This window comes from Pseudomonas sp. ML2-2023-3 (genome assembly GCF_037055275.1).
Classification (GTDB): domain Bacteria; phylum Pseudomonadota; class Gammaproteobacteria; order Pseudomonadales; family Pseudomonadaceae; genus Aquipseudomonas.
The window spans coordinates 1,965,048-2,080,390 of record NZ_CP146343.1 but is presented as its reverse complement, the minus strand read 5'-3'; the positions used below and the strand labels follow the sequence as shown (position 1 = coordinate 2,080,390).

104 protein-coding genes, 10 tRNA genes and 1 riboswitch (2 of these 115 cut by a window edge) are annotated in these 115,343 nt (G+C 57.6%); of the genes, 30 read left to right on the top strand and 84 right to left on the bottom strand.

The window, feature by feature from the left end; translation table 11 throughout:
- The 12 genes from V6P94_RS09685 to V6P94_RS09630 form a co-directional block, all read right to left on the bottom strand.
- Positions 1-2,027 carry the 5' portion of a site-specific integrase gene (locus tag V6P94_RS09685; RefSeq protein WP_338649283.1) on the bottom strand. The gene continues 79 nt to the left of window position 1, outside the view, so only the first 2,027 of its 2,106 coding nucleotides appear in the window; the start codon lies at positions 2,025-2,027; the stop codon falls past the left edge of the window.
- Positions 2,028-2,029: 2 nt separating this feature from the next.
- Positions 2,030-4,009 carry a hypothetical protein gene (locus V6P94_RS09680; protein ID WP_338649282.1) on the bottom strand — a complete coding sequence of 660 codons (1,980 nt, stop codon included), beginning with the start codon at positions 4,007-4,009 and terminating at the stop codon, positions 2,030-2,032.
- An 8-nt stretch (positions 4,010-4,017) separates the two neighbouring features.
- Positions 4,018-4,653 carry a dTMP kinase gene (gene tmk / locus V6P94_RS09675; protein ID WP_106117038.1) on the bottom strand — a complete coding sequence of 212 codons (636 nt, stop codon included), beginning with the start codon at positions 4,651-4,653 and terminating at the stop codon, positions 4,018-4,020.
- A 285-nt stretch (positions 4,654-4,938) separates the two neighbouring features.
- Positions 4,939-6,033, bottom strand: coding sequence for an endolytic transglycosylase MltG (mltG, locus tag V6P94_RS09670; RefSeq protein ID WP_326398306.1), 1,095 nt, complete (start codon positions 6,031-6,033; stop codon positions 4,939-4,941).
- Between the two features lie 3 nt (positions 6,034-6,036).
- The gene (pabC, locus tag V6P94_RS09665) at positions 6,037-6,855 is read right to left on the bottom strand and encodes an aminodeoxychorismate lyase (RefSeq protein ID WP_326398307.1); all 819 of its coding nucleotides are present in this window, start codon (positions 6,853-6,855) and stop codon (positions 6,037-6,039) included.
- A complete protein-coding gene (gene fabF / locus V6P94_RS09660) occupies positions 6,855-8,099 on the bottom strand; it encodes a beta-ketoacyl-ACP synthase II (RefSeq protein WP_133075676.1) in 1,245 nt (414 codons plus the stop codon). Before fabF ends, pabC begins: the two co-directional genes overlap by 1 nt.
- A gap of 111 nt (positions 8,100-8,210) precedes the next feature.
- The gene (acpP, locus tag V6P94_RS09655; protein WP_016779952.1) at positions 8,211-8,447 is read right to left on the bottom strand and encodes an acyl carrier protein; all 237 of its coding nucleotides are present in this window, start codon (positions 8,445-8,447) and stop codon (positions 8,211-8,213) included.
- A gap of 191 nt (positions 8,448-8,638) precedes the next feature.
- Entirely contained in the window at positions 8,639-9,382 is a 744-nt protein-coding gene (gene fabG, locus V6P94_RS09650; RefSeq protein ID WP_133075677.1) for a 3-oxoacyl-ACP reductase FabG, read from the bottom strand.
- 16 nt (positions 9,383-9,398) lie between these two features.
- The gene (gene fabD / locus V6P94_RS09645) at positions 9,399-10,337 is read right to left on the bottom strand and encodes an ACP S-malonyltransferase (RefSeq protein ID WP_326398308.1); all 939 of its coding nucleotides are present in this window, start codon (positions 10,335-10,337) and stop codon (positions 9,399-9,401) included.
- A gap of 126 nt (positions 10,338-10,463) precedes the next feature.
- Positions 10,464-11,474 (bottom strand): phosphate acyltransferase PlsX, encoded by a 1,011-nt coding sequence (gene plsX, locus V6P94_RS09640; protein WP_133075679.1) that lies wholly within the window; start codon positions 11,472-11,474, stop codon positions 10,464-10,466.
- Between the two features lie 4 nt (positions 11,475-11,478).
- Entirely contained in the window at positions 11,479-11,661 is a 183-nt protein-coding gene (rpmF, locus tag V6P94_RS09635) for a 50S ribosomal protein L32 (RefSeq protein ID WP_003442519.1), read from the bottom strand.
- A 13-nt stretch (positions 11,662-11,674) separates the two neighbouring features.
- The gene (locus tag V6P94_RS09630) at positions 11,675-12,202 is read right to left on the bottom strand and encodes a YceD family protein (RefSeq protein ID WP_019827935.1); all 528 of its coding nucleotides are present in this window, start codon (positions 12,200-12,202) and stop codon (positions 11,675-11,677) included.
- 105 nt (positions 12,203-12,307) lie between these two features.
- On the opposite strand from V6P94_RS09630, the gene V6P94_RS09625 reads away from it, so the two are divergent.
- Entirely contained in the window at positions 12,308-12,886 is a 579-nt protein-coding gene (locus V6P94_RS09625) for a nucleoside triphosphate pyrophosphatase (protein ID WP_219262525.1), read from the top strand.
- Between the two features lie 211 nt (positions 12,887-13,097).
- Here the strand turns inward: V6P94_RS09625 and V6P94_RS09620 are convergent, their stop codons facing one another.
- The 3 genes from V6P94_RS09620 to rluC are packed head-to-tail and all read right to left on the bottom strand — an operon-like array spanning position 13,098 to position 15,719.
- Complete coding sequence (locus tag V6P94_RS09620) at positions 13,098-14,087, bottom strand: S49 family peptidase (protein ID WP_133075681.1); 990 nt, start codon at positions 14,085-14,087, stop codon at positions 13,098-13,100.
- A gap of 20 nt (positions 14,088-14,107) precedes the next feature.
- Positions 14,108-14,773 carry an HAD-IA family hydrolase gene (locus V6P94_RS09615; protein ID WP_326398309.1) on the bottom strand — a complete coding sequence of 222 codons (666 nt, stop codon included), beginning with the start codon at positions 14,771-14,773 and terminating at the stop codon, positions 14,108-14,110.
- Positions 14,760-15,719 (bottom strand): 23S rRNA pseudouridine(955/2504/2580) synthase RluC, encoded by a 960-nt coding sequence (gene rluC, locus V6P94_RS09610; protein WP_019827927.1) that lies wholly within the window; start codon positions 15,717-15,719, stop codon positions 14,760-14,762. Before rluC ends, V6P94_RS09615 begins: the two co-directional genes overlap by 14 nt.
- A gap of 721 nt (positions 15,720-16,440) precedes the next feature.
- Between rluC and rne the strand changes: the two genes are divergently transcribed.
- Complete coding sequence (gene rne / locus V6P94_RS09605) at positions 16,441-19,662, top strand: ribonuclease E (RefSeq protein WP_326398310.1); 3,222 nt, start codon at positions 16,441-16,443, stop codon at positions 19,660-19,662.
- 79 nt (positions 19,663-19,741) lie between these two features.
- On the opposite strand, the gene murB is transcribed toward rne, so the two are convergent.
- The 7 genes from murB to V6P94_RS09570 form a co-directional block, all read right to left on the bottom strand.
- Complete coding sequence (gene murB / locus V6P94_RS09600; RefSeq protein WP_133075684.1) at positions 19,742-20,761, bottom strand: UDP-N-acetylmuramate dehydrogenase; 1,020 nt, start codon at positions 20,759-20,761, stop codon at positions 19,742-19,744.
- Positions 20,758-21,522 (bottom strand): 3-deoxy-manno-octulosonate cytidylyltransferase, encoded by a 765-nt coding sequence (gene kdsB, locus V6P94_RS09595; RefSeq protein WP_133075685.1) that lies wholly within the window; start codon positions 21,520-21,522, stop codon positions 20,758-20,760. Before kdsB ends, murB begins: the two co-directional genes overlap by 4 nt.
- Entirely contained in the window at positions 21,519-21,704 is a 186-nt protein-coding gene (locus V6P94_RS09590; RefSeq protein WP_019827923.1) for a Trm112 family protein, read from the bottom strand. The genes kdsB and V6P94_RS09590 overlap by 4 nt, the downstream gene beginning before the upstream one ends.
- Positions 21,705-21,729: 25 nt before the next feature.
- Entirely contained in the window at positions 21,730-22,740 is a 1,011-nt protein-coding gene (lpxK, locus tag V6P94_RS09585; protein WP_326398311.1) for a tetraacyldisaccharide 4'-kinase, read from the bottom strand.
- Complete coding sequence (locus V6P94_RS09580) at positions 22,740-23,168, bottom strand: biopolymer transporter ExbD (protein ID WP_326398312.1); 429 nt, start codon at positions 23,166-23,168, stop codon at positions 22,740-22,742. Before V6P94_RS09580 ends, lpxK begins: the two co-directional genes overlap by 1 nt.
- Positions 23,165-23,800, bottom strand: coding sequence for a MotA/TolQ/ExbB proton channel family protein (locus tag V6P94_RS09575; RefSeq protein ID WP_133075975.1), 636 nt, complete (start codon positions 23,798-23,800; stop codon positions 23,165-23,167). Before V6P94_RS09575 ends, V6P94_RS09580 begins: the two co-directional genes overlap by 4 nt.
- An 83-nt stretch (positions 23,801-23,883) precedes the next feature.
- Positions 23,884-26,100 (bottom strand): DNA internalization-related competence protein ComEC/Rec2, encoded by a 2,217-nt coding sequence (locus V6P94_RS09570; protein WP_326398313.1) that lies wholly within the window; start codon positions 26,098-26,100, stop codon positions 23,884-23,886.
- A gap of 133 nt (positions 26,101-26,233) precedes the next feature.
- Here V6P94_RS09570 and V6P94_RS09565 point away from each other — a divergent pair, with 133 nt between their 5' ends.
- Positions 26,234-26,749 carry a DUF2062 domain-containing protein gene (locus V6P94_RS09565; RefSeq protein ID WP_133075688.1) on the top strand — a complete coding sequence of 172 codons (516 nt, stop codon included), beginning with the start codon at positions 26,234-26,236 and terminating at the stop codon, positions 26,747-26,749.
- Positions 26,750-26,838: 89 nt separating this feature from the next.
- Here V6P94_RS09565 and V6P94_RS09560 read toward each other — a convergent pair whose 3' ends face one another.
- From V6P94_RS09560 to V6P94_RS09550, 3 genes are all read right to left on the bottom strand, one after another.
- Positions 26,839-27,618 carry an ABC transporter permease gene (locus V6P94_RS09560; RefSeq protein WP_133075689.1) on the bottom strand — a complete coding sequence of 260 codons (780 nt, stop codon included), beginning with the start codon at positions 27,616-27,618 and terminating at the stop codon, positions 26,839-26,841.
- Positions 27,615-28,547, bottom strand: a complete 933-nt coding sequence (locus V6P94_RS09555) for an ABC transporter ATP-binding protein (protein WP_219262530.1) — start codon at positions 28,545-28,547, stop codon at positions 27,615-27,617. The genes V6P94_RS09560 and V6P94_RS09555 overlap by 4 nt, the downstream gene beginning before the upstream one ends.
- 133 nt (positions 28,548-28,680) lie before the next feature.
- Complete coding sequence (locus V6P94_RS09550) at positions 28,681-29,307, bottom strand: glutathione S-transferase family protein (RefSeq protein ID WP_133075691.1); 627 nt, start codon at positions 29,305-29,307, stop codon at positions 28,681-28,683.
- Positions 29,308-29,458: 151 nt separating this feature from the next.
- Between V6P94_RS09550 and V6P94_RS09545 the strand changes: the two genes are divergently transcribed.
- Complete coding sequence (locus V6P94_RS09545; RefSeq protein ID WP_326398315.1) at positions 29,459-31,906, top strand: acyl-CoA dehydrogenase; 2,448 nt, start codon at positions 29,459-29,461, stop codon at positions 31,904-31,906.
- A 63-nt stretch (positions 31,907-31,969) separates the two neighbouring features.
- Positions 31,970-32,386 (top strand): PA2817 family protein, encoded by a 417-nt coding sequence (locus tag V6P94_RS09540; RefSeq protein WP_133075693.1) that lies wholly within the window; start codon positions 31,970-31,972, stop codon positions 32,384-32,386.
- 49 nt (positions 32,387-32,435) lie between these two features.
- On the opposite strand, the gene V6P94_RS09535 is transcribed toward V6P94_RS09540, so the two are convergent.
- Positions 32,436-33,392, bottom strand: coding sequence for a LysR family transcriptional regulator (locus V6P94_RS09535; protein WP_133075694.1), 957 nt, complete (start codon positions 33,390-33,392; stop codon positions 32,436-32,438).
- 87 nt (positions 33,393-33,479) lie between these two features.
- On the opposite strand from V6P94_RS09535, the gene V6P94_RS09530 reads away from it, so the two are divergent.
- The gene (locus V6P94_RS09530) at positions 33,480-34,106 is read left to right on the top strand and encodes an alanyl-tRNA editing protein (RefSeq protein ID WP_133075695.1); all 627 of its coding nucleotides are present in this window, start codon (positions 33,480-33,482) and stop codon (positions 34,104-34,106) included.
- Positions 34,107-34,120: 14 nt separating this feature from the next.
- Here V6P94_RS09530 and V6P94_RS09525 read toward each other — a convergent pair whose 3' ends face one another.
- The 9 genes from V6P94_RS09525 to V6P94_RS09485 all read right to left on the bottom strand — a co-directional run bounded on the left by V6P94_RS09525 (position 34,121) and on the right by V6P94_RS09485 (position 37,794).
- Positions 34,121-34,951, bottom strand: coding sequence for a glycine betaine/L-proline ABC transporter ATP-binding protein (locus V6P94_RS09525; protein ID WP_326398316.1), 831 nt, complete (start codon positions 34,949-34,951; stop codon positions 34,121-34,123).
- On the bottom strand, positions 34,951-35,799 hold the full coding sequence (locus V6P94_RS09520) for a proline/glycine betaine ABC transporter permease (RefSeq protein ID WP_326398317.1): 849 nt from the start codon (positions 35,797-35,799) through the stop codon (positions 34,951-34,953). Before V6P94_RS09520 ends, V6P94_RS09525 begins: the two co-directional genes overlap by 1 nt.
- Positions 35,800-35,820: 21 nt before the next feature.
- On the bottom strand, positions 35,821-36,843 hold the full coding sequence (locus V6P94_RS09515) for an ABC transporter substrate-binding protein (protein WP_133075698.1): 1,023 nt from the start codon (positions 36,841-36,843) through the stop codon (positions 35,821-35,823).
- A gap of 281 nt (positions 36,844-37,124) precedes the next feature.
- Positions 37,125-37,200, bottom strand: a tRNA-Gly gene (locus V6P94_RS09510).
- 5 nt (positions 37,201-37,205) lie between these two features.
- Positions 37,206-37,281 (bottom strand) — tRNA-Glu (locus V6P94_RS09505).
- A gap of 101 nt (positions 37,282-37,382) precedes the next feature.
- Positions 37,383-37,458, bottom strand: a tRNA-Gly gene (locus tag V6P94_RS09500).
- A gap of 5 nt (positions 37,459-37,463) precedes the next feature.
- Positions 37,464-37,539 (bottom strand) — tRNA-Glu (locus V6P94_RS09495).
- A gap of 101 nt (positions 37,540-37,640) precedes the next feature.
- Positions 37,641-37,716 (bottom strand) — tRNA-Gly (locus V6P94_RS09490).
- A 2-nt stretch (positions 37,717-37,718) separates the two neighbouring features.
- Positions 37,719-37,794, bottom strand: a tRNA-Glu gene (locus V6P94_RS09485).
- A 332-nt stretch (positions 37,795-38,126) separates the two neighbouring features.
- On the opposite strand from V6P94_RS09485, the gene V6P94_RS09480 reads away from it, so the two are divergent.
- Positions 38,127-38,885 carry a hypothetical protein gene (locus V6P94_RS09480; RefSeq protein WP_326398318.1) on the top strand — a complete coding sequence of 253 codons (759 nt, stop codon included), beginning with the start codon at positions 38,127-38,129 and terminating at the stop codon, positions 38,883-38,885.
- A 218-nt stretch (positions 38,886-39,103) separates the two neighbouring features.
- Here V6P94_RS09480 and V6P94_RS09475 read toward each other — a convergent pair whose 3' ends face one another.
- Positions 39,104-39,448: a YggL family protein gene (locus V6P94_RS09475; protein ID WP_019827656.1), complete on the bottom strand. Its 345-nt coding sequence runs from the start codon at positions 39,446-39,448 to the stop codon at positions 39,104-39,106.
- Positions 39,449-39,680: 232 nt separating this feature from the next.
- Here V6P94_RS09475 and dacB point away from each other — a divergent pair, with 232 nt between their 5' ends.
- A complete protein-coding gene (gene dacB / locus V6P94_RS09470) occupies positions 39,681-41,147 on the top strand; it encodes a D-alanyl-D-alanine carboxypeptidase/D-alanyl-D-alanine-endopeptidase (RefSeq protein ID WP_338649280.1) in 1,467 nt (488 codons plus the stop codon).
- A gap of 138 nt (positions 41,148-41,285) precedes the next feature.
- Here dacB and rlmKL read toward each other — a convergent pair whose 3' ends face one another.
- Entirely contained in the window at positions 41,286-43,556 is a 2,271-nt protein-coding gene (rlmKL, locus tag V6P94_RS09465) for a bifunctional 23S rRNA (guanine(2069)-N(7))-methyltransferase RlmK/23S rRNA (guanine(2445)-N(2))-methyltransferase RlmL (RefSeq protein WP_133075701.1), read from the bottom strand.
- A gap of 540 nt (positions 43,557-44,096) precedes the next feature.
- Here rlmKL and rmf point away from each other — a divergent pair.
- Positions 44,097-44,312 (top strand): ribosome modulation factor, encoded by a 216-nt coding sequence (rmf, locus tag V6P94_RS09460; protein WP_095003125.1) that lies wholly within the window; start codon positions 44,097-44,099, stop codon positions 44,310-44,312.
- Between the two features lie 116 nt (positions 44,313-44,428).
- On the opposite strand, the gene V6P94_RS09455 is transcribed toward rmf, so the two are convergent.
- From V6P94_RS09455 to ppsA, 9 genes are all read right to left on the bottom strand, one after another.
- Positions 44,429-45,454 carry a quinone-dependent dihydroorotate dehydrogenase gene (locus V6P94_RS09455; RefSeq protein ID WP_133075702.1) on the bottom strand — a complete coding sequence of 342 codons (1,026 nt, stop codon included), beginning with the start codon at positions 45,452-45,454 and terminating at the stop codon, positions 44,429-44,431.
- A gap of 122 nt (positions 45,455-45,576) precedes the next feature.
- Complete coding sequence (locus V6P94_RS09450) at positions 45,577-46,554, bottom strand: OmpA family protein (protein ID WP_048358833.1); 978 nt, start codon at positions 46,552-46,554, stop codon at positions 45,577-45,579.
- Positions 46,555-46,660: 106 nt separating this feature from the next.
- On the bottom strand, positions 46,661-47,251 hold the full coding sequence (sigX, locus tag V6P94_RS09445; protein ID WP_029611289.1) for an RNA polymerase sigma factor SigX: 591 nt from the start codon (positions 47,249-47,251) through the stop codon (positions 46,661-46,663).
- Positions 47,252-47,342: 91 nt separating this feature from the next.
- A complete protein-coding gene (locus tag V6P94_RS09440) occupies positions 47,343-48,167 on the bottom strand; it encodes a mechanosensitive ion channel family protein (protein ID WP_016779913.1) in 825 nt (274 codons plus the stop codon).
- A 2-nt stretch (positions 48,168-48,169) separates the two neighbouring features.
- Positions 48,170-48,415, bottom strand: coding sequence for a hypothetical protein (locus tag V6P94_RS09435; protein ID WP_019827671.1), 246 nt, complete (start codon positions 48,413-48,415; stop codon positions 48,170-48,172).
- 63 nt (positions 48,416-48,478) lie between these two features.
- Entirely contained in the window at positions 48,479-49,474 is a 996-nt protein-coding gene (locus V6P94_RS09430; protein WP_326398322.1) for a CorA family divalent cation transporter, read from the bottom strand.
- Between the two features lie 24 nt (positions 49,475-49,498).
- On the bottom strand, positions 49,499-49,990 hold the full coding sequence (gene rraA / locus V6P94_RS09425; RefSeq protein ID WP_133075704.1) for a ribonuclease E activity regulator RraA: 492 nt from the start codon (positions 49,988-49,990) through the stop codon (positions 49,499-49,501).
- Positions 49,991-50,039: 49 nt separating this feature from the next.
- Positions 50,040-50,984: an alpha/beta fold hydrolase gene (locus tag V6P94_RS09420; RefSeq protein ID WP_326398323.1), complete on the bottom strand. Its 945-nt coding sequence runs from the start codon at positions 50,982-50,984 to the stop codon at positions 50,040-50,042.
- 102 nt (positions 50,985-51,086) lie between these two features.
- A complete protein-coding gene (gene ppsA, locus V6P94_RS09415; RefSeq protein ID WP_219260696.1) occupies positions 51,087-53,462 on the bottom strand; it encodes a phosphoenolpyruvate synthase in 2,376 nt (791 codons plus the stop codon).
- A gap of 176 nt (positions 53,463-53,638) precedes the next feature.
- Between ppsA and V6P94_RS09410 the strand changes: the two genes are divergently transcribed.
- Positions 53,639-54,457 (top strand): pyruvate, water dikinase regulatory protein, encoded by an 819-nt coding sequence (locus V6P94_RS09410; protein ID WP_133075707.1) that lies wholly within the window; start codon positions 53,639-53,641, stop codon positions 54,455-54,457.
- Between the two features lie 105 nt (positions 54,458-54,562).
- Here V6P94_RS09410 and prpD read toward each other — a convergent pair whose 3' ends face one another.
- The 6 genes from prpD to V6P94_RS09380 all read right to left on the bottom strand — a co-directional run bounded on the left by prpD (position 54,563) and on the right by V6P94_RS09380 (position 63,062).
- On the bottom strand, positions 54,563-56,047 hold the full coding sequence (prpD, locus tag V6P94_RS09405) for a 2-methylcitrate dehydratase (protein WP_338649278.1): 1,485 nt from the start codon (positions 56,045-56,047) through the stop codon (positions 54,563-54,565).
- Between the two features lie 132 nt (positions 56,048-56,179).
- Entirely contained in the window at positions 56,180-57,370 is a 1,191-nt protein-coding gene (gene prpF / locus V6P94_RS09400) for a 2-methylaconitate cis-trans isomerase PrpF (protein ID WP_133075709.1), read from the bottom strand.
- A gap of 47 nt (positions 57,371-57,417) precedes the next feature.
- On the bottom strand, positions 57,418-60,009 hold the full coding sequence (gene acnD, locus V6P94_RS09395; protein WP_338649277.1) for a Fe/S-dependent 2-methylisocitrate dehydratase AcnD: 2,592 nt from the start codon (positions 60,007-60,009) through the stop codon (positions 57,418-57,420).
- Positions 60,010-60,167: 158 nt separating this feature from the next.
- Complete coding sequence (gene prpC, locus V6P94_RS09390) at positions 60,168-61,295, bottom strand: 2-methylcitrate synthase (RefSeq protein ID WP_326398325.1); 1,128 nt, start codon at positions 61,293-61,295, stop codon at positions 60,168-60,170.
- Between the two features lie 160 nt (positions 61,296-61,455).
- The gene (gene prpB, locus V6P94_RS09385) at positions 61,456-62,343 is read right to left on the bottom strand and encodes a methylisocitrate lyase (RefSeq protein ID WP_133075712.1); all 888 of its coding nucleotides are present in this window, start codon (positions 62,341-62,343) and stop codon (positions 61,456-61,458) included.
- Positions 62,340-63,062: a GntR family transcriptional regulator gene (locus V6P94_RS09380; RefSeq protein ID WP_133075713.1), complete on the bottom strand. Its 723-nt coding sequence runs from the start codon at positions 63,060-63,062 to the stop codon at positions 62,340-62,342. Before V6P94_RS09380 ends, prpB begins: the two co-directional genes overlap by 4 nt.
- A gap of 281 nt (positions 63,063-63,343) precedes the next feature.
- Here V6P94_RS09380 and V6P94_RS09375 point away from each other — a divergent pair, with 281 nt between their 5' ends.
- From V6P94_RS09375 to V6P94_RS09340, 8 genes are all read left to right on the top strand, one after another.
- Entirely contained in the window at positions 63,344-63,880 is a 537-nt protein-coding gene (locus tag V6P94_RS09375; protein WP_133075714.1) for an ATP-dependent zinc protease, read from the top strand.
- A gap of 5 nt (positions 63,881-63,885) precedes the next feature.
- The gene (locus tag V6P94_RS09370) at positions 63,886-65,418 is read left to right on the top strand and encodes an inactive transglutaminase family protein (RefSeq protein ID WP_326398326.1); all 1,533 of its coding nucleotides are present in this window, start codon (positions 63,886-63,888) and stop codon (positions 65,416-65,418) included.
- On the top strand, positions 65,418-66,401 hold the full coding sequence (locus tag V6P94_RS09365) for an alpha-L-glutamate ligase-like protein (RefSeq protein ID WP_133075716.1): 984 nt from the start codon (positions 65,418-65,420) through the stop codon (positions 66,399-66,401). Before V6P94_RS09370 ends, V6P94_RS09365 begins: the two co-directional genes overlap by 1 nt.
- A gap of 179 nt (positions 66,402-66,580) precedes the next feature.
- Entirely contained in the window at positions 66,581-67,924 is a 1,344-nt protein-coding gene (gene pabB / locus V6P94_RS09360) for an aminodeoxychorismate synthase component I (RefSeq protein ID WP_219260702.1), read from the top strand.
- Positions 67,925-67,992: 68 nt separating this feature from the next.
- Entirely contained in the window at positions 67,993-68,727 is a 735-nt protein-coding gene (locus V6P94_RS09355) for a phosphoadenylyl-sulfate reductase (RefSeq protein ID WP_133075718.1), read from the top strand.
- A gap of 168 nt (positions 68,728-68,895) precedes the next feature.
- Entirely contained in the window at positions 68,896-69,414 is a 519-nt protein-coding gene (locus V6P94_RS09350) for a sigma-70 family RNA polymerase sigma factor (protein WP_326398327.1), read from the top strand.
- Between the two features lie 7 nt (positions 69,415-69,421).
- Positions 69,422-70,408, top strand: a complete 987-nt coding sequence (locus tag V6P94_RS09345; protein ID WP_338649276.1) for a FecR family protein — start codon at positions 69,422-69,424, stop codon at positions 70,406-70,408.
- Between the two features lie 76 nt (positions 70,409-70,484).
- The gene (locus V6P94_RS09340; protein ID WP_326398329.1) at positions 70,485-72,923 is read left to right on the top strand and encodes a TonB-dependent siderophore receptor; all 2,439 of its coding nucleotides are present in this window, start codon (positions 70,485-70,487) and stop codon (positions 72,921-72,923) included.
- A 151-nt stretch (positions 72,924-73,074) separates the two neighbouring features.
- Here V6P94_RS09340 and V6P94_RS09335 read toward each other — a convergent pair.
- The 4 genes from V6P94_RS09335 to V6P94_RS09320 all read right to left on the bottom strand — a co-directional run bounded on the left by V6P94_RS09335 (position 73,075) and on the right by V6P94_RS09320 (position 73,635).
- A tRNA-Asp gene (locus V6P94_RS09335) sits at positions 73,075-73,151 on the bottom strand.
- Between the two features lie 19 nt (positions 73,152-73,170).
- Positions 73,171-73,246: transfer RNA gene (locus V6P94_RS09330), tRNA-Val, on the bottom strand.
- A gap of 217 nt (positions 73,247-73,463) precedes the next feature.
- A tRNA-Asp gene (locus V6P94_RS09325) sits at positions 73,464-73,540 on the bottom strand.
- Positions 73,541-73,559: 19 nt separating this feature from the next.
- Positions 73,560-73,635: transfer RNA gene (locus V6P94_RS09320), tRNA-Val, on the bottom strand.
- A 160-nt stretch (positions 73,636-73,795) separates the two neighbouring features.
- On the opposite strand from V6P94_RS09320, the gene rdgC reads away from it, so the two are divergent.
- From rdgC to sugE, 3 genes are all read left to right on the top strand, one after another.
- Positions 73,796-74,716, top strand: coding sequence for a recombination-associated protein RdgC (gene rdgC / locus V6P94_RS09315; protein WP_338649275.1), 921 nt, complete (start codon positions 73,796-73,798; stop codon positions 74,714-74,716).
- A 147-nt stretch (positions 74,717-74,863) separates the two neighbouring features.
- Complete coding sequence (locus V6P94_RS09310; RefSeq protein WP_019827694.1) at positions 74,864-75,829, top strand: bile acid:sodium symporter family protein; 966 nt, start codon at positions 74,864-74,866, stop codon at positions 75,827-75,829.
- 118 nt (positions 75,830-75,947) lie between these two features.
- The gene (gene sugE / locus V6P94_RS09305) at positions 75,948-76,262 is read left to right on the top strand and encodes a quaternary ammonium compound efflux SMR transporter SugE (protein WP_133075723.1); all 315 of its coding nucleotides are present in this window, start codon (positions 75,948-75,950) and stop codon (positions 76,260-76,262) included.
- A 108-nt stretch (positions 76,263-76,370) separates the two neighbouring features.
- Here the strand turns inward: sugE and V6P94_RS09300 are convergent, their stop codons facing one another.
- Both V6P94_RS09300 and V6P94_RS09295 read right to left on the bottom strand, forming a co-directional pair.
- On the bottom strand, positions 76,371-78,245 hold the full coding sequence (locus V6P94_RS09300; protein WP_326398330.1) for an MFS transporter: 1,875 nt from the start codon (positions 78,243-78,245) through the stop codon (positions 76,371-76,373).
- A 135-nt stretch (positions 78,246-78,380) separates the two neighbouring features.
- Positions 78,381-79,532: a TDT family transporter gene (locus tag V6P94_RS09295; RefSeq protein WP_326398331.1), complete on the bottom strand. Its 1,152-nt coding sequence runs from the start codon at positions 79,530-79,532 to the stop codon at positions 78,381-78,383.
- A gap of 240 nt (positions 79,533-79,772) precedes the next feature.
- On the opposite strand from V6P94_RS09295, the gene V6P94_RS09290 reads away from it, so the two are divergent.
- On the top strand, positions 79,773-83,243 hold the full coding sequence (locus tag V6P94_RS09290; protein WP_133075726.1) for a NahK/ErcS family hybrid sensor histidine kinase/response regulator: 3,471 nt from the start codon (positions 79,773-79,775) through the stop codon (positions 83,241-83,243).
- A 17-nt stretch (positions 83,244-83,260) separates the two neighbouring features.
- On the opposite strand, the gene rmuC is transcribed toward V6P94_RS09290, so the two are convergent.
- Positions 83,261-84,625 (bottom strand): DNA recombination protein RmuC, encoded by a 1,365-nt coding sequence (gene rmuC, locus V6P94_RS09285; RefSeq protein WP_326399115.1) that lies wholly within the window; start codon positions 84,623-84,625, stop codon positions 83,261-83,263.
- A gap of 172 nt (positions 84,626-84,797) precedes the next feature.
- Positions 84,798-85,121: a sel1 repeat family protein gene (locus tag V6P94_RS09280; protein ID WP_133075728.1), complete on the bottom strand. Its 324-nt coding sequence runs from the start codon at positions 85,119-85,121 to the stop codon at positions 84,798-84,800.
- 1,000 nt (positions 85,122-86,121) lie between these two features.
- Here V6P94_RS09280 and V6P94_RS09275 point away from each other — a divergent pair.
- From V6P94_RS09275 to V6P94_RS09265, 3 genes are all read left to right on the top strand, one after another.
- Positions 86,122-86,346 (top strand): hypothetical protein, encoded by a 225-nt coding sequence (locus tag V6P94_RS09275; protein ID WP_019407963.1) that lies wholly within the window; start codon positions 86,122-86,124, stop codon positions 86,344-86,346.
- Between the two features lie 265 nt (positions 86,347-86,611).
- On the top strand, positions 86,612-87,091 hold the full coding sequence (locus tag V6P94_RS09270; protein WP_133075729.1) for a hypothetical protein: 480 nt from the start codon (positions 86,612-86,614) through the stop codon (positions 87,089-87,091).
- Between the two features lie 146 nt (positions 87,092-87,237).
- Positions 87,238-88,539: an OmpP1/FadL family transporter gene (locus V6P94_RS09265; protein WP_133075730.1), complete on the top strand. Its 1,302-nt coding sequence runs from the start codon at positions 87,238-87,240 to the stop codon at positions 88,537-88,539.
- Positions 88,540-88,625: 86 nt separating this feature from the next.
- Here the strand turns inward: V6P94_RS09265 and V6P94_RS09260 are convergent, their stop codons facing one another.
- From V6P94_RS09260 to cobO, 14 genes are all read right to left on the bottom strand, one after another.
- Entirely contained in the window at positions 88,626-89,177 is a 552-nt protein-coding gene (locus V6P94_RS09260) for a glutathione peroxidase (RefSeq protein WP_326398332.1), read from the bottom strand.
- Between the two features lie 54 nt (positions 89,178-89,231).
- Positions 89,232-89,354, bottom strand: coding sequence for a hypothetical protein (locus V6P94_RS09255; protein WP_257622754.1), 123 nt, complete (start codon positions 89,352-89,354; stop codon positions 89,232-89,234).
- Positions 89,351-90,559 carry an MFS transporter gene (locus tag V6P94_RS09250; protein ID WP_133075732.1) on the bottom strand — a complete coding sequence of 403 codons (1,209 nt, stop codon included), beginning with the start codon at positions 90,557-90,559 and terminating at the stop codon, positions 89,351-89,353. The genes V6P94_RS09255 and V6P94_RS09250 overlap by 4 nt, the downstream gene beginning before the upstream one ends.
- A 52-nt stretch (positions 90,560-90,611) precedes the next feature.
- The gene (locus tag V6P94_RS09245) at positions 90,612-91,025 is read right to left on the bottom strand and encodes a MarR family winged helix-turn-helix transcriptional regulator (RefSeq protein ID WP_326398333.1); all 414 of its coding nucleotides are present in this window, start codon (positions 91,023-91,025) and stop codon (positions 90,612-90,614) included.
- A gap of 78 nt (positions 91,026-91,103) precedes the next feature.
- Positions 91,104-91,841, bottom strand: coding sequence for an adenosylcobinamide-GDP ribazoletransferase (locus V6P94_RS09240; protein ID WP_133075734.1), 738 nt, complete (start codon positions 91,839-91,841; stop codon positions 91,104-91,106).
- Positions 91,841-92,419, bottom strand: a complete 579-nt coding sequence (gene cobC, locus V6P94_RS09235) for an alpha-ribazole phosphatase family protein (RefSeq protein ID WP_326398334.1) — start codon at positions 92,417-92,419, stop codon at positions 91,841-91,843. Before cobC ends, V6P94_RS09240 begins: the two co-directional genes overlap by 1 nt.
- On the bottom strand, positions 92,416-93,471 hold the full coding sequence (gene cobT / locus V6P94_RS09230; protein ID WP_326398335.1) for a nicotinate-nucleotide--dimethylbenzimidazole phosphoribosyltransferase: 1,056 nt from the start codon (positions 93,469-93,471) through the stop codon (positions 92,416-92,418). Before cobT ends, cobC begins: the two co-directional genes overlap by 4 nt.
- A complete protein-coding gene (gene cobU, locus V6P94_RS09225; RefSeq protein WP_326398336.1) occupies positions 93,468-93,989 on the bottom strand; it encodes a bifunctional adenosylcobinamide kinase/adenosylcobinamide-phosphate guanylyltransferase in 522 nt (173 codons plus the stop codon). The genes cobT and cobU overlap by 4 nt, the downstream gene beginning before the upstream one ends.
- A gap of 37 nt (positions 93,990-94,026) precedes the next feature.
- Positions 94,027-95,478 (bottom strand): cobyric acid synthase, encoded by a 1,452-nt coding sequence (locus tag V6P94_RS09220; RefSeq protein WP_219260717.1) that lies wholly within the window; start codon positions 95,476-95,478, stop codon positions 94,027-94,029.
- A complete protein-coding gene (gene cobD / locus V6P94_RS09215) occupies positions 95,475-96,467 on the bottom strand; it encodes a threonine-phosphate decarboxylase CobD (RefSeq protein ID WP_133075739.1) in 993 nt (330 codons plus the stop codon). Before cobD ends, V6P94_RS09220 begins: the two co-directional genes overlap by 4 nt.
- Positions 96,460-97,368: an adenosylcobinamide-phosphate synthase CbiB gene (gene cbiB / locus V6P94_RS09210; RefSeq protein WP_219260721.1), complete on the bottom strand. Its 909-nt coding sequence runs from the start codon at positions 97,366-97,368 to the stop codon at positions 96,460-96,462. Before cbiB ends, cobD begins: the two co-directional genes overlap by 8 nt.
- Positions 97,365-98,015 (bottom strand): 5,6-dimethylbenzimidazole synthase, encoded by a 651-nt coding sequence (gene bluB / locus V6P94_RS09205; RefSeq protein WP_133075741.1) that lies wholly within the window; start codon positions 98,013-98,015, stop codon positions 97,365-97,367. The genes cbiB and bluB overlap by 4 nt, the downstream gene beginning before the upstream one ends.
- Positions 98,012-99,325: a cobyrinate a,c-diamide synthase gene (locus V6P94_RS09200; RefSeq protein ID WP_326398337.1), complete on the bottom strand. Its 1,314-nt coding sequence runs from the start codon at positions 99,323-99,325 to the stop codon at positions 98,012-98,014. The genes bluB and V6P94_RS09200 overlap by 4 nt, the downstream gene beginning before the upstream one ends.
- A gap of 10 nt (positions 99,326-99,335) precedes the next feature.
- Positions 99,336-99,947, bottom strand: a complete 612-nt coding sequence (gene cobO / locus V6P94_RS09195) for a cob(I)yrinic acid a,c-diamide adenosyltransferase (protein WP_016779866.1) — start codon at positions 99,945-99,947, stop codon at positions 99,336-99,338.
- A gap of 81 nt (positions 99,948-100,028) precedes the next feature.
- A riboswitch (cobalamin riboswitch) is annotated at positions 100,029-100,272 on the bottom strand.
- 127 nt (positions 100,273-100,399) lie between these two features.
- Here cobO and V6P94_RS09190 point away from each other — a divergent pair.
- Positions 100,400-101,719: a sorbosone dehydrogenase family protein gene (locus tag V6P94_RS09190; RefSeq protein ID WP_133075743.1), complete on the top strand. Its 1,320-nt coding sequence runs from the start codon at positions 100,400-100,402 to the stop codon at positions 101,717-101,719.
- Positions 101,720-101,830: 111 nt separating this feature from the next.
- Here V6P94_RS09190 and V6P94_RS09185 read toward each other — a convergent pair whose 3' ends face one another.
- The 5 genes from V6P94_RS09185 to V6P94_RS09165 all read right to left on the bottom strand — a co-directional run bounded on the left by V6P94_RS09185 (position 101,831) and on the right by V6P94_RS09165 (position 106,441).
- On the bottom strand, positions 101,831-102,370 hold the full coding sequence (locus V6P94_RS09185; protein ID WP_133075744.1) for a C40 family peptidase: 540 nt from the start codon (positions 102,368-102,370) through the stop codon (positions 101,831-101,833).
- 145 nt (positions 102,371-102,515) lie between these two features.
- Positions 102,516-103,142, bottom strand: a complete 627-nt coding sequence (locus V6P94_RS09180; protein ID WP_133075745.1) for a C40 family peptidase — start codon at positions 103,140-103,142, stop codon at positions 102,516-102,518.
- 224 nt (positions 103,143-103,366) lie between these two features.
- Complete coding sequence (gene hda, locus V6P94_RS09175) at positions 103,367-104,071, bottom strand: DnaA regulatory inactivator Hda (protein ID WP_019827725.1); 705 nt, start codon at positions 104,069-104,071, stop codon at positions 103,367-103,369.
- Between the two features lie 226 nt (positions 104,072-104,297).
- A complete protein-coding gene (locus V6P94_RS09170) occupies positions 104,298-105,371 on the bottom strand; it encodes an AI-2E family transporter (RefSeq protein WP_133075747.1) in 1,074 nt (357 codons plus the stop codon).
- Between the two features lie 35 nt (positions 105,372-105,406).
- Positions 105,407-106,441, bottom strand: coding sequence for a DUF2066 domain-containing protein (locus tag V6P94_RS09165; RefSeq protein WP_133075748.1), 1,035 nt, complete (start codon positions 106,439-106,441; stop codon positions 105,407-105,409).
- 382 nt (positions 106,442-106,823) lie between these two features.
- Between V6P94_RS09165 and purM the strand changes: the two genes are divergently transcribed.
- The 4 genes from purM (at position 106,824) to V6P94_RS09145 (ending at position 109,689) form a co-directional block, all read left to right on the top strand.
- Entirely contained in the window at positions 106,824-107,882 is a 1,059-nt protein-coding gene (gene purM / locus V6P94_RS09160; RefSeq protein WP_019827729.1) for a phosphoribosylformylglycinamidine cyclo-ligase, read from the top strand.
- Positions 107,882-108,532: a phosphoribosylglycinamide formyltransferase gene (gene purN / locus V6P94_RS09155; protein ID WP_133075749.1), complete on the top strand. Its 651-nt coding sequence runs from the start codon at positions 107,882-107,884 to the stop codon at positions 108,530-108,532. The genes purM and purN overlap by 1 nt, the downstream gene beginning before the upstream one ends.
- 8 nt (positions 108,533-108,540) lie before the next feature.
- Positions 108,541-109,254: a DUF3108 domain-containing protein gene (locus tag V6P94_RS09150; RefSeq protein WP_133075750.1), complete on the top strand. Its 714-nt coding sequence runs from the start codon at positions 108,541-108,543 to the stop codon at positions 109,252-109,254.
- Positions 109,255-109,506: 252 nt separating this feature from the next.
- Positions 109,507-109,689: a hypothetical protein gene (locus tag V6P94_RS09145; RefSeq protein ID WP_016779856.1), complete on the top strand. Its 183-nt coding sequence runs from the start codon at positions 109,507-109,509 to the stop codon at positions 109,687-109,689.
- 91 nt (positions 109,690-109,780) lie between these two features.
- On the opposite strand, the gene V6P94_RS09140 is transcribed toward V6P94_RS09145, so the two are convergent.
- The 5 genes from V6P94_RS09140 to cysM form a co-directional block, all read right to left on the bottom strand.
- Complete coding sequence (locus V6P94_RS09140; protein ID WP_019827734.1) at positions 109,781-110,326, bottom strand: DUF2058 domain-containing protein; 546 nt, start codon at positions 110,324-110,326, stop codon at positions 109,781-109,783.
- Between the two features lie 22 nt (positions 110,327-110,348).
- Positions 110,349-111,182, bottom strand: coding sequence for a nucleoside triphosphate pyrophosphohydrolase (gene mazG, locus V6P94_RS09135; RefSeq protein ID WP_326398339.1), 834 nt, complete (start codon positions 111,180-111,182; stop codon positions 110,349-110,351).
- A 128-nt stretch (positions 111,183-111,310) separates the two neighbouring features.
- A complete protein-coding gene (gene relA / locus V6P94_RS09130) occupies positions 111,311-113,563 on the bottom strand; it encodes a GTP diphosphokinase (protein ID WP_133075752.1) in 2,253 nt (750 codons plus the stop codon).
- Between the two features lie 119 nt (positions 113,564-113,682).
- A complete protein-coding gene (gene rlmD / locus V6P94_RS09125; protein ID WP_219260737.1) occupies positions 113,683-115,035 on the bottom strand; it encodes a 23S rRNA (uracil(1939)-C(5))-methyltransferase RlmD in 1,353 nt (450 codons plus the stop codon).
- Positions 115,035-115,343: the end of a cysteine synthase CysM gene (cysM, locus tag V6P94_RS09120; RefSeq protein WP_133075754.1), read on the bottom strand. The gene runs 594 nt beyond the window's last position; the window shows 309 of its 903 coding nt (coding positions 595-903); the start codon falls outside the window, past its right edge; it ends in the stop codon at positions 115,035-115,037. The genes rlmD and cysM overlap by 1 nt, the downstream gene beginning before the upstream one ends.

The following is a 115,343-nucleotide window of genomic DNA, read 5'->3' as shown; positions in this document are numbered from 1 at the left end:
GAAACCTTCAGTTCAAGTTCTCTGACTGCCTCAACCTTGAGTCTAGCTCCGTTAGCAAGAATCGTCCTGTAAAACTTGAGATTATGCTCAATGGCATCTTGAGACCCCTGAAGAATCACGTTTTTATCACAATGAATTTGGCAGTTGGAAAAATCAGGCCCTGCCGGATAGATTAATCCTGTAGTGGATGCCAGGCATGGCGGAAGTTGGTCGCACTCATGGAATGTTTGAGACATACATATAGTGCCAAGAGAAGTGCGCTGGATTCGAAACGACGAACCGCCCTCAAATAGGTGCTTTACATATTGCATTACTGTGGTTTTCAAAACGGTGCCTGAGAATAGCTCGGGCCGTTTATTCACTTGATCAGCAATCCTGTTCGCTGCATCACCAGCGTAAACCCCAGTATGAATAGCGCGAACGACATCTACGAAATCCTCGGCAAAATGTTCCTTGAGGGTGTCGACCACCGAGGAAACTAAAAAGGGATTGCGCGCAATGTAACGAAGTGTCATGACGTATGAACTATGGTCAAATATCATTCGAATGACGTCGATATTGGCCTCAGACTCATTGATCAAAAGTTCTGCGATGGTCTTACGGAATCGGTGGATATGTAATTGAGGAACGCCAGCCTCTCCTGCGACAGTACGAGCTACGTTAGCAATCATTCGATCGAGTCTGTTTACTGTGGCCCCACCTCTCACAGGTTGAAAAATATAACCTTTGCGAAAATAGTGACCAAAAATTCGAAGTTTCCTGAACGAATCAATTGCTTCACCCAAGTAATCCGGGATGCTGATGTGGTCAGCATCCCCCAAATAATTTGGATCGGTGCTTGTTTTATACCTAGCGAAGGATACGCGCCAGACGCCGTCCGCCCCACGCGTAACATCCTCAAACTTAAGCGCAGCCATTTCCCTTTTGCGCATTCCAGTCATCAGGCAAAAGAGAATAAAAATTGCATTCCTGACCCTGTCGACAGCGCGCCTGTATTTATCTTTCCAGCTATAGCTATGTCGAATATATTCCAAGTGACGTCCTGAGGAGGAAGTCATGCGCTGGGAAAGGGTATTATAGTCAAAACCGACAATGTTAATCCCTTTCACCTGCTGTGCCAGTACGGATTCAAATCGTGTATCACGCTGTGCCGTGATGTGTACCGACTCTAGGGCCTTGGGTATCGTCAGCAGATAGCGCTGGACACCCTCAATCACAGGGATGCCCTCATCTATCCAAAAATAGGCATAGCTTAGTAAATAGCGGAGTTCTTCCTCTGTAAAAGGCTTCCAACCGACAAAATTAGCGGCGATATAATCATATACATCTCTTCTTCTTTCAGGCGTATCTATCTCATTAACATCAACATCCAGACAAAGCTCACTTGGTATAAGCTGCTGGACAGAGACTGAAAGCCAAAAATTTATATAGAAAAATAACATATAATACGAATGTGGATATGCCTGTACTTTGCACTCATCAAGCGCCTGATTCAACATATCTGAACTTATAATTGATAGAGACTCCTCAGTACCGTCCAGATGATTATCCTTGAAAACAAAACGCTCGACATACTTAAAAGCATCTGCATAATTCATTGACGAAACGTAACTTTTGATAGTCCCAAATGGATTAGTGGATGGTAAAAAATAGTACGATATTGCGCGCTTAAGCGATTGTAAATCCTCACGCGAATTATTAATTACTATTGAAATCTCACAATACTCTCTTCCCTCCATCAAAATCCAGCGACCTTGATTATAATTAGAATAGTGTGAAACCGGAAAATCACCAGTGGGACTAGCGGCCAGTTTAAACTTGAGACCACCTTTACGCTGACGATTAGATAAGTCTTCTAGCGGGACAGACGACTCCTCGGCTACGTCTTCACCTGAAGAGTGACAGGAGCGCCCGTGGGATGTCTCATAGAGATTATTGAAATAGGCATCAGCAGCCTGTCGGGCTTCACTATCAATTTCTTGCATCAACTGCTCGAAATCATCGTCCTCATCATCATTGGCAATCATGGTCAATCCTCAAGATAAGCTACGAGAGACTTCAGATCGAATGGCAATAGCGCGTCATAGTTACTCCTATAGTCCTTGGCCGCTTCCAACGCTGTACTGTTACCCCAAGTGTTGAGAATATGCTGATGTACCTGAAGCTCAGTTGAATACCCAGGATACGCGAGAGGATCCCTTTCAATCTGAAGCGCCAGCATCGCTTCCCGCTCCATCAAAAAAGGCAATGAGTCCTCCAGAACGCACCACTGATCACACCCATTGCATTTGTCTAGTCGTGTGCAACGCTCGTCTGCTGCCAATGACGTGCTTCCTGGGTATGAAGGCTTGCTAGAGTCCATACAAGCCCATAGCGCCCGCTCATGTCCAATGATTGTAAAGATTCTGAAACGAGGCAGCTCAACCTTAGCCGATGCGCTGTTCGCCATGAAGCCTTTGAACTGACCGCTCTGGCTTTTTTCAATGAACAGTTGCTGGAATGAATGAAAGCGTTTCCTGCGATCCACCATTGCGTACACCGAACTGTCGTAGTGGGTATCTGTGGTGGTAAGGTCAGAGTGCCCATAGATTAAGGCTGTAAGTGCCAAAGGTTGGTTATGAGCCTTTTTATTATTTTGAATGGACGTCACTCGCAATCGATGCTGAATGTCGGCAGGATTGACCAACTGGGTTCCATTGTCTACGAGTTTCGCATCCTCAAGAAAGTTTTTAACCCCAACTTTCCACATTCCCATATCATCAAAAGAGTAAATTCTCTCCGAAGGACTCCAGGGCAGATGAGGTTCCCCAAGAAATAGAAAGGGCGAGCGAAGTCGTACATCATCAGCACCGACAGTGTGATCATGACGCAAATCCCTATGACAGACTTCAGAGAGATCGCTTGCTAGCTGAATTAGATTGTAACCCGAATAAGGGTCAGAGCGACTACTAGTTGCCAGTACCGCTTTGGCTTTGATGTAAAATTCACCCTGCCCTTGCGATTTAACCTTTTGAGAAACCAGCAGCACTGAGTCATCACTTGCCAGCTCAGAGATAGGGTGAACAAAGTCGTCTTTGTCTAAAGCTAGAACTGACTCTTTATTCCACCCTAATTGCCTCTGAATAAACATAACCAGCGTCGCTTGATCCTGCGAAGTTGGATACATCAAATTGAACAACCCAGTCAATGAGATACAGTTCGGTGCTCTATGCCTCAAAAACCCTAAATAAATGCAGCACGACAGCACAAATTCTAGGGGTTCTCTACCAGTAGGACTCAAGTAAGCCCCTCTCGCATCAGCGGCATAAGCAGAAAAGTGAAACTTATTAATAAAAAAAGGATAGCCCTCGTGCTGTAGTGTAGCAGCGGCGCGTAATGGGTCAATTTCCCATTGAGAAGGCCGACTAGGCTTCGCCTGATAGAGTTCACTGCAGATCGACCAGACCTCCCACTTATCGTATGGCAGGGCAGTTCTGATCTGTTCTCTTATGCGCAACTTCTCCCTTAACAAATCAACTTTATTACGCATAACCTTAAAAAAATCTTGATCTGCTTGATCGCTCAATGGCTCAGAGGGAGTGGATATAGGCTCTTCAATTCTACGAAGTTTTAGCTGGGGCATGCCATCATCGAAATTCCGAGCTATGAGTTTCAAGGCGGAGCGAAGCTTAATCGCCAAATATATCCGCTCATCATTTCTACGTAGGTACTCTTCAAAAACAGCGTATTCTTCAACGCCTATATCATTGAGAGATTCAATTCGCAGCGCGGGAATTACAACCCGATTGTATTCCGACGCAAAATCAAGGAACGCATTAATTGCCCTGCGAAGCTCATAACCTTTAGTGTATGCAGCCATTTTCACGCCACGCACAAATACATAATGCAAACCGCCATGCAACGGTATGGATAAGTCGAAATCCTTCCTCTCTAGATAATTTGAGGCGATTACTGTCCGATCAGTAGCGGTAGAAGTTGTCTCGCTGCGATACATAGATAAGTATCGCATGAGAAAACCTACGCAGCTTTTGCCAGCAAGCTATCAACAACCGCGAGCACTTCGCTACTCACAACTTCAAACGGCTGGGAAGCATCAACAACAACAAATGTTTCGGGCGACTGTTCTGCTTGGCGCAGGAACCCATCACGCGCTCTCATCAAAAATTCACGTTGCTGCATCTCCATGCGATCAAGCCCTTCACCTCGTGACGCTACCCTCCTCATACCGACATCTGGATCTACGTCCAAAATGATGTTGAGGTCGGGCGCAAACCCTTCAAGCGCGAAGCTATTGATACTCTGAACCAAGCTTAGGGGGATACCCCTACCATAGTGCTGGAAAGCTATGGTGGCAGGCGTGAAGCGATCACAGATCACAATCATTCCAGCTTCAATCGCAGGGATGATTTTCTCCTTTAAATGCTGAGCGCGAGCAGCTGCGAACAGCAAGAGCTCAGTGGTGTCGCAGAGCTCGGGGGTTTCAGGGTCGAGTACTACCCCTCGAATCTTTTCACCAACCCGAGTACCACCAGGTTCACGAGTTACAACCACCTGGTGATTTAGAGAAATCAAGTGTTCTTCAATTGCACGGATAACCGAAGACTTCCCCGCCCCGTTATTTCCGTCGCACACGATTAGGCAACCTTTTGCCATTTGCTTTTCCTGCTACCTAGTAGGTTGATGGGTGGGGTTGGTTTACAGCGTGGTAGAAGAAAATGTATTCGTCAAGGCACCACGTATCCACTGAGCTGGCTCACCCTCTCCTCACATATGGGCCTGGAAGGGATTTGGCTTTTAAGCCTGAAAGATAAGGCTAGCCGGTTTACATTATTTGTAAGGGGCATTTACTGAGATCGGTTTACACATAAGCGAAAGGTAATATAATGCGCCTTCGGGGCCTTCCAGGGTAATAAACAAGCCAGTCACAGGCAGCAATCCTTAATCAGTGTCTTTCGGGCCTTGCGGCTCGGCCGGGGGACTCTCCGGCTCGGCAGCAGGGGTCGGCGCGGGGCTCGAACGGTAATCGGCCCTGCGCTTGATCTGGAATTCGCGCACCGCATTGTTGTGCGCATCCAGGTCATCGGAAAACGTGTGGCTACCATCGCCCTTGGCCACAAAGTACAGGCTGGAGCCACTGACCGGGTGCAAGGCGGCATTAATCGCTTCACGCCCCACCATGGCGATGGGCGTAGGCGGCAAGCCAGGAATCGTATAGGTGTTGTACGGCGTGGGTTCGCGCAAGTGGGCCCGTGTCAGCTTGCCGTTGTAACGCTCGCCCAGCCCATAGATCACCGTAGGATCGGTTTGCAGCGGCATGCCGATTTTCATCCGGCGCACAAAAACCCCGGCAATTTGCCCGCGCTCCTGTGGCACACCGGTTTCCTTCTCCACCAGTGACGCCATGATCAGCGCCTGATAAGGGTTGGCATAAGGCACGCTCGGATCACGCTGCTCCCACTCCTGGGCAAGCACTTTCTCAAGACGGTCGTAGGCTTTTTCCAGCAACTGGGCATCGGTCATGCCGCGCACAAAGCGATAGGTGTCTGGAAAGAATCGACCTTCCGGAAATTCCCCGGCATGACCCAGCTTGGCCATGACTTCGCTATCGCTCAGGCCATCGAGGGTCTGTTCGATTTTTTCATGCTTGGCCAGAGCGCTGCGCACCTGGCGAAAATTCCAGCCTTCAACCAGGGTCAGGCTGTATTGCACCACTTCGCCACGCTGCCACAGACCAATAAGGTCCTGGGCGGTCATGCCCGGGGTCATGCGGTATTCACCGCTGTGCAACGGCTGGCCTTCAAGGTTGAAGCGCCAGTACACGCGCAACCAGAACGCGTCACGCAGCGTGTCGTCAGCTTCCAGACGATTGAACGTACCGGTCGGCGTGGCGCCAGCCGGTACATCGAGCAATTGTTCCTGCGTCAGATTGAGCGGTTGGTCGAGCGCAGAATTGAGCTTCCAGGCGCTAGCGCCCAGCAGCAAGCCCGCCAGCACCAGACCTGTCTCCAGCAGCACCAAGAATTTACGTTTCACGAATCAAACATCCAGTAGGGTGCGAGCAATGCCTTGCAGTTTACGGGTGAGTGGCCCCACCGGCCAGCTCAGGTCTGCAAATGCGCGCACGGGCCAAACGCCATACACGCTGTTACAGAGGAAGAGTTCATCGGCCTGTTGCAGCTGCGCAAGGCTGATGTCAGTAACCAGACAAGGAATGGCCAGGCGTTCGGCCTCGACCAGCAGTGCAGCCCGCATCACGCCGGCCACGCCACACCGGTGCAGGTCGGCGGTCATCAGAACCCCGTCACGCACCATGAACAGATTGCTGAACACACCTTCAATCACCCGTCCCGACGTGTCGCGCATCAAGCCCTCGGCGTAGGCCGGGTCTTGCCATTCGGATCGCGCAATGACCTGTTCGAGTCGATTGAGATGCTTGAGCCCCGCCAATAACGGCTGTTCAGCCAGACGGGTGGCGCAATCAAACAGCGCTATCCCTTGCAGCGCGTACGCTTGGGGATAAGCAGCAGCCGGACTGGCCTGAAGAATTCGTCGAGGCAAAGCCCCGGTGGACGCGCCATAACCACGCTGACTATCGCCACGGGTCAGGATGAGTTTGAGGACGCCCTCGCCCATCGCTTGCGCATATGCCAGCAATTCGCTGCGGATCAATGTCTGATCCGCAACAATCGCCAGCCGGGAACAACCGAGCGCCAGACGCTGCATATGCAGTTCCAGCAGCAGCGGTGTGCCAGCCTTGACGGCGATGGTCTCAAACAGACCATCACCATAGGCCAGCCCACGGTCTTTGAGCGACGCAAGAGCGTTCGCCGGCTGACCGTCGACCCAGCTTTGCATCAGTCGGCGTACCGACGGAACACCAACGAACCGTTTGTGCCGCCAAAACCGAATGAGTTGGACAGCACCACGTCGATCGGCATTTCACGCGCGGTGTGCGGCACGAAGTCCAGATCGCAGCCTTCATCAGGCTCGTCGAGGTTGATGGTCGGCGGGGCAATCTGGCTGTTGATGGCCAGTACGCTGAAAATCGCCTCGACCGCGCCCGCTGCACCCAACAGGTGACCGGTCATGGACTTGGTCGAACTCACCGCCAGTTTGTAGGCGTGATCACCAAACACCGACTTGATCGCCGACACTTCTGCCAGATCGCCAGCAGGGGTCGAGGTGCCGTGGGCGTTGATGTACTGCACTTGATCAGCGTTCAGCTGGGCGTCACGCAGGGCATTGGTAATGCAGCGGGCCGCACCTGCACCATCGGCCGGAGGCGAGGTCATGTGGAAAGCGTCACCGCTCATCCCAAAACCGATCAGCTCGGCGTAGATGGTCGCACCACGCGCCTTGGCATGTTCAAGCTCTTCGAGCACCAGCGCACCGGCACCGTCAGACAATACAAATCCATCACGGCCTTTGTCCCACGGACGGCTGGCACGGGTTGGATCGTCGTTGCGGGTCGACAACGCACGGGAGGCACCAAAGCCGCCCATACCCAGGCCGCAGGCGGCCATTTCGGCGCCGCCGGCAATCATCACGTCGGCTTCGCCGTAAGCAATGTTGCGAGCTGCCATGCCAATGCAATGCGTACCAGTGGTACAGGCAGTCGCGATGGCATAGTTAGGCCCCTGTGTACCCAGATGGATAGACAGAAAACCGGAAATCATGTTGATGATCGAACCGGGCACGAAAAACGGAGAAATCCGTCGCGGGCCTTGCTCGTGCAAGGTACGGCTGGTTTCTTCGATATTGGTCAGACCGCCAATACCCGAACCCATTGCCACACCGATGCGCTCACGATTGGCGTCGGTAACTTCAAGGCCGGAATTACGCACAGCCTGAAACCCAGCTGCCAAACCGTATTGAATAAACAGGTCAAGTTTTCGGGCTTCTTTGACGGAGAGGTAATCCTCAACGTTAAAGCCCTGTACCGAGCCGCCAAAACGGGTGGAATAGGCAGAAAGATCCGTGTGTTCGATCAGACCAATGCCACTTCGGCCTGCCAGAATGCCTTGCCAGGTGCTCGGAACATCCGCACCCAGTGGCGACAACATCCCCATACCGGTGACTACGACGCGTCTACGCGACACAGCACTCTCCTTTATTCTATTGACGACACTTTGCATCACGCCTAAAGAAAAAACCGCACGCCAGAGCGGCAGTGCGGTTTTTCCATGACAGCGAGCAACGATTACAAACTATTACGCCTGGTGGCTAGTAACGTAATCGATAGCGGCTTGTACAGTAGTGATCTTTTCAGCTTCTTCGTCAGGAATCTCAGTCTCGAATTCCTCTTCCAGAGCCATCACAAGCTCAACGGTGTCAAGGGAGTCGGCACCCAGGTCTTCAACGAAGGAAGCGGCATTGGTCACTTCTTCTTCTTTAACGCCCAGTTGCTCGGCAACGATTTTCTTGACGCGCTCTTCGATGGTGCTCATACCTTGTTTTCACTCCTAATGGACAAATTCAGGCAGCTGGCCAGTGGGCAAGTGTATCGAAAGCCTTTTCAGTTTTTCAACTGAAAGCTTTGCACTCACACCGCAACAACCGGCTGCCTATAAATAGATTGCAGCTTTATAACGGATTTTAGACAGCTCGTATGACATTTTTTTGAAGCAATCCGTCACATTTAACTCATGTACATCCCGCCGTTGACCGGGATTGTAGCCCCTGTCACGTAGGCTGCACCGTCAGATGCCAGGAAAGCGACCACGTTTGCGATCTCTTGAGCCTGGCCCAAACGGCCCAGCGGAATCTGCGTCTGCAAGGCTTCGCGCTGTGCCTCTGGCAATTCACGGGTCATATCGGTATCGATAAAGCCCGGAGCCACCGAGTTGACAGTGATCGAGCGCGAGCCCACTTCACGTGCCAGCGCACGACCGAAACCTTCAAGGCCTGCCTTGGCGGCGGCGTAGTTTACTTGGCCTGCGTTGCCCATGGCACCCACAACAGAGCCAATATTGATAATTCGTCCCCAACGGGCCTTGGTCATGCCACGCAAAACCCCCTTGGACAGGCGATACAGACTGTTCAGGTTGGTATCGATAACGTCATGCCATTCGTCATCTTTCATGCGCATCATCAGGTTATCGCGGGTGATACCGGCATTATTGACCAGAATCGCCGGAGCACCGAACTGCTCCTGGATGCTCGCCAGCACCGCAGCAACCGATTCGCTGCTGGTGACATTGAGTTCCATGCCAGTGCCCTGAACACCGTTTTCTTTCAGGGTGGCAGCAATACGCTCGGCACCGGCTTGCGAAGTCGCAGTGCCGATGACCACGGCGCCCTGACGACCCAACTCCAATGCGATAGCCTGGCCAATGCCACGGCTTGCGCCTGTTACCAGTGCAACTTTACCTTGCAAGCTCATGCAGGCTTCTCCTGATTCAGACCAGAGCCAATCGCGCAGCGGCGAAGGCATCCGGGGTATTCAAATTGTGGGTCGTCACGCCTTCAGCGCAACGCTTGCTGATGCCTACCAGGACCTTGCCCGGACCGCACTCAACCAGATCAACCGGGCCGCCAGCCGCAAGCACCTGTACCGACTCAACCCAGCGCACTGGCTTGTACAACTGTTCGAGCAAGTCGCGCTTGAGGGTTGGCAAATCGGCTGCAACAGCGGCACTGACGTTCTGCACCAAGGCAATGGTCGGCATTTTCCAGTCGATCGCCTCGATGGACTCGGCAAAACGCTCAGCGGCAGGACGCATCAGCTCGCAGTGCGAAGGCACGCTCACCGGCAACGGCAATGCACGCTTGGCGCCTTTGGCCTTGCACAGCTCCATGGCGCGCTCAACAGCAGCCTTGGCGCCAGCGATCACGACCTGGCCCGGCGAGTTGAAGTTCACTGCGCTGACCACTTCACCTTGCGCCGCTTCGGCACAGGCCGCCAGCACGTCAGCATCTTCCAGGCCCAGGATTGCTGCCATGGCACCCTGGCCGGCCGGTACGGCTTCTTGCATCAGTTGACCGCGACGCTCAACCAGTTTGACCGCCTCAGCCAATGTCAGGCATTCGGCAGCAACCAACGCGCTGTACTCGCCCAGGCTATGGCCTGCAACAAAGTCAGGGCGCTTGCCGCCTTCGGCCAGCCACAGGCGCCACAGGGCAATCGAGGAGGCCAGAATGGCAGGCTGGGTAATATCGGTTTGATTCAGCTTCTCTGCAGGACCTTCCTGGATCAGCGCCCACAGGTCGTAACCCAGAGCAGCGGAAGCTTCTTTAAATGTTTCCAGGACCAGCGGATGCTCCGCGCCCAGCTCGGCCAACATGCCGAGGGACTGCGAACCCTGCCCTGGAAAGACAAATGCGAGGGATGTAGACATGTAACAAGCCCCTAATGATCTTGTCGTCGGAGAATTGACGTCCTACCGTAGTGGACGCAAGAAACTGACAGTTGGATGGCTGATTGGACCGAGCGGTCACATTTAAGCATCAGCCCGGCAAAACGCCTACGGCAACAACCCTTCAAGGCGCCCATACAAACGCTTTGGCAGGTCTTCATGGATTTCAATCAATGCGCGCTCTATCGCACTCTGAAAGCCCTGAGCACCTGCCGAACCGTGACTCTTGATCACAATCCCCTGAAGCCCGAGAAAGCTCGCACCGTTATGACGCGCGGGCGCCAGGTCGGCCTGCAGGCGCCGCATCAACGGCAACGCCAGCGCACCTACACAGCGACTGAACAGGTTACGCCTGAACACCGCCTCAAGCCTGCTCGAAATCATGGTCGCAAGACCTTCGCTGGACTTGAGCATGATATTGCCGACAAACCCGTCACACACCACCACGTCAGCCTCGCCACGGTACACACCATCACCCTCGACAAAGCCGATGTAGTGCAGCCCGGACGCCGCCTGCAACAACGCAGCCGCCTCTTTGACCTGCTGATTGCCCTTGACGTCTTCGGTGCCGATATTGAGCAAGGCAACCCGTGGACGAAGCACACCCAGCGCCTGCGCCGCCACCGACCCCATGACTGCAAACTGGAACAACTGCCCGGCCGTGCAATCGACATTCGCGCCCAAGTCCAGCAACTGACAGTAGCCCGTCTGGGTCGGCACCGCCGCCACCATCGCCGGACGATCGATCCCCGGCAAGGTCTTGAGCACATGACGGGACAACGCCATCAATGCGCCGGTATTGCCGGAACTGACACAGGCTTGCACCTTGCCATCACGGAGCAACTCCAGCGCCACACGCATGGAAGAGTCAGGCTTGCTGCGCAGGGCATTGGAAGGCCGCTCATTCATGGCAATCACTTCAGAAGCAGGGGTAATCGTCAGGCGCGAGCGATCCACAGCCGAATGGCCAGCGATCAAGGTTTCAAGTATGGAGGGTTGACCGACGAGGGTCAGGTGTAACGAGGGAGTTGCAGACAGGCAGGCAATGCAGGCCTGAACAATGCTGCGGGGACCGAAGTCCCCGCCCATTGCGTCGATCGCGATGACCTGAGCGGACAAGTGATTACTCGTCAGCGCCCTTGTCGATCACTTTACGACCACGGTATACGCCTTCTGGCGATACGTGGTGACGCAGGTGAATTTCACCGGTGGTTTTTTCTACGGACAGAGTGCTAGCCGAAAGAGCATCGTGCGAACGACGCATGTCACGGGCAGAGCGGGATTTTTTGTTCTGCTGAACAGCCATAATTAATTAACTCCTAAACGTTTGGGTCACGCTTTAACTGCGCCAATACACTGAACGGGTTGGACCGCGTTACCTCGTCCTCGCCTGGCTCGGGCTCATCGAGACCCGCCGGCTGCTGGCATTCTTCCGGATGATGAGCAGGCACAATGGGCAAGGCAAGCAAAAGCTCTTCCTCGATCAGTGACTGCAGATCCAATGGATCTTCGCCCAGTTCCAGCACGTCATAACCTTTCGGTAACGACTGGGTATTTGCACCCTCCTTCACCACAGCATAACTGCACTCGCTGTGAATCGGCAGGGTGACCAGCTCAAGACAACGCTGGCAAACCATCTTGACCTCAACGTCGATGGAGCTGTGTATTACCACAGATCTTCGCTCGTCTCGCTCAAAAACAAATTTAGCCTGGACCGTACCGACATTGTCGGAAAGCGGGTCGCAGAGTCTCTCCAAATCAGCCAGCAGCACTTCACCTTGAAGGGTAGTGCCACGATCAGCTAATTTGCGCGGGTCAACGTGAGGTGGAATCGGGTCATTCAACATAGGCGCAGCATTCTAGGGACGACCCCTCCACCTGTCAAAGGAAATTGTGCCTGTGCGACATCCCGTACGCCCGCTAGAATCGCCAACCACCCACAGGAGCCGCGCATGCTACCTTTATTACTCGCTTCAAGCTCGGTTTACCGCCGCGAATTACTGACTCGCCTGCGCCTGCCTTTCAGCTGCAGCTCACCCGACATTGACGAAAGCCACCGCCCCGGCGAGACCGCCATTGAACTGGTCAAGCGCCTATCCCTGGAAAAGGCACGAGCACTCGCCAACAGCCATCCAAACCACCTGATCATTGGCTCCGACCAGGTCGCCGTGCTCGACGGACAGATCATCGGCAAACCCCACACCCACGACAAGGCCCGCCAACAACTGATGAGCGCCAGCGGTGCCAGCGTGAGCTTCCTGACCGGCCTGACCCTGCTCAACAGCCAGACGGGCCACCACCAGACCGATTGCATTCCCTTCACCGTGCACATGCGCACGCTAAGTGCCGAACAGATCGAACGCTATCTGCTCGCAGAACAGCCCTACGACTGCGCTGGCAGCTTTAAAGCCGAAGGCCTTGGTGTGACCCTGTTTCAACGCACAGAAGGCGATGACGCCACCAGCCTGGTCGGCTTGCCACTGATACGCCTGGTGGACATGCTGCTTGCAGAAGGCGTACACCTGCCCTGAATAAGCCGCAATACTCTGTAGTCGCTGCCGAGGAACGAAGACTGCGATCGGCCGCGAAGCGGGCGTAGAACCTGACATATTCGGGCGCTCCATTTTGCGAACGCTTCGCGCTCGATCGCAGCCTTCGTTCCTCGGCAGCGACTACAGAACGCTCAACACCACACACAAAAAAAACGACCCGAAGGCCGTTTCTTGTAAGCAGAGAGAGCAATCAGCGCAGTGTTGGCCCCTGAAAGCCCATCCACATCGCCAATTGCTCAGCCACGCTGGCACCGAGCTTTTTCGAGAAGCGATCGAAAGCCGACTCCTGGACAGTGAAATCCACCAGATCCTTTGCACCGATCACATCACGGGCAACCGAACTGGTATTGCCCAGCCCGTCAATCAACCCCAGAGGCAGCGCCTGCTGACCGGTCCAGACCAACCCCGAGAACAACTCAGGATGCTCCTTGTCTTTCAGGCGATCACCACGCCCCTGCTTGACGCTATCAATGAACTGCTGGTGAGTCACATTCAGAACACCCTGCCAGAACTTGGTTTCGTCCGGTTTTTCCGGCTCAAACGGATCCAGGAACGCCTTGTGGTCACCCGAAGTGTACGCACGACGCTGAATCCCCAGCTTGTCCATCGCCCCGACAAAGCCAAAGCCCGCCGCCGTCACGCCAATCGACCCGACAAGACTGGCCTTGTCGGCGTAAATCTCGTCAGCAGCACTGGCAATGTAATAGGCACCGGAAGCTCCCAAATCGGAAATCACCGCATACACCTTGGTGTCGGGATGCAAACCGCGCAAACGACGAATCTCATCGTAGACATAACCCGACTGCACCGGACTGCCGCCCGGACTGTTGATGCGCAATACCACACCCTTGACCCTTGGATCATCGAATGCAGCCTGCAGACTGGTAACCAGGTTATCGGCACTGGCAGGCTCTTTATCTGCAATCGGGCCGCGCACATCGATCAACGCGGTATAGCTCGAACCGCCCACCGCACTTCGCTCCATGCTCAGCAGCGGGGTAAACAGCAGCAACACCGCAATGAGGTAACAGAACATCAGGACCTTGAAGAAAATCCCCCAGCGGCGCGAACGGCGCTGCTCCTGAATACCCGCCAACAAGGTTTTTTCCAGCAGTTGCCAGCTTTTTGCATCACCGACAGTCGACTCAGCCGCAGAGGGCGCTTTCCATTGATCAACCATGCACTACCCCAGCAAAGACTTTAATTAACCTGACGATCCAGCCAGGCGCGCAACTCGGGAAAACTGTCAATCGCCAACCGAGGCTCAAACGCCAGCAAGCGCTCCATTGACTGAGCACCATAGCCTACCGCAACAGAGTCGATACCCGCGTTGCGCGCCATCAACAAATCAAAGGAAGCATCACCCACCATCAACGCCTGATCCGGGCGCACATCGCAATGGGCCAGAATCTGATTGAGCATCAAGGGATCGGGTTTGCTTGCAGCCTCATCTGCTGCACGGGTGATATCGAAAAAATCTTCCCACCCATGGGCTTTGAGCACACGATCCAGCCCGCGACGCGCCTTGCCCGTAGCAACCGCCAGGCGATAGCCCTGCTCACGGAACACCTCAAGCGACTCCCTGACCCCGGCGAACAACGGCGAAGGCTCGGCATCCATGGCGATGTAGACATCAGCATAGTGCTGACGAAATGCAATCACCTGCCCTGGCGTCATGTCGGGATAGAGCGTCAGAATCGCCTCGGGCAGGCCCAACCCGATAATCCCCTTGACTGCTGGCGCATCGCGCTCAGGGCGACCCGCTCGCTGCGCTGCAACCTGCATTGCAGTAACAATCCGACCAATGGAGTCGGCCAACGTGCCGTCCCAGTCAAAAATCAGCAGCTTGTAGTCAGTAGGGGACACTCAGTCGCTCCACGGTCTTGGCCCACATTTCATCTACCGGGGCCTGGAATTTCATCTCACCGCCATCGGGCATCGGCACAGTCAGCATGTAGGCATGCAGAAACAACCGTTTGCCGCCCAGATCACGGATCTCCTTGGAGAAGCCTTCATCGCCGTACTTGGTATCACCGGCAATGCAGTGGCCCGCATGCAGGGTATGCACGCGAATCTGGTGAGTACGGCCGGTGATCGGACGAGCCTCGACCATGGTTGCAAAATCACCGAAGCGGCGCAGCACCTTGAACACGGTGACGGACTCTTTGCCTTCTTCGTTGACTTCAACCATGCGCTCACCCGAACGCAAGTTGCTCTTCATCAGCGGCGCACGCACCTGCTTGATCGAAGCCGCCCAGTTGCCGCGCACCAGCGCCATGTAACGTTTGTCGATACCGTCGCCGCGAAGCGCCTCGTGAAGATGGCGCAACATGCTGCGTTTTTTGGCAATCATCAACAGGCCGGACGTGTCACGGTCCAGGCGGTGCACCAATTCCAATTCCTTGACGTCAGGACGCATCTGACGAAAGGCTTCGATCACGCCAAAGGTCAAACCGCTGCCGCCATGCACGGCGATGCCTGCCGGCTTGTTCAAGACAATCAGCGCCTTGTCTTCATAGACAATCGCCGCCTCAAGGCGCAACAACAAACCTTGAGCCACAGGCACAGGCTCGTCGCGCTCAGGCACGCGAACCGGCGGCACGCGCACGATGTCGCCCGCCTGCAGCTTGTACTCGGGCTTGATCCGGCCCTTGTTCACGCGCACTTCGCCTTTACGCAAAATGCGGTAAATCAAGGTCTTGGGAACACCCTTGAGTCGAGCAAGCAGGAAATTGTCGATGCGTTGGCCGGCATATTCCGGCGAGACCTCAAGCAGCTGGACGCTGGGGGTCGGGGGGGTAGTCGTCGTCATGGCGCCGATGATAACAATTTTTTATGGAATTGAAGCACTTAATCATTGCTGCTATAGTCGCGAACGCCGCCAAAAGCGGCCTGGACAGAGGATTAACGGTGTATCACCGGCCCTGACCAACGCTCTTAACAAGGACGCGAGGCCGTCCCACGGGGCTTTCGCTACACACGCAAGACCTGGAGTTGTAACAAGCGCAGGTGACATGAGGCCTGAAGCGAGCCTGGAAAGCAGAGTGCAAACTCCCCTTCTACGCCGATATTCACGGCCAGTTCACAAAGTGCAGTCAGCTTCGGGAATTTCGGGCGAAAGCTTCAGAAACATTGCCTTTATTAGCCATGATGCGTGAACTCCCCTTTTGGAGAACACGGTAAATGCCAACCCGCTGCGGATTCTGCGCGCGGCAGCACCCGAATTATCAGGGATACGTGTAGGGTGGAGACGCACAACCGCCGGACTGTGTAGCAATAGGCTTTATCAAGACGCTTCATCTCGTCCACAGCCGCCGGTTGATTCCTCCTCCTGACCAGACTTTTGCTTAAGAGGTGCTTTAGCACCACAGCAAGCAGGAAGCGTAAGTCGCGACTTCGACCCCAAGGTTCGAACCTCGCTGTACACAGGAGTGGCCAACAACTCCTGACGCACCTGACACCGACCATGAGAAGTCGTGTGTGCCGAACGCCGTTTCCGGTAGCCCGGAAACCGACGGTACAACATGAAAAGAATGCTGATTAACGCAACTCAACCTGAAGAGTTGCGCGTTGCACTGGTAGATGGCCAACGCCTCTACGACCTGGACATCGAGTCGGGTGCACGCGAGCAGAAGAAAGCCAACATCTACAAAGGCCGTATTACTCGCATCGAACCAAGCCTTGAGGCTGCCTTTGTCGATTTCGGCTCCGAGCGCCACGGCTTCCTGCCCCTCAAGGAAATCTCCCGCGAGTACTTCAAGAAGGCTCCCGAAGGCCGCGTAAACATCAAGGACGTCCTGAGCGAAGGCCAGGAAGTTATCGTGCAGGTCGAGAAAGAAGAACGTGGCAACAAGGGCGCAGCCCTGACCACCTTCATCAGCCTCGCCGGCCGTTACCTGGTTCTGATGCCGAACAACCCGCGTGCCGGTGGTATCTCCCGTCGCATTGAAGGCGAAGAGCGCAACGAACTGCGTGAAGCGCTTAACGGCCTGATTGCCCCTGCCGACATGGGTCTGATCGTACGTACTGCCGGCCTGGGCCGCAGCAGCGAAGAAATGCAGTGGGACCTCGACTACCTGCTGCAACTGTGGACTGCCATTAAAGAAGCCTCGCTGGATCGCTCCGCGCCATTCCTGATCTACCAGGAAAGCAACGTGATCATCCGCGCTATCCGTGATTACCTGCGCCAGGACATCGGCGAAGTACTGATCGACAGCGTTGAAGCCCAGGACGAAGCCCTGACCTTCATTCGCCAGGTGATGCCGCAGTACGCCAGCAAAATCAAACTCTACGAAGACAGCGTTCCGCTGTTCAATCGTTTCCAGATCGAAAGCCAGATCGAGACCGCCTTCCAGCGTGTCGTTGAACTGCCTTCCGGCGGCTCCATCGTTATCGACCCGACCGAAGCCCTGGTGTCCATCGACATCAACTCGGCCCGCGCCACCAAAGGTAGCGATATCGAAGAAACCGCGCTGCAAACCAACCTTGAAGCGGCTGAAGAAATCGCCCGTCAGTTGCGCTTGCGCGACATCGGCGGCCTGATCGTCATCGACTTCATCGACATGACCCCAGCCAAAAACCAGCGCGCCGTGGAAGAAAAAGTCCGCGAATGCCTGGAAGCAGACCGTGCCCGCGTACAAGTCGGCCGTATCTCGCGCTTCGGCTTGCTGGAAATGTCCCGTCAGCGCCTGCGTCCATCCCTGGGCGAAAGCAGCGGCATCGTCTGCCCACGCTGCAACGGCACCGGCATCATCCGTGACGTTGAGTCGCTGTCGCTGGCCATCCTGCGCCTGATCGAAGAAGAAGCCCTGAAAGACCGTACTGCCGAAGTACGCGCCCAGGTGCCAATCCCGGTTGCTGCATTCCTGCTCAACGAAAAACGCAACTCGATCACCAAGATCGAACTGCGTACCCGTGCCCGCATCGTCATCCTGCCGAACGACCACCTCGAAACGCCGCACTTCGAAGTTCAGCGCCTGCGTGATGACAGCCCGGAAGCCCACACCAACCAGTCCAGCTATGAAATTGCTGCCGCTGCCGCTGAAGTGGAAGAAGTCCAGCCTGCTGCAGCTACCCGCACTCTGGTTCGCCAGGAAGCCGCGGTTAAAACTGCACCGCCACGCACCTCGGCTCCGGTTCCTGCCGAAGTCGTCGCTGCCCCGGCCGCACCTGCACCCGCGGCAACCATCTCCGAGCCAAGCCTGTTCAAAGGCCTGGTCAAGTCATTGGTGAGCCTGTTCGCCTCCAAGGAAGAGCCTGTTGCTCCGACCGTGGTAGAGAAGCCAGCCACCCCTGAGCGCCCTGCACGCAACGAAGAGCGTCGCAACGGCCGCCAGCAAAGCCGTAACCGCAACGGTCGTCGTGACGAAGAACGCAAGCCACGTGAAGAGCGTGCTGCTCGCGAACCACGTGAAGAACGTACATCCCGCGAAGAAACTCCGGTTGTTGCTCAAGCACCTCGCGAAGAGCGCGCACCGCGTCCACCTCGTGAAGAGCGCGCCCCACGCGCACCGCGTGAAGACCGCAAACCTCGTGGCGAAGGCCGTGAAGAGCGCGTACGCGAACTGCGTGAACCTCTGGACGCAGCGCCTGCTGTCGTTGCCGGCGCCGCAGCTGCAGTCGTAGCCGAAGAACGCCCGGCTCGCCCGCCTCGTGAAGAACGCCAGCCTCGCGCCCCTCGCGAAGAACGCGCTCCACGTGAAGAGCAAGTTGTGGCTGCTGCTGAAGACGAAGAAGTGCTGTCCAGCGAAGAGCAATCCCAGGACGAGACACAGGACAACGCCGAAGGCGATCGTCCACGTCGCCGCTCCCGTGGTCAGCGTCGTCGCAGCAACCGTCGTGAACGTCAGCGTGATGCAAACGGCAACGTGATTGAAGGCTCGGAAGAGAACAGCGAAGAAGGCAACGCCCAAAACGCTCCTGCTACCACCCTTGAAATCGCTGCCGGCCTGGCCGTAACAGAAGCCGTTGCCAGCTCGGTAATCAGCGCCCCCGCTGAGGCCCAGGCTCACCAACAGGCAGAGCGTGCGACTGAAGCAACCCAGGAATCGGCCCCGGCTGAAACCGTGGTTGCCGTTGAAGCTGCGCAGGAAGTGGCTGTTGTAGAAGCACCTGCCGCTCCAGCTCCAGTGGTTGAAGCCACCGCCGCTGTAGAAGCAACCGTTATTGAAACTCCAGTTGCAGAAGCACCGGTTGTCGAAGCCGTAACGCCGATCGAAGCGATCAAGGCACCGGAAGTTGAAGTTGCACCGGCTCAAGAAGCACACCCTGAAGTCCAGGCTGTTGCCGAGCCAGTTGTAGCGGCTCCAGAGCCTGTAGTCGAAGTCGTGGCGCAAACCCCGGTCGTTGAGACGCCAGCAGTCGAAGCACCTGCTTTCGAAAAAGCACCGGAGCCTGCCAAGGAAGTCCGCGTTGTTCGCGAGCCAGTTGCCGAGCCTGCCGTTGTTCAAGCAGCGCCTGCAGCAGAACCAGCCACCCCTGAAGTGGTAGCGGTTGAAGCCGTAGTCGAGACCGTAGTCACCGCACAGCCGGCTCCAGTTGAAGCTGAAGTTGTTGTGGCGTCTGAAGTGGTTGAAGTCGTGATTGCAGCTCCGGTTGTCAGCGCTCCAAGCAACGGTCGTGCTCCTAACGACCCGCGCGAAGTCCGTCGTCGCAAGCGTGAAGAGGCTGCTGCAGCCGCCGCTGCAGCAGCTCATGCACCTGCAAGCGAAGCCGTAGCCCAGGAACAGGAACACGAGTCTAAACCTCTCGCCTAATTCCAAAGGCCACTAAAAAGCCCCGCCAGTTCTGAACTGGCGGGGCTTTTTTTATGGAGTTAGATAACCGGTTGATACGTCAGTAAACGTTGGGTTCCATCTCCAGCTCTACGGCAAAGCGCTGCAGGATATCGGCCTGAATGCGCTGCGCCAGTGCCAGTAACTCCAGGCCGGTGGCCGAACCATGATTGACCAGCACCAGCGACTGCAAACGGTGCACGCCTGCGTCGGCTTCCCGGAAGCCTTTCCAGCCCGCCGCTTCAATCAACCAGCCTGCCGCCAGCTTTACCTGGCCATCCGCTTGCGGATAGCCAATTAACCCCGGGTGAGCCAGGCGCAACTCATCAGCCTGGACAGCCGATACCAACGGGTTTTTGAAAAAACTGCCGGCATTGCCCAGCACCGCCGGGTCTGGCAGCTTTTCGCTGCGAATACTGCTGATCGCCCGACTGACGTCGCTGGCCGTCGGCTGATCAATGCCCTGCTCGGTAAGACGTTGACGTACAGGGCCGTATTCCAGATGCAGACGTGTGGCACGACTCAGGGCAAACCGCACCCGCAGAATCAACCAACGCCCGGCCTGCTGCTTGAAGAGACTGTCGCGGTAGGCGAAGTTGCACTCTGCAAGGCTGAATTCACGCAACTCGCCAGTCTGTCGATCAAGGGCCGTAAGCCCGGCGAAGACATCCTTGATCTCGACGCCGTAGGCGCCAATATTCTGCATCGGGGCAGCCCCAACGGTGCCGGGGATCAGGCTGAGGTTTTCAAGCCCCGACAAACCCTGTTCCAGAGTCCACAGCACAAAGGCATGCCATACCTCCCCCGCCTCGGCCTCGACAACAACCCGGTCGCCGTCATCCGCCAGCAAACGGATGCCGCGACTGGCCATGCGCAAAACCAGCGCTGAAACATCACCGGTCAGCAGCAAATTACTGCCGCCACCAATGACCAGCAACGGCAACTGGTGCTCAACCGCGCACAGTAACGCCTCACGCACATCGGCATCGCTGTGGGCTTGCGCAAACAGGCTGGCCTTAACATCAACGCCAAAGCTGTTGAACGGTTTAAGCGACGCATTGACCTGCACGTCCAAACTCATGACTCCAGCAAACGCCGAACGCGTTCAAGGTCTTCAACGGTATCAACGCCGGCTGGCGGAGCTTCAAGCACATCAGCCACGTGAATGCGCACGCCATGCCACAGCGCCCGAAGCTGCTCAAGGCGCTCGGTATTTTCGAGCCAGCAAGGGCCCCAGCTCACGAAGTCATGCAGGAAGCCTGCACGATAGGCGTAGATGCCAATGTGGCGGCGATAAGGTACGCCCGCCGGCAAGGTGTCAGGGTGCAGGGCGAAGTCATCCCGCGCCCACGGCAACGTGGCCCGGCTGAATGTCAGCGCCAGCCCGTTGATGTCACTGACGACCTTGACCACATTGGGATTGAACAGCGTCTCGACATCATCGATCGCCTCGGCCAGGGTCGCCATGCTCGCCTCACTGTGGGCGGCCAGGTTGACGGCAACCTGATCGATCACCTGTGGCGGGATCATGGGTTCGTCGCCCTGAACATTGACCACGATGGCGTCACTGGCCAAACCCAGTTGCGTGGCAACTTCGGCCAGACGGTCGGTGCCTGACTCGTGGTCGGCACGGGTCAACAGCACCTCGGCGCCGAACGCCTTGCAGGCGTCGACAATACGCGCATCGTCAGTGGCAACCACCACACGCTGCGCGCTGCTTTTACAGGCCTGCTCCCAGACGTGCTGGACCATTGGCTTGCCGGCAATCATTTGCAGCGGCTTGCCTGGCAAACGGGTTGAGGCAAAGCGCGACGGAATAACGACTGTAAAAACCGGAATCATTTATCCAGACGCTCATCAGCAGAAAGGGTACGGGCTTCGGTTTCCAGCATCACTGGAATGCCATCGCGGATCGGGTAGGCCAGACCTGCGCCCTTGCTGATCAGCTCGGTCTTGTCGGCGCTGAGCTTGAGCGGGCCTTTGCAAACAGGGCAAGCAAGGATATCGAGCAATTTGGTGTCCATTAGGGTTCCCCTGGATAAAGATGGATCAAGTCAAAAGACGATCGGGCAAAAGACCCAGCAACTGTTGATCAAACCACAGGACAAAGGCCTCTGAGGGTACTGCGTCAACGGCCAGATACCACCAGTCGGGTGACGCAAAGTCACGGCACTTCACCGCATCCTTTTCAGTCATGACCACGGGTAAGGGCGGCGTAAAATTCAGCACCTCGGCGCTGTAGGGCGCGTGATCGGCAAAAGCATGGGCAATTGGTCGCCAGTGTAGCGTTTCAAGGGTCGTGAAGAAACGCTGCGGATTGCCGATCCCGGCGACCGCATGCAGCGCTTGTTCAGCAGGAAAATAGTCCAGCGCCTGACGCTCACCGCTGATCAAATTGACCAACGCAGTGGGCTGCAACTGAAAGGCAAAACCGCCCTGAGGGTCGCTGGCAGCGCCGTTATACAGCACCGCGTCGACACTCTGCAGCCGTTCAGCCGGCTCACGCAGCGGCCCGGCAGGCAGGCAGCGACCGTTACCCAGGCCTCTGGCATTGTCGATCAGGACCAGCTCAAGATCCCGGGCCAGGCGGTAATGCTGCATGCCGTCATCGGACAGAATCAGGTCCAACTGCTCGCTGGCCAGCAGGGCCCTGACCGCACGACTGCGATCCGGATCGATCATCAAGGGTACGCCGGTGCGCTGCACAATCAGCAAAGGCTCATCCCCCGCCTGCGCGGCACTTTGATCAGCGTTCACGCGCCACGGAAATTGAGGGGGGGAAGCGCCATAGCCACGACTGACCACGCCGACCCGCAGGCCATGCTGCTGGCAATGCGCAATCAGCCACAGGATCAAAGGCGTTTTGCCGGTACCGCCCACGGTGATGTTCCCCACGACAATCAACGGTACCGGCGCACGATAAATCTCGCCTTCCTCTGCCACAAAACGCGCCCGCTTGCGCTCAACCACTCGACGGTAAAGGCACTCCAGCGGGCGCAAAAGGGTCAGCAGCGGATGCCCGGCATACCAGGCGCGCAACAAGCGATCGGACATGGCCATCAGGGCGCCGCCTGCGCCTCGACAGTCGTCATGCGCAAATGGCTGAAACCGAGTTTCCCGGCCGCATCCATTGCGGTGATGACCGCCTGGTGTTGGGTTTTGCCATCGGCGCTGATCGACAGCGGCAAGCGGGTATCGCCGCCAGACTCTTTCTGCAGAGCCTCCATCAGGCTCGCCAGATCATTCTTCGGCAACAACTGGTTGTTCACCGAAAACACTCCGTCCGCGCTGATGGCGATGTCCAGTTGCCTGGCGCCTTGATCCTCGCTGGGCGAACCGCTGACAGCCTCTGGCAGATCAACGCGCAACTGGGTTTCGCGGGTAAAGGTCGTGGTCACGACAAAAAACAGCAGCAGGATAAACACCACGTCAATCAATGACGCGAGGTTGATATCAACCGTTTCCCGAGGCTTGCGGCGAAATTTCACGCTTTGCTCCCGACCATATCGACTTCACGGTCGCCTTGTATCACCTCAACCAGCTTGATCGCTTCCTGCTCCATCCCGACCACCAGCTCGTCGACACGACGTTGCAGGAAGCGATGGAAGAAGACTGCCGGAATACCCACCATCAGACCGGCGGCGGTAGTGATCAGTGCTTTGGAAATACCGCCTGCAAGCACGGCAGCATTGGTCGTCATGCCCGTCCCCATGAAGGCGCTGAAAATATCGATCATGCCCAGTACGGTACCCAGCAGGCCCAGCAACGGGGCCATTGCCGCAATCGTACCCAGCGCATTGAGATACCGCTCTAGCTCGTGAATCACTCGTGCAGCGGCCTCTTCGATGCACTCTTTCATGATCTCGCGACCATGCCTGGAGTTGGCCAGACCCGCGGCCAGGATTTCACCCAGCGGCGAGTCGGCGCGCAGCAACTTGAGTTTTTCCTTGTCCATCTGCTTGTCTTTGATCCAGACCCAGACCTGCCCGAGCAAATGTTCCGGGGTTACGCGACTGGCACGCAGGGTCCACAGACGCTCGACAATAATGCCCAGCGCGGCAACAGAGCTCAGAATGATCGGCAGCATCATCCAGCCACCTGATTTGACCAGTTCCCACACAGTGACAATCCCCTCGAAAAAGTGCGCCACTCTACCACAGGATTGCCCTTAACCTTGTGGGGCCAACGCCTGCGCAAGCACTATCAATCGCGCCAGAACCGACGCTGGCCACCCATGCTCTCAACCTTTGCCGACGCCCCCAAACGAAACCACACAGCCCCTTGCTCGGCGCTATCCCACACCTGCACCCCCAAGGCTTGATAACGCGACATGACCTGCGGGTGCGGGTGACCAAAATTGTTACCGTGCCCACGGGAAATCAGCACGTTTTCAGGCGCCAGCGCCTTGAGAAAAGCCATCGACGACGACGTCTTGCTGCCGTGATGGGGCGATTGCAACCAGCGGACAGGAACGGCCAGCGGACTTTGCAGCAATGCCCGCTCGGCATGGGTATCAATATCCCCCGTCAACAGTAGCCGTTCGTCCCGTGCTTGCACCTGCAGTACGCAGGACTTCTGATTGCTATTGCTCGCCCCCGGCCACTGCCAGAGTGAGAATTTCACGCCGTCCCACTCCCAACCCTCCCCGCTCGTACACGGCTGCGCCCGCAACGGTTCTGGCAACCCCGCCACATCGCCGCCAAACACCCGTGCGACGCGGATTGCCCGCTGAACCGCCAACGCACCGCCCGCATGATCCGAGTCGGCGTGGCTCAGCAGCATGACATCCAGCGCGCCTACCCCCAATGAACGCAGTACAGGCACCACTACCCGTTCACCCTGATCAAAATCCCGGACCTTGGGGCCTGCGTCATACAAAAGCGTGTGGTTACGGGTGCGCAAGACAATCGCCAGCCCCTGCCCGACATCCAGCTGTAGCACCTCAACCTCGCCGTGGGGGACCTGTTCGCGGGGAACAAAGACAGCCAGCAGTACCAGCGGCCACCCCAGCGGTCTGAGCACCATTCCGGCTGGCAGCAGCAGGATCAGCGCCCCAAGCGCGCTCAACAGCCATATGTAAATCGGCACGACCGGGGGCAGCCAGGGCGGGAAAACATCGGCCAGCAGGGCCAGCCCCTTGATCAACAGATCGAGCAAACCACCCGACAGCCACAGCAGGCTTTCCCCAAGCCAGGGCACAGGCAGCAGCAGCGTTCCCAGCAATGCCGTCGGCAACACCAAAAGGCTGATCCAGGGCACGGCAACCAGATTGGCCAGCGGCCCCGTCAGGCTGATGGGCAGTCCGAGAATCCACATCATCGGGAACAAACCCAGGGCGATCAGCCCGTGGGGGCGCAGCCACGCGGCCCTCCACCCCCAGGCCCCAAGACGACCGCCGAAGGTGAAAATCAGTACCGCCACGGCGCTGAACGACAACCAGAACCCCGGCATCAAACTCGCCAGTAGCTCCACAATCAGCACCGCATTGAGTGCCAGCAGGAATGGCAACCACACCCCCAGATGACGAAACCGCAAGCGCCAGATCAGCACCAGCCCCAGCATCACGCACGCGCGCTGCACCGGTACTTCAAAACCGGCGAGCAGGCCATATCCCGTGGCCCCCGCAAACGCCAGGCCGCAAGCCCAAGGCAGCCACGGCAAGTAGCGCGGCCACAGGCCATAGCGCGCCAGCAAGGCGACCAACCCGTAGATCAATCCGGCAAACAAGCCTATGTGCTGCCCCGAAATCACCAGCAGATGCACGGTTCCGGTTGTCTGCAGCAGCGTCCAGTCATCACGGCTCAAACCAGAACCGTCACCCATGACCAGCGCCGCCAGCCACGGTTCCCGGCCATTGCCATCGATACGCAACAGACGCTGACGCAAGCCATCGCGCCAGGCATGACTCGCCGCAGCCAGTAACTGACCCTCCTTGACCACGCCCGTCGCACCGATGCGTTGCGCCAGCAGCCAGGCCTGGTAATCAAACGATTGAGGATTGAGCAAACCCTTGGGGCGCTTGAGCTTGACCGCTAGCCGCCAGCGTTCCCCACTCTTGACCGACGGCCCGCCATACCAGCTCAACCTGATGGTCGTGGGTAATGCGCCGTGGCGCGAGCGGGCATCCTGCAATTCAAAACGTACGACGCTGCCAGTCTGCTGCGGTAATCCGACCACATGCCCTTCGACCCAAAGCGTCCTGCCGTCGAGCGCGGCGGGCAAGCGATCATCCAGCGCCCTTTGTCCCTGGACGCAAGCCCACGTCAGCCCAAGCACAAAAAGCCCCACCGGCCAGGCACGAATAGCCAACAGCAACAGCCCCGCCATGAACATCAGCAGCAACCACCCCGGCGACGGCAACACGGGTAAAAACCGCAGTGCAATAAGCCCCGTCGCCAACGCAAACATCCCTGTGTACATGCCTATACTCAACTTATCCCTTTGACTCGGATTAGTTGTTATCCGGGACCCGCGCTTAAGAAATTGTCACAAAGTCTGAATAGGCATCCTGTCGAATTTGGGCATACTGCCCCCTTGACCTAGGGAGAGGCCCATGCCACGGCGTTTAATCAAACGTTTCATGCCAGATCCGGCCCTGATCAGGGAACACAAGTCCTTACGATTTTTAGGGACCTTACTGCATGACCCCAACCTCTGGCACCTCAATCGTCACTCCGTGGCCCGAGCAATGGCCGTAGGGATTTTTGCAGCTTTTATCCCCATGCCGTTTCAAATGCTGCTTGCAGCTTTTCTGGCGGTAAACGCGCGCGCCAATATGCCGATATCAGTGGGCCTGGTATGGCTGACCAATCCGATCACGATGCCGCCGGTGTTTTACATCACCTATAAGACGGGTGCCTGGCTGATGAACATACCGGCACGCACCCTGCCGGATGAGCTGACCTGGGAGTGGATCAGCGGCCAATTGTCGACCGTATGGCAGCCCTTTCTATTGGGTTCTGTGGTGTGCGGAGTGGTGCTGGGGGCGCTGGCCTACTGCCTGACCATGCTCTATTGGCGCTGGTGGGTCAGCCGTAAATGGAAGGGACGCAAAAACAAGCACTCATAAGAAAGGCCCCAAAAGGGGCCTTTTTCATTATCTGACACTGAAGGTCCTTCGGCCATTGCGCAGCCTCGTACCTCGTCAGCGGCAGGATGCTACTGACGCATGCCTCGACCGCTAACCAGCAGCTTCGCGCAGCCGAAGTACAGCACGATGGTTGCCACGACCATAAAGGTCAGCGCCACGCTGATCTTGATGTCCGAAACCCCAAGAATGCCGTAGCGGAATGCGTTGACCATGTGCAGCACAGGGTTGGCCAGCGATACGCTCTGCCAGAACGGCGGTAGTAGTGTGATCGAATAAAACACACCGCCCAGGTACGTCAGCGGCGTCAGCACGAAAGTCGGGATAATTGAAATATCGTCGAAGTTGCGCGCAAATACGGCGTTGATAAACCCCAGCAACGAGAAGATCGTCGCCGTCAGTACCACGACGACGATGGTCAGGCCCAAGTGGTGGACTTGCAGTTGGGTGAAGAACAGCGACAGCAAGGTCACGATCAAGCCCACAATCAAACCGCGCAAAATCCCGCCCACGGTAAAGCCGATCAAAATGGTGTGGGGCGATACCGGTGACACCATCAGCTCTTCAATCGAGCGTTGGAATTTGGCACCAAAGAAGCTTGAGACCACGTTACCGTAGGAGTTGGTGATCACTGACATCATGATCAGGCCCGGAACGATGTACTCCATATAGGTGAAACCACCCATATCACCGATTTGTCGACCGATCAGATTACCGAAGATCACGAAGTACAGAACCATGGTGATCGCAGGCGGTAGTAGTGTCTGCGGCCAGATCCGCATGAAGCGGCGAACTTCGCGGTAAACGATGGTATTCAACGCGATCAGATTGGGGCGCAGCTCCGAGCTCATATCGCCACCTTTGCCAGATTTTTCTCGACCAGCGACACGAACAACTCCTCAAGGCGATTGGTTTTGTTGCGCAGGCTCACCACTTCGATGTTTTGCGCAGCCAGTTGAGTGAACAGACCGGTGATACCCACGGCTTTGTCGACCTGTACTTCCAGCGTACTGGCGTCGAGCAATTGACTCGGATAGCCGATCAACTTCGGGGCCGCCTGCAATGGGTGCTTCAGGTCGAGTAAAAAGGTCTCGACATGCAGTTGCCCAAGCAACTGGCGCATGCTGGTGTTTTCAACAATGGTGCCGTGATCGATGATCCCGATATTGCGACACAACTGCTCAGCCTCCTCCAGATAGTGAGTGGTGAGGATGATGGTCGTGCCCTGCTCGTTCAGCTCGGTGAGAAAGCTCCACATCGAGCGACGCAACTCAATATCCACGCCAGCAGTAGGCTCATCGAGAATCAACAGGCGCGGCTCGTGCACCAAGGCCCGGGCGATCATCAGGCGGCGCTTCATGCCACCGGACAACGAGCGCGAAGGTGTGTCGCGCTTATCCCAAAGCCCCAACTGCGTCAGGTACTTTTCAGCGCGTTCCTTGGCGATTTTGGCCGGAATGCCGTAGTAACCCGCCTGGGTCACGACGATATCGAAGGTCTTTTCAAACTGGTTGAAATTGAACTCCTGCGGCACCACGCCAATCGAGCGCTTAAGGGCTGCCGGATTGCGATCAAGGTCATGGCCAAAGATATTCACCGTACCGCTGGTTTTGTTTACCAAGGTCGAGAGAATGCCGATGGTCGTGGATTTGCCGGCGCCGTTAGGGCCCAGCAAGGCAAAAAAGTCACCTTCAGCAACATCCAGATCGATACCACTCAGGGCCTGGAAACCGTTGCCGTAGGTTTTGGTTAGCTGCCGTATGGACAGAGCGGAACTCATATCGGATTACGCACCAAGATGGGGAAATAGGGAGGTATAAGTAAGGGCGAACTACCTGTAGGGCAAGTCCGACAAGGCCGTATGGTGCTTGGCCTCGCCGCACAAGTACAGTCGCCCGTATTAATAGTGGCTATTAAGTCAACGCAGTCATCACTGCATTTCGATAGGCCGGACGCTGCTTCAAGCGCTCATACCAGGCACTCAAGTGCGGCAGGTGCGCACGTTCGATGGGCATTTCAAACCAGGCATAGATAAAGGATCCCAGCGGGATGTCACCCATGCCGATTTCATCACCCGATAGGTAGGGTTTTTCAGCCAGCGCCTGATCCGCAACAGCCAGCAATTGATCGCAGGCTTTAATTGCCGCGTTGATCTTCACCCAGTCCTGCTCCTCGGCAGGCGTGCGTAGAACGCCCCAGAACACGGCACGGAATTCGACCGCAAACGAGGTACTGGTCCAGTCCATCCACTTGTCAGCCTGAGCCCGCACACGGGCATCGGTTGGATACCAGGACGTGTCTGACCCATATCTGGCAGTGAGGTAACGCACGATGGCGTTTGATTCCCACAGCACAAAGCCGTCGTCCTCTTCGATCATGGGTACCCGGCCGTTAGGATTCAGCGATCGATACTCAGGACTGTCGACCACTCCAAATGCACCGCCCGCCTCTACGCGGCTATACGGCAACGCCAACTCTTCGACACACCACAACGCCTTGCGCACGTTTGACGAATTCTTGCGACCCCACACTTTCAGCATGATCTGGCTCCTGGTTGATAGACGCCGAAGGAGTCTACGCCGGGATGTCGAACTCTGCCTCCAGCGCAAGGTCACTATCCTTACAACCTTGATCGGAAGTTGCGACTAAGCTCACAAGAGTTATCGCCCCTGGCTTCATGGAGGATTAAATATGCTGTTGTTGTGGATACTGGTTCTGATTGTTGGCATCGCCTATATGGCCCATCGCCGCATCGCCCCCCTGACGACCCTGGCTGTTGTCGCGGTTTACCTGTTGGCCATGGGGGTCATCGGCCATGTGCCCGGCTGGTTGCTGGCAATCCTTTGGCTGTTGCTGGCAGCGCCTGCCGCCCTGCTGCTGTTGCCAGACCTTCGGCGCAAACTGTTTACCGCTCCGCTGTTCAAGTGGTTCCAGAAGACCTTGCCCCCCATGTCGCAAACCGAGCGTGATGCCATCGACGCCGGCACAGTATGGTGGGATGGCCAATTGTTCAGCGGCCGCCCCGACTGGAACCAGCTTCTGGCCTATCCCAAAGTTCAGCTCACGGAAGAAGAACAAGCCTTTATTGACGGGCCCACCGAAGAGCTGTGCGCAATGGTCAGCGATTGGGAGATCGGCCAAGCCATGGATTTGCCGCCGCAGGCCTGGGCGCACATCAAGGAACACGGTTTCTTCGCCCTGATCATCCCCAAAGCCTACGGTGGCAAGGGCTTCTCGGCGTACGCTCACTCCCAGGTCGCAATGAAGCTGGCCACTCGCAGCGGCGACCTCGCCTCCACCGTGATGGTGCCCAACTCCCTCGGCCCCGCCGAGCTGCTGCTGCATTACGGCACCGACGAGCAACGTGACCACTACCTCCCACGCCTGGCCCGTGGCGATGACATCCCCTGCTTTGCCCTGACAGGTCCGCTGGCTGGTTCCGATGCCGGGGCAATGCCCGACACCGGGATCATTTGCAAAGGTCAGTGGCAAGGCGAAGAAGTGATCGGTCTGCGCCTGAACTGGGAGAAGCGCTACATCACCCTGGGGCCCGTCGCCACCCTGCTTGGCCTGGCATTCAAGGCCCACGACCCGGAACACCTGCTGGGCGACAAGGAAGACCTTGGTATCAGCCTGGCGCTGATCCCCACCGACACCCCCGGGGTTGAGATTGGCCGCCGCCACCTGCCTTTGGGCGCAGCGTTCATGAACGGCCCGAACTCGGGCAAAGACGTATTTATCCCCCTGGATTACCTGATTGGCGGTCAGGAAATGCTCGGCAAGGGCTGGATGATGCTGATGAACTGCCTGTCGGTCGGGCGCTCGATATCGTTACCGGCCGTCGGCACCGGCGCAGCCAAGTTCACCAGCCTGGTGACCGGGCAGTACGCCCAGGTGCGCGAACAATTCAATGTGCCACTGGCCGCCTTCGAAGGCATTCAGGAAGCACTCGCGCGCATTGGCGGCAACGCCTGGTTGATGGACAGCGCGCGCATGCTCACCGCCAACGCGGTGGACCTGGGGGAAAAACCTTCGGTACTGTCAGCGATACTCAAGTACCACCTGACCGAGCGCGGCCGTGAATGCATCAGCCACGCCATGGACGTTCATGGCGGCAAGGGCATCATCATGGGGCCCAACAACTACCTGGGGCGCAACTGGCAGGGGGCGCCGATTTTCATCACCGTGGAAGGCGCGAACATCCTGTCGCGCAACCTGATGATCTTCGGTCAGGGCGCCATTCGCTGCCACCCCTTTGTACTCAAGGAAATGGCCCTGGCCAGCCGTGAAGACAAGGATCAGGCGCTGCTGGAGTTTGACGACCTGTTGCTCAAGCACATCGGTTTTGCCATCAGCAATAAAGCCAGCACCTTTGTATTGAACCTGGGCCTTGGGCGGTTTGAGCATGTGCCGGGCAATGCCCTGAGCCAGGGCTACTTCCGGGCATTGAACCGCCAGGCGGCAGCCTTTGCCCTGCTGGCCGACCTGAGCATGATGCTGCTGGGCGGCGAACTGAAACGCCGCGAGCGCCTGTCGGCGCGCCTGGGTGATGTGCTGAGCCATATGTACCTGGCCAGCGCCGCGCTCAAGCGTTACCACGATCTGGATTCACCGGAGCACCTCAACCCATTGTTCAAATGGGCCATGGAAGAAAGCCTCGGCCACGCCGAACGCGCCCTGGACGAACTGCTGAAGAACTTCCCGAGCCGCGCGCTGGGCTTTTTGCTGCGCGGCGTCGTGTTCCCGTTCGGCCGCCGCCACACCGGGCCGTCGGACGCGCTGGATGCCGAAGTTGCCGCAGTCTTGGGTCGCGCCAAGGGTGATCCAGCGCTAGAGGCAGTGCTTGCGGGCTGCTATCGCCCGCAATCGCCAGACGACGCCGTGGGCGCCCTGCAACATGCCAGCGACCTGCTGAACGAAGCACGTCCGCTGCACAAAAAACTCCATGAAGGCTTGAAAAGCGGTCAGGTAAAACCGGGGGCGGGAGAATCGGCAATCGATGCCGCACTGCAAGCCGGTGTACTGCAACCGGCCGAGGCACACGCGCTACACACCGCTGAAGCTGCCCGACGCAAGGTGATTGATGTGGATGACTTCTCCAAAGAGGAACTCACCCACAGCGAAGGAAAGATTCGATAACGGGACAGCGGGCGCCGGGGGCTTTATACTCCCGCGCCCGTTTTGCTCTAGAGGACACCCGCAATGGCCACCAATGATCTGAACCACAACCTTGTCTTGCTCGACATTCTGCGCAGCATCCTGGTTGCTGTCGGTGACGCTGAGCAGATCCCTGAGGAAAGCCACGCCCTGTTTCTGGAACGCTTTGACGACATGCGCAGCTCGCTGCCGGTTGACCCGATCAATAGCCAGTATCTGGGCCAGGACCTCATGTGCCAGGTCATCGAGCGCTACCCGCAGATCGCTCACCTGGTCCCGCGTGACCTGCTCTGGTACTTCGGCGGTGCGTGCTTCAACTTCCTGTCGGATGAAGAGCTGGACATGTATGAGGCGCTGGAAGAGCGTCGTCATGAAGCAGAACTGAACGACGAACCGTTCGACTGGAACCAGGAAAAACAACTGATGGCGATGCCTGTCTCCGACGACAGCACACAGCACTGATTCCTACGTACAATACTCAAGGCCCGCCCGGTTTACCTGGCGGGCTTTTTTATGAGTGGCCAGAATCCTGTGCCCGCCACATGTCCAGGGTCGGCTCCCAGGCCAGTCGCTCGACCAAAAAATCGATGAATACACGAATCTTTGGCGGCAAATAACGCGACGGGGCATGCAACAGCCACGCACCGCCATGGTACGAAGCAATAAAATTCCATTCCGGCAATACGCGAACAACCAGCCCTTGGTCCAAAGCCTGACGCGCCGTGAAATACGGCAGGCTACCAATCCCGATATCCTGTAACACCGCATCCAGCCGTACCCCGGTGTGGTTGGCCGCATAGCGCCCACGCACTCCAACGGTCACCGACCTGGCGCCCTGTTTGAATTTCCACCGTGCATCGGCAGGTGTCTCTCCCAGATAAATACAGCTATGCCCACGCAAATCCTCGGGCTGCGCCGGCGTGCCGTGCTCCGCCAAATAAGCTGGCGTGGCACACAACACATGCTCGATCGGGAACAGTTGACGCCCCACCAGGCCGGGTGGCGGTTGGTCAGTGATACGAATACTCAGGTCAACGTTGTCATCAATCAGGTCGACATAGCGGTCTTCCAGAATCAACTGGACATCGACCTGTGGGTAGCGCCGTAAAAACTCGGGCATGTGCGGATGAATCACATAACGCCCAACGGCCTTGGGCACACTGACCCGAATCAAGCCCTCGGCGCTGCGGGTAAAACGCCCGCTCAGATCCATCACCGATTGGGCAGCACCCGCCACCTCACAACACCGCTTGAATACTTCTTCGCCATCATCGCTCAAACGTAATTTGCGTGTGGTGCGTTGCAGCAAGCGGATCGCCAGGGCTTTTTCCAGGCGCGATACGCTGCGACTGACCGCAGAAGGTGAGGTGCCGAGCTGGCGCGCCACTTCCGAGAAGCTCCCGGCCTCGACTACCTTCACAAACATCACCATTTCGGCCAACAACGATAACGGCAGATTTATGCTCACAGCGCACAGGTCCATTGAAATTCAGGTGGATTATCACTATCAAGGCGCAACTCTATACTAAAAAAAGACACCGACCAGGACACAGCAATGACCCAACGCCTCTTTTTTACCGATGACGCACTGACTGCAGACATTAACGTGATCAGTTGCATCGCCCACGAGGACGGATTTGCCGTTACCGTGCAAGCGACCCCTTTTCACCCGCAAGGCGGCGGTCAGCCGTGCGACCTGGGCCTGATCGGTGACAGTGAAGTGGTCAAGGTGCTGCAAGAACAAGACAACATCGTGCATTACGTCACCCGGGCCATTGCTCCTGGCCCTGCCCGTGCGCAAGTGGACCCGTCGCGCCGCCATCTCAACGCACGGCTGCATAGCGCCGGGCACTTGATTGGAGTGATCGGTGAGCAGGCCGGCTGGCTGCCGACCAAGGCACATCACTGGCCGGGCGAATGCCGGGTCAGCTTCACACCTGGCGATGATGCCCAACCACTGGAAGCCCCAGCGATCCAGCAACAACTGGAGCACTGGATCAATGCCGATTTACCCCGCCAGCTTCATCTGGAATCCAGTCAACGCGCCGTCGGCTTTGGAAACTTGCCAAGCTATCCGTGCGGCGGCACCCATGTTCGCTCTCTGGGCGAGTTAGTCGCGGTCAACGTGCTTTCTGTCACCCTCAAGAAAGGCGTGCTGTCCGTGCGTTACGATCTGAACTGATCGATTCAAGCAGCCTAAATGCGGGTGCGACGGCGCTGGACGAAGCGGTCCACGTAGTCATCCGCAGGGGACTGCAGGATTTCCAGGGGGGTGCCCACCTGAATCAAGCGCCCGTCCTTGAGCACGGCGATGCGATTACCGATACGTAACGCCTCGTCCAGGTCATGGGTGATGAACACGATGGTTTTTTGCAGCGTGCGTTGCAACTCCAGCAACTGATCCTGCATCTCGGCACGGATCAGCGGATCGAGGGCACTGAAAGCTTCGTCCATCAGAATGATGTCGGTATCCGTCGCCAACGCCCGGGCCAGCCCGACACGCTGGCGCATCCCCCCCGACAGTTGATGAACAAAGGCTTGCTCATAGCCTTCCAGCCCGACCAGCGAGATCCAGTGCCGGGCTCGCCCCTCGCATTGCACCTTGCTCTCGCCCCGCACCTTCAAACCATAAGCCACGTTCTCGATCACGTTGCGATGGGGTAACAGGCCGAAATTTTGAAACACCATACTGATTTTTTGCCGACGAAACTGGCGCAAGGCAGGCATGCCGTATTCAAGGATGTTTTCGCCACCCACCAGAATCTGCCCGCTGGTAGGGTCGATCAAGCGGTTCAGATGGCGCACCAGAGTGGACTTGCCCGAGCCGGACAACCCCATGATGACGAACACTTCACCGGCTCGGATCGACAGCGACAGATCGTTGATACCGATAACGCAACCGGTTGCTGCCAGGACTTCGTCCTTGGTCCGACCCTCACGAATCAGGGCCATCACTTCTTTATCACGGCCGCCAAACACCTTGAATACATGACGTACTTCGATCTTGTTGATCACTACCTCACTCATTACGGGCCTCCGCGTCGAGGCCGCCCATAGGCTTGAGTGATACGATCGATCACCACTGCCAGAATGACAATGGCCAGTCCGGCTTCCAGGCCTTTGCCGACATTGAGCGTTTGAATACCCACCAGCACATCCTCACCCAAGCCCCGGGCACCAATCATCGAAGCGATCACTACCATCGACAATGCCATCATGGTGGTCTGGTTAATACCGGCCATGATGCTGGGCATGGCCAGTGGCAATTGCACGCCAAACAGTTGCTGCCAGGGGTTGGCACCGAATGCGTTGATCGCCTCCATCACCTCGCGATCAACCTGGCGCAAACCCAGATCGGTCAAGCGGATCAGCGGCGGTACGGCATAAATGACCGTGGCAAAAATCGCCGGAACCTTGCCCAGGCCAAACAACATCAGGACAGGAATCAGGTACACGAAACTGGGCATGGTCTGCATGATGTCCAGCAGCGGCATCAACACCGAGCGCAGTCGATTGCTGCGCGCGGCCAAAATCCCGAGGGGAATGCCCAGCAATACCGAAATAACCGTGGCCACCATCATCAGCGCCAGGGTTTGCATCAGCTTGTCCCACAGCCCAACTGCGCCTACCAGAAACAGCAGGCCGACGATCAACAGAGTGCTGAGGATCTTGCGTGTGGCATGCCAGGCAATTGCCCCAACGATGACCAGCATCAGCCACCACGGTGTGATGCGCAGCAGGTTCTCAAGGTGGATGATGGCCCACAGCAGAGTCTCGGAGATATGCCGGAACACATCACCGTAGTTGCTGACCAGTGCATCAACCCCGTCATTGACCCACCCTGCGATGGAAAACGTCAGATTGTCAGGAAACATGCAATGCCCGTACTCCGTGAGTTATTTGGATTTGAGCGCTGCATCGACTTTTTCAGCCGCTTGCGGGGTCACCCAGGCATGCCAGATTTGCGGCTGCTCACGTAAGAAATCCTCAGCAGCCTTGCGCGGCTCGGTGCGTTTTTCGCTCATTCGGGCCAGGGTGGTGTTGAGTAAATCGATAGGGAAATCGACCTTTTCATAGAACTCGACCAACTGCGGGTATTGGGCTTTGAAAGGTGCCGATACGCCAATGGCCAGTTTTGCCGGTAATGAGCGCGTACCCTTTGGAGCAGGGTTATTGGCGTCAGCCAGGGTCTTCCAGGCTTCGGCATCAAAAGGCGGCTCTTCAAGCTTGATCAGCTTGTAGCGCCCGATCAACGGAGTCGGTGACCAGTAATAGAACAGCACCGGTTTGCCACGACGGATCGAGGAGCTGATCTCGGCATCCAGCGCAGCGCCCGAACCGGTGCGAAAGTTAACGAAGTCCTTGTCCAGGCCATAGGCCTTGAGCTTTTGGCTGTTGACGGTCTCGGAGGTCCAACCGCTGGGGCTATTAAGGAAGCGGCCACGAGTCGGGTCCTCCTGATCACGGAACACCTCTTTATAGCGGGCCAGATCGCTGACCGACTTCAGGTCCGGGGCCAATGCCTTGATGCCTTTTTCCGGATCACCCTTGATTACATACTCGGGCACCCACCAGCCTTCACTGGCGTTTTTGACGATATCGCCCAGACCGAAAACCTTGCCTTCGGCCTCCGCCTTGATCCACACGGGGCTTCGCCCTGCCCACTCTTCGCCGATCACTTGAATATCATTCTTGGCCAGCGCAGCCTCCAGGCTTACGGTGCTGCCAGGCAAGGTGTCGGTTGCTACGCCGTAGCCTTTTTCGGTGATCAGACGCAGTACTTCAGTGATCAAGCTGCCGCTTTCCCAAGTGATATCACCAAAGTGAACGGGATCGCCCGAGTTGTCTGCCAACACTGGCTGGGTGACAAGTCCAAATGCCAGCAGTGATCCAACGAGCCACTTTTTAAGGTTGTACATATGCATTCTCTGGTTGTGGAGGGGCCGCCGAGCACGCAATTTGCCTGTCGCCTTCCCTGCGAGAGTGCTTAATGCCGGAGAAAATATGAGTTGCGATGTCTTCAGCGTAGCTGCTGAACTCAAGAGAGCGGCACAAACATTCGCACGGATGCGGGTCGTAGCCTTGTTGCAGATGTATTGCGAGGGGTGGGCCAGAAATCAAAACCCGGAAACGCAAAAAGCAGCCCTAGGGCTGCTTTCTGAGTGTTTTTTGAAACTGCGTAGCTCCAAAAAACAAAATTTGGAGCGGGAAACGAGACTCGAACTCGCGACCCCGACCTTGGCAAGGTCGTGCTCTACCAACTGAGCTATTCCCGCAATAATGGCGTCCCCTAGGGGACTCGAACCCCTGTTACCGCCGTGAAAGGGCGGTGTCCTAGGCCACTAGACGAAGGGGACGTTGCCCGAAATGTACACGTACATTTCAGTGCCAGATCACTAACTAATGCTAATGTCTTGGCTTTCACTCAACCTCGCCCGAAAGCGAAGCTGCTTAAAAATGGAGCGGGAAACGAGACTCGAACTCGCGACCCCGACCTTGGCAAGGTCGTGCTCTACCAACTGAGCTATTCCCGCAATAATGGCGTCCCCTAGGGGACTCGAACCCCTGTTACCGCCGTGAAAGGGCGGTGTCCTAGGCCACTAGACGAAGGGGACGTTGCCCGAAATGTACACGTACATTTCAGTGCCAGATCACTAACTAACGCTAATGTCTTGGCTTTCACTCAACTCCGCCCGAAAGCGAAGCTGCTTAAAAATGGAGCGGGAAACGAGACTCGAACTCGCGACCCCGACCTTGGCAAGGTCGTGCTCTACCAACTGAGCTATTCCCGCAATGGCGTCCCCTAGGGGACTCGAACCCCTGTTACCGCCGTGAAAGGGCGGTGTCCTAGGCCACTAGACGAAGGGGACACACTACAACTTCACTGGTTACATGCGTTTGGCTGTTCGCTTTACGCTGCAATTGGCGCGCATTCTAGGGATGGATTTGAAAGTCGTCAACCCCAATATGAAAATATATTGAAATCAATGACTTCCCTCTTCTCTCGGCGCTTTCCTACGCAGTATGTCGACCAACTCTTGGCGCCTATATTCCGTCACCCTACAAGGGGTTATGATGGCCCGACCTCAGTGATGGCAGATTGCTGCCCGCCTATTCCCAGCCTCTCTATATAGACAGGCACGCCGACCTCACCGAGACAGCGCACCCACATTCAGAAGAGGTTTTAACGTTGACGCCCTCCATGATCGCCCTGCTTGTCGTCGTCGGAATCGCACTGCTGATCGCAATCGTCTACATGAACCATGTAGTGGAAAACAACAAACTGGAAAAAGCCCGACTCAAGGTCGAACTCAACGACCGCATACGTCGCTGCAGCGAAGTCAACGAGACCTTTCCCGGCCAACTGATGTTCCCTGCCCTCAAGCTGCTGCTCACGCGCCTTGAGCTCAATGCCACGCAACGCCTGCTGCTCCTGCAAAAATCCAGTGCGGCTTTAAAAGCACAAGTTGCAGAGCTTAACGGGCTGATTGCCAAAGGCGAGTCTATCCCCGTCAACAACCCGCCAAACCCTGTCCTGAGCGAAGCAAAAGCCAAAGACGTGCGCTTTTTGCTTGAAACGCTGCACGGGCAAATTACCCGGGCGGCCCAGGATGGTTTTTTACCGACCAACGAAGCCAAACAGTGGATCAAAGAGATTCGTAATTTGCTGGTCGTGCTGCATATCGAATTTTTCAACAACCTGGGCAAGCTCGCCCTGCAAAAGAATCAGCCCGCACAGGCGCGCCTGGCTTTTGAACGCGCGGTGCAATACTTGCGCAAGCAGCCGGTACCCGCCATGTACAACGCACAAATCAAGGACTTCGAGACCCAGCTTGCACGCGCCAACGCACAGGTGCTGAACGCACTTGAGCCGACCACGGGTGAAGTCAATGAACTGACTGAAGGCTTGAAAACCGACGAAGCGGATGCTGACTGGAAGAAGAAAGCCATTTACGACTAAGGCACCCAAAATGGGTGATCAATACCGCTCTTGTGGGAGCGGGCTTGCTCGCGATCAAAAGCGAGGCGACGTGTCTGACCGAACACGTTAGTGGCACCCACGAAAAATCACGCAGATCAGTGCGGGCAATAAAGTGGAAGGAAGTGCTGCAAAACCCGGGACGGGTCAGAGGGCGTAACACACAAAGGCAGCCGCTCGGGCCGCCTTTGCGTTTGACGTCAGGCTACCGGATTGATTGGCTTTTCCGGGTACCACACGTCCAACAGCGGGCTAACTTCAACGCTGCTCAGCTCTGGGCGCGCTTTCAACCAGGATTCAACAGCTGCACGCTGTTCTTCGCTGACCGAGCCGCGCTTCTGCAGGCAAACCAGACCGTAGTCGTCGCCGCCAACATAACCCAGGCCGTTAGCTTCCATGGCTTGCGCCAGGAAGTCTGCCAGGAATGCATCGATAGCCTCTTCCGACAGGTCTTCTTTGAAATCCAGGTTCAGCTCAAAACCCAACTCCTGAAATTCATCAACGCACAGTTTTTTGCGCAGACGCTGGGAACGATTAGTAGCCATTGAACAATCCTCTTAAGTAATAACGGGCGGCACTTTAGCAGCTTAAGGCAACGCTTGCCCGGTTCCGTGTGAACGGTTCATCGTTTTCTATACTTAATCCGCCAAACCCTGTTACAGGTGGATGCACAAGCCCAACAACCTTGGGGCATAATGCCAACACTTTTAAGACCATTGAGGGAACTTTTCATCATCCCTCTTATTTTTTTCCCTCGCCTGCAGGGTTTTACTTCTTATGATCAAATCTTTACGGCCATTGCTTCTTGCCAGTCTTCTTTTGCCACTGGCCTTCGGCGCCAACGCCGCCCCTGTCAACACAACGCTCTCGCCCAAAGTTCAGCAAGCACTCAAAACCAATAAACTGCAGAACGACGCACTATCATTGGTCCTTCTGCCGCTCAACGGCCCGGGCATTCCAACCGTATTCAATGCCGATGTATCCATGAACCCGGCCTCCACCATGAAACTGGTGACCACTTACGCGGCCCTGGAAATGCTCGGCCCCACCCATCAGTGGAAAACCGAGTTCTACACAGATGGCACCCTGAACAACGGCACCCTGCAAGGTAACCTTTACCTCAAGGGCGGCGGCGATCCCAAGCTGAACATGGAAAAACTATGGCTGTTGATGCGCGACCTGCGCGCCAATGGCGTGCAACAGGTAACCGGCGACCTGGTACTTGATCGCAACTTCTTCAATCAACCGCAATTGCCCGTCTTCAACGACGACGGCAACGATAAAAACAAACCCTTCCTGGTCAAGCCCGACTCGCTGCTGGTCAACCTTAAAGCCTTGCGCTTCGTGGCCCGCAACGACGGGGGCAAAGTCCTGATATCAGTCGAACCACCGATTGCCAGCATCAAAATCGACAATCAGGTCAAGGCCGTCAATGCCAAGCAATGCACCGGTGACGTGCGCTACAACCCGGTACCCCAAGCCGACGGCTCGGTACTCGTCACCGTGAGCGGACAGCTGGCCGACGGCTGCAACTCGCAAACCTACTTGTCCCTGCTTGATCACGCGACCTACACAGCCGGCGCTGTACGCGCCATCTGGAAAGAGCTGGGCGGCAGCATTCAAGGCCAGGACCGCCAGGCCAGCGTGCCGAAGAACTCGAAACTGCTGGCACGGGCATTCTCTCCGGATCTGGCCGAAATCATTCGCGACATCAACAAATACAGTAACAACACCATGGCCCAGCAGCTGTTCCTGAGCCTGGGCGCACAGTTTCGCAACGACGCCGACGGTGACGATGCCAAAGCTGCACAGCGTGTAGTACGCCAATGGCTGGCCAAAAAAGGCATCACCGCACCCCATCTGGTCATGGAAAACGGTTCCGGCTTGTCCCGGGCCGAACGCGTGAGCGCACGTGAAATGGCGCAGATGCTCCAGGCCGCCTGGCAAAGCCCCTACGCTGCCGAATTCATCAGCTCCATGCCGATTGCCGGCAAAGACGGCACCATGCGCAAACGCCTGAAAACCACCGCCATGAACGGCCAGGCTCACATCAAGACCGGCACACTCAATACAGTGCGCGCCATTTCCGGATTTAGCCGCGACAGCAACGGCAATACCTGGGCGGTGGTCGCCATCCTCAACGACCCTCGCCCGTGGGGCGCCTCGGCCATTCTCGATCAAGTGCTGCTCGATCTGTATCGCCAGCCACAAGCCCCCAACAGTGCGGTCTCCATAGCCCAGTAAGGCGTTGACCAGGCAATAAAAAACGCCCCTGATCGCAAGATCAGGGGCGTTTTTTTATGGGGGCGGGCTTGCTCGCGCTGGCAACACTGCGAGCTGCCCATCGAGAACAAGCCCGCCCCCACCCTTACAGCACCGGTATTACCGGGCCATGATTTTCCAGGCACGGTGAATTTTGCTGTTGCGGGCAAAGTCCGGATCAATGGTGCTGGCGGTTATTTCTTCCACGGCATAACGCGCTTCCAGATTTTCATCGAGGATGAATTTGCGGAAGTTGTTCGAGAAATACAGCACCCCACCCGGCGCCAGACGCGCCATGGCCAGATCCAGCAACTGCACGTGATCGCGCTGCACATCGAAGATCCCTTCCATGCGCTTGGAGTTGGAGAAGGTCGGCGGATCAATAAAGATCAGGTCGTACTCTTCACGACAGGCATCCAGCCACACCATCACATCGCCCTGCTCCAGGCGGTTTTTGTCCGAAAAACCGTTCAGAGACAGGTTACGGCGCGCCCAGTCCAGATAAGTCTTGGACAAGTCGACGCTGGTGGTGCTGCGAGCACCGCCCTTGGCAGCATGGACGCTGGCGGTCGCGGTGTAGCAGTACAGATTGAGGAAGCGCTTGCCTGCAGCCTCTTTCTGAATGCGCATGCGCATTGGGCGGTGATCCAGGAACAGACCGGTATCCAGATAGTCCGTGAGGTTCACCAGCAGCTTCACACCGCCTTCATTGACCTCGGTGAACTTGCCCTGGGCACTTTGACGCTCGTACTGCTTGGTGCCGCTCTGGCGCTCACGACGCTTGACGATCACACGACTCTTGTCGATGTTCAGCGCCTGGGGAATGGCTGCCAAGGCATCGAACATGCGCGCCGAAGCTTTTTCCGGATCAATGGATTTCGGTGCCACATACTCCTGAACGTGAACCCAGTCGTGGTACAGGTCGATCGCCATCGCATATTCCGGCATATCGGCGTCGTAGACTCGATAGCAATCGATCCCTTCACGCTTGACCCACTTGCTCAGCGCTTTGAGATTTTTTTGCAGGCGGTTGGCAAACATCTGCCCGCCCTCGCTCAAGCGCGGCTGTTCGATCACCACCGGCACTGGCTTGATCGGGTTGCCGTTCTTGTTGAACTTCTCGTATTTACCTGGCGCTTCGATGTTCGACGGCAGATCGGACTCAGCCTGCTCGCGATCAATCTGACGCTGCTCAGGCGTACGTCGCTCACCCGTCACAAACTGATCCGGCACAACCTTGATCAACAGCAGCTTGCACGGCAACGCGCCGTTCCAGAACGAGTACTGCTTGTGGCTGCGAATCCCCATGCGCTTGCCCAGATCCGGAGCGCCGGTAAACACCGCGGCCTCCCAGTTCAAGCAAGCCTGACGCAGACGCTCGCCGAGGTTCTGGTAGAGATAGAGCAAGCTCGCCTCGTCGCCCAGACGCTCGCCGTACGGAGGGTTGCAGATCACCAGGCCTTTCTGGTTCTGGTCCGGACGCGGTTCGAAGGTCGCAACCTCGCCCTGGTAAATCTTGATCCAGTGGCTCAGACCGGCGCGCTCGATGTTATTGCGCGCAGGCTGAATCAGGCGCGGGTCGGCTTCATAACCACGAATCCACAGAGGCGGCTTGGCCATGCCGACTTCTGCACGCTCAGTGGCTTCCTGATGAAGTTTTTTCCAGATAGCCGGCACGTGGCCCAGCCAGGCATCAAACCCCCAGTGAATGCGGTTCAGGTTAGGCGCCATGTCGGCAGCAATCATTGCGCCTTCAACCAGGAACGTACCCACACCACACATCGGGTCAGCCAAGGCAGCGCCTTCGGCTGCCATACGTGGCCAGCCCGAACGAATCAGGATGGCAGCCGCGAGGTTTTCCTTCAGCGGTGCAGCACCTTGCTGCAGACGGTAGCCACGCTGGTGCAAGCTGTGACCTGACAGGTCCAGGGACAGAATGGCTTCGCCGCGATCCAGTCGCAGGTGGATACGAATGTCCGGGCTGATCTTGTCGATGGACGGACGCTCGCCAGACGGCGTACGCAACTTGTCGACGATTGCGTCTTTTACTTTCAACGCACCAAAGTGCGTGTTGTCGATACCCGAACCATGACCGCTGAATTCAACAGCCAGCGTGCCATCCGGGACCATGTGGTCATGCCAGTCAATGTCCAGAACGCCGTGGTACAGATCTTCCGCATCTTTCATCGGAAAACGCTTGAGCACCAGCAACACACGGTTGGCAAGGCGCGACCATAGACACAAACGGTAGGCAGTTTCCATATCTGCCATGCCACGAATGGCCGAGGTGTGCTCGCGAGCTTCCTCAAGGCCAAGGCCGGTGGCCTCTTCGAGGAGAAGGCCTTCAAGGCCTTTAGGGCAGGTAAGGAAGAGTTCGTAACGATCCGACATGGGATTCCTGAGCTTTTAGCTATCAGTGAAGAGGCAACGCATTGCCTGCTCCGTTTTCAATCAAGCGCTTTTCTTGAAGAGCGCTCGTGTGGCACGAAAATGTGCCGTTCCACCGATGCGTTTTTCATGCCCTGAGGCACGAAGAGTTTAGACGCAGAGGCAGGTCATTCATCGAGAAACAATTGGTCATATTCAGACCCTTCGTCGAATAGTGCCCCAGCAAAACAGGGGGATATTCGCAGCGGAGAATGAAACGCATCATATTTGTAAACTCTCGCCCTGACAGGCTTTGGTCGCATTTCGCAGCAGAAAAGCGACCTTACTTATGGCCATAACACCAATATCGTTACGTGCTTATGACAAAACGATCATTCACACGCCTTGGCGCATTGGTTAGAACTCAACTCAGGTTATCGCCGCACAGGCCATAACGAACTGCTCGCCACGCCGGCAGCGAGCACACCAACGGCAGAACACTCTGCCCCGACCTTCAGAAGGTCGACGCTAAATAAAACAGTCAACAAGTGAGGGCAATACCCTATGAGAAGACTTAAGCGTGATCCGTTGGAAAAAGCTTTCTTACGCGGATATCAATACGGTGTTAATGGAAAATCCCGCGAGCTTTGCCCTTTTACTCTACCGTCGGTACGCCAAGCCTGGATTAACGGCTGGCGCGAAGGACGCGGCGACAACTGGGACGGTATGACTGGCACTGCGGGCATCCACAGACTCAACGAACTTCACGCCGTCGGCTAACTCTGGGCAAATCCGACATCACCTCGAAGATGCAATGACTCAACCATGCCGTCCTATCCGGGCGGCGGGCTTCGGCCCAAGGGCTCCTCAGGGAGCCCTTTTTATTGCCTGCCGATTTATGACCGCGCCAAGGCGGAAATGGCATCGACGGATTCGCGAATCAGGGCCGGGCCCTTGTAGATGAAACCCGAGTAAATCTGCACCAGGCTCGCACCCGCAGCGATTTTCTCAGCCGCGTACTTGCCTTCGGTGATTCCGCCCGCCGCAATGATCGGCATACGACCTGCCAGCTCTCCTGCCAGCACCTTGACCGTATGGGTGCTCTTGTCACGCACCGGCGCGCCCGACAGGCCGCCAGCCTCGTCGCCATGTTCCATGCCCTCAACACCTACGCGACTCAGGGTAGTGTTGGTCGCAATGACCGCGTCCATACCCGTCTCAAGCAGCGCCTGAGCCACGAGCACGGTTTCTTCGTCGGTCATGTCAGGTGCGATCTTGATTGCCAGCGGTACGCGCTTACCGTGACGCTGTGTCAGTTCGTTCTGACGCACTTGTAGGGCTTCAAGCAACTGCTTAAGCGAATCGCCAAATTGCAGGCTGCGCAGGCCTGGAGTATTGGGCGAACTCACGTTTACGGTGACATAACTGGCGTGGGCATACACCTTATCCAGGCAGATCAGGTAGTCATCGACCGCGCGCTCTACCGGCGTGTCGAAGTTCTTGCCAATGTTGATCCCCAGAATACCGGTGTACTTGGCCGCCTGAACCCGCGTCAGCAAATGATCAACCCCAAGGTTGTTAAACCCCATGCGGTTGATGATTGCCTGCGCTTCAGGCAGTCGGAAAATGCGTGGCTTGGGATTGCCTGGCTGAGGGCGCGGCGTCACCGTGCCGATCTCGACAAATCCAAAACCCAACTGTGCAAAACCATCAATGGCTGCACCGTTTTTGTCCAGACCTGCGGCCAGCCCGACCGGGTTCGGAAAATCGAGCCCCATGACCTTCACTGGCAGCCTTGCCGGCGCCTTGCACAACAAACCGTTGAGCCCAAGACGGCCGCCCGCACCGATCAAGTCCAGGGACAAATCGTGAGAGGTTTCAGGGGAGAGTTTGAAGAGCAACTGGCGGGCCAGGTTATACATGGGCTGATTGGACTCAATGGGGTACTTGAAGAGTGCGCGATTATAGCTGCGCGGACCGCTAAATCACAGGCAAAGAAAAACCCGGCCTAAGCCGGGTTTTTCTGAACAGCCGAGCTAAATAATTACTTAGCTTCTGCTTGAACGGTCGCTTCTACGCGACGGTTCAGTTCACGGCCTTCTGCAGTTGCGTTGCTTGCAACTGGGTTGGCTTTACCGTGACCGACAGCGTCTACACGGTTAGCTGCAACACCTTGGTTAACCAGGGCTGCACGAACGGCGTCAGCACGACGCTGCGACAGTTTCTGGTTGTAGGCATCGGTACCAACGCTGTCAGTGTAACCAGCAACAGTGGTGGTAGTAGCTGGGTACTGCTTCATGAAATCAGCAACGTTGTTGATATCAGCTGCGTACTGCGGCTTAACGTTGGATTTGTCGAAGTCGAATTTCACGTCAAGTTCAACGCGAACAACTTCAGCGATTGGAGCTTCTGGTTCTGGCTCAGCGATTGGTGCTGGAGCTGGAACTGGAGCAGGAGCGACTTTACCGCCGTTGCCGCCGAAGTTCACACCCAGACCAACGGTAGGAGCGTAGTCCCACTTGCCGTTGTCCAGTTTGTAGTCAGCTTCAACGCCAGCACGGGCGAACAGGTTGTCAGTGATGTACCACTTAACACCAGCGCCTGCAGTCAGGAAAGTCGACTGGTCACGACCGCTGTGGCCGTCTGCGATCACGTTGGTCATGCTCTTGTGAGCAACACCGCCGGAAACGTATGGACGCAGAGCGTCGCCTACGGTGCCGAAGTGGTACTGAGCGTTCAGACCAAAGTTGTCGCCTTTGATTTTCTGGTTGCCAGTGCCGTCATTCGAACGGGTGTGGTTGGTTTTGTCGTAGGTCAGGTTCAACGAAACGTCGTCGGTCAGGAAGTAACCGATCGATGCGCCTGGGTTGTAGCCGTCTTCTACGTGCTTGACGCTGTCGTTGTACTGTTTTTTGTAGAACAGTTCACCCTCGACCGCGCCTTGGCCTTGTGCCAGGGCACCGAACGAAGTTGCGGCTACAAAGGAACCAATGGCAATGCCCAAGGTGTTTTTCAGTTTCATCCGTTAAATCCCCATCTGGTGATTGTAAAGCAGTCCCACATACCGGGGGACAACTCGGCGGCAAGTCTATCAGACCTTGCCTACACGTAGAGCCATTTGCGCTGAACTAAGTTTCAGCAATACCTGCAAATTTCTCACGCAATTTATCTAGAGCGCGCTTGTAACGCATCTTTGTCGCACTCAAACCCATATGCATTATGTCCGCGATTTCCTGAAATTCCAGTTCTGCGACAAAACGCAGCACGAGAATTTCCCGATCAATCGGGTTTACATGCACCAGCCAGCGATCAAGTCCGCCCTTTTCCTCAGGTTTCGGCGCCTTTTCTTCGGACGCTTCCTCGAGGGGGTCAATACTTAATGCGTCCATCAAGCGACGCTTTCGCCGTTCCTTTCGATACTGTGTAATGCATTCGTTGTAAGTGATGCTATATAGCCATGTCTTGAATTTCGACTTCCCTTCAAAATTCTTCAAACCGTACAGCACTTTCAGCATGACTTCCTGACAGACATCATCAGCGTCCCTATCGTTCCCTAAATACCTTGAACAAACGTTGAACAAAGTACGTTGATAGCGCCGCATCAGCTCTTCATAAGCACGCGTCACGTGAAACAACTCATCATGCGAGCGCGCCACCAGCTCCTCATCAGAGAGCTCGCGGGGGTCGTAGCGCATGGATAGCGATTGGGCTTTATTCAAAACGAGTTGTGCCAGCAGTCAGGTCAATGTCCGCCGCAGCCTATCAATCATGGCTTTTTTGCGGCGGCGTACATTAGCAGGGTTTGCCGCCTCAGCGACTGGTTACGTGCTGCTCCAACAAGATCCGATTCGAGATGGAGACTAGCTCACCCTCATCGGTCAGCAACGTGGTTTTAACCGTGCCAATCTCTTCGATCTGCCCTTCAACCTCGCCCACACGGACTTCCTGCCCAACTTGATACAGCTCACGCACATAGATGCCGGCAAGTATCTGCCCCGCGATTTCCCGACTGCCCAGCCCCATTGCCAAGGCAATGGCCAGACCAACGGTAATCAACACAATCACAATCACATGGTTCAGGAGGTCGGTTTTGACCTCCAGCTGGCTGATGGCAACCGAAATACTGATGATAATGACCAGGCCTTGAGTCACCCGGCCCAGCCCGCTGGCGTAATCAAAACCGACACTTTCGGCAGCGCCACGAACCAGGCCGTTAAGTACCTGTGCCAGCAGCACGCCGGCCAACAGGACCAGCAACGCACCAAACACCTTGGGCAAATACACTGTCAGCAGGTCAAGCGCAGATGAAACGCGATCAAGACCCAGCGACTGAGCCGCCGAAACCAGGAACACCAGCAGCACAAACCAGTACACGATCTTGCCGATCAGCGTCGAGATCGGCACTTGAATCCCGACCCGTGCCAATATTTTGGTCAGGCCCGTGCCACCCATCAGGCGATCAAGGCCCAATTTGGCAAGCAGCTTGGACAGCAGGGCATCGAGCAGTTTTGCAACCACGAAGCCCAGCAGTACTACCACCAACGCCCCGAAGAGGTTGGGAATGAAGTTCGCAATCTTAGTCCACAAGGCAGTCATTGCCGCGACCAGGCTCTGGGTCCAGACATTCAATTCCATGTTCAATCAGCCTTATCAACAGGGCGAGCAGCAGGTTTGCGCCGCGAAACGGGCGCAATATGAGCTGAACCGCTATTCAAAGCAATCATCAGTGCTTGCATCCAGCGCCCCAGCAGACTGAAAAGATCTCCCGCACCGACCTGACGGTTGGCGGTTTTCAGTACGCGACCCAGGCAGGCGTCGTCGTCACGATTGGACGTAGGAGCCTTGAGCATTTCACGTAAGGACTGTTCAAACGGATCGTGCATAAGCACCTCTCGGTAAGTCAGTAAAAGACGAAGGCACATTTATCGAGGTCACATCAGGCTCACTCAAAGCCACTGCAGTCGGCGATAAAAACACCACTGCCCCACCCCGATGAGCAGCATCACACCGCACGTCACAGCAAACCCATAAGAGTCATTGGAGAACGGAACGCCCCCCACATTGATCCCCAGTAAACCGGTAATAAACGTGATCGGCAGAAAGATCCCGGTGAGTACGCCGAAGCGATACATGATGCGGCTCATGCGCACGTTCAAACGTCGGTCTTCGGACTCAAGCACCAGCCCCACGCGCTCGCGGGTCAGTTCAAGCTCCTCCAGATAACGGGTCAGGCTGTTGTTCAGCTCGTTCCAGTAGTCGGCATCATCGGCGCTGAACCACGGTAATTTGGTACGCGTGAGCTGACCGAAAATATCCCGCTGCGGGGCCAGAAAACGACGCAAGGCGGCAGCCCGTCGTCGAACCTGCAAAATGGAGTTGTGGTCAGGGGTATACCGTTCGTCGGCATCTATCTTATCTTCTTCGTCATCGACGATTTCTGACAGATCTCCGATCAAATCCTGCACCTTCAACGTCAGGTGCTGTGCCAGATAAAGAATCAGTTCAGAGGGGGTTTTCGGACCTTCGCCCTGGGAGAATTCACCGAGCAGTTCATCAGTGGCCCGAAGTGGACGCATGCGCAGCGAGATCACTCGCTGCGCGCTGCCAAAGATACGCAGCGAAACCATGTCTTCAGGCTCTGCACCCGGATTCAGGTTGACCCCGCGCATAAACAGCAGCAGCTCATTGTTGGGGACAGGCACTAAACGCGGACGGGTGTTTTCCTCAAGCAGCAAGTCACAGCTGAAATCACTTAAACCACTCGAGTCACGCAACCAGCTCTGGGTCTGCGGATGACTGCGATCCCAGTGCAACCAGATGCTTTCGTGGGCCTGCAACTGCAGATCGTTCAGCTCGGTACGTGCGATCGGACGCGCACCACCTTCCCCATCCAATACCAGTGCATGCACCAGCCCCCATTGAGCGTTTTCGTCCTCGAACATCCGTGATCCTTAGTGGTATTGCCTTTAGGCCGGTATTTTCAGAGCCGTGGGCGAAATGATAACGCCATTGTTGTCGGCATAAATGAATTCTCCGGGGCGGAACGTGACACCGGCAAACGTGACCGGCACATTCACATCCCCCACACCGCGCCTGATGCTCTTGAGCGGGTGACTGGCCAGAGCCTGCACGCCCAGATCGGTTTGCGCGAGCACATCGACATCGCGGATACAGCCGTAAATCACGATCCCTTCCCAGCCATTTTTCGCGGCTTTCTCGGCAATCATGTCGCCCAGCAAGGCATGGCGCAGAGAACCACCGCCATCAACTACCAGTACTTTGCCCTGCCCGTTGAGTTCGGCCTGCTCCTTGACGCGCGAATTGTCCTCGAAGCACTTGATGGTCACGATCTCGCCACCAAAGGAGTCGCGCCCGCCAAAGTTGCTGAACATCGGTTCAAGCACTTGCACTAGCTCAGGGTAGGCATCGCACAGATCGGGAGTGATGTAGTGGTTCACGAGAAAGCTCCTGTTCAGAGTGGGCACAGCAGAGAGAACAACGATAGCACTAAAGTTCGTTCAACCAACTGCGCACCAACGGCCACACTTCCTGCTGGGCAGGCTGGCTGACCAGCATTTCAACATGGCTGAAGTCAGAGCTGAAGCCATGTTCGCGGCCAAGCGCCACGAACCTGCGCTGCTCGCCACCCAACTGTTCGAACAATTTGCGGCAAGCCCATTGCGGCGTTTGCCTATCGCCCACGGCTGCCACCACCAGCGACGGGATCTGAACTTCGGCCAGCCCGGCCCACCAATCTCGCTCGGCGTCCTTGAAGCGCCCCATAAAGCCGTTCCAGCGCAGTGTTTCAAGGGCAATGCTGATCGGCTCGTCTTCCGGGCCACGCTTGAGTCGTGTGCCCGACAGTTGCGTAAATCGCTTCAACAACAAATAAGCCCCCCACTGCACCGGCGGGATTTTCAGCGACCAATAACGACGATTGATCTGACAGCCGAAAAACGCTGCCGACGCGACGTCCTTATCGTCCAGATACTGTCCGCCAAGGGCTGCCGCCAAACTGATGGCGCCCTGGGAGTGGCCGATCCAGTGCGCAACTTGCCCGCTCTGCTCACGGACAAACGCTGCAATGGCCGGCAAATCGTACCGGGCGTAATCCGCAACACGGTTCTTGTTCCAGGCAATATTGCGCGACGAAAGGCCGTGACCGCGCATTTCAGGCAGCCATACATCAAAACCGGCACGGGCCAAAAATGCCCCCAACCCTACGCCTTTGGGCGAGTACCAAAAACGCCGGTTGGAAAAGCTGCCATGTAACAGAATGACCGGCACACCACGCACCTGAGTGTCGTCGGCCATGCCCAGTCGAGTGACCACCAGCTCAACGGAAATATCCGGGCTGTTGGCAGGCTTCAAGCGATAAACATCTTCGCTGAGATCGCCCCGACGCTCAGCGCTGATCAGGGCAACGGGAAAAAGGAGACTGCTGCTTTGCATAATGCTCTTGCACAAAAAAGGGCGACTTCACACAGGAACTCGCCCTACCGCCTATAAAGAGCAGGGCAGCCCTGACGGCTACCCTGCTCCTCGCTCAACGACTCAAGCCTGAGCTTGGCCTTCTGCCAGGAAGAACCAGGTTTCCAGCACGGAGTCCGGGTTCAGCGACACGCTTTCGATGCCCTGCTCCATCAACCACAGCGCGAGGTCCGGGTGATCGGATGGGCCCTGACCGCAAATGCCGATGTATTTGCCGGCCTTGTTGCACGCCTGAATGGCGTTGGACAGCAGCTTTTTGACGGCAGGGTTGCGCTCGTCAAACAGGTGCGCGATCACACCCGAGTCGCGGTCCAGGCCCAGGGTGAGCTGAGTCAGGTCGTTGGAGCCAATGGAGAAACCGTCGAAGAACTCGAGGAACTCTTCAGCCAGAATCGCGTTGGACGGCAGTTCGCACATCATGATGATGCGCAGGCCGTTTTCGCCGCGCTTGAGGCCGTTTTCAGCCAGCAGGTCGATGACCTGGCTCGCCTCACCCAGGGTACGTACGAACGGCACCATGATTTCGACGTTGGTAAAGCCCATCTCGTTGCGCACACGCTTGAGCGCACGGCACTCGAGTTCAAAGCAATCACGGAAGTTTTCGCTGATGTAACGCGAAGCACCGCGGAAGCCCAGCATCGGGTTTTCTTCTTCCGGCTCGTACAGCTTGCCGCCAATCAAATTCGCGTATTCGTTGGACTTGAAGTCCGACAGACGCACAATCACTTTCTTCGGTGTGAACGCGCCAGCCAAGGTGCTGATGCCTTCAACCAGCTTCTCTACATAGAAGCCAACCGGATCGTTGTAGCCCGCAATGCGCTTGTCGACGCTGTCCTTGATTTCCTGAGGCAGGCCATCGTAGTTCAGCAGCGCTTTAGGGTGCACACCGATCATGCGGTTGATGATGAACTCCAGGCGGGCCAGGCCCACACCGGCGTTCGGCAGCTGTGCGAAGTCAAAGGCGCGGTCCGGGTTGCCGACGTTCATCATGATTTTGAACGGCAGATCCGGCATGGCATCCACGGAGTTCTTCTTGATGTCGAAGCCCAGTTCGCCTTCGAAGATGAACCCGGTATCGCCTTCAGCACACGACACGGTAACGCCCTGGCCGTCTTTCAGCAGTTGGGTGGCGTTGCCGCAACCCACCACGGCCGGAATACCCAGTTCGCGAGCGATGATCGCCGCATGGCAGGTACGACCGCCACGGTTGGTCACGATGGCGCTCGCGCGCTTCATCACGGGTTCCCAGTCCGGGTCGGTCATGTCCGATACAAGCACGTCGCCTGGCTGGACTTTGTCCATTTCCGACACGTCCTTGATGATGCGAACCTTGCCCGCGCCAATACGCTGGCCAATGGCACGGCCTTCAGCCAGTACCGTACCGGTTTCCTTGAGCAGGTAGCGCTCCATGACATTGCCGGCGCTGCGGCTCTTCACGGTTTCAGGGCGGGCCTGAACGATGTACAGCTTGCCGTCATCGCCGTCTTTGGCCCACTCAATGTCCATCGGACACTTGTAGTGCTTCTCGATGATCATCGCTTGCTTGGCCAGTTCACTGACTTCAGCGTCGGTCAGGCAGAAGCGTGCGCGGTCGGCTTTATCAACGTCGATCACCTTGACCGACTTGCCGGCCTTCGCTTCGTCGCCGTAGATCATCTTGATGGCTTTGCTGCCCAGGTTGCGACGCAAAATCGCAGGGCGGCCAGCTTCGAGGGTTTGCTTGTGAACGTAGAACTCATCCGGGTTTACCGCGCCTTGTACGACGGTTTCACCCAGGCCGTAGGCGCCGGTAATGAACACTACATCGCGAAAGCCCGACTCGGTATCCAGGGTGAACATCACGCCTGCAGTGCCGGTTTCAGAGCGCACCATGCGCTGTACGCCAGCCGACAGAGCGACCAGTTTATGGTCAAAGCCCTGATGCACTCGGTAGGAAATTGCACGGTCGTTGAACAGGGAGGCAAAAACCTCCTTGGCCGCACGAATCACGTTTTCAACGCCACGGATGTTCAGGAAGGTTTCTTGCTGACCGGCAAAGGACGCGTCCGGCAAGTCTTCGGCGGTGGCCGAGGAACGCACGGCAACGGCCATGTCCGGATTGCCCTGGGACAGAGCAGCGAAGGCGGTACGAATTTCGGCGTTAAGCTTCTCCGGGAACTCGGCTTCCATGATCCATTGACGGATCTGGGCACCGGTTTTGGCCAGGGCATTAACGTCATCAACATCGAGCGCATCCAGCGCAGCATGGATCTGGTCGTTCAAACCGCTCAGTTCAAGAAAATCACGATATGCCTGAGAAGTAGTGGCGAAGCCACCTGGAACTGAAACACCAGCGCCTGCAAGATTACTGATCATCTCGCCGAGGGATGCGTTCTTGCCCCCTACGTGCTCTACATCATGGACGCCGAGCTTATCGAGGGAAACTACGTACTCTACCAAGGTGATCTCTCCACTAACTGTGTTGGAAAAGCTCAGGGCGCTGAATACTCATCATGAGTCATCGCAGCGATTGTGGCCTGGACCCGGAAAATAAGTGACACTGCCTGTCATGTAGCGCGACAAAAGCGCGCCTATCATATCCAAGAATCGTCACCAGCTTAAGGCCCCAGGCGCAAATGAAACGATCTGCTTTCTTTATCTCCGATGGCACGGGCATAACTGCCGAAACCCTGGGCCAAAGTTTGTTGGCTCAATTCGAAAATGTGACCTTCAGCAAGTTCACGCGCCCTTATATAGACAGCGTGGACAAAGCGCGGGCAATGGTACAACAAATCGATATCGCCGCCGAAAAAGACGGTTATAGCCCGATAATTTTCGACACTATCGTCAATCAGGACATTCGCGAGATCCTCGCCACGTCCAATGGTTTCATGATCGACATCTTCTCCAGCTTCCTGGCCCCGCTGGAGCAGGCACTGGGCGAGCATTCCTCGTATTCGGTGGGAAAATCCCACTCCATTGGCCACAACTCCAACTACATGGAGCGTATCGAGGCGGTGAACTTCGCCCTCGACAACGACGACGGCGCCCGCACCCACAAATACGACAAGGCCGACCTGATTCTGGTGGGCGTGTCGCGCTGCGGCAAAACCCCTACATGTCTGTACATGGCCATGCAATTCGGCATCCGCGCGGCCAACTACCCGCTGACCGATGACGACATGGAAAGCCTCAAGCTGCCTGCGGCCCTGCGTGAACACAAACACAAGCTGTTCGGGCTGACGATCGATCCGGACCGTTTGACCGCCATTCGCAACGAACGCAAGCCCAACAGCCGCTACTCCAGTTTTGCCCAGTGCGAATTTGAAGTCCGAGAAGTCGAACGCCTGTTCCAGCGCGAAAACATCCCGCACATCAACTCCACGCATTTCTCGGTTGAAGAAATCTCGGCCAAGATCCTGGTCGAAAAAGGCGTGGAGCGGCGGTTCAAGTAAGTTCTGCATCAACCTGTAGTCGCTGCCGCAGGCTGCGATGGGTTGCGAAGCGACCCTCAAGGTCATTCGGCCCTTATCGCAGCCTTCGGCAGCGACTACAACACTCTAAATCACCAGTAAATCCACAAACTTGTTAACCGGCATTGCTTCCAGCGCTGCCTGATCCTTGCACAGCGCAAAAATCCCGGCACAACGCTGGCCTGCAAAGCGCGTCGCCAGATTGGCCTTGAACTTGTCTTCCAGTAACGGAATACCTTCTGCACGACGCCGACGATGGCCAATCGGGTACTCCACCACCACTTGCCCGGTATGGGTGCCATCACTGAAAAACACCTGAATCCCATTGGCAATCGAGCGCTTGTCAGCCTCCAGGTATTCACGTGTGTAGCGCGGGTCTTCGACCACTACCATTTTTTCCCGTAACTGATCGATGATCGGGTTCGCGGCGTGGAAGTCATCTTCGTATTGCTCCGCTACCAGGTTGCCAAAAGCCAGCGGCACTGCAGTCATGTATTGGATGCAGTGATCGCGATCAGCCGCGTTGGCCAATTTGCCTTGCTTGGAAATGATCCGAATCGCTGATTCATGGGTTGTAATCACAATTTTTTCGATTTCATGCAGCCGATCCTTGACCTGCGGATGCAGTGTCACTGCAGCTTCGCATGCGGTTTGCGCATGGAACTCAGCCGGAAAACTGATCTTGAACAGCACGTTTTCCATCACATAGGTGCCGTAGGGCTGACTCAGGCTGAACTCGCGCTGACCTTCGGGCTTGAGCGCCAGATCCTTGTTGGTATGGCTGAACAGCACATCATAAAAACCCCACTGCGGTGCCGTGAGTACGCCGGGAACGCCCATCTCGTCACGCAACGCAATATCGGCAAGACGCACGCCACGGCTCGACGCATCCCCTGCCGCCCAGGACTTTCGCGACCCCGCATTCGGCGCATGGCGATAAGTGCGCAGCGCCTGCCCATCCACAAATGCGTGGGACAGCGCCGACAGCAACTGTTCGCGATTGGCGCCCATCAACTTGGCGCATACCGCTGTGGAAGCGACCTTGACCAGCAACACATGATCCAGCCCGACACGGTTGAAGGAGTTTTCCAGGGCAATCACCCCCTGAATCTCGTGAGCCATGATCATGGCTTCCAGCACAGCCCGTACCGTCAGCGGCGCTTCACCCTGGGCGATACGCTTTTGCGACAGGTGATCGGCCACCGCCAGGATGCCGCCCAGATTGTCCGAGGGATGACCCCACTCAGCCGCCAGCCAGGTGTCGTTGTAATCCAGCCAACGCACGATGCAGCCGATGTCCCACGCTGCCTTGACCGGATCGAGACGATACGACGTACCCAGCACGCGAGCGCCAAACGGCACCACGGTGCCCTCGACGATTGGCCCCAGGTGCTTGGTGCATTCCGGAAAACGCAGCGCCAGCAGGCCGCAGCCCAGGGTGTCCATCAGGCAGTTACGCGCAGTATTCAGGGCTTCGGGGGAGGTGATGGTGTAGGTCAGGACGTAATCGGCAATGTCCTGCAAAACCCGGTCATAGTCGGGGCGGTTGTTGAGGTCGACGTTGGCGCTCATGGGGTGTCTCCAAAGAGTGGGTAGGTGTCGTGTTCCATCCTCAGGGTCAGGGTCGTTGCATGGCAGATCTGAATGCCTGCTCTGAAATACTGATGTCAGTCAGTGGGAGCGGGCAGGCCCGCCCCACCGGATTTAGAACGAGTCGCCCGGCACCCGCACCCAGCCTTCCATCAACACCCGCGCACTGCGGCTCATGATGGCTTTGGTCACGGTCCATTCGCCGTTGACCTGGCGCGCCTGCGCCCCCACACGCAAGGTGCCTGACGGATGGCCGAAACGCACGGCACTGCGCAATTCACCACCCGCCGCCAGATTGACCAGCGTGCCCGGAATCGCCGCCGCCGTACCAATGGCAACGGCTGCGGTTCCCATCATAGCGTGGTGCAATTTGCCCATCGACAAGGCCCGTACCAGCAAGTCCACATCCTGCGCAGCCACCGGCTTGCCACTGGACGACACATACGCCGCAGGCGGCGCAACGAAGGCGACCTTGGGCGTGTGCTGACGCTTGGCAGCGTCTTCAAGTGTGTCGATCAGTCCCATGCGCAATGCACCATGGGCGCGGATGGTTTCGAACATGGCCAGGGCTTTTGGGTCACTGTTGATGTCGTTTTGCAGCTCCGCACCGGTATAGCCAATGTCCCGTGCGTTAACGAAAATCGTCGGGATCCCGGCATTGATCATCGTCACGTTCAAGGTGCCAACGCCCGGCACTTCAAGGTCGTCCACCAGATTGCCCGTCGGGAACATCGAGCCGCCCGCCCCCTCTTCATCCGCTGCCGGATTGAGAAACTCCAGCTGAACTTCAGCCGCCGGAAAGGTCACGCCATCCAGCTCGAAATCGCCGGTTTCCTGCACGGCACCGTCGGTGATCGGCACATGGGCAATGATGGTCTTGCCGATATTGGCCTGCCAGATACGCACCACGGCCGTGCCGTTATCGGGAATGCGTGCCGCATCCACCAAGCCGCTGCTGACGGCGAACGAACCCACGGCCGCCGACAGATTGCCGCAGTTGCCGCTCCAGTCCACAAATGGCTTGTCGATGGCGACCTGGCCGAACAGGTAATCCACGTCGTGATCGGCATGCAGGCTTTTGCTCACGATCACGGTCTTGCTGGTACTGGAAGTGGCAGCCCCCATGCCGTCGATCTGCTTTTCGTACGGGTCGGGGCTGCCGATTACTCGCAGCAGCAAGGCATCACGGGCTGCACCCGGCACCTGAGCCGCGGCAGGCAGGTCCAGGAGGCTGAAGAACACGCCCTTGCTGGTGCCGCCACGCATATAAGTCGCGGGAATTCTGATTTGCGCTGCATAGGCCATAACACACAGTCCTCTTGAGGCCGGGGCACGTGACCCCGGCGCAGTGATCAAACGGTGGCTGATTCCAGGAAGTCCTGGGCAAAGCGCTGCAACACGCCACCCGCCTCATAGATCGATACCTCTTCAGCGGTATCCAGGCGGCAGGTCACGGGGACTTCGAGGCGCTCGCCATTTTTGCGGGTGATCACCAGTGTCAGGGTGGCTCGCGGGGTGCGCTCGCCGATCACATCGTAAATTTCACTGCCGTCGATCTGCAGGGTTTTACGGTTGGTACCCGGCATGAACTCCAGCGGCAATACACCCATACCCACCAGGTTGGTGCGGTGAATACGCTCAAAGCCTTCGGCAGCAATGGCCTCGACACCCGCCAGACGCACACCTTTGGCAGCCCAGTCGCGGGACGAGCCCTGGCCATAGTCGGCACCGGCGATGATGATCAGCGGCTGCTTACGGTCCATGTAGGTCTCGATGGCTTCCCACATGCGCATCACTTGGCCTTCCGGCTCGAGACGGGTCAGCGAACCCTGTTTGACCTTGCCGTCCTCGATCACCATCTCGTTGAACAGTTTCGGGTTGGCGAAGGTTGCCCGCTGTGCGGTCAGGTGGTCGCCACGGTGAGTCGCATAGGAGTTGAAGTCGACTTCCGGCAAGCCCATTTTCGCCAGGTATTCACCCGCGGCGCTGTCGAGCATGATGGCGTTGGACGGCGACAAATGGTCAGTGGTGATGTTGTCCGGCAGCACCGCCAGCGGGCGCATGCCTTTGAGTGGACGCGCACCGGCCAATGCACCTTCCCAATAGGGCGGACGACGGATGTAAGTACTTTGCGGGCGCCAGTCATACAGCGGCTCGACTTTCGGGCCGGTGTCTTCATGAATGGCAAACATCGGGATGTAAACCTGACGGAACTGCTCGGGCTTGACCGCTGCCTTGACCACCGCGTCGATTTCTTCGTCGCTGGGCCAGATATCTTTCAGGCGGATTTCATTGCCTTGGGCATCCAGACCCAGCACATCTTTTTCGATATCAAAACGGATGGTTCCGGCAATCGCGTAGGCCACCACCAACGGCGGGGAGGCCAAAAACGCCTGTTTGGCGTAAGGGTGAATACGCCCGTCAAAATTGCGGTTACCCGACAGTACGGCAGTGGCGTACAGGTCGCGGTCGATGATTTCCTGCTGAATGGCAGGGTCCAGCGCACCAGACATGCCGTTGCAGGTCGTGCAGGCAAACGCCACGACGCCAAAGCCCAGCTTTTCCAGTTCGTGAGTCAAACCGGCTTCATCGAGGTAAAGGGCAACGGTTTTGGAGCCCGGTGCCAGAGAGGTCTTGACCCACGGTTTGCGGCTCAAGCCGAGCTTGTTGGCGTTGCGCGCCATCAGCCCCGCCGCAATCACGTTGCGCGGGTTGCTGGTGTTGGTGCAACTGGTAATGGCCGCGATGATGACCGCACCGTCGGGCATTTGCCCTGGCACTTCGTCCCACTGCCCGGCAATGCCCTTCGCGGCAAGGTCAGTGGTGGCCACACGGGCGTGAGGGTTGCTCGGGCCAGCCATGTTGCGCACGACCGATGACAGGTCAAAGCTCAGGCTGCGCTCGTATTGCGCGCCCTTGAGGCTGTCTGCCCAAAGGCCGCTGACCTTGGCGTAGTTCTCCACCAACTGCACTTGCTGGTCTTCACGGCCAGTCAGTTTGAGGTAGTCGATGGTTTGCTGGTCGATGTAGAACATCGCGGCCGTGGCGCCGTATTCCGGGGCCATGTTGGAGATCGTCGCGCGATCGCCCAGGGTGAGTGCCGCAGCGCCTTCGCCGAAGAACTCCAGCCAGGCACCCACTACTTTTTGCTTGCGCAGGAACTCGGTCAGCGCCAGCACCATATCGGTGGCGGTAATGCCCGGCTGCAGCTTGCCGGTCAGCTCCACGCCGACGATTTCCGGCAAACGCATCCACGACGCACGGCCAAGCATCACGCTTTCGGCTTCAAGGCCGCCCACACCGATGGCGATTACGCCCAGTGAATCCACATGAGGCGTGTGGCTGTCTGTGCCCACGCAGGTATCCGGGAATGCCACACCGTCGCGCACCTGGATCACCGGAGACATTTTCTCCAGGTTGATCTGGTGCATGATGCCGTTGCCCGGCGGGATCACATCGACGTTTTTGAACGCTTTTTTGGTCCACTCGATAAAGTGGAAACGGTCTTCGTTACGACGGTCCTCGATGGCGCGGTTCTTTTCGAACGCCTCGGGGTCGTAACCACCGCACTCGACAGCCAGCGAGTGGTCAACGATCAGCTGGGTCGGCACGACCGGATTGACCTGGGCCGGATCACCGCCCTGCAAGGCGATGGCGTCACGCAGGCCGGCAAGGTCGACCAGCGCGGTCTGGCCCAGAATGTCGTGGCACACCACACGTGCCGGGAACCATGGAAAGTCGAGATCGCGCTTGCGATCAATCAACTGGCTCAGCGATGCATTCAGGGTGGCAGGATCGCAGCGGCGAACCAGGTTTTCGGCCAGTACGCGGGAGGTATAAGGCAGGGTGTCGTAAGCACCGGGCTTGATCGCGTCGACTGCCCCACGGGTGTCGAAATAATCCAGCCGGGTGCCCGGTAGTGTTTTGCGAAATTCAGTATTCATTGGCGCAGGACTCGATCACGGTAGTTACAAAAGGGCAAAGGACTCATGTGGGAGCGGGCTTGCTCGCGATGCCGACGCTGGGTTTATCAGTCAAACCGCGTTGATTCCATCGCGGGCAAGCCCGCTCCCACCCTTCAGTCGGCTCTCTGCCTGCTTGATCAGCGACGTTCGATTGGCACGAACTTGCGCTGTTCTACGCCGATGTACTCGGCGCTCGGACGGATGATGCGGTTATTGGCACGCTGCTCGAACACATGCGCCGCCCAGCCGGTCAGGCGTGAGCAGACAAAGATCGGGGTGAACAGCTTGGTCGGGATTCCCATGAAGTGGTACGCCGAGGCATGGTAGAAATCGGCGTTGGGGAACAGCTTCTTTTGCTCCCACATGGTTTTGTCGATGGCTTCGGAGACCGGAAACAGCACGGTGTCGCCCACTTCGTCAGCCAGTTTTTTCGACCAGCCCTTGATCACTTCGTTACGCGGGTCGCTGTCTTTGTAGATCGCGTGGCCGAAGCCCATGATCTTGTCCTTGCGCGCCAGCATGCCGAGGGTGCCTTCGACCGCTTCTTGCGCCGAGCCGAAGCGCTCGATCATTTCCATCGCTGCTTCGTTTGCACCACCGTGCAACGGGCCACGCAGCGAGCCGATGGCCGCCGTGATGCACGAATACAGGTCGGACAAGGTCGATGCGCAAACCCGTGCGGTAAAGGTCGAAGCGTTGAATTCGTGCTCGGCATAGAGAATCAGCGACACATTCATCACTTTGACGTGCAACTCGCTTGGCCTCTTGTCGTGCAGCAAGTGCAGGAAGTGGCCGCCGATGGACTCTTCGTCGGTTACGCAGTTGATGCGTTTGCCGTCGTGGCTGAAGCGGTACCAGTAGCACATGATCGCCGGGAAGGCTGCCAGCAGACGGTCGGTCTTGTCGTGCTGCTCGGAAAAGTCCTTCTCCGGCTCGATATTGCCCAGGAAAGAGCAACCGGTGCGCATCACGTCCATCGGGTGGGCGTCGGCAGGGATGCGTTCCAGCACCTCTTTCAATGCCTGAGGCAAATCACGCAGCTTTTGCAGCTTGGCCGTGTAGGCAGCCAGTTCGGTTTGGCTTGGCAGTTCGCCGTACAGCAGCAGGTAAGCCACTTCTTCGAAGCGGGCATCGGCTGCCAGTTCACGTACGTCATAACCACGATAAGTGAGGCCCGCACCTTCTTGACCTACGGTGGACAGGGCTGTTTGCCCGGCAACCTGGCCGCGTAATCCGGCACCACTCAATACTTTTGCTTCGGCCATTGCGCTCTCCAATCTTGAATTTGTTAGGGATTCGGCAAGTTCTTTATTCAATGTACAGGTGGGAGCGGGCTTGCTCGCAATTCAGGCAACACGGTTTGCCTGAATCATTGCGCTGACCCTGTCGCGAGCAAGCCCGCTCCCACAGGATCACAGCGTCTTGTTATTTCTTTGAGGCAAACAACGCATCGAGCTTCTGTTCGAACTCGTGATAGTTGATGGCGTCGTATAGCTCCATGCGGGTTTGCATGGTGTCGATCACGTTTTGCTGGGTACCGTCGCGGCGGATGGCGGTATAGACGTTTTCTGCCGCCTTGTTCATCGCCCGGAATGCCGACAGCGGGTACAGCACCAGCGAGACATCAGCGCCAGCCAGCTGCTCTGTGGTGTACAGCGGTGTCGCGCCGAACTCGGTGATGTTGGCCAGAATCGGCGCCTTCACCCGGTTGGCGAAAAGCTTGTACATGTCCAGTTCGGTGATGGCTTCGGGGAACACCATGTCCGCGCCCGCTTCAACGCAGGCCGCTGCACGCTCCAGGGCAGACTCCAGACCTTCAACGGCCAGTGCATCGGTACGCGCCATGATCACAAAGCTGTCATCGGTGCGGGCATCGACGGCGGCCTTGATACGGTCGACCATCTCTTGCAGCGAGACGATTTCCTTGTTTGGGCGATGGCCGCAACGCTTGGCGCCAACCTGGTCTTCGATATGAATCGCCGCCGCGCCAAACTTGATCATCGACTTCACGGTGCGCGACACGTTGAAGAATGAGGAGCCGAAACCGGTGTCCACATCCACCAGCAGCGGCAGGTCGCATACATCGGTAATGCGGCGAACATCTGTCAATACATCGTCCAGGCCGGTAATACCCAGATCCGGTACGCCCAAGGACCCGGCAGCGACGCCGCCACCCGACAGGTAGATCGCCTTGAAGCCGGCACGCTTGGCCAGCAACGCATGGTTGGCGTTGATTGCGCCTACCACTTGCAAGGGATGTTCGCTGGCGACTGCATCACGGAAACGCTGGCCTGGACTGTTCTTATTGCTCATGACTCACCTCGTGGAGTGGCTGTCTGCTGGGCGTCGTCTTGGTAGTGACGCGCAATATTGCGTTTCGAGGCGCCGATATGTCGGCGCATCAACAACTCGGCCAGTTCGCCGTCGCGATCGGCAATGGCATCGAGAATGCGGTGATGCTCGGCAAACGCCTGATGCGGGCGATTGGGCGTCGTTGAAAACTGGATGCGGTACATGCGCACCAATTGATACAACTCGCCGCAGAGCATTTGCGTCAGGGTGCGGTTGCCGCTGCCCTGAATGATCTTGTAATGAAAATCGAAGTCGCCTTCCTGCTGGTAGTAGCCGACACCCGCCTGAAACGCTTCATCGCGCTCGTGGGTTTCGAGCACCCGGCGCAAGTCGGCGATGTCTTCATCGCTCATGCGCTCGGCGGCCAGACGACAGGCCATGCCTTCAAGGGACTCGCGAATTTCGTAGAGTTCGATCAGCTCGGCGTGGCTCAGCGACACGACCCGCGCACCTACATGGGGTATGCGCACCAGCAAACGCTGGCCTTCAAGACGATGAATGGCTTCACGTAATGGCCCACGGCTGATGCCGTAGGTGCGCGCCAGTTCAGGCTCGGAGATCTTGCTGCCCGGGGCGATCTCGCCTTTGACAATAGCTGCCTGAATACGCCGGAACACGTTCTCGGAGAGGGTTTCCGAGTCGTCTTGGGTGATCGGGACAGGTTCCAGTGCTTGCAGCATATTGTCGACACCTTGAAAATCAATAGCGCCAAAATTAGCCATTTAGCCGCAAAGAGTCAAAGAATAAATAGACATTGTCGACAATCGTCTAATACGACCTTGGTTTAATCGACAGGACTTGCCCCCGGTTCAAAGCACCCCGGCGCTGGCGCCATAAAACCATCATGTTAGAATGCTGACCGCATCAGCCCTGCCCCCATCCACCGGGCAGCCGCACGAGGAAACTTGCTCTGTACTGCCAGTGCCTTGAACTGAAGATTGCAAGAGACGTGCCCCGATTTATGAAATTTCCCACCATCTACATCCTCGCTTGCCTGCTGTGCGTACCGGGCTTGAGCCTTGGCGCCGAAAAAACAGTGTACGGCCTCAATGAATACGCCGAACTCGCAGGCATCAACTTGCAGGTGGCTGCCAAACTCGACACCGGCGCCAAGACCGCGTCTCTCAGCGCACGGGACATCAAGCGTTTCAAGCGTGACGGAGAGAGCTGGGTACGCTTTTACCTGGCCATCGATGATGCTCACTCGCACCCCATCGAACGCCCGCTGGCCCGGGTCAGCAAGATCAAGCGCCGCTCTGGCGACTACGACCCGCAGGCCGACAAGAACTACACCTCACGCCCGGTCATTTCCCTGGAAATCTGCATGGGCAAGGCTTTACGCACCATCGAAGTGAACTTGACCGATAGAAGTGCGTTCCAATACCCGCTGCTGATCGGCTCCGAAGCGTTGAAACGCTTTGATGCGCTGGTTGACCCAAGTCTTAAATATGCTGCGGGCAAACCTGCCTGCGCCGCTAACGCTCAAACCGCAGAGTAATTGAAATGCGCGCTCTTACCCTTCACCTGAAAATCTTGATCACCATCCTTGTGGTGCTGGGCATTTCGATTACGGCCTACCAGATTTTTGCCCTCGGCATACCTGTGACCGAGGATGCTACGGATGACCTCTGGAACATCGACGCCAAGGTCGAATTCGTTGCCAGCTCCAAGGACCCGGTCAAGATCCAGATGTTCGTACCGCCGCTGAACCGCGACTACGTCAGCCTCAACGAGAGTTTCATCTCCAACAACTACGGGGTGAGCGTCAACCGGGTTGATGGCAACCGCAAAGTTACCTGGTCCGCACGCCGGGTCAGTGGCAAGCAGACCCTCTACTATCGCCTGGTGCTGACCAAGCGCTACTCGGGCGACAAGACCAAGATCAAAGGGCCGGTATTCCGCGACAGCATTGCCGTGGAAGGCCCGGAAAAAATCGCTGCCGAAGCATTGCTCGCACCGATCCGCCAGCACTCTGCCGATGTCGAAACCTTTATCAGCGAGACCATCAAACGCGTCAGCAACCCCAATGATGACAATGTAAAGCTGCTGCTGGCTGGCGATCCGTCGACCGCACACAAGGCCCAGGTCATCGAGTTGCTGCTGTCGATTGCCCACGTACCGATGGAAAAGGTCCACACCATCCGCCTGGTGGCCGATCAGCCGCAAAGCCCGGAATTGTGGCTGCGCAGCTTTAACGGCAACGACTGGCTGTACTTCAACCCCGAGACCGGCGAGCAAGGCCTGCCGAATGACCGCCTGTTGTGGTGGATCGGTGACGAGCCGATGGTCACGGTCGATGGCGGTAAAAAACCCAACGTCACCTTCAGCCTGAACAACAGCGAAATGAACGCCATTCGCCTGGCCAAGCTGACAGACGAAAACACCGACGCCAACTTCCTTGAGTACTCGCTCTACGGCTTGCCGCTGCAGACCCAGCAAACCTTCATGATCATGGTGATGATCCCGATTGGCGTGCTGGTGATCCTGATTCTGCGCAACCTGATCGGCCTGCAAACCCTGGGTACATTTACCCCGGTACTGATCGCCCTGGCCTTCCGCGAAACCCAGCTGGGCTTCGGGATCATCCTGTTTACAGTGATCACCGCACTCGGGCTGACGCTGCGTTCCTACCTTGAACACTTGAAACTGCAAATGCTGCCGCGCCTGTCAGTGGTGCTGACGTTCGTGGTGATATTGATCGCAGCCATCAGCCTGTTCAGCCACAAGCTGGGCCTGGAGCGCGGACTTTCCGTGGCACTGTTCCCGATGGTGATTCTGACAATGACCATCGAGCGCCTGTCGATCACATGGGAAGAACGAGGTGGCGGGCATGCGATGAAAGTCGCAATCGGCACACTGTTCGCCGCCACACTGGCGTACCTGGTGATGAGCATCCCGGAACTGGTCTACTTCGTGTTTACCTTCCCGGCAGTCCTGCTGATCATGGTTGGCTTTATGCTGGCAATGGGTCGCTATCGCGGCTACCGCCTGACCGAGCTGGTGCGTTTCAAAGCGTTCTTGAAGGCTGACTCCTGATGTTCGGCTTCTGGAAGACCTGGAAGGCCCTGGAAGCCAAGGGCATCATGGGCATCAATCGGCGCAATGCGGACTATGTACTCAAGTACAACAAACGCAGCCTGTACCCGATTGTGGATGACAAGATCATCACCAAGGAACGCGCCATCAAAGCGGGCATTCACGTGCCCGAAATGTACGGCGTGATTTCCACCGAGAAAGAAATCGACAAGCTTGATGAAATCATCGGTGATCGCAGCGACTTCGTGATCAAGCCTGCACAAGGTGCGGGCGGTGATGGCATTCTGGTGATCGCCGATCGTTTCGAAGACCGTTTTCGTACGGTCTCGGGCAAGATCATCAGCCATGAAGAAATCGAGCATCAGATCTCCAGCATCCTGACCGGCCTCTACTCCCTGGGCGGCCACCGTGACCGGGCACTGATCGAGTACCGTGTTACGCCGGACCAGATCTTCAAAAGCATCAGCTACGAAGGTGTGCCGGATATCCGCATCATCGTACTGATGGGCTATCCGGTGATGGCCATGCTGCGTTTGCCGACCCGTCAATCGGGCGGCAAGGCCAACCTGCACCAGGGCGCCATCGGTGTGGGCGTGGATCTGGCCACTGGCCTGACCCTGCGCGGTACCTGGCTGAACAACATCATCAGCAAACACCCCGACACCACCAATGCGGTGGATGGCGTGCAACTGCCCAACTGGGACGGTTTCATGAAACTGGCGGCCGGATGTTACGAGCTGTGCGGCCTGGGATACATCGGTGTCGACATGGTGCTTGACCAGGACAAAGGCCCGCTGATTCTGGAGCTCAACGCCCGCCCGGGCCTGAATATCCAGATCGCCAACGACTGTGGCCTGACCCTGCGCACCCATGCGGTCGAGGCTCACCTCGAAGAGCTGGCAGCCAAAGGCATCAAGGAAACCCCGGAAGAGCGCGTGCGCTTTGCCCAGGAACTGTTCGGGCATATTCACCAGCCCGAATAAGCGTTTCAAAACCTGTGGGAGCGGACTTGCTCGCGATGCTATCAACTCGGTTTGCCTGACAGACCGCATCGACGCCATCGCGAACAAGCCCGCTCCCACAGTTCCCACAAGCCACATAGATTTGCAGTCCTGCACAGGACTACAATCGGCACCCCGCTCCGATGGCTGATTTGCTTCGCATGTTGACCTGTTCTGTACACCCGCTGCCCTATCTCGCCAATCCCGCTGACTATTTCGCGGTGATTCGTCATGCGCCTGGCGCCGTACTGCTCGACAGTGGCCGCCCCACCGCAGACCGCGGACGCTACGACCTGATGAGTGCCCGGCCACAGGCAGAACTGTCCCTGCAACCCGGCGAATCAGGGCGCGCTTTCTTACAGCGCCTGCGTGACAACCTCACACAAATGGGCAATGCCACACTCCCGCCCGAATACGACCTGCCCTTTGCCGGCGGGTTGATCGGCTACTTGAGCTACGACTTTGGCCGACAGCTCGAACAGCTGCCCGCCCACGCCCTTGACGACCTGAACCTGCCAGATGCGCGACTGGGCCTGTATACCTGGGCACTGATCAGCGACCATCAGGCATCCACCAGCCAACTGGTGTTTCACCCAGGCTGCGAGCCGCTGGAGCGTGAGCATCTGATCCAGCTGTTCTCTCAGCCCGCAGCGTTACACAACGGCCCGTTTTCGCTCAAAACACCGATGCAGCCTGACATCAGCGCCAGCCAGTACGAGCAGGCCCTGGCCCGAATCCATCGCTACATTCAGGCCGGCGACTGTTACCAGGTCAATTACACCCAACGTTTCAGCGCCCAGTGCGAAGGCGATGCCTGGACCGCCTATTGCGCTTTGCGCGCTGCCTGCCCGACGCCTTTTTCCGGGTTTGCGAGCCTGCCTGACGGCAACGCCATTTTGAGCCTGTCCCCCGAACGCTTTGTGCGTGTCAGCCACAATCATGTGGAAACGCGCCCGATCAAAGGCACCCGCCCACGGGGCAAAGACAGCGCCGAAGATGCTGCGAACGCCGCCGAACTGCTCGCCAGTCCCAAGGATCGAGCAGAAAACCTGATGATCGTCGACCTGTTGCGCAATGACCTGGGGCGCACGTGCCGTACCGGTTCAGTGAGCGTGCCGCAGCTGTTTACCCTCGAAAGCTATCCCAATGTCCACCACCTGGTGAGCAGCGTCATCGGCGAGCTGGCTGACGGCAAAGACGCCCTGGACCTGATCGGCGACAGCTTCCCGGGCGGCTCGATTACCGGGGCCCCGAAGATCCGCGCGATGCAAATCATCGATGAACTGGAACCCACGCGCCGCAGCATTTACTGCGGCTCACTGCTGTACCTTGATGTGCGCGGAGAAATGGACAGCTCCATCGCAATCCGCAGCCTGCTGATCAAGGACGGACGGGTCAGCTGCTGGGGCGGCGGCGGAATCGTTGCCGACTCCGACTGGCAGGACGAGTACCAGGAATCCATCACCAAAGTGAAGGTACTGCTCGATACGCTGCGAACCCTGTAGCCCGCGCTTTTTGCTAAGATCGCGTCACTAGAGAGCGCCAAGCGCCATTTACTGTAGGAAGCCGCCTGATGAGCCATCCGTTCGACGTCGCTGAACTCGCCGCGACATACGCCAGCAAGTCCCCGCAAGACATACTCAAACTCGCCTTCGAACACTTTGGCGACGACCTCTGGATTTCCTTCAGTGGCGCCGAAGACGTGGTGCTGGTGGACATGGCCTGGAAACTCAACAAGAACGTCAAGGTTTTCAGCCTCGACACCGGCCGCCTGCACCCCGAGACCTACCGGTTCATCGAGCAAGTGCGCGATCACTACAAGATTCAGATCGAGCTGATCTCGCCGGATCAAACCAGGCTTGAACCGTTCGTGAAGGAAAAAGGCCTGTTCAGCTTCTACAAGGACGGGCATGGCGAATGCTGTGGCGTGCGCAAAATCGAGCCGCTGCGCCGCAAACTGTCGACAGTCAAAGCCTGGGCGACCGGCCAGCGCCGCGACCAGAGCCCGGGCACCCGCAGCCAGGTCGCAGCACTGGAAATCGACGGCGCGTTCTCGACGCCGGAACGCACCCTGTACAAGTTCAACCCGCTGGCACAGATGACCAGCGAAGAGGTCTGGGGCTATATCCGCATGCTGGAACTGCCATACAACAGCCTGCATGAGCGCGGTTTTATCAGCATCGGCTGCGAGCCCTGCACCCGTCCGGTCCTGCCCAACCAGCACGAGCGCGAAGGCCGCTGGTGGTGGGAAGAAGCCACGCAGAAAGAATGCGGGCTGCATGCCGGCAATCTGATCGCCAAGAATTGATCCGTTTCCCGTAGTCGCTGCCGAAGGCTTCGAGCTTTTGATTGGGTGATTGAGTCAAAAGCTCGCCGCCTGCGGCAGCGACTACATCTTCTGCCGTCCACCTTGCGTTTACCCCAGACTTTCGTTAAGAATTGGTAATTATTCTCAATAACGTTTGGGCAAAGTCCTATGTCTTCGGGTGACCCCCCTTACCAGGCAACTATTACTGAGCTGTACTGCGAACATCACGGCTGGCTGTTTGGCTGGCTGCGCAGAAAGCTTGGTTGCGCACACAATGCGGCGGATCTGGCACAGGACACCTTCACCCGAATTCTCAATGCCCGCGAGTCGGTGGCGACTCTGCGTGAGCCCCGCGCCTTCTTGAGTACTACGGCACGCCGACTGATCATCGATCAGGTGCGCCGCAAACAAATAGAGAACGCCTACCTCCAGGAGCTGGCCCTCACGGCAGAAACACTCGAGAACTTTCAATCACCCGAGCAGATCCTTGCCACCCTGGAAGCCCTCGAGCAGATAGCGTTTATCCTTGAGGGCATGCAGGACAAGGCGCGCCAGGCGTTTGTGCTGTATTACCTGGACGGCCTGACCCAGTGTGAGATTGCCCGACAACTGGGGTTATCTGATCGTACGGTGCGCAAGTATCTGATCCAGGCCCTGCTGCACTGCAGTCACAGCCTGGATACCTGAAACCGCCATGCCAGAGCCGTGCCAGACAATAGACGAGCAAGCCGCCGAATGGATTTTGCGCCTGCACGAAGAAGGCTTCAGTGAATCACTGCGCCTGGAGTTCGAGCGCTGGAAGCAACAAAGCCCGAAACACGCTGGCGCCGCCCTGCGCATGCAGGATGTGATCAACCGCCTGCAGTCCTTGCGCGAACACTCGGCTCCGGCAAAAGCGGCCCTCAACGCAGGGTTCAATCGGCGCAAACCTGCAACCCAACGCAAGCAGGTCCTGCGCGCACTGCTGATTGCCGGCTGCCTGGCAGTCCCCGTCACGCTGGTCATGAAAAGCCCTTATCCCGAACAATGGATGGCCGATATCAGCACCGGCCCCAACGACTGGAAGACCCAGCGCCTTGCCGACAACTCGACCCTTACCCTCAGCGGCACCAGCGCGGTCAACGTGCATTTCGATGGTCAAGAGCGGCGTATTGAATTGCTGCAGGGTGAAGTACTGGTCGACGTTGCGCACGACAGCGCCCGCCCCTTTTTCGTACAGACGGCTCAAGGCAGCATGCGCGCACTGGGCACCCGCTTCGTGGTCAAACGCCAGGGTGATACCACCGTCTTGAGCATGTTGCAGTCGAGAGTCTCGGCGCAGAGCGCAAACGAGCAGCAAACTCTGGAAGTGGGTGCTGGTTCCCGGGCATTGATTCGCAGCGACTCAGTCGAGCTCTCGGGAACGGTCTCTGCCGCGAGCATCAATCAAGCCTGGGAGCGCCATCAACTGGTGGTTGAAAACCAGCCCCTGCCCCAGGTTCTTGACGAAATTTCCCGCCATCGACGGGGCCATCTCCAGTTTGATCGCGAGGCCCTGGCCAGCTTGCGCGTTTCGGCCGTGCTGCCTCTGGACGATACCGATCAGGCACTGCAACTGATCGCCGAAACCCTGCCCCTGCAGATAAAGACCTATACCCCGTGGCTCATTGTGATCAGCCAGCTGCAGCCGCCTAAAAAATAATAATTCCCATTCGTTCCGCTTTTCCCTAGTCAGCCGTCAAGGTAGGTACAACGACTCATAAAGGACTGCGCTTTCCATGCTGACTTCCTCCAACCTGCGCGGGCGCTTTGGCCCGCGTACCTGCACGCCGCTGGCCCTGGCAATTCACTTGATTGTCGCCTCGGCGACCGGAGTGCTCTGCACCTCGACCGCTCAGGCACAATCGGCGGCCGTGCAAACCTATGACATTCCAGCAGGCCCGCTGAGCAACGCGCTCAATCGCTTCGCGCAACAGACCGGTGTGGCAATCATTTTTCAGTCAAGCAACCTGGAAGGCCTGTCGACTCCCGGCCTGCATGGCACCTACAACGAACAAAGCGGATTCGAAGCATTGTTGCGTGGCAGCGGCTACACCGCGGTTAAAAGCGCCAATGGCTATATGCTCGACGCTCTACCGGCTGCAGGCGGCTCGCTGGAGTTGGGCGCCACACAGGTCAGCGCCAATCAGCTGGGCACTATTACCGAAGGTTCCGGTTCCTACACCCCAGGCTCCATCGCCACCGCAACACGCATGGTGCTGACACCGCGAGAAACACCGCAGTCGATTTCCGTAGTGACGCGCCAGGCAATGGACGACTTTGGCCTCAACTCGATCGATGATGTGATGCGCCACACCCCCGGCATCACCGTGGCCACCTACGACAGTGATCGCACCAGCTATTACTCCCGCGGCTTTGCGATCAAGAACTTTCAATACGATGGCATCCCTATTCTGCAAGACCCGCAATATTCTGCCGGGCACACACTGACCGACACCGCGATCTATGACCGGGTCGAGATCCTCAAGGGGGCAACCGGACTGCTCACCGGCGCTGGCGGGCCGGGCGGCACGATCAATATGGTGCGTAAAAAACCCACCCGGGAATTCAAGGCACACATCGACGTAGGCGCTGGCTCCTGGAACAACTACCGCTCCGAGATCGATGTCAGCGGCCCTTTGACCGAGAGCGGCAATGTCCGTGGCCGGGCTGTGGCGGCCTATCAGGACAAACACTCGTTCATGGACCATTACAAGCGCGACAGCGAGGTCTACTACGGGATCCTTGAGGTAGATCTGAGCCCTGACACCCTGCTGACACTTGGCGCCGACTATCAGGACAACAACCCAAAAGGCTCCAGCTGGTCGGGCAGCGCATCGCTGTTCAACTCCAACGGAGATCGCATCAGCACCCCACGTTCGTTCAACAACGGTACCAAGTGGAGCAGCTGGAAGCAGTACACCCGAACCGTGTTCTCGACCCTGGAACACAATTTCGACAATGGCTGGGTCGTCAAAGGGCAGTACAACCACCAGATCAACGGCTATAACGCTCCACTGGGCGCACTGCTCGACCCGGACGCCACCACCGGCCTGGCGCCGATCCTTGCACGCAAGTACACCGGCGAATACGTCAGCGACAGCGGCGACCTTTTTGCCACCGGCCCTTTCAGCCTGCTGGGGCGCGAGCACGAACTGGTGGTCGGTGGCTCGGTATCCAGATCCCATTGGACCGGCAAGGATTACACCAATGCCAACATGGGCAACAACGCCTACGACTACTACAACTGGAAAGGCGACGCGCCGGAACCGGACTGGCGCAACGTGACTTCATACAATGATGAAACCACGCGCCAGGTCGGCACCTACATGACCGGCCGCTTCAGCCTGACAGACGACTTGAAGCTGATGCTGGGCACCCGAGTGGCCAACTACACACTGACTGGTACCAGCCACGCCAAAGACACTGGCAAAGTGCTCCCATATGCCGCCTTGATCTACGACATCAACGACACTATTTCTGCCTACACCAGCTATACAGAAATCTTCTTGCCACAGTCGTACTACCGCAATCGCGACAACAAGATGCTTGAACCCGATGAAGGCACCAACTACGAGCTGGGGCTGAAAGGCGAATTCTTTGATGGTCGCCTGAACTCAAGCCTCGCGTATTTCGAAGTGCATCAGGACAACCGCCCTGAAGCAGATACGGCCTACAACGGCAATCCAACCAACCCGGACATTGACTACGCCTATAAAGGCATCAAAGCCACGACCAAGGGTTACGAAGCAGAAATCTCCGGGGAGCTGATGCCGGGTTGGCAGTTGCAGGCGGGCTACACACACAAGGTGGTGCGTGACCAGAGCGGGAAAAAGGTTTCGACATGGGAGCCTGAGGACCAGATCAACCTGTACACCAGCTACAAGCTGACCGGTGATCTCGACAAATTGACCCTGGGCGGCGGCGTTCGGTGGCAAAGCACGGGCTGGCAGGTGCTGACCAACTGGAACAAAGGCGGCGTCGAGGAAAAATTCTCCCAGGATCCGTACTGGCTGGTTGATTTGATGGCGCGCTATCAGATTTCAAAAAACCTCTCGGCTACCGTCAACCTCAACAACGTGTTCGACAAGGCGTATTACACCAACATCGGTTTTTACAACTCGTCGTACTACGGAGACCCGCGCAACGTCATGGTGACAACGCGCTGGGATTTCTAGACGATAAAAGCGTTACCGTAGCAACTGCCGAAGGAACGAGGCTGCTGCTACGGGTTTTTGACCTTCAACAAAAACACACGCGCACAAAAAAGCCTGCACTAGGCAGGCTTCTTTCTGATCACAAGCGTTCAAGGGGCTTGTGTTCAAAATATGGCGCAGCGGACGGGACTCGAACCCGCGACCCCCGGCGTGACAGGCCGGTATTCTAACCGACTGAACTACCGCTGCGCGTAACATTGAAAGTAAGTGGTGGGTGATGACGGGATCGAACCGCCGACCCTCTGCTTGTAAGGCAGATGCTCTCCCAGCTGAGCTAATCACCCTTTACTTCACTTTCGTTGCGGGGCGCATTCTCTCACACTTTTTGTGTAAGTGGTTGTTTTTATTCAAGTTTTTTTCAAAACCCGGTAAAAACTTCCGTTTCCAACGCCCTGCATCTTTGATTTTGCAGCGAACTGCAAAATCGAAGCCTTTCAGGAAAGCCTGCATTCAGCGAGCTTACCCAACCACAAGCGTTCAAAGGGCTTGTGGTACAAAAAATGGCGCAGCGGACGGGACTCGAACCCGCGACCCCCGGCGTGACAGGCCGGTATTCTAACCGACTGAACTACCGCTGCGCGTAACACTGTGAGCGAATGGTGGGTGATGACGGGATCGAACCGCCGACCCTCTGCTTGTAAGGCAGATGCTCTCCCAGCTGAGCTAATCACCCTTTCACTCTCGGTGTGGCGCGCATTCTACGTAGCGACCTATAGTCTGGCAAGCACTTTTTAAAATAATTTTTCTAACGGTGACAAAGGCTTAGCGCAGGGTTGGCCTATTAAGGCTATCAAGCGAATAATGCGTCTTTGTATAAAGGAGTGATTCACCCCATGTGGTTCAAAAACCTGCTTATCTATCGCCTGACCCAAGATCTGCCTTTTGATGCGCAGGTGCTGGAAACTGCACTGGCCACCAAATTGGCCCGCCCGTGTTCAAGCCAGGAAGTAGCCACCTACGGTTTCGTTGCCCCGTTCGGCAAAGGCGAAGACGCGCCACTGGTTCACGTCAGCCAGGACTTCCTGCTGATCGCCGCCCGTAAAGAAGAACGTATCCTGCCAAGCAGCGTTGTACGTGATGCTTTGAAGGAGAAGGTCGAAGAGATCGAAGCCGAGCAAATGCGCAAGGTCTACAAGAAGGAGCGCGATCAGCTCAAGGATGAAATTATCCAGGCTTTTCTGCCGCGTGCCTTTATTCGCCGCTCGGCGACCTTTGCCGCCATCGCTCCCAAGCAGGGCCTGATCCTGGTCAATGCTTCAAGCCCAAAACGCGCAGAAGACCTGCTGTCTACCTTGCGTGAAGTGATCGGCTCGCTGCCCGTTCGCCCTCTCGCAGTCAAAATCGCACCTAGCGCCGTCATGACCGAATGGGTCAAGACCCAAAAAGCCGCCGACAACTTCTTCGTCCTCGACGAATGCGAGCTGCGCGATACCCATGAAGACGGCGGCATCATTCGCTGCAAGCGTCAGGACCTGACCAGCGACGAAATCCAGCTGCACTTGAGCACCGGTAAAGTGGTTACCCAGCTGTCGCTGGCGTGGCAGGACAAACTGTCGTTCGTACTGGACGACAAACTGGTGGTCAAACGCCTCAAGTTCGAAGACTTGCTGCAAGACCAGGCTGAACAGGACGGCGGTGACGACGACCTGGGCCAGCAGGACGCCAGCTTCACCCTGATGATGCTGACCTTAGGCGAGTTCTTGCCGCAGCTGTTCGAAGCATTGGGCGGCGAAGAGATTCCACAAGGGATCTAATAGCTCTCCTCCCGTAGCAGCTGCCGAAGGCTGCGAAAAGGGCCGAAGGACCTTCGCTTTCTATAAATGGAAGCGGAGTGTCGCTTCGCAACCATCGCAGCCTGCGGCAGCGACTACAGGTTCAACACAACTATAAAAAGGACCACCATGCGCGCACTTGCTGCTTTAAGCCGCTTTGTCGGTAATACCTTTGCTTACTGGGTGCTGATTTTCGCCGTGCTGGCGTTTCTTGAACCTGCCTGGTTTGTCGGCCTTAAAGGCTACATCGTGCCCCTGTTGGGTGTCGTGATGTTCGGTATGGGGCTGACACTCAAACTCGAAGACTTCGCCGAAGTCGCCCGCCATCCGTGGCGCGTGGCACTGGGCGTGGTCGCTCATTTCGTGATCATGCCCGGCGTGGCGTGGTTGCTCTGCCAAGTGTTCCACTTGCCACCCGAAATCGCCGTTGGCGTGATTCTGGTCGGCTGCTGCCCAAGCGGCACATCGTCCAACGTCATGACCTGGCTGGCACGCGGCGATCTTGCACTGTCTGTTGCGATTGCCGCCGTGACCACCCTCCTCGCACCATTGCTGACCCCGGCGCTCATCTGGTTGCTGGCTTCCGCCTGGTTGCCGGTTTCATTTATGGAGTTGTTCTGGTCGATCCTGCAAGTTGTGCTGTTACCCATCGTGCTGGGGGTACTGGCCCAACGCCTGCTCGGCGCACGGGTGCGCTTTGCCGTCGACGTACTGCCCCTGGTCTCGGTGGTCAGCATTGTGATCATCGTCGCCGCCGTCGTAGCGGCCAGTCAGGCTCAGATCGCCAAGTCAGGATTGCTGATCATGGCCGTGGTCATCCTGCATAACAGCTTCGGCTATTTGCTCGGCTACTTTACCGGTCGTCTGTTCAAGCTGCCGCTGGCCCAGCGTAAATCCCTGGCCCTGGAAGTCGGTATGCAGAACTCCGGACTGGGCGCGGCACTGGCCAGCGCACACTTCTCACCGCTGGCGGCTGTACCCAGCGCGCTGTTCAGTGTATGGCACAACATTTCGGGGGCGTTGCTGTCGACGTATTTCCGTCGCATGAGCGAGAAAGAAGATCGCCTGGCAGCAGCCAAGGCTGCAACTGAGTGAAATTTCGGGGTTGCCTGACGGAATAATCATGTGCAATATACTGCGCACTGCGAGGACGACCTCGCGACTCATCGAGTGATTATTCTGGGGACGACCCCGTCAGTTGATGGAGATAACCATGTCCTGGATCATTCTGTTTTTCGCCGGCCTGTTTGAAGTTGGCTGGGCCGTCGGCCTGAAATACACCGAAGGCTTTACCCGCCCGCTACCTACAACCCTGACCGTCGGCGCCATGATTATCAGCCTTGGCTTGCTGGGCCTGGCCATGAAAGAACTGCCACTGGGCACTGCCTACGCAATCTGGACGGGTGTCGGCGCAGTCGGTACGGTCATCGCAGGAATCATCCTGTTTGGTGAATCGATGGCGCTGTTCCGACTGGCCAGTGTTGCACTGATCATTGCTGGCCTGGTAGGTCTAAAAATCAGCGCATAACACAATAAACGGTGGGAGCGGACTTGCTCGCGATGGCGATCGACGCGGTTTTAATGAAGAACCGCAGCGCCTGCATCGCGAGCAAGCCCGCTCCCACATTTGCGTTCCCTATTTGACCGCCCCGCGCAACGCCATCACCCGTTCACGCAACAGTTTTTGCGTGGCGTCACCAGGCGCTATCGGTGTACCGGCAACCAGCGTTACCCGCGACCACAGTCGATGGAAAAAACCCTTGTTCGGGTCGCGACTGAAAAAGCTGCCCCACAAACCCTGCAACGCCATCGGAATTACCGGCACCGACGTGCGCTCCAGAATGAGCCTCACTCCCGCCTTGAATTCATTGATCTGCCCATCCGTGGTGAGTTTGCCCTCCGGGAAGATGCACACCAGTTCGCCATCGTTCAGATACTGGGCAATCTTGTCGAACGCCTTCTCATAAATAGCTTCGTCTTCAGCACGCCCGGCAATGGGAATCGTGCCTGCAGTGCGGAAGATAAAGTTGAGCACCGGCAGATTGTAGATTTTGTAATACATCACAAAGCGAATTGGACGACGTACCGCCCCGCCTATCAGCAAGGCATCTACAAATGACACATGGTTGCAGACCAACAATGCCGCCCCCTCATCGGGGATCAGTTCCAGATGTTTGTGCTGCACGCGGTACATGGAATGGCTCAACAGCCAGATCATGAAACGCATGCTGAATTCAGGAACGATTTTGAAAATGTAAGTGTTGACCGCGATATTCATCAACGACACCACGAGAAACAACTCGGGAATCGTCAGCTTGGCCACACTGAGCAACAGGATGGTGACGAGCGCCGACACCACCATAAACAGCGCATTGAGAATGTTGTTGGCGGCAATGACCCGCGCCCGCTCACTTTCCGAGGTACGCGACTGAATCAGTGCGTACAGCGGCACTATATAGAAACCACCAAACACCCCCAGCCCGAGAATATCGAACAGCACCCACCAGGCCTGGCTGAACCCCAGCACCCCCAGCCAATCGTTGGCCTGAATGTTTTGCGGCATCTGCCCCGAATGCCACCACAGCAGCAGACCGAAGACTGTCAGGCCAAATGAGCCGAAGGGCACCAGACCAATCTCGACCTTGCGCCCCGATAGTTTCTCGCACAGCAGCGATCCCAGAGCGATGCCCACCGAGAATACCGTGAGGATCAACGTCACCACGGTCTCGTCGCCATACAGCCAGTCTTTGGCATAGGCCGGGATCTGCGTCAGGTAAATCGCACCGACAAACCAGAACCACGAGTTCCCCACTACAGAACGCGACACGGCTGGGGTCTGATTTAGCCCCATGCGCAACGTCGCCCATGATTCGCTGAAGATATTCCAGTTCAGCCGCAGTTGTGGTGTATCCGCCGGCGCGGCCGGAATACCACGGCTGGCCACATAGCCCAGCACCGCCACGGCAATGATCACCCCTGAAACAACCACGGTGTAATTGCTCGACGACAGCATGATCCCGGCCCCTATGGTCCCCGCCAGAATCGACAGAAAAGTGCCCATCTCGACCAGGCCATTCCCCCCGACCAACTCTTCTTCACGCAGGGTTTGCGGCAGGATCGAATACTTCACCGGCCCGAACAGTGCCGAATGTGTGCCCATTGCAAACAAGGCAATCAACATCAGGACCAGATGATCGAAGGCAAACCCTATGGCCGCGACGATCATGATCGCAATCTCACCCAACTTGATCAGACGAATCAGGCGGTCCTTGGGGTATTTTTCACCGAACTGACCAGCCAGCGCCGAGAACAGAAAAAACGGCACGATGAAGAGCAGCGCACAGAGGTTGACCCAAATTCCCCGATCACCCTCGATGTTCAACTTATAAAGGATGGCCAGAATCAGGGATTGCTTGAACAGGTTGTCATTGAGAGCGCCCAGGGACTGGGTCACGAAGAAAGGCAGGAAGCGGCGCTTGCTTAGCAAACTGAATTGCGAGGGGTGGCTCATCGTCCATGTACTCACGTTGCGCTGATAGGCTTTCTCTTTGGAGGGCCGTTGTAACACTCAGGACACAACCTTGCTCGGGTTCTGTTTGCGGCTACACCTTTTTCAGCGTTTCCCCACAGAACCCGAGCACAAGTCTCACTTCTTCAAGCCTGCAATACACGGCGACACAAATAGCTCACCACGATAAGCGCCTTGCACCGTGCGAGTCCCTACCAGCAGCCACATCAGCGCCAGCGCCACCACCAGCACACAACCGGCCACATCAAAGAAGGTCAGCTGCAACATGCTGCCCAGGCGCAAGGTGGCCAGCGAGTAAACGCCCAGCGGGAAGGTAAAGCCCCACCACCCCAGATTGAACGGGATACCCGAGCGGAAGTAACGAATCGTGATCAGCGCCGCGATAACGATCCACCACAAGCCAACGCCCCACAAAATAACCCCGGAGATCAGCCCCAGACCTTCCGCAATTTCACCGATCCGCGCCAGGCCATGGGCGGCAAAAATCGCCGGAGCATCGGCCCCCAGCAGCAACAGGCCCAGGGCGCCCGTGCCAATGGGCCCCAAGGCCAGCCAGCTGGAAGCCGCCATGCTCTCGTGGGGCAACTTATGCAGCGCCATGCGCAGGATCAAAATGGTCAAAATACTGAACGCTACTGGTACCGAAAATGCCCACAGCACATAGCTGGTAATCAGCACATGGAACTGCGCGGCGGTATCCGTCAGATAGGGCGCCAACAGCCCGCCACTGGCCGCCGCGACCTCTGCTGCGACTACCGGCAACAGCCAGACAGCGGTCATCTGGTCGATGCTGTGATCCTGGCGGGTAAACATCAGATAAGGGATCAGCACGCCGCAGCCCAGCGCCATGGCCACATCAATCCACCACAGCACCTCGGCCACCTGCACCATCTCGCTGCCCCAGCGCGGCACGCCGAACACCAGAAAGCCGTTAATGATGGTCGCCAGGCCCATAGGGATGGTGCCGAAGAACATCGACACCGTGGAGTGCCCGAAAATACGTCGCGCCTCGTCGAAGTAAAGCATCCAGCGCGCGCCATACAGCACGCTGAACAGGATGAACAAACCGATATTGAACAGCCATAGCCCCTCGGCAAAGGCACGCAGGCCAGGGATATGAACCGGCAACTGGGCCAGGGCCAACGCCAACACCCCCGTACCCATGGTCGCGGCAAACCAGTTCGGAGTGAACTGGCGGATCACTTCGCGAGGGTGCTGCAAGTGGCTGAATGGCCGAAAACCGGCATTGGCTTTGTTAGGGAAAGTCATGGGTTCCTCCTGTTCCTCAAGTGAGGTAGGACTAGAGTAGAACCAAATCGAATATCTATATAACGGGTAATTTCTCTAACTGTTATCTGTTTTTCCTATATATAGCTTTTCTGCACCATCTCAACCTCTGCGACACCTGACCACGCTCAGACCATGGTCGACACTGACGCGCTCCGAACATCATGCGAGACTAGCTTCCCGCAGCCGGATTGCTCGGGTCTTACACGTTCAGGAGTGTTCATGTCGTTGTCCAGCGGGCTTATCGCCGCCGTCGCCCTCGCCTATATGGCCATCATGTTCGCCATTGCCTTTTATGGTGACCGGCGCAGCAAACCGCTGCCGCCGCGGGTTCGCGCGTGGGTGTATAGCCTGTCGCTGGCCGTGTACTGCACCAGCTGGACCTTCTTCGGCGCCGTTGGTCAGGCTGCCGAGCAGCTCTGGGCGTTCTTGCCGATTTACCTGGGACCTGTGCTGCTACTGGTATGCGCGCCCTGGGTACTGCAAAAGATGGTGATGATCAGCAAGCAGGAGAACATCACTTCCATTGCCGACTTTATCGCCGCCCGCTACGGCAAATCCCAGTCGCTGGCGATTGTGGTGGCACTGATCTGCCTGGTGGGAGTGCTGCCTTATATCGCCCTGCAACTCAAAGGTATTGTGCTCGGGGTTAACCTGCTGATCGGGGCTGGCGCCGACGCCACCGGCTCCCGGGTCGAGGACACGGCACTGATCGTGACGCTGGTGCTGGCGCTGTTCACTATCTTGTTTGGCACGCGCAACCTCGACGCCACAGAACACCACCGGGGCATGGTGCTGGCCATTGCCTTTGAGTCGCTGGTCAAACTGTTCGCCTTTCTCGCGGTAGGCGCCTTTGTGACTTATGGCCTGTATGACGGTTTCGACGACCTGTTCAACCAGGCCATGCTAGCGCCGCGACTTGAGCAGTACTGGAAGGAAACCATCAATTGGCCTTCGATGGTGGTCCAGACCGGCGTGGCCATGATGGCGATCATTTGCCTGCCCCGACAGTTCCACGTCACGGTGGTTGAAAACATCGAGCCCCAAGACCTGCAACTGGCCAAATGGGTGTTTCCGGCCTACCTGATTCTCGCGGGCCTGTTTGTGGTGCCGATTGCCCTGGCCGGGCAAATGTTGCTGCCCAGCTCAGTATTGCCCGACTCGTTCGTGATCAGCCTGCCGCTGGCCCAGGCTCACCCGGCACTGGCATTGCTGGCATTTATTGGGGGGGCATCGGCTGCTACCGGCATGGTGATCGTTGCCAGTGTCGCGCTGTCGACCATGGTCTCCAACGACATGCTCCTGCCGTGGCTACTGCGACACAAAAACGCCGAGCGCCCGTTCGAAGTGTTCCGCCACTGGATGCTCTCGGTCCGGCGCGTATCGATTGTGGTGATTTTACTGCTGGCCTATGTCAGCTACCGCTTGCTGGGTTCGACCGCCAGCCTTGCCACCATTGGCCAGATCGCTTTCGCTGCCGTCACTCAACTGGCCCCGGCCATGCTCGGCGCCCTGTACTGGAAGCAAGCCAACCGCCGGGGGGTTTTTGCCGGACTGGCCACAGGCACCTTTATCTGGTTTTACACCCTGGTGCTGCCGATCATCGCCCACAGCTTTGGCTGGCATCTGAGCCACTTCCCGGGGCTGGCGTGGCTGCACAGCAACCCGCTGGGCCTGTCCATCACCCCGCTGACCCAAGGCGTGGTGCTGTCGCTGGCCGGCAACTTCACCCTGTTCGCCTGGGTCTCGGTGCTGTCGCGCACCCGGGTGTCAGAGCACTGGCAGGCCGGGCGTTTTATCGGCCAGGAGTTGAGCAGCCACCCCAGTGGCCGCTCCATGCTCTCGGTACAGGTCAACGACCTGCTCGCCCTCGCGGCACGTTTTGTCGGCGAAGAACGCGCCCACCAGAGCTTTATTCGCTTCGCGTACCGTCAGGGCAAGGGCTTCAACCCCAACCAGAACGCCAACGGCGAGTGGATCGCCCACACAGAACGGCTTCTGGCCGGGGTACTTGGCGCATCATCTACTCGCGCGGTCGTAAAAGCGGCCATTGAAGGCCGGGAAATGCAACTGGAGGACGTGGTACGCATTGCCGATGAAGCTTCGGAAGTGCTGCAGTTCAACCGCGCGCTGCTTCAGGGCGCGATTGAAAACATTACTCAGGGCATCAGCGTAGTCGACCAGTCACTCAAACTGGTGGCCTGGAATCGCCGCTATCTTGAGCTGTTCGACTACCCCGACGGGTTAATCAGCGTAGGCCGCCCGATTGCAGACATCATTCGTCACAATGCAGAACGGGGCCTGTGCGGCCCCGGCGAAGCTGAAGTTCATGTGGCCCGTCGCCTGCACTGGATGCGTCAGGGGCGGGCGCACACGTCTGAACGCCTGTTTCCCAATGGCCGTGTGATTGAACTGATCGGCAACCCCATGCCGGGCGGCGGTTTCGTGATGAGTTTTACCGACATCACCGCGTTCCGCGAAGCCGAACAGGCCTTGACCGAGGCCAATGAGGGCCTGGAGCAAAGGGTGGCCGAGCGAACATTTGAACTGTCGCAGTTGAATCAGGCGCTGACCGAAGCCAAAGGCGTGGCCGAAACTGCCAGCCAGTCCAAAACCCGGTTCCTGGCTGCCGTCAGCCACGACCTGATGCAGCCGATGAACGCTGCACGACTGTTTTCGGCCGCCCTCTCTCATCAGGAAGATGGCTTGAGCGCGGATGCCCAGAAGCTGGTGCAGCATCTGGACAGTTCATTGCGCTCCGCAGAAGACCTGATCAGCGACCTGCTGGACATTTCGCGCCTGGAAAACGGCAAGATCACCCCCGACATCAAGCCTTTCGCCATTAACGATCTGTTTGAAACCCTGGGCAATGAGTTCACCGCCCAGGCACAGGAACAGGGCTTGAACTTCAGAGTTCGCGGCAGCCGTGTACGGATCAACAGCGACATCAAGTTACTGCGCCGCATCTTGCAGAACTTCCTGACAAACGCCTTTCGCTACGCCAAAGGCCCTGTGTTGCTGGGCGTACGGCGACGCGGCGGCGAACTGTGCCTTGAGGTGTGGGACCGAGGACCGGGCATCCCGGCAGACAAACTGCAGGTCATTTTTGAAGAGTTCAAACGCCTCGACAGCCACCAGACCCGTGCCGAAAAAGGCCTGGGCCTGGGCCTGGCGATTGCCGACGGCTTGTGCCAGGTGCTCGGCCACACCCTGCAAGTGCGCTCATGGCCCGGTTTTGGCAGCGTGTTCAGCGTCCGCGTGCCGATGGCAAAGAGCCAGGCCTCACCGCAGCCCGTCGTCGTCGAGCAGAATGGCCAACCTCTGACAGGCGCCCAGGTGCTGTGTATCGATAATGAAGACAGCATCCTGATCGGCATGCAGAGCCTGCTTACTCGATGGGGCTGCCGTGTCTGGACCGCACGCAACCGCGAAGAGTGCGCGGCACTGCTTAACGAGGGCGTGCGCCCGCAACTGGTATTGGTTGACTACCACCTGGATGACGGCGAGGTCGGTACAGAACTGATGGGCTGGCTGCGGGCACAATTGGGCGAACCAGTGCCCGGCGTGGTGATCAGTGCCGATGGCCGCCCTGAGATGATTGCCGAGGTGCATGCCGCAGGCCTTGAATACCTGCCCAAGCCGGTAAAGCCTGCGGTTCTGAGAGCATTGCTGAGCAGGCATGTGCCGCTTTGACAGAAAGGGCGCTTGCCTTACTCCGCCGGATGCGCCACGCCATCAGCGTCGGTCATGGCTCGCTCCAGCAAATCGGCAGGCAAGCTTTTACTGGCCCGAGCGCCCAGCAACCTGAGCTGCTCACTGCGGCTGACCAGATTGCCTCGCCCTTCAGTCAGCTTGTTTCGTGCTGAACTGTAGGCTTTGTCCAACTGCTGAAGGCGATTGCCTACCTCATCCAGATCCTGAATAAACAATACGAATTTGTCGTACAGCCAACCGGCGCGCTCGGCAATTTCACGGGCATTCTGGCCTTGACGCTCCTGCTTCCAGAGGCTGTCGATCACTCGCAAGGTGGCAAGCAGCGTGGTGGGGCTGACGATCACGATATGACGATCAAAAGCTTCCTGGAACAGGTTCGGCTCGGCTTGCAACGCCGCCGAAAATGCCGCCTCGATCGGTACGAACAACAAGACGAAATCCAGACTGTGGAGCCCTTCCAGACGCTTGTAGTCTTTGCCGGCCAGGCCCTTTACATGATTGCGCAGCGACAGCACGTGCTGCTTGAGTGCCGCCTGCCCAATCACGTCGTCATCTGCGGCTACATATTGTTGATACGCCGTCAGGCTAACCTTGGAATCGACTACAACCTGCTTGTCACCCGGCAACATGATCAGCACATCTGGTTGGAAACGCTCGCCGTCGGGGCCCTTGAGGCTCACCTGGGTCTGATATTCACGGCCTTTCTCAAGTCCTGCGTGCTCCAGCACCCGCTCCAGAATCAACTCACCCCAGTTGCCCTGGGTTTTCTGGCCTTTCAGGGCGCGAGTCAGGTTGGTCGCCTCATCACTCAATCGCAGATTCAGTTGCTGCAAGCGCTCCAGCTCTTTGCCGAGGGAGAAACGCTCTCGCGACTCCTGCTGATAACTCTCTTCAACGCGCTTTTCAAACGACTGGATGCGCTCTTTCAGCGGATCGAGCAGTTGTCCAAGGCGTTCATTACTCGTCTCCGCAAAACGCTGCTCGCGCTCATCGAAGATCTTGCCCGCCAGCTCGGCAAATTGAGCCCGCAGCTCATCGCGTGAACCCTGCAGGTCATTGAGTCGCTGCTGATGGCTGTCTTGCTGCTCGCGCAACTCGGCAGCCAGCGCAGACGCATGGGCATCCAGGCGACGCAGCTCGACTTCTTTTTGATTGCGCTCCAGGTTCCAGGCGTGAGCTGCATCGCGCCCGTTATCGCGCTCAACCTGCAACAACTCGACCTCTCGACGCAGCGCGGCCAGCTCTGCCTGCTTGGCTGCATTGGCATGCCCAAGATCACTGACCTCATCGCGACAAGCATCCAGTTGGGCACTCAGGCCTTCCTGGGCCAACTGAGCCGTACCCAAGCGCTCACCGATCAACGCAAGCTCAGCATGATGACCGCTGGCACGGCGTTGCAACTGCCAGACAAGCGCCAGCAATGGCACACCTGCTACTGCCAAGCCAAGCAACAGACTGCTCAGATCCAGGGCCATAACCCCTCCACGCGAGGTAAAAGATCAAGGGTACTCAACAGACGGCACCGAAGACAGTTCAGTCTTCGGTCTTGTTCAGTTCCTGCTGTGCCAGACGATCACCAGCACGGGCGGCCTGACGCAACAGTTCATGGCCGATACGCTGATCACGGGCGCTGCCGCATTCACGGCACATCAATTGCCCCAATCGGCTCTGGGCCAGCACGACACCCTGGCGCGCGGGCTGTTTGAGCAAATGTCCGGCAACGTGCTGGATGCTGGGGTTGGCACCCAGACGCGGGTTATCCAGCAACCAGATAGCCACCCGCAAAGAAAAGCGCTTGGGGGCATCATTGGAGGTATTTGAGCGAGTAACAGAGGAAGTAGCTGTGCGGAACTTCATACGACACTGTGGGCAGAACAGAAGGCGCGCCACTCTACTCCTTTTTTTCTTTGGGTAAAGTCGAAAAAAGTCTACACCCTTGATCTAGAGCAAGCGCTCGGGACAATCCACAGATCCTGTGGATAAGTCAGTGGACAACCCAAGTTTAACCCCCGCAAAGGCCCACCCTACGGGGCCTCGGGTCAAACTGTCGATTTTTTCACCAATTAAAAAAAACGATGTTTTTCATTGACTTAAATTTACCAGACAGGCTAGGAGGACGAACACACGGGTATCTGCGCTGATTTTGCCCGCAGCACTGCAAATGTGCACAAGTTCACATTCAGAGCAGGAATTCGGGCCTTTAAAGAGCACAACCTGTCGGCCAGCGCACCGCGACAGAGCGATGTTGTGCAGATATTTGGGCAACAATCCAAGCTTTACGCCCCCAGGAAAACTCCCAAAAATGTACTATTACCAAACAAAAACGCTACCTGATCACGCTGCGGCCAGATGATTTATGCCATCTTGAACCAGGGCTACAGAAAGTATTTTTTCTAGCACACTTGCGTTTAACATTTCAAGCCGTTAGTATCCGCAGCGTTAGTACCAAGCTGAAAGTCAATTCGGGCCGAACAAATCCTCCCAGCCACCTTGCGTAAAGCAAAGCAGCGCTGACAAAACGGGATCGACCCCCTAGATGGTTTCCAGGTAAAACTTGCGACGATACGGCCTTTGCACAAACGCACAGGGTATCGCGAAGTTCTTTTACTCTGACCGAACCAACCTGCAAATTGATCAGGATCTTCACCCGGAGCACGGAACCTTAGCTCCAGTTGTGATTGCCTGCCCTCCTAAGTACCTACCTGCCAGCCCAAGCGCCACATAATTAATGCGCTCCAACTGGCGGCTTTGTTCCAGTCAGGTTCTTCGTCCAGCCAAAGAATGGCTCGACGTCACTGGAACGTTTTAACGCAGCACGGATCTGAATCCGTGTCATTTGTAGGAACACCTAATAACTATGTCTACTCAAATCCATACTCAGGATGCCATTCGCACCCTAACCAACGCCTTTGCTCCAATGAACTGCCTGATTATGGCCGCTCGCAAAGGATGCTTCAGCTTCACCCTGGTCAACGAACACGGCATCGCGCGTCACAGCGAGCGCCTGTACCCTGACCAATACTCCAGCGCAGAACCCCTGCAAGCTGTGATCGAGCGTACTCGTCAGGCCCTTATCGCCTGAAAGCTTGAGCGTTACACAACAAGCCCTGCCTGATCCGCAGGGCTTTTTGTTGCCTTCTATTTAAGAAACATTCGGCATCGCTTAAGTCCTTGCGGATATATAGCCAACGGCCCGAAGCTTTAAATGTTTTAAAAACAGGCCGTTACAGCAAAGATATGACACTACACTTCAACTTGAGCGGTACGTTCCGCTTCCAGCGAACCCTTTCGATTCACAGCTGCCAAGCCATGGGGTATCGCTGGTCATTTCGGGCCTCGAGGACTTTATGGGTATCGCCGCCAGGGAGTTGAGCCGTTACGTGATTCGACCAACGCTTCTGTATCTGGGGCAGGACAACCCGGATGCAGAAGCTTTGTTGCTGGGTATTGCAGCCAGCCAGTCAAATTTAGGCTCGGCCCTGCATGATCGTCATGGTCACGGGCTCTACTGCATACGCGAACCTCGCCATACCGCCCTGTGGGATCAGTACCTGGCCCACGACCCGGACCTGGCGAGCCTGGTACGTGGACTGGCCAGTCAGCATGCATTCCTGTGCAGCCCTCACCTGGAGCTCACGGTTAATTTGCGGTACGCCACAGCCATTGCCTGGCTGCTGATCGAACAGCAAAAAATAGCCATCCCCTCAGCAGATGACCTGCTGGGCATGGCAAGAATTTGGCGCCAAGCCTTTGAGCCACATGGACGTTTGCGAGATTTCGCCCATGCTTGGCGCACCTGCGTTACACCTCTCAACCAAGTGGCTTGAGATTTCCATCACTTGCAATAATCTGCAAAAAGCCTGAAACCGGTCGGATTGTCCTACAAAACATCGCTATCTTCTGCGATTTAGCCTATAGCGCTTCCACAAAAATGTTGGTAGTTTTCGTCCGGTGATCATAAGGAGTTCTAATAATGAAAAAAGTAATGCTCAAGACCACACTTGGCCTCGCTGTCACTTTGGCTTCCAGCCAGATTTTCGCTAGTGGCTTCGCACTTAACGAACAAAGCGTAAGCGGTATGGGGACCGGTTTCGCAGGTCGTTCATCTTCTGCCGACGATGCAAGTACCGTTTTTGGTAACCCTGCCGGTATGTCCCGCCTGAGCGGCCAGCAAGTGACTGGCGGTATCGCCGTGATCGACGCTTCGACCGACATCAAGGATGCCCGAGGCAGTATCTCCGGCACCAATAAAGGCGACATGGTTCCGTTCACTGCGGTGCCTATGGGCTTTTACACTAACAAGCTCAACGACGAGTGGGCTGTAGGCTTCGGTGTTTATGCACCTTTCGGTCTCGTAACAGACTATGAAAGCAGCTTCCAGGGCCGCGGCTTTGGCAGCAAAAGCGAAGTTAAGGTTGTTACCCTGCAACCAACCGTGAGCTATGCCTTCAATGATCGCGTGTCGATTGGTTTCGGTCCGACCATCAACCGCATCGCCGGTACGCTTGAGTCCGAAGTCAGACTGACCCCCAACCCACTGGCCGGGGCAGGCGACAGCAATGTAAAAATCAAGGGTGACGATACCGCGCTAGGTTTCAACGCCGGCATCCTGGTACAAGCCACTGATACCACGCGCGTTGGTTTGACTTATCATTCCAAGGTCAAATACAAACTCGAAGGCCACACTAACGTCACAGCCAGCAGCGACCCGTTCACTGCCGCCCGCCTGAAAAGCAACCGCTATGACGCCACACTGAAAATCGACACCCCTGAATCCTGGGATCTGTCGGTTACTCAAGAGATCAATGATGCGTGGAAGGTCTATGCAGGTAGTACATGGACTCGCTGGAGCCGCCTGAAAGACATCACCGTCCAGAACGAGGGCGTTACTGCTGCAGCCGGTGGTGGTGCAGCCCCAGCTCTTTTCTCCACGATTAAAGAAGAGCAAAACTGGCACGATACTTGGGCATACGCCATCGGTACCTCGTACCAGCTGAACAAGCAGTGGGTACTGCGTACTGGCCTGACCTGGGATCAGTCGCCTACCAACAATGAAAATCGCTCGCCTCGTATCCCTACCGGCGACCGTACGATTTTCAGCCTGGGCGCCGGCTATGCCGTCAATGACAACCTGAGCATTGACGTGGCTTACTCCTACCTCAAGGAAGAGTCGGTCAAGGTGGATGATGCCAAACCTCAGATCGGTAGCTACTACAGCTCCAAATATGAAAACAGCGCAAACGGCTTTGCAGTAGGCGCAACCTACAAGTTCTGATTCACTGCGAGGCCAACCGCCTCGCCCGCTGAATCAAAAAAATCCCCGCTCTCGTTACCGAGGCGGGGATTTTTAATGGGTGCGTTTCAGGGCTTTGAAGCAATCGCCTTATCGATCGCCTCTATCAATTCAGGGCTATCGGGCTTGGTCAGGCTGGAGAAGCTGGCAATCACATTGCCCTGACGATCAACCACGTATTTATAGAAGTTCCATTTTGGCGCGCTGCTCTGTTCTGCCAGCACCTTGAACAAGTGCGTCGCATCAGACCCACGCACATGCTGCGGATCGATCATGGTGAAAGTCACACCGTAATTGACGTAACACACCTTGGCCGTCTCTTCGCCATCTTTGGATTCCTGCTTGAAGTCATCCGACGGCACACCAATCAACTCCAGCCCCTGGCCCTTGTAGCGCTGGTTCAGCGCCTCAAGCCCCTTGAACTGTGGCGCAAAGCCGCAAAAGCTCGCCGTATTGACGATCAACAGTGGTTTACCGGCAAAGCGCTGGCACAGATCAATCGATTCCTTGGCCCGCAATTTAGGCAGCGTGCCTTCCAGCAAGGGTGGACAGTCCGCCGCCCAAACCGTACCGGCGCAGGCTAACAGCAGTACAGGCATCGCAATCCAGCGCTTAAGCATCATCGGTGTCCTTGAAAAAGAGGCAGGCTCAGAACTTACTCACCCGAGACCACACTAGCAAGCGCCCATGCCCAACTGCATTAACGCCAATCCGCCTTGATGCCAGCCCCACCAGATCAGGGCCAGCAACAACACTCCAGTACTGGCTGCGCCGAGCCATATCCAGGTCGAATTCACCCCATACTCCCCTGCGCCTGCAAACGGGCCACCGGGCGCTCGCGCACCGGCCAGTTCAACGCCGCCGCCAACAGACTTAACAAGATCGAGACCTGCCAGATCAGATCGTAACTACCTGTCTGATCATAGACCACACCTCCCATCCAGCCGCCCAGGAATGCTCCGAGCTGATGGAACAGAAATACGATCCCGCCCAGCATCGACAAGTTACGCACACCAAACATGGTTGCCACCGTGCCATTGGTCAGCGGCACGGTCGACAGCCACAAAAAGCCCATGACCATGCCAAACAGATACGCACTGAACTGCGTCACTGGCGCCCACAGGAACAACCCGATCACTACCGCCCGGGCCAGGTACAAAGCCGTCAACAAACGGGGCTTGGACATGCGCCCGCCGAGCCAACCGGCGGTGTAGGTACCAAAAATATTGAACAGGCCAATCAGCGCCAGCACCGTCGTACCCACTGTCGCGGGGAGATGCTGATCCACCAGATATGCCGGCAAGTGGATACCAATGAAGACCACCTGAAAGCCGCAGACAAAAAACCCGAACGCCAATAGCCAGAAGCCCGAGTGCGAACACGCCTCACGCAATGCGTCCTTGAGAGTTTGCTCCCCACCCAGATTGGGTAGCGGCCGATCCTTGAGCATGCTGACCAACGGCACAATCAGCGCCACCAGCACACCCAAGACCAACAGCGCGGTCGACCAGCCGAGCCAGCCAATCAGCCCCAAAGTGCCTGGCAACATCGCGAACTGACCAAAAGACCCCGCCGCACTGGCAATCCCCATGCCCATGCTGCGTTTTTCTGCGGGCAAGGCGCGCCCGACGACACCCAGGATTACCGAGAACGAAGTACCGGACAGACCGATCCCGATCAGCAGCCCCGCGCTCAACGACAGTGACAGCGGCGAATCCGACAGCCCCATCAGCAGTAGCCCCACCGCATACAACACACCCCCGACGATCACCACCCTGGCCGCGCCAAAGCGGTCTGCCAGTGCCCCGGTAAAAGGCTGAGCCAGGCCCCAGATCAGGTTCTGCAAGGCAATGGCAAAGGCAAACACCTCACGCCCCCAGCCAAATTGCGCGCTCATGGGAGGCAGAAACAGCCCGAACCCATGCCTTACGCCCAAAGACAGGGCCAGGATAAGCGCACTGCCAAGAAGGACCCATCCACTGTTGCGCCACACCGATGTCATTGTTGTTCTCCGGGAGCGGGTATATACCCTTTTATAATCGAGCGACTGAACTCTAGCCAGTGCCTGCCAACTCATCCAATAGCTGTAACAGTTGTGCGCGCTTGGCTTCACCCAAACGATCCATCAAGCGCTGCTGAGCGTCCTCCCAGGCAGGCAAGGCAGCCTTCAGGCACTCGTCCCCTGCCGGAGTCAGGCAAACCAGACGATTACGCTGATCAGCCCCCTCCATCAGTTTCAACAGACCAGCGCCCTCAAGCACCCGCACGTTACGCCCCAACGTACTGCGATCCAGCCCCATGGCTTCTGCCAGGCTGGAAATGCTGGGTTGATCGAGCCGCTTGAGATTACACAGCAAAGAATACTGGGCGACGTTGATCCCGAAGCCGTCGAGAGCGCCGTCGTAATGCCTGCTCACGCCACGCGCAGCACGTCGCAGATTGGTGCATAAACACTGAGTTGGTAACATTTTGTATGTATATACCCGCAATAAAACAGAATCAAGATTTATCTCGGAGCGATCAACCTTGGTGAAACTGGCAACTGGTCAAGCAACGATCAACGCCAGCCCCACCAGCACCAGCACTTCCAGCAACTCCAGCAGCGCACCGGCGGTATCGCCCGTGGTGCCCCCCAGACGGCGCATCACCACCCGGCGCAGCCATACAAACCCCGCTGTTGCCAGCACCAGGGCCCATAACCCGGCATACCCGGCCAACACCACACACCCCAGGGCACTGAGCCCCAACACCCACCATCCCGCCCTGCGTGGCAAATGATCGGCCAGCGCCTGACCCAATCCACCGGCCCGCACGTACGGGGTCGTCAGGAATACGGCCAGCAAAGCGCTGCGCCCGATCAACGGCGCGACCAGAAGCACCGCGCTGTTTTGCTGCTCAATCAGTGCGAGCAGCGCGCAGAACTTGAGCAACAGCACCAATACCAGCGTCACCACCGCGATCGGTCCGCTGCGGGGGTCTTTCATGATGGTCAGGGTGCGTTCGCGGTCGCCAAAGCCCCCCAGCCAGGCATCTGCACTGTCAGCCAGGCCGTCCAGATGCAGCCCGCCACTGAGCAACACCCATACCGTCAGCAGCAACGCCGCGTGCAACATCAGCGGTGCACCGGCCAGCAGCGCACTCAGGCCCCACAACAGCCCGCCAAACAGCAACCCCACCAGCGGATAAAACAGCAGGGAACGCCCCAGTTCCTGAGGCTGCGGCATACCCGGCAAGCGAATCGGCAAGCTGCTTAAAAACTGCAATGCAATCCAGAAAGGCAGCATCACCTGTTGCCCTCGGTGAGCTGCCCATCGGCGTCGACCTGCAGCCCGAACAGTGCGCCGTGGATCACCGGCACTTGCAGCAACTGCTCGCGAGGCAAGCCACGGGCCTGAGCCAGCAGCAATTTCATCACCCCGCCATGGCATACCACCAGCACCCGCTGCCCTGCGAAGTCCTGCTGCAAACGGCTGACGGCTGACAGCACCCGCGCCGAGAACTCAAGCACTGGCTCACCGTCGGGTGGGGTAAAGGCGTAGGGGTCGGCCCAGAACAAGCCCAAGGCCTGCTCATCAACCTCCATCAGCGCTGCCGCGCTCTGCCCTTCCCACGCACCAAAATGAAGTTCCTGCAGATCCTTGTCCAAAGACACCGGAAGATCGAGCTGCTCACTCAGTTCTCGGGCAAACAATGCGCAACGTTGCAACGGTGAGCTGACGATGCGATCCCACGGCCCCTGGCCTTTCACGGCATCACGCATTTGCGCCCAGCCCAGCGCCGTCAAGGCATCGTCGATGCTGCCGCGCAAACCGCCACCCAGCTCAGTCTCGCCGTGACGCAGCAAATCGAGCTGCACGGTCATGCCGGACGATCTGCCACGGCGGCTTCGGCAAAGGTCGCCATCTGCCCGTGCAGATCACACGCCAGACGCATCAACGGCACCGCCAACGCCGCACCGCTGCCCTCCCCCAGACGCAGGCCCAGGTCCAGCAACGGCTCGGCCTCTAGGCTTTCCAACACATGGCGATGACCCTGCTCAGCCCCGCGATGACTGAAGATCAGCCACTCGCGGCAGTCAGGATTCATGCGCACCGCGACCATGGCCGCCACGGTGCAGATAAAGCCATCCACCACCGCCACCACACCTTCCTGTGCGCAGGCCACATAGGCGCCGACCAAGGCGGCAATTTCAAAGCCACCCAGGCGAAACAGTGTCTGCAACGGATCGTCGAGGTGACCGGCATGCAACGCCAGTGCACGGTCAATCACCCGCGCCTTGTGGCTGACACCGGCTGCATCCAGACCAGTGCCTGGCCCGGTCAATTGCGAGGCAGGGCAATCCAGCAGCGCACTGGCCACGGCACTGGCAGACGCCGTGTTGCCAATGCCCATTTCACCGCCGATAAACACCTCGCTGCCCGCCGCCTGCGCCCGCAACACGCTGTCGCGCCCGGCCTGCAGGGCTTTCAGACCCTGAGCGTCGGACATCGCAGGGCCCGTCGCAAAATTGGCTGTACCCGCACCCAACTGCAAGTGCCGTACCCCCGCCAGATCCAGCATCGGCGTCACCGTGCCCAGGTCCACCACATCCAGCTGCGCGCCCAATTGGCGGGCCAACACGCTGATTGCCGCCCCCCCACTGACAAAGTTGTGCAGCATTTGCCCGGTGACCGCTTGCGGATAGGCCGACACACCTTCGGCGACCACACCGTGATCACCTGCAAAAATCCCGATCCACAACTGATCGACACGGGGTTTGAGCCGCCCTTGCAAACCGGCCAGTTGCACCGCCAGGTCCTCAAGCCGGCCCAGGGAGCCTGCGGGTTTGGTCAGTTGCTGCTGACGCTCGGCCGCGGCCGCTTGCATGTCACGGTCAACGGGCTTGCAGGGGTTCAGCCACCAAGGGGTGCTCATAGTGCAGTTCCTTTCAACGTCAGGGGCAGGCCCGCCACTGTCAGCACGACTCGCTGACAGCGCTCGGCCAGGGCTTGATGCAACCAACCGGCTTCATCGACATAGCGGCGAGTCAATTCGCCCAGCGGCACGACACCCATTCCGGTTTCGTTGCTGACAAACACAATTTCGCCCGGCAAATCAGCCAGGCATTCCAGCAGCGCATCGCGCTCGGTATTCAGGCGCTGCAGATCTTCAAGCATCAGCAGGTTGGTCAGCCACAGGGTCAGGCAGTCCACCAACAGACAAGTATCGGCGCGAGCGTTTTCACGCAGCACGCGGGCCAGTTCAATCGGCTCTTCGATAAGCGCCCAATGTTCTGGACGGCGTTCGCGATGATGGCGCACGCGCTCGTTCATCTCACTGTCCAGCGGCTGACTGGTGGCTATGTAGGTGACGGCACAGCCGGACTCGGCCGCCAGCTTTTCAGCCAGACGACTTTTACCCGAGCGGGCACCGCCCAGAATCAGTTGCAGCATGGTGTTAAACCTCTAGCGGCCATTGACGCCATGAATCTCAAATCCCGCACAACGCTCGCAGGCAGGCGGTATCCAGATGGTTTTCCACCAGATCCGCCAGCCGCTCGATATCCCGTTCGCGAAGAGCGTGGTAGTCCACTTCTTGCACATCCTGCAAACCGGCCCAACGCAGCAACGCGCTGCAAGCCGCAGGCGACTCGAACACACCATGCAGGTAGGTGCCGAGAATTTGCCCGTCCGCACTTTGCGCGCCATCACAGCGCCCGTCATCCAGGTGCACCACAGGCTGCTCCAGAGCCGCCCCCGTGGTCACGCCCGCGTGGATTTCGTAGCCGCTGACTGGCGCGTTTTCCAGGACCAGATGCCCGCGCACATTGCGCAGCTGTTTCTCGGCTGCAAGCTCGGTGCTAAACGCCAGCAAGCCCAATCCGGCACTGGAACCCGCTGCGCCTTCAAGGCCCAGCGGGTCGTGAACCTGCTCGCCGAGCATCTGCAAGCCGCCGCAAATCCCCAGCAGCTTTCCGCCGTAACGCAGATGTCGGCTGATGGCCCCTTCCCAGCCATTGGTACGCAAGTACGCCAGGTCGCTGCGCACGCTCTTGGAGCCCGGCAGGATGATCAAGTCTGCAGGAGGAATCGGTTGCCCCGGCCCCACAAATTGCAGGTCAACTTGCGGATGCAGGCGCAGCGGGTCGAAGTCGGTGTGATTACTGATACGCGGCAGTACCGGCACCACCACTTTGAGCACTTGCTCGACCTTGTCGGTCTGACGCTGATCGATGCCGTCCTCGGCCTCAAGATGCAGGTCCATCACATAGGGCAACACGCCGATCACCGGTTTGCCGGTACGCTGTTCCAGCCAGTCGAGGCCAGGCTGTAGCAAGGCGATATCACCGCGAAAGCGGTTGATGATGAAACCCTTGACCCGTGCCTGCTCGGTCTCGGACAGTAACTCCAGGGTACCGACCAGATGGGCAAACACCCCGCCGCGATTGATATCGGCAATCAACACCACCGGGCAGTCAACCGCTTCGGCAAAGCCCATGTTGGCAATATCACCGGCCCGCAGATTGATCTCGGCAGGCGAGCCCGCACCCTCGACCATCACCACCGGATACGCGGCACTCAAACGCTGATGGGAGGCCAGTACCGCTTGCATGGCAATGGCCTTGTAGTCGTGATACGCCACCGCATTCATGCTGGTGACGGCACGACCATGAATGATCACTTGGGCACCGGTGTCGCTATTGGGCTTGAGCAGCACCGGATTCATGTCCGTGTGCGGCGCCAATCCGGCGGCCTGGGCCTGCACCGCCTGAGCGCGGCCAATCTCGCCACCCTCGGCAGTCACCGCACTGTTGAGCGCCATGTTCTGTGGCTTGAACGGCACCACCGCTACACCCTGGCGGGTCAGCCAGCGACACAGGGCCGTCACCAGCGTGCTTTTGCCGGCATCGGAAGTGGTGCCCTGCACCATCAACGTACTCATGTGGTTTCCTTGGTGTACGCCGCCAGCGCCAGCTCGAGCCGCTGCCAGTCAGCCTCATCGGCGGGCAGGCCAAAACGCACGCTGCTGTTGTGGGCAAACAGGCGCAGCAAAATGCCGCGGTGCGCCATGAATTCGTAAAGGCGGTCGGCGTGGGGCGTGATCAACCACTGGAACAACGCGCAGCCGCCCTGGGGCGGCACATCATGCAGCCCCAGCAATCGCTCCAGCCGCCCGCTGGCCAGTTCACTGCGCTCGCGCTGGCGAGCATGGCCTTCGGTGTCCAGCAGGCAGGCCTGGCCGACAATGCGTGTCGGTCCGCTCACCGCCCAGGGCCCGACTTGCTCGGCCAGCAACTTGAGCAATTTTTGCTCGGCCAGCACAAAACCCAGCCGCACCCCGGCCAGACCAAAAAACTTGCCGAATGAACGCAACACGATCAACCCGGTACGCTGGGTGTGCCCGGCCAGGCCGAACGCGGGTGTGTTGTCCATGAAGGCTTCGTCCACCACCAGCCAGCCACCGCGTTGCACAAGCCGCGCATGCCATTCAAGCAGACGCTCTGGCGTGTGCCTCACCCCGGTAGGGTTGTTGGGGTTGACCACCACCAGCACATCCAGGGTGTCGAGGTAGAAATCGACTTCCTGCTCCATGATTTCACGCACGATGTGCCCGCTTTGCCTCCAGGCATGCGCATGCTCGGCGTAACACGGCGACAGCACACCGACCTTGCCACTGCGGCGCAGGCGCGGCAGCAACTGGATTGCGCACTGCGAGCCCGGGACCGGCAACACACTCAATGCGCCGTAATAGGCGCAGGCAGCTTGCTCAAGGCCATCGTCGGTTTCAGGCAAACGCGCCCAGACACGCTCGGGTATCTGCGGGATATCAAAAGGCCAGGGCGCAAGGCCAGTGGACAAATCCAGCCAGTCAGCCTCGTCAATGCCGTAGTGCAACGCCGCTTTGCGTAAACGCCCGCCGTGTTCAAGCATAGAATTCACTCCACGCACACAGAATCAATAGCCACAGCCATACGCCACGTTGCACCAGTTGCCAGCCACGACCAATCGAGTCCGCATCCGCTGGCACGCCTTCGCCCAATTGCGCACGCTCATGCAGTTCGCCGTGATAAATCGCCGGCCCACCCAGTTCCACACCCAGGGCCCCTGCGCCTGCGGCCATGACCGGGCCTGCGTTGGGACTGTCCCACTGAGGTGCCTGCTTGCGCCAGCATTTCAAGGCCAGTCGGGTTTTACCCAATACGGCGTAAGTCAACGCAACCAGCCTTGCCGGAATATAGTTAAGAACATCGTCGATACGGGCAGCAGCCCAGCCAAAGCGCTCAAAGCGTTCGTTGCGATAGCCCCACATCGCGTCCAGCGTATTGCTCAAACGATAGAGCACCACGCCCGGCGCTCCCGCCACGACAAACCAGAAAATAGTGGCAAAGACAGCATCACTGCCGTTTTCCAGCACAGATTCAGTGGCCGCACGGGCAACTTCAGTGGGGTCCAGCTCGCTGGTTTGGCGACTGACCAGATAGCCGACCCGGGTCCGTGCCTCTTCCAGATCGTTGGCACGCAATGCCTCGGCAACCGGCTGCACGTGCTCACCGAGACTGCGCATGCCCAGCGCACAATACAGCGCCAGAATTTCCACCAGCCAGCCGATATACGGCAGCCATGAAAGCGCCGTTGCAAGGATCGTCAGCGGCAACACTGCCAGCACCCAGGCCGTCACACCATGACTGCGCCAGCCACGTCCGCCGGAATTGAACCGCTGTTCGATACGCTCGGCCATTCGGCCAAACGCAACCAGCGGATGCCAGCGCTTGGGCTCGCCAAACAGCGCATCCAGCGCCACTCCGGCGACGCACAACAACGCCACACTCATGGACTCACTCCCCAATAATTCTCATACACCAGTTCACTCAGTGGGCGTGCTTGCGCCCACCCTTCCAGCACCAGCATGGGCGCGGGATAAAAAGCCTCGACCGGGCCCAGGCACAACACTGCCAGAGGTTTGGCTCCCGGGGGCAACCCCAGCAAGCTCGCCAGCGCCTCAGGCTCGAACAACGACACCCACCCCATGCCCAAGCCTTCTACACGTGCTGCCAGCCACAGGTTTTGAATGGCACACGACAACGACGCCATGTCCATTTCCGGCAGGGTACGTCGACCAAAAATATGCTTTTCACGGTCATCCATCAACGCCGCCACCAGCACCTCGGCACAGTCCTGGATGCCTTCAACCTTGAGCGTCATGAATTCATCGGAGCGCTGGCCCAGCGCCTCGGCGGTCCGTACCCGCTCGGCCTCGACCAGGCCCTGAATCCTGCCTCGCAGTTCCCGGTCAGTGATGCGGATAAACCGCCACGGCTGCATCAGCCCCACACTCGGGGCCTGATGCGCCGCCTCAAGCAAACGCGACAACAGTTCAGGTGCCACACTGCCACCGCTGAAGTGCCGCATATCGCGGCGCTCGGCGATGGCGCGGTACACCGCTGCGCGTTCTTCAGGACTAAAGGCGTTATCGGTCATGGCGCCGTCACAGCGCACGGCGCAAACAGCGCAGCAATCGCCTGAGGATTGGACGGAAAGTAGAAGTGCACGTAAGAGGCGGTCATCCGCCCTTCGCGATACACCGCTTCGGCACCGCGCCCGCCATTGGGGCTCAGGCCACGGGCAACAGGTTCAAGCTCAGTGCTGGTCAGCGAGTGATGGTAAGTGTGACCACGCAGCAACCCCTCGGGCATGTCCACCGATTGCAATGCCAACGCGGCCAGACGCTTTTGCATCTTCGCCTCCCCCGTCAGCAAACCCACCAGCTCGGCACGCTGACCGTCGACATCGGTCAAGGCGTCGAGCAGATAAAGCATGCCGCCACATTCGGCCAGCAACGGTTTACCGGCTGCGTGATGGGCGCGAATCGCCTCCAGCATCGGTGTATTGCGCGACAGCTCAAGGTGATGCAACTCGGGATAACCGCCCGGCAAATAAAGGCTGTCAGCTTCTGGCAGGCGGACATCGCGAATCGGCGAGAAAAACACCAGCTCGGCTCCCATCGCCCGCAGCAGATCCAGACTCGCACCATAGGTGAAGGCAAAGGCTTCATCCCGGGCCACGGCAATCCGAACCCCGGCCAACAATGGCTCGACCAGCACAGGCTCGGGCGCTGCAAATTCAACGGCGGGTGGCAGCGCTACCTCACAGGTGCTGGCCAGGGCATTGGCTGCCGCGTCGAGACGCGCATCCAGGTCGTTCAGCTCACTCGCCTGAACCAGCCCCAAGTGTCGACTCGGCAACTCGATCCCGGTCTCGCGAGACAACGCGCCGTACCAGCGCAGGCCTTCGGTCAGGCTGCCTTCGAGCAACTGTGCATGACGCACTGTGCCAACCCGGTTGGCCAGCACCCCGGCAAACGGGAGGTCCGGTTGATAGCGGGCCAGGCCCAGGGCCAGCGCACCAAACGTCTGGGCCATTGCGGTGCCATCAATCACACCCAGCACCGGTACCCCAAAATGGCGCGCCAGGTCGGCGCTGGAAGGTGTACCGTCGAACAGACCCATCACGCCTTCGATCAGGATCAGGTCCGCTTCACCAGCGGCTTCCCACAGCAGGCGGCGACTTTCATCCGCGCCCACCATCCACAAATCCACCTGATAAACCGGCGCACCGCTGGCGCGCTCCAGAATCATCGGGTCCAGAAAATCCGGTCCACATTTAAACACCCGCACCTTGCGCCCCTGATTGCGATGCAATCGGGCCAAGGCGGCGGTAACGGTGGTCTTGCCCTGACCGGAGGCCGGTGCGGCGATCAACACCGCGGGGCAATGACGCGACTCTCTCATGCTTGAACACTCACAATTCGATGCCTTTCTGGGCTTTGATCCCGGCTTGGAATGCGTGTTTGACCACACCCATTTCAGTCACGGTATCGGCCAGGTCTATCAGCTCAGGTTTGGCGCCACGCCCGGTGACCAGCACATGCTGCATTGGCGGACGGGCTTGCAGGTCGGCGAGCACCTGCTCAAGGTCGAGGTAGCCGTGTTTGAGCGCGATGTTCAGCTCATCCAGTACAACCAGCCCGATGGACGGGTCACGCAGCATCTCGCGGGATACTTCCCAGGCGGCTTCGGCGGCCGCGATATCGCGTTGGCGATCCTGGGTTTCCCAGGTAAAGCCTTCACCCATCACGTGATAACGCACCTGCTCGGGGAAGCGGCGGAAGAAGATCTCCTCGCCAGTGCTGTTGCGACCTTTGATGAACTGCACCACGCCGCACTGCATGCCGTGGCCCATGGCCCGTGCCAGCATGCCAAAAGCGGAACTGCTCTTGCCTTTGCCATTGCCGGTCAACACCAGCAGTAGCCCGCACTCATTGGGCGAGCTGGCAATGCGCTCATCCATGACGGCTTTTTTGCGCAGCATGCGCGCCTGATGACGTTCGTCGCGTTCGGGGGATTCGTTCATGGCAGCTCTCCGTTGGGGCTCAATGATGCAAACGGGAGGCGGGGGGGAATTCATAAAAAACACACTGCATCGCCCGCCGCGAGAGTGGTGGATGGATCAGGCCGGTCTCCGGGCTCACAAGCGGACGGCCCTGTACAGGGCGCCCTTGTCCACGCGCCTTCCCGTGAGCAATCACAGTGGCAGTTGGCGTGGCATTGACTCGTTTACCGTTGCGGGGGCAGCGCCGGGATCATGGCGGTTGTGCAGGACAAACACGCCCTCACCGGCTTCCCTGTTTCACTCGACCAACGTTACGTTGCCGAGCACCTGAAACAAGCCGCGAAGGTTAGAGGGTTGGGGGTGGAGCGTCAATTAAAGGTGGCACCAATAGGGCTATACAAAGCTACGACCTGAACCTTTGAAGGGCTAAGCTTCTCTATGACCTACGAGACCAAAACATAATGGAGTTCTTCATGCTCAAGCGCCAGCACGCTATTGTCATCGTACTTGCGGCAGGATTGGCTGCCTGCGGCGAGTCGTCGACCCTGCAAGTAAGTGATGGCACCGGCCCCTCGCCCAAATTACCCGAACCGAACAAAACCCTGATACCCACCGTCAATATCGCCCCGGCGGTCGGTTGGGCTGATGGCGCCACGCCCATTGCTGCCCAAGGCCTGGAGGTCGCCGCCTTCGCCGAAGGCCTGGATCATCCGCGCTGGCTCTATGTCTTGCCCAACGGCGATGTGCTGGTCGCAGAAACCAACGCACCGCCCAAACCGGATGACAGCAAGGGGATCAAAGGCTGGATCGCAGACAAGGTGATGGCCCGCGCCGGGGCCGCAGTGCCAAGCGCGAACCGGATCACCCTGTTGCGCGATGCAGACCACGATGGCGTGGCCGAAACCCGCACGGTCTTTCTCGACAATCTGAACTCGCCTTTTGGCATGACCCTGGTGGGCGACGAGTTGTATATCGCTGACGCCGACAAGCTTTTACGCGTCCCCTATCAGGCGGGCGAAAACAGCATCAAAGCCAATCCGGTCAAGGTGCTCGACTTACCGGGCGGCCCACTGAACCATCACTGGACCAAAAACGTCATCGCCAGCCCTGACGGCACCAAGCTGTATGTCACCGTCGGTTCCAACAGCAACGTGGGCGAGAACGGCATGGACAAGGAAGAAGGCCGCGCCGCGATCTGGGAAGTTGATCGCGCCACCGGCAACCACCGTATTTTCGCCTCGGGCCTGCGCAACCCCAATGGCATGGACTGGGAACCCAAAACCGGCAAGCTCTGGACAGCGGTAAACGAGCGCGACGAAATCGGCAGCGACCTGGTGCCCGACTACATCACTTCAGTTCAGGATGGCGGCTTCTATGGCTGGCCCTACAGCTATTACGGCCAGCACGTGGATGTACGGGTCAACCCGCAAAATCCGGAACTGGTCGCCAAAGCCATTGCACCGGACTATGCCGTCGGCCCGCACACTGCATCCCTGGGGCTGAGTTTTGCCGAAGGCAGCAAACTGCCCGACTTTACCCAAGGCGCGTTTATTGGCCAGCACGGTTCCTGGAACCGCAAGCCGCACAGTGGCTACAAAGTGATTTTTGTACCCTTTGCCGACGGAAAACCCGCCGGTATGCCGGTTGATGTACTGACCGGCTTTCTCAACGCTGACGAGAAAGCCATGGGCAGACCCGTGGGCGTGGTGATCGATAAACAGGGAGATTTACTGGTGGCCGATGATGTCGGCAACAAGGTTTGGCGGGTGTCGGCAAAGCCAACCAGCAAATGAAACAGTGGGAGCGGGCTTGCTCGCGATTGGATCACCGCGGCGTGGCAGTTACACCGCGTTGTATCCATCGCGAGCAAGCCCGCTCCCACCCAGCGTGATGCAGGTTCGGGTTTACGGCAGACGCGCCAGATGCTGCTCGGTCGGCAAAACGCGCTTGGCATTCAGATAGGCTTTTTGCCAATAGGCTTTATTGAGGCTGTCCAGCTTGACCGTTCCGCCAGTGGCCGGTGCATGCACAAAACGGCCTTCACCGACGTAGATCCCGGCATGGCTGACCTGGGAACCACCGTTGGTGGCGAAAAACAGCAAGTCACCGGTTTGCAGCTTGTCCTGGCCAACATTCTGCGCCTGCATCACGATCATTTCACGGGTCGTGCGCGGCAACGAAATGCCCGCCGCGTCGTTGTACACGTACTTGATCAGACCACTGCAATCAAAACCTGAATCCGGAGTATTGCCACCCCAGCGATAAGGCGTGCCGACCAGACCCAAGGCACGAAAAAGCACGTCGGCGGCAATCGGCGAGGTTTCTTCATAAGGGTTGGCAAACACGACTGGTTTTTTGACCACCGCAACAGGTGGCGGGTGGCTGGCGCAGGCACTGAGCAGTGCTGCTAAGGTCAAGAGGGCAACGCGGGCCATGGTCGACATAAACAGAATGTTCCTGATTCTGGATACGGCAACTCTGGCCGCGAAACCTGAAGCCGCGAGAGGGGACACCTTCGCGGCTTCAAGGATTTAACAATGCGACTGAATTCTAGCCCTTAGCAGCCAAACTTCAAGTAAGACATTAACTTTACTTGCGGGCTACTACGCTCGCAGGAGCCATCGCCAGGGCGCGCTTGGCCTCAATAAAGGTCTTGCTCCAGTAGCTGTCACCCAGGTTATCGATCCGAACACCACCGCTGCGGCGGCTGCTGGAGTGGATAAACTGGTCATCACCCAGGTAAATCCCGGCATGGCTTACACGGCCACGACCATTGGTGCTGAAGAACAGCAAATCACCGGGTTTGAGGTTGTTTCGTGCGACCAACGGTGCTTTTACGTTGATCATTTCGCGGGTTGAGCGCGGCAATTGCATGCCGGCTTCTTCCTTGAAGAGATAACCAATGAAGCCGCTGCAATCGAAGCCTGCCTCAGAGGTGCCGCCAAAACGGTAACGCGTACCGATCAGGGACATACCGCGCTCGAGGATGCTGTCAGCCAGGGCGGGCAACTGGTAAGGCTTGCTGTTGGCGGAAAATTCAGCCAGTTCTTTTTCGGTGGCCAGTTCTTCCTGATAAAGAGCGGAAGATTGCGATACCGAGGATGACTTTTGAACCTGATGATCGACAACTTGCTGCGACACTGGCGTGTGGGCAGCGCAGCCAAACAACAGGGTAACGAGTGCGAGAGGCACGAGGGGTGCGAAGCGCTTTAGCATGGGCACGACCGTGGCTTGTAAGAAAAGTAGCCGCGACTATGCCCTCTATGATCCTCATTTGCAAATTCAATCGATCAAAATGTGACTTGATGGTTTTGTCGTGACATCTAAGGCTTTACACCCCTGACAATAGATTTTGCGCACAAAGCTCTTGAGCCGCGCAGGGTTTCTGGCGCCTGAAAACTGCCGAAAACGGCTGCAGACCGCAGTTTTAAAGGGGTGAGCTACCAGCCCAGGGTTTCTTTCAAGAAAGGGATCGTCAACTTGCGTTGCGCTTGCAGGGAGGCCTGATCGAGCCGTTCGAGCAAATCAAACAACGCACTCATGCTGCGAGTGCCTCGCGTGAGAATAAAATGCCCGACTTCGTCGGTCAGGTGCAGGCCGCGACGCGATGCGCGCAATTGCAAGGCACGCAACTTGTCTTCATCAGATAAGGGACGCATCTGAAAAACCAGCGCCAGGGTCAGTCGGGACTTGAGGTCAGCCAGCTTGATGGGCAATTCACGGGGCGAGGTAGACGCTGCAATCAGCAGGCGACGCCCACTGTCACGCAGGCGATTGAACAGATGAAACAGTGCCTCTTCCCAGTCGGCACGTCCGGCCACCGCCTGGAGATCATCCAGACAAACCAGTTCGTACTGCTCAAGGTTATCGAGGATTTCAATGCCGCGATCCAGCAACTCGGCCAGAGGCAAGTACACCGCGGGCTCACCCATCTGCTCAAAACGCAGGCAGGCAGCCTGTAGCAGGTGTGTGCGGCCTACGCCCTGCTTGCCCCAGAGATAGATCAGGCTTTCAGTCCAGCCGGCGTCGGCTTCGCACAGTCGCTCGACATAGCCGAGTGCAGCGGCATTGGCGCCTGGATAGTAATTTATGAAGGTTGCGTCATCACGCAGACGCACACCTAGGGGCAGCTGAATCGGTTTCATGCTGACTGAACAGTTCAAGCGAACTGTTAGTGGCCTCTGTGTAAAGTTCTAAAAGTTTATACCCGTGTAACCGGGCACACAATGTAACAGACCACGAGCAAAATCAAAGGTTTGCGTTAAGGTCTTGGATTGTTTGATCTTTTCCTGACGATTAAGGTGCTGCTGACGCACATGAAAAAGGCGGGACCACCTGCCCGGTGAGCCCGCCCCTCACAGTGCCTGGACGTTACAGCTCCGGGTCTTCACTGCCTTTATAGGCATGGGAGTCCTTGTACATATCCTGCAAGTGACGCACCAGCACCATGATCACCGCCGCCACCGGCAGTGCCAGCAACACACCGGTAAAGCCAAACAGCTCGCCACCCGCAAGAATCGCGAAGATCACAGCCACCGGATGCATACCGATCTTGTCACCCACCAGCAAGGGTGTAAGGACCGTACCCTCGAGCGCCTGACCGACCATAAACACCGCCACGATCCCGAGCATCGGGTACAGATCCCCGCCAAACTGGAACAGCCCGGCGATCAACGCCGCACCAATGCCGACAATAAAGCCCATATACGGCACGATGGCCGCCACCCCCGCCATCAAGCCGATCAACAACCCCAACTCGAGGCCGACAAACATCAGGCCCGCCGAGTAGATCACCCCCAGCGCCAGCATCACCAGCAACTGGCCACGCACAAACGCGCCGAGCACGTCGTGACACTCCTTGGCCAGCGACACAATCTGATCGGCCCGGGCCCGCGGCAACAAGCCGCGAATCTTGGCCATCATGATGTTCCAGTCTCTCAGCAGGTAAAACGCCACTACGGGAATCAGCACCAGATTGGCCAGAAAGCCGATCAGGGCCAGGCTGGATGCCGTTGCCTGGGACAGGACGATACCGACAATGTCAGTGGCCTGCCCCATGTGCTCGGTGATTGCCGCCTTGATCTTGTCAAACTTCCAGAAGCTGTCACTCAAGCCGAGCTTGGCCTGCACCCACGGCATGGCCGTGTGCTGCAACCAGTCAAGCACCAGCGGTGCCAACTGATAAAGCTTCAACAGCTGTTTGGCCAGCAACGGCACCAACACCAGGAGCAGCGTCATCATAATGACAGTTAACAGCCCGAAGACCGCGACCGTACCCCAGGTTCTTGAAAGCCCGGCTCTTTCCAACCGATCAACCACAGGGTCGAACATATAGGCCAGGACGATTGCGACCAGAAAAGGCGTGAGTATCGGATGCAGAAAATACACAAACAGGGCGAACCCCAGCCCTACGCCCCACCACACCCACCGTCGCGAATCAGCCATGAGCCAGCCCATCCCTATATAAAGAAGACAACAACCTACCAGCGAAACCGAAGCTGAGCCGCCGGCGCTGAAGCAACACCGGGCGCCTGGCCTGCACTTGTCACTGCGGGTGCCTGTTCTGCCGGTACTTCCTGCAGTTGCGCCAACCCGAGTTGCGAGCGCAGCTGCTCGGCGCTGCCATTGACCTGATACACACTACGATCACCGTCAACGCTCTTTAGTTGCGCGCCGAAAGGTTCGAGCAAATGCCACAGTTGCGCATAGCGCGGTAGCGTCATGCCCTGCACTTCAAGCAACTGCTCCGTCGAGACACCGGGCTTGACCGTATAACGCGGCGCCAGACGCTGGCTCACCGCAAGCATCACGGCATCGGCCAGCGCCGCCTGATCCGGTGCCTGAGCACTGCCCTGCTCCTGCTGATCGCCAACCCACAACCGCCACTTGGCGCTCCACTGCCCATCCTCTTCACGGGCATGTACGGCCAGCAAGGCATCGGCGCCGTAACGCTCGGAAGCATCCTTCAAAGGAGCAGGATTGCTGCCCTCAAGGTTTTCAGCCGTACCTACCAACTGTTCGCCCAGGTCTGCCAGCGGCAAACGCAATGGCAACCCACGGTGCTGCGCGGCACGGCGCAGGGGCTCTGCCACGGATTGACCGTCCCCCACCAGGCTTGAACCATCCACCGAATCGTTCAGCCACCAGCCGAGCAAGGCAGGACGATTACTGCCCCACATCGACAAACCGGCCTGGCGCAACGCCCGGTCAGTGCTCACCGGATCGAAATCCACCTGCAGGCTTTCCGGGGGGCCAGCGTCATAACCGTACCGGCTGATGATCTGCTGGGGATCCTTGCGAATCGCCTCAAGCCCGGGGTTTTGAATCGCCTTGGCGTCCCCGGTCAAACGCAGCACCAGGGTTTCCAGTGCCTTTTGCGTGGCCTGGGTACGTTCATCGGGTGACTGGCTGGCCACCGGCTCACGCACTTGATAAAGGCCGGTCAGGATTTCGGCATGACTCGCCAGGCTAAAAAATGACAAACAGCCCACGGCTAAAAATTGGCTCAGACGCATGAAAGATTCCCGATCACAAAAAGCAGCCTAAAAGGACGCCATAAAAACACTCGAACAGACTTCTGACACGGCGACAGCCAAATCATTCACGTCTGTACCGCAATTTTCATTCGGTCATAAAAACTCAAAAGTAATTCGCTATACCTTATACAGGCCCGCGCACAGACCCAAGTACGACTAAAAAAGGTTTTTTTCGACAGATATAACCCTGCCTGTCGGCCCGAGGATGGCCGCTGCCCTTCAAGCCTGATAAAATCGCGCGCCTTCGCAGACCGGCAACAGCCGGGCACCCTGCAAATGCTCTGACGCACTCGATGAGCACTTGCAAGCCTGCCCCCTGAACTCGGTCGATACCCCCGAATCCCCCCTAAAGGCCTGGATTATGAGCAAGCAACCATCCCTGAGCTACAAAGACGCCGGTGTAGACATCGACGCCGGTGAAGCATTGGTCGAACGCATCAAGAGCGTGGCCAAGCGCACTGCACGCCCGGAAGTGATGGGCGGCCTCGGCGGTTTTGGCGCCCTCTGCGAAATCCCGGCTGGCTACAAGCAGCCTGTTCTGGTTTCCGGCACTGACGGCGTTGGCACCAAGCTGCGCCTGGCACTGAACCTGAACAAGCACGACAGCATCGGTATCGACCTGGTTGCCATGTGCGTCAACGACCTGATCGTATGCGGCGCCGAGCCTCTGTTCTTCCTCGACTACTACGCCACCGGCAAGCTCAACGTAGAAACCGCGACCCAAGTGGTTACCGGTATCGGCGCTGGCTGCGAACTGTCGGGCTGCTCGCTGGTAGGCGGCGAAACCGCTGAAATGCCTGGCATGTACGAAGGCGAAGACTACGACCTGGCCGGCTTCTGCGTGGGTGTTGTCGAAAAATCCGAAATCATCGACGGCTCCAAGGTTGCTGCCGGCGACGCCCTGCTCGCCCTGCCGTCCTCGGGCCCGCACTCCAACGGCTACTCGCTGATCCGCAAGATCATCGAAGTGTCCGGTGCCGACATCGAAAACATCCAGCTCGACGGCAAGCCGCTGACCGACCTGCTGATGGCGCCAACCCGCATCTACGTCAAGCCGTTGCTCAAGCTGATCAAGGAAACCGGCGTTGTCAAAGCCATGGCCCACATCACCGGTGGTGGCCTGCTCGACAACATCCCGCGCGTTCTGCCAAAAGGCGCCCAGGCAGTTGTTGACGTTGCCAGCTGGCAGCGCCCTGCTGTATTCGACTGGTTGCAAGAAAAAGGCAACGTGGACGAAAACGAAATGCACCGCGTGCTGAACTGCGGCGTTGGCATGGTGATCTGCGTGGCTCAGGCTGACGTTGAAACCGCGCTGAACGTACTGCGTGAAGCAGGCGAGCAACCGTGGGTCATCGGCCAGATCGCAACGGCCGCCGAAGGCGCTCCACAAGTTGAGCTGCAAAACCTCAAGGCGCACTAATGCCTGATACCTGTGATGTAGTGGTGCTGCTTTCCGGCACCGGCAGCAACTTGCAGGCCTTGATCGACAGCAATGACGTCAAGGACAGCCCGGCAAACATCCGCGCGGTTATCTCCAACCGCGCAGATGCCTACGGCTTGCAACGCGCCAAAGACGCGGGTATCGATACCCGCGTACTGGATCACAAAGCATTCGAGGGCCGCGAGGCCTTCGATGCTGCACTGATCAAGATCATCGACGAATTCAAACCGCAACTGGTGGTACTGGCCGGCTTCATGCGCATTCTCAGCGCCGATTTCGTGCGTCACTATCAGGGTCGCCTGCTTAACATCCACCCTTCGCTGCTGCCTAAATACAAAGGTTTGCACACGCATCAGCGCGCGCTGGAAGCAGGAGATCGCGAACACGGCTGTAGCGTTCACTTTGTGACCGAGGAACTCGACGGCGGCCCTCTGGTCGTACAGGCAGTGATACCGGTAGAGTCCGACGACTCTGCGCACGCTCTGGCGCAACGGGTCCACGTCCAGGAACACCGGATTTATCCGCTTGCAGTGCGCTGGTTTGCCGAAGGTCGCTTGTCTCTTGACGAGCAAGGCGCATTATTGGACGGTCAATTACTCGCGGCCAGCGGCCACTTGATACGAACCTAGGAGAATATATGCGTCGTGCCCTGCTTCTCGCCCTCAGCCTGCTGGCTATCCCAGCAGTGCAGGCGGCCGAACTCCAGCCTTTCAAGGCCAGCTACACCGCAGACTGGAAACAGCTGCCCATGAGCGGTTCCGCCGAGCGCAGCCTGACCAAGAGCGACAACGGTATCTGGACCTTGAACTTCAAGGCGTCGATGCTGGTGGCCAGCCTGAACGAGGAAAGCACCCTCAAGATCGATAAAAACACGCTGATCCCGCTGACCTACCACTTTGAACGTGGCGGCCTGGGCAAAGCGAAAAAGATTGATCTGGATTTCGACTGGGCGACCAAAATGGTCACCGGCACCGACCAGGGCGACGCAGTCAAAGTGCCGTTGCTGACTGGCATGCTCGACAAGTCCACCTATCAGCTCGCGCTTCAGCGTGACGTAGAAGCCGGTAAAAAATCCATGAGCTACCAGGTGGTTGATGGTAACGACGTCGACACCTATGACTTTCGCGTGATCGGCCCTGAAGTGGTCGAAACCAAGGCTGGCAAGGTAGACGCAATCAAGGTTGAGCGCGTACGCGATCCAACGCAGAACAAGCGCATCACGGAAATGTGGTTCGCCAAGAACTGGGATTCGCTGCTGGTCAAACTGCGCCAGGTCGAAAAAGACGGCAAGGAATACAACATCATGCTGCTGGACGGCACGGTGAATGGCAAAACGGTCAAGGGCAACTAAACCGTAAACGTCAAAAAACCTCGCTTCGGCGAGGTTTTTTCTGGCCCGCTGAACGATACAAACATGAAACTTTATTCATAAAACTTATGAGCAAAACTGTAAACACCCCGTATTACAAGGGCTCCAGAGTTTTTAAGTTTTTAACAACATGACAGCGCGACAATCAGCTATTTACTTAGGAAGCTAACAGATTCTATAAAGAAGTCCTGCGACGCCTTGCCGCAGGACCTCATCAGAATTTGGAGCAAGCAGATGACTATCAAAGTAACTGAGCGCGACGATTCACGTATGTTCCACCAGCTGGTAGCCCACGGTGTTCACCTGTGGGATGTGCATCAAGAAGACATACTGGTTGGCATGTTCCACCGCGAAAGCGACGCTCACAGCTACAAGGCTGAGCTGGAAAAGCTGGAAGCGCAGAAACGCCAGGCCTGAACGACAGAGACTACAGACTTGAAAAATACAAACCCCGCCGAAGCGGGGTTTGTCGTGTATGCCCTGATGCAAAACCCTGTGGGAGCGGGTGTTACCACATCAGGTCATCAGGGATCTGATAGGCCGCGTACGGATCATCTTCTTCCGGAGTTTTCGGCTCGACCAGGATGTTCAACTGCACAATCCGGCGCGGATCCCGCTCCTGGATCTTCAGCGCAGCCTCTCGCGGGATGACTTCGTAGCCGCCCTGATGCTGCACGATCGCCAAGGAGCCATTGGCCAGCTTGTTGCGCATCAACGTGTTGACCGACAGGCGCTTGACCTTTTTATCGTCAACAAAGTTGTAGTAATCCTCGGTCGTCAGCTTGGGCAGACGCGACACTTCGATCAATTGCTTGATCTGGGCGGCGCGGGCCTTTTGCTCGACTTTCTCCTGTTGCTGACGGTTCAGCTCCTGGTCGCGCTTGACCTTCTCGGCCTTGGCTTCGGCAGCCAGACGCTGCTGGGTGTCGTCCAGCTCGATCTGACCCTTGTGGGCCAGACGTTGCTGCTTCTGCTTTTCTTTGCCGGCCTGCTTGGCCTGCTTCTCGTTGACCAGTCCGGCTTTGAGCAACTGGTCGCGTAGGGAAATGCTCATCTACTTACTCACTTAGGCAAACTCAGCCGCAGCTGGGCAAATTCTTTTCCTGACGCTTGGCTTCGCCCCACAGGGCGTCCAGGTCTTCAAGGGTGCAACTTTCAATGGGACGCAGGGTATCGCGCAATGCCTGCTCAATAAACCGGAAACGTCGATCAAATTTTGCATTGGCCCCACGCAAGGCGGTTTCAGGGTCCACTTTAAGATGGCGGGCCAGGTTGACCACCGAAAACAGCAGGTCTCCGATTTCATCATGGATGGCCGCCGAATCATTGTCGGCCATCGCTTCCAGCACCTCGTCCAGTTCTTCTCGGACCTTGTCCAGCACCGGCAATGCCGCTGGCCAGTCAAAGCCGACCTGAGCGGCACGCTTTTGCAATTTGGCGGCACGGGACAGGGCTGGCAGCGCCACCGGCACGTCATCCAGCAAGGAGAGCTGCTGGGGAACAACGGACTTTTCTGCGCGCTCCTGCGCCTTGATTTCATCCCAGCGCAACTTGACCTGCTCTTCGCTCAGGCGCGGTATGTCCAGCGGCGCATACAGGTCGCCCGTGGGGAACACGTGGGGATGTCGGCGGATCAGCTTGCGGGTGATGCTGTCGATCACCCCGGCAAATTCAAACCGGCCTTCTTCGCGGGCCAGCTGGCTGTAATAAACCACCTGGAACAGCAAGTCGCCTAGTTCACCTTGCAGGTGCTCAAAGTCCCCTTGCTCAATGGCATCAGCGACTTCGTAGGCCTCCTCAAGGGTGTAGGGCACGATGGTGGCCCAGGTTTGCTTGATGTCCCACGGACACCCGTACTGCGGGTCACGCAGACGGGCCATGAGGTGTAGCAGGTCGTCGAGGTTGTACATCTGTAATCCTTTGGCCGAAACCTGTAGTCGCTGCCGCAGGCTGCGATGGGTTGCGTAGAGACCCCGCTTTACAAAGCGAAGGTCCTTCGGCCCTTATCGCAGCCTCGTACCTCGTCAGCGACTACAGGTTATCTTGCTTCGCTACGCCCGATCCGACGGGTTTCGATGATGTTCGGCAGTTGCGAGATGCGTCCCAATAAACGTCCCAGCGCGTCCAGACCCGGGATCTCGATGGTCAAGGTCATCAACGCGGTGTTGTTTTCCTTGTTCGAGCGAGTATTGACTGCCAGCACGTTGATCCGCTCGTTGAGCAGAACCTGGGAGACGTCACGCAGCAGGCCCGAACGGTCGTAGGCACGAATCTCGATGTCGACAGGATATGTCGAGACCGGGATCGGTCCCCAGTTGACCTGAATCATCCGCTCCGGCTCACGGCTGCCCAGTTGCAGTACCGAGGCGCAGTCCTGACGGTGAATACTCACCCCGCGACCCTGGGTGATGTAACCGACAATCGCATCACCCGGCAGCGGCTGGCAGCACCCGGCCATCTGGGTCAGCAGGTTGCCGACGCCTTCGATCTGGATGTCCCCGCGCTTGCCCGGCTTGTAGCCCGTGGCCTTGCGCGGAATCAGCTCCATCTGTTCGCTGCCGCGCTCCGGCTCGACCTGCTGCTGCGCCAGATTGATCAGCTGCGCCAGGCGCAAGTCACCGGCCCCGAGCGCCGCATACATGTCCTCGGCGGTTCTCATGTTGGCTTTGTCGGCGAGCTTCTCGTAGTCCACCGCTGGCAGGCCCAAGCGACCCAGCTCACGTTCGAGCATGGTTTTGCCGGCAGCCACGTTCTGATCGCGTGCCTGCAACTTGAACCAGTGAACGATCTTCGCCCGCGCCCGCGAGGTGGTGATGTAGCCCAGATTCGGGTTCAGCCAGTCGCGGCTCGGCGTGCCGTGCTTGCTGGTGATGATCTCGACCTGTTCACCGGTTTGCAGGCTGTAGTTGAGCGGCACGATGCGCCCGTTGATCTTGGCACCGCGGCAGTTATGGCCGATTTCGGTGTGCACCCGGTACGCAAAGTCCAGCGGTGTTGCGCCCTTGGGCAGGTCGATGGCATGACCGTCCGGCGTAAAGATGTACACCCGGTCCGGCTCGATATCGACCCGCAGCTGATCGGCCAGACCGCCGATATCACCCAGTTCTTCGTGCCATTCCAGTACCTGACGCAGCCACGAGATTTTCTCTTCGTACTGGTTGGAACCTGCCTTGACGTCGGTCCCCTTGTAACGCCAGTGCGCACACACCCCCAGCTCGGCCTCTTCGTGCATGGCGTGGGTGCGGATCTGCACCTCCAGCACCTTGCCTTCAGGCCCGATCACGGCAGTGTGCAGCGAGCGGTAGCCGTTTTCCTTGGGGTTGGCGATGTAATCGTCGAACTCTTTGGGAATGTGCCGCCACAGGGTGTGGACAATCCCCAGCGCGGTATAGCAGTCGCGCATTTCCGGGACCAGTACCCGTACCGCACGCACGTCATAGATCTGGCTGAAGGCCAGGCCCTTGCGCTGCATTTTTCGCCAGATGGAATAGATGTGCTTGGCCCGGCCGCTGATATCGGCATCAACGCCAGTGGCCACCAGCTCGGTTCGCAGCTGGTTCATCACATCACTGATAAAGCGCTCGCGATCGAGGCGGCGCTCATGCAGCAAGGTGGCAATCTGTTTGTACTGCTCGGGCTCCAGGTAGCGGAAGGACAAGTCCTCCAGCTCCCACTTGATATGACCGATACCCAGGCGGTGCGCCAATGGCGCATAAATATCGAATACCTCACGGGCGACGCGGTTGCGCTTCTCGTCCGGGGCATTTTTGACAGCACGAATCGCGCAGGTACGTTCGGCCAGTTTGATCAGTGCAACGCGCACGTCATCAACCATCGCGACCAGCATCTTGCGCAGGTTTTCGACCTGGCCCTGGGTACCCAGAACCATGGATTGGCGGGGGCTGAGGCTGGCGCTGATGGCCGCCATGCGCAGCACGCCATCAATCAGCTTGGCCACCACCGGACCGAAGCGCTGGCTGACAGCAGGCAACAAGACCTGCCCTTCGCGCACGCAGCGATAGAGAATCGCGGCAACCAGAGAGTCTTGATCCAGTTTCAGATCGGCCAGTATTTCGGCGATTTCCAACCCTGTGCGAAAGCTCGACGTGCCCTCGGCCCACAGGTTTTTCGCAGCGTTGGCTTGCTGCTCGGCCTCGCGCGCAAACTCGCACGCTTCTTTCAAGGCTTCACGGTCCAGCGCCACATCGACACTCACCGCATGATCGAGCCATGCCTCGAGGTTGAGACTGCCGTCGGTGTTGATCGGCTGGTGTGCTCTGACCTGTACCATCTTGCTTACCTTCCCTACAGCGCAGATTCAATGCGCCGAAATCACAGGCCCTAATCCCAACCGCGCGCTACAGGGCATCACTGCGCGGGTTGCGGGCCCGTCGAAATAGACAGACCGTCCTAGTCTGCTTCAAATAACGCCATCGCCTCGACATGCGCTGTTTGCGGAAACATGTCGAGGATTGCGGCACGTTTTAACCGGTAACCCTGTTTCATCAATTCAACCGTATCCCGTGCCAGCGTGGCCGGGTTACACGACACATACACCAAACGCCTGGCTCCCAGGCCAGACAGCTTGCGTACCACTTCATAGGCGCCGTCACGGGGCGGGTCGAGCAGCACGGCACAAAACCCATCCTTGGCCCAGGCTGCATCCACCAGCGGCTGCGACAAGTCAGCCTGAAAAAACACTGCATTTTGCAGGTTGTTACTGACCGCGTTTTGCGCTGCGCGTTCGACCATGGTCGCAACACCTTCAACTGCCACCACTTCGCGGACTTTTTGCGCCAGTGGTAACGCGAAGTTACCCAGCCCACAGAACAAGTCAAGAATCCGTTCGTCAGCTTGTGGAGCAAGCCACTTTATTGCTTGAGCCACCATGGCTTCATTGACGCCAGCATTGACCTGGACAAAATCACCGGGACGATACGCCAGCTCCAGATCCCACTGTTCCAAACGGTAGCCCAGGGTCCGGGTCAAATCGACCGGTTGAGGTTCACCTTCACCGTGCAGCCACAACTGGGCGTCATGGGTGAGGCAGAAATCCTGCAGGATTTTCATGTCCCCATCGTTGAGCGGCGCCATGTGACGCAGCAACACCGCAATTGCCGAACCGCTGAACAACTCGACATGGCCAAGGGCCTTGGGATTGCTCAACTGGCGCAACATGGCGGGCAGCCCCGTCATGATAGGTTGCAAAGCCTGTACCAGGACCAAACAGTGATCAATGGCGACGATGTCCTGACTACCGGCCGCTCGAAAACCTACCTCCAGACGCTTGGCCCGCGCATCCCAGCGCACGGCGATGCGTGCACGGCGGCGATAGCCAAATTCCGGACCTGCGAGGGGGGGCGCCCACTCTTCAGGTTCGACACCGGCCACACGGGACAGTTGCTCGGTCAACATGCGCTGTTTCAGTGCAAGCTGCTCCTCATGGGGCAAATGCTGCACGCTGCAACCGCCACACTTGCCCGCGTGGGCACAGGGCGCCACGCGGCGGATGTCGCTGGCCTTGAACACGCGCTCGGTACGGGCTTCAACGATTTTGCCGTGAGCGCCCAGCACCCGGGCTTCAACTTCTTCACCGGCCAGGGCTCCCGACACAAACCAGGTACGCCCTTCAATAAAGGCAATACCCCGGCCGTCGTTGGCCAAACGCTCGATGTTCAAACGCTGTTTCTTGCCCGCAGGCACTTGCGGGGCCTTGGTGCCGCCAGCAGGCTGGAAGCGCAGGCCTCTCTCTTGCTTAGCCATCAGTTGGGCGCATCGTAAATGCCGGTCGACAAGTAACGGTCGCCGCGGTCACAAATGATCGCGACCATCACCGCGTTTTCGACTTCCTGATTCAAGCGCAACATGGCAGCTACCGCCCCGCCCGAGGACACACCACAGAAAATGCCTTCTTCACGGGCCAGGCGACGGGTGACATCTTCGGCTTCGCGCTGGGCCATGTCGACGATGCGGTCAACGCGGTCAGCCTGGTAAATTTTCGGCAGGTACTCGGTCGGCCAGCGACGGATACCCGGAATGGCTGCGCCTTCCATCGGCTGCAAGCCGACGAT

Bases quoted from the DNA above. Each gene is read 5' to 3' on its own strand.
- prpC (WP_326398325.1), bottom strand. From the start codon at position 61,295: ATGGCCGAAGCAAAAGTATTGAGTGGTGCCGGATTACGCGGCCAGGTT.
- sugE (WP_133075723.1), top strand. From the start codon at position 75,948: ATGTCCTGGATCATTCTGTTTTTCGCCGGCCTGTTTGAAGTTGGCTGG.
- bluB (WP_133075741.1), bottom strand. From the start codon at position 98,015: ATGACCGATAACGCCTTTAGTCCTGAAGAACGCGCAGCGGTGTACCGC.
- dacB (WP_338649280.1), top strand. From the start codon at position 39,681: ATGATCAAATCTTTACGGCCATTGCTTCTTGCCAGTCTTCTTTTGCCA.
- V6P94_RS09150 (WP_133075750.1), top strand. From the start codon at position 108,541: ATGCGTCGTGCCCTGCTTCTCGCCCTCAGCCTGCTGGCTATCCCAGCA.
- purM (WP_019827729.1), top strand. From the start codon at position 106,824: ATGAGCAAGCAACCATCCCTGAGCTACAAAGACGCCGGTGTAGACATC.
- murB (WP_133075684.1), bottom strand. From the start codon at position 20,761: ATGAGTTTGGACGTGCAGGTCAATGCGTCGCTTAAACCGTTCAACAGC.
- V6P94_RS09280 (WP_133075728.1), bottom strand. From the start codon at position 85,121: ATGAAGTTCCGCACAGCTACTTCCTCTGTTACTCGCTCAAATACCTCC.
- V6P94_RS09375 (WP_133075714.1), top strand. From the start codon at position 63,344: ATGAAATTTCCCACCATCTACATCCTCGCTTGCCTGCTGTGCGTACCG.
- V6P94_RS09265 (WP_133075730.1), top strand. From the start codon at position 87,238: ATGAAAAAAGTAATGCTCAAGACCACACTTGGCCTCGCTGTCACTTTG.
- V6P94_RS09365 (WP_133075716.1), top strand. From the start codon at position 65,418: ATGTTCGGCTTCTGGAAGACCTGGAAGGCCCTGGAAGCCAAGGGCATC.
- V6P94_RS09310 (WP_019827694.1), top strand. From the start codon at position 74,864: ATGCGCGCACTTGCTGCTTTAAGCCGCTTTGTCGGTAATACCTTTGCT.
- cobC (WP_326398334.1), bottom strand. From the start codon at position 92,419: ATGACCGTGCAGCTCGATTTGCTGCGTCACGGCGAGACTGAGCTGGGT.
- V6P94_RS09260 (WP_326398332.1), bottom strand. From the start codon at position 89,177: ATGCTTAAGCGCTGGATTGCGATGCCTGTACTGCTGTTAGCCTGCGCC.
- V6P94_RS09435 (WP_019827671.1), bottom strand. From the start codon at position 48,415: ATGCACGATCCGTTTGAACAGTCCTTACGTGAAATGCTCAAGGCTCCT.
- V6P94_RS09380 (WP_133075713.1), bottom strand. From the start codon at position 63,062: ATGCTGCAAGCACTGGAACCTGTCCCGATCACCCAAGACGACTCGGAA.
- V6P94_RS09450 (WP_048358833.1), bottom strand. From the start codon at position 46,554: ATGAAACTGAAAAACACCTTGGGCATTGCCATTGGTTCCTTTGTAGCC.
- V6P94_RS09560 (WP_133075689.1), bottom strand. From the start codon at position 27,618: ATGAGCTCGGAGCTGCGCCCCAATCTGATCGCGTTGAATACCATCGTT.
- V6P94_RS09275 (WP_019407963.1), top strand. From the start codon at position 86,122: ATGTCTACTCAAATCCATACTCAGGATGCCATTCGCACCCTAACCAAC.
- fabD (WP_326398308.1), bottom strand. From the start codon at position 10,337: ATGTCTACATCCCTCGCATTTGTCTTTCCAGGGCAGGGTTCGCAGTCC.
- rlmD (WP_219260737.1), bottom strand. From the start codon at position 115,035: ATGGCTAAGCAAGAGAGAGGCCTGCGCTTCCAGCCTGCTGGCGGCACC.
- tmk (WP_106117038.1), bottom strand. From the start codon at position 4,653: ATGGCAAAAGGTTGCCTAATCGTGTGCGACGGAAATAACGGGGCGGGG.
- V6P94_RS09240 (WP_133075734.1), bottom strand. From the start codon at position 91,841: ATGCTGCCTTTCTGGATTGCATTGCAGTTTTTAAGCAGCTTGCCGATT.
- rdgC (WP_338649275.1), top strand. From the start codon at position 73,796: ATGTGGTTCAAAAACCTGCTTATCTATCGCCTGACCCAAGATCTGCCT.
- prpB (WP_133075712.1), bottom strand. From the start codon at position 62,343: ATGAGCAATAAGAACAGTCCAGGCCAGCGTTTCCGTGATGCAGTCGCC.
- V6P94_RS09245 (WP_326398333.1), bottom strand. From the start codon at position 91,025: ATGTTACCAACTCAGTGTTTATGCACCAATCTGCGACGTGCTGCGCGT.
- purN (WP_133075749.1), top strand. From the start codon at position 107,882: ATGCCTGATACCTGTGATGTAGTGGTGCTGCTTTCCGGCACCGGCAGC.
- V6P94_RS09270 (WP_133075729.1), top strand. From the start codon at position 86,612: ATGGGTATCGCCGCCAGGGAGTTGAGCCGTTACGTGATTCGACCAACG.
- V6P94_RS09455 (WP_133075702.1), bottom strand. From the start codon at position 45,454: ATGTATAACCTGGCCCGCCAGTTGCTCTTCAAACTCTCCCCTGAAACC.
- V6P94_RS09250 (WP_133075732.1), bottom strand. From the start codon at position 90,559: ATGACATCGGTGTGGCGCAACAGTGGATGGGTCCTTCTTGGCAGTGCG.
- cobD (WP_133075739.1), bottom strand. From the start codon at position 96,467: ATGCTTGAACACGGCGGGCGTTTACGCAAAGCGGCGTTGCACTACGGC.
- pabB (WP_219260702.1), top strand. From the start codon at position 66,581: ATGTTGACCTGTTCTGTACACCCGCTGCCCTATCTCGCCAATCCCGCT.
- cobT (WP_326398335.1), bottom strand. From the start codon at position 93,471: ATGAGCACCCCTTGGTGGCTGAACCCCTGCAAGCCCGTTGACCGTGAC.
- V6P94_RS09565 (WP_133075688.1), top strand. From the start codon at position 26,234: ATGCCACGGCGTTTAATCAAACGTTTCATGCCAGATCCGGCCCTGATC.
- V6P94_RS09420 (WP_326398323.1), bottom strand. From the start codon at position 50,984: ATGCAAAGCAGCAGTCTCCTTTTTCCCGTTGCCCTGATCAGCGCTGAG.
- V6P94_RS09540 (WP_133075693.1), top strand. From the start codon at position 31,970: ATGGCCACCAATGATCTGAACCACAACCTTGTCTTGCTCGACATTCTG.
- V6P94_RS09185 (WP_133075744.1), bottom strand. From the start codon at position 102,370: ATGTCGACCATGGCCCGCGTTGCCCTCTTGACCTTAGCAGCACTGCTC.
- rlmKL (WP_133075701.1), bottom strand. From the start codon at position 43,556: ATGTCGGATCGTTACGAACTCTTCCTTACCTGCCCTAAAGGCCTTGAA.
- relA (WP_133075752.1), bottom strand. From the start codon at position 113,563: ATGGTACAGGTCAGAGCACACCAGCCGATCAACACCGACGGCAGTCTC.
- V6P94_RS09180 (WP_133075745.1), bottom strand. From the start codon at position 103,142: ATGCTAAAGCGCTTCGCACCCCTCGTGCCTCTCGCACTCGTTACCCTG.
- V6P94_RS09480 (WP_326398318.1), top strand. From the start codon at position 38,127: ATGATCGCCCTGCTTGTCGTCGTCGGAATCGCACTGCTGATCGCAATC.
- V6P94_RS09370 (WP_326398326.1), top strand. From the start codon at position 63,886: ATGCGCGCTCTTACCCTTCACCTGAAAATCTTGATCACCATCCTTGTG.
- V6P94_RS09525 (WP_326398316.1), bottom strand. From the start codon at position 34,951: ATGAGTGAGGTAGTGATCAACAAGATCGAAGTACGTCATGTATTCAAG.
- hda (WP_019827725.1), bottom strand. From the start codon at position 104,071: ATGAAACCGATTCAGCTGCCCCTAGGTGTGCGTCTGCGTGATGACGCA.
- rpmF (WP_003442519.1), bottom strand. From the start codon at position 11,661: ATGGCTGTTCAGCAGAACAAAAAATCCCGCTCTGCCCGTGACATGCGT.
- fabG (WP_133075677.1), bottom strand. From the start codon at position 9,382: ATGAGCTTGCAAGGTAAAGTTGCACTGGTAACAGGCGCAAGCCGTGGC.
- cobO (WP_016779866.1), bottom strand. From the start codon at position 99,947: ATGAACGAATCCCCCGAACGCGACGAACGTCATCAGGCGCGCATGCTG.
- V6P94_RS09515 (WP_133075698.1), bottom strand. From the start codon at position 36,843: ATGTACAACCTTAAAAAGTGGCTCGTTGGATCACTGCTGGCATTTGGA.
- rluC (WP_019827927.1), bottom strand. From the start codon at position 15,719: ATGACGACGACTACCCCCCCGACCCCCAGCGTCCAGCTGCTTGAGGTC.
- kdsB (WP_133075685.1), bottom strand. From the start codon at position 21,522: ATGATTCCGGTTTTTACAGTCGTTATTCCGTCGCGCTTTGCCTCAACC.
- V6P94_RS09680 (WP_338649282.1), bottom strand. From the start codon at position 4,009: ATGCGATACTTATCTATGTATCGCAGCGAGACAACTTCTACCGCTACT.
- prpF (WP_133075709.1), bottom strand. From the start codon at position 57,370: ATGGCCTATGCAGCGCAAATCAGAATTCCCGCGACTTATATGCGTGGC.
- V6P94_RS09220 (WP_219260717.1), bottom strand. From the start codon at position 95,478: ATGAGTACGTTGATGGTGCAGGGCACCACTTCCGATGCCGGCAAAAGC.
- V6P94_RS09295 (WP_326398331.1), bottom strand. From the start codon at position 79,532: ATGACTTTCCCTAACAAAGCCAATGCCGGTTTTCGGCCATTCAGCCAC.
- rne (WP_326398310.1), top strand. From the start codon at position 16,441: ATGCTGATTAACGCAACTCAACCTGAAGAGTTGCGCGTTGCACTGGTA.
- acnD (WP_338649277.1), bottom strand. From the start codon at position 60,009: ATGAATACTGAATTTCGCAAAACACTACCGGGCACCCGGCTGGATTAT.
- V6P94_RS09345 (WP_338649276.1), top strand. From the start codon at position 69,422: ATGCCAGAGCCGTGCCAGACAATAGACGAGCAAGCCGCCGAATGGATT.
- V6P94_RS09530 (WP_133075695.1), top strand. From the start codon at position 33,480: ATGACCCAACGCCTCTTTTTTACCGATGACGCACTGACTGCAGACATT.
- mazG (WP_326398339.1), bottom strand. From the start codon at position 111,182: ATGTACAACCTCGACGACCTGCTACACCTCATGGCCCGTCTGCGTGAC.
- V6P94_RS09165 (WP_133075748.1), bottom strand. From the start codon at position 106,441: ATGCGTCTGAGCCAATTTTTAGCCGTGGGCTGTTTGTCATTTTTTAGC.
- V6P94_RS09355 (WP_133075718.1), top strand. From the start codon at position 67,993: ATGAGCCATCCGTTCGACGTCGCTGAACTCGCCGCGACATACGCCAGC.
- V6P94_RS09590 (WP_019827923.1), bottom strand. From the start codon at position 21,704: ATGGACACCAAATTGCTCGATATCCTTGCTTGCCCTGTTTGCAAAGGC.
- V6P94_RS09410 (WP_133075707.1), top strand. From the start codon at position 53,639: ATGAAACGATCTGCTTTCTTTATCTCCGATGGCACGGGCATAACTGCC.
- V6P94_RS09300 (WP_326398330.1), bottom strand. From the start codon at position 78,245: ATGAGCCACCCCTCGCAATTCAGTTTGCTAAGCAAGCGCCGCTTCCTG.
- V6P94_RS09570 (WP_326398313.1), bottom strand. From the start codon at position 26,100: ATGTACACAGGGATGTTTGCGTTGGCGACGGGGCTTATTGCACTGCGG.
- prpD (WP_338649278.1), bottom strand. From the start codon at position 56,047: ATGAGCGCCAACGTCGACCTCAACAACCGCCCCGACTATGACCGGGTT.
- cbiB (WP_219260721.1), bottom strand. From the start codon at position 97,368: ATGAGTGTGGCGTTGTTGTGCGTCGCCGGAGTGGCGCTGGATGCGCTG.
- V6P94_RS09625 (WP_219262525.1), top strand. From the start codon at position 12,308: ATGCTACCTTTATTACTCGCTTCAAGCTCGGTTTACCGCCGCGAATTA.
- V6P94_RS09620 (WP_133075681.1), bottom strand. From the start codon at position 14,087: ATGGTTGATCAATGGAAAGCGCCCTCTGCGGCTGAGTCGACTGTCGGT.
- rmf (WP_095003125.1), top strand. From the start codon at position 44,097: ATGAGAAGACTTAAGCGTGATCCGTTGGAAAAAGCTTTCTTACGCGGA.
- cobU (WP_326398336.1), bottom strand. From the start codon at position 93,989: ATGCTGCAACTGATTCTGGGCGGTGCCCGCTCGGGTAAAAGTCGTCTG.
- V6P94_RS09140 (WP_019827734.1), bottom strand. From the start codon at position 110,326: ATGAGCATTTCCCTACGCGACCAGTTGCTCAAAGCCGGACTGGTCAAC.
- acpP (WP_016779952.1), bottom strand. From the start codon at position 8,447: ATGAGCACCATCGAAGAGCGCGTCAAGAAAATCGTTGCCGAGCAACTG.
- V6P94_RS09350 (WP_326398327.1), top strand. From the start codon at position 68,896: ATGTCTTCGGGTGACCCCCCTTACCAGGCAACTATTACTGAGCTGTAC.
- pabC (WP_326398307.1), bottom strand. From the start codon at position 6,855: ATGCAAAGCTGGGTCGACGGTCAGCCGGCGAACGCTCTTGCGTCGCTC.
- V6P94_RS09145 (WP_016779856.1), top strand. From the start codon at position 109,507: ATGACTATCAAAGTAACTGAGCGCGACGATTCACGTATGTTCCACCAG.
- V6P94_RS09170 (WP_133075747.1), bottom strand. From the start codon at position 105,371: ATGGCTGATTCGCGACGGTGGGTGTGGTGGGGCGTAGGGCTGGGGTTC.
- V6P94_RS09340 (WP_326398329.1), top strand. From the start codon at position 70,485: ATGCTGACTTCCTCCAACCTGCGCGGGCGCTTTGGCCCGCGTACCTGC.
- V6P94_RS09520 (WP_326398317.1), bottom strand. From the start codon at position 35,799: ATGTTTCCTGACAATCTGACGTTTTCCATCGCAGGGTGGGTCAATGAC.
- V6P94_RS09190 (WP_133075743.1), top strand. From the start codon at position 100,400: ATGCTCAAGCGCCAGCACGCTATTGTCATCGTACTTGCGGCAGGATTG.
- V6P94_RS09430 (WP_326398322.1), bottom strand. From the start codon at position 49,474: ATGTTCGAGGACGAAAACGCTCAATGGGGGCTGGTGCATGCACTGGTA.
- V6P94_RS09440 (WP_016779913.1), bottom strand. From the start codon at position 48,167: ATGGAATTGAATGTCTGGACCCAGAGCCTGGTCGCGGCAATGACTGCC.
- V6P94_RS09550 (WP_133075691.1), bottom strand. From the start codon at position 29,307: ATGCTGAAAGTGTGGGGTCGCAAGAATTCGTCAAACGTGCGCAAGGCG.
- V6P94_RS09200 (WP_326398337.1), bottom strand. From the start codon at position 99,325: ATGAGAGAGTCGCGTCATTGCCCCGCGGTGTTGATCGCCGCACCGGCC.
- V6P94_RS09290 (WP_133075726.1), top strand. From the start codon at position 79,773: ATGTCGTTGTCCAGCGGGCTTATCGCCGCCGTCGCCCTCGCCTATATG.
- V6P94_RS09555 (WP_219262530.1), bottom strand. From the start codon at position 28,547: ATGAGTTCCGCTCTGTCCATACGGCAGCTAACCAAAACCTACGGCAAC.
- lpxK (WP_326398311.1), bottom strand. From the start codon at position 22,740: ATGGCCATGTCCGATCGCTTGTTGCGCGCCTGGTATGCCGGGCATCCG.
- V6P94_RS09545 (WP_326398315.1), top strand. From the start codon at position 29,459: ATGCTGTTGTTGTGGATACTGGTTCTGATTGTTGGCATCGCCTATATG.
- V6P94_RS09475 (WP_019827656.1), bottom strand. From the start codon at position 39,448: ATGGCTACTAATCGTTCCCAGCGTCTGCGCAAAAAACTGTGCGTTGAT.
- V6P94_RS09630 (WP_019827935.1), bottom strand. From the start codon at position 12,202: ATGTTGAATGACCCGATTCCACCTCACGTTGACCCGCGCAAATTAGCT.